Annotated in this window: 104 protein-coding genes, 2 tRNA genes and 1 pseudogene; 47 read left to right on the plus strand and 60 right to left on the minus strand. The window is 41.0% G+C overall.

Annotation, left to right across the window (positions count from 1 at the left end):
* On the minus strand, positions 1 to 1,226 hold a 1,226-nt coding region (locus E0H80_RS13160), incomplete at its 3' end, for a DEAD/DEAH box helicase (protein ID WP_131366518.1).
* Between E0H80_RS13160 and E0H80_RS13165 the strand changes: the two genes are divergently transcribed.
* Entirely contained in the window at positions 1,219 to 1,464 is a 246-nt protein-coding gene (locus E0H80_RS13165) for a hypothetical protein (RefSeq protein ID WP_131366520.1), read from the plus strand. The genes E0H80_RS13160 and E0H80_RS13165 overlap by 8 nt on opposite strands.
* A gap of 308 nt (positions 1,465 to 1,772) precedes the next feature.
* Here E0H80_RS13165 and E0H80_RS13170 read toward each other — a convergent pair whose 3' ends face one another.
* Positions 1,773 to 2,603, minus strand: a complete 831-nt coding sequence (locus E0H80_RS13170) for an inositol monophosphatase family protein (RefSeq protein WP_131366522.1) — start codon at positions 2,601 to 2,603, stop codon at positions 1,773 to 1,775.
* A 112-nt stretch (positions 2,604 to 2,715) separates the two neighbouring features.
* The gene (dxs, locus tag E0H80_RS13175; protein WP_131366524.1) at positions 2,716 to 4,626 is read right to left on the minus strand and encodes a 1-deoxy-D-xylulose-5-phosphate synthase; all 1,911 of its coding nucleotides are present in this window, start codon (positions 4,624 to 4,626) and stop codon (positions 2,716 to 2,718) included.
* 310 nt (positions 4,627 to 4,936) lie between these two features.
* Here dxs and ribA point away from each other — a divergent pair, with 310 nt between their 5' ends.
* The 5 genes from ribA to E0H80_RS13200 all read left to right on the plus strand — a co-directional run bounded on the left by ribA (position 4,937) and on the right by E0H80_RS13200 (position 10,265).
* Positions 4,937 to 5,539, plus strand: coding sequence for a GTP cyclohydrolase II (ribA, locus tag E0H80_RS13180; RefSeq protein WP_067868678.1), 603 nt, complete (start codon positions 4,937 to 4,939; stop codon positions 5,537 to 5,539).
* Positions 5,540 to 5,670: 131 nt separating this feature from the next.
* Positions 5,671 to 6,612: an oxygen-dependent coproporphyrinogen oxidase gene (hemF, locus tag E0H80_RS13185; protein WP_131366526.1), complete on the plus strand. Its 942-nt coding sequence runs from the start codon at positions 5,671 to 5,673 to the stop codon at positions 6,610 to 6,612.
* 302 nt (positions 6,613 to 6,914) lie between these two features.
* Entirely contained in the window at positions 6,915 to 7,121 is a 207-nt protein-coding gene (locus E0H80_RS13190; protein ID WP_067868681.1) for a hypothetical protein, read from the plus strand.
* 143 nt (positions 7,122 to 7,264) lie between these two features.
* Positions 7,265 to 8,053, plus strand: coding sequence for a shikimate dehydrogenase (gene aroE / locus E0H80_RS13195; RefSeq protein WP_131366528.1), 789 nt, complete (start codon positions 7,265 to 7,267; stop codon positions 8,051 to 8,053).
* 388 nt (positions 8,054 to 8,441) lie between these two features.
* Positions 8,442 to 10,265 (plus strand): acyl-CoA dehydrogenase C-terminal domain-containing protein, encoded by a 1,824-nt coding sequence (locus tag E0H80_RS13200; protein ID WP_131366530.1) that lies wholly within the window; start codon positions 8,442 to 8,444, stop codon positions 10,263 to 10,265.
* Between the two features lie 602 nt (positions 10,266 to 10,867).
* Here E0H80_RS13200 and hemW read toward each other — a convergent pair.
* Positions 10,868 to 12,022, minus strand: a complete 1,155-nt coding sequence (gene hemW, locus E0H80_RS13205; protein WP_131366532.1) for a radical SAM family heme chaperone HemW — start codon at positions 12,020 to 12,022, stop codon at positions 10,868 to 10,870.
* A 123-nt stretch (positions 12,023 to 12,145) separates the two neighbouring features.
* Here hemW and E0H80_RS13210 point away from each other — a divergent pair, with 123 nt between their 5' ends.
* From E0H80_RS13210 to E0H80_RS13225, 4 genes are all read left to right on the plus strand, one after another.
* Positions 12,146 to 12,607 (plus strand): DMT family transporter, encoded by a 462-nt coding sequence (locus E0H80_RS13210; RefSeq protein ID WP_131366535.1) that lies wholly within the window; start codon positions 12,146 to 12,148, stop codon positions 12,605 to 12,607.
* A 38-nt stretch (positions 12,608 to 12,645) separates the two neighbouring features.
* Positions 12,646 to 14,004, plus strand: coding sequence for an MATE family efflux transporter (locus E0H80_RS13215; protein ID WP_131366537.1), 1,359 nt, complete (start codon positions 12,646 to 12,648; stop codon positions 14,002 to 14,004).
* A 223-nt stretch (positions 14,005 to 14,227) separates the two neighbouring features.
* A complete protein-coding gene (locus E0H80_RS13220; RefSeq protein WP_131366539.1) occupies positions 14,228 to 15,526 on the plus strand; it encodes an ABC1 kinase family protein in 1,299 nt (432 codons plus the stop codon).
* A 103-nt stretch (positions 15,527 to 15,629) separates the two neighbouring features.
* Positions 15,630 to 15,884: a type B 50S ribosomal protein L31 gene (locus E0H80_RS13225; protein ID WP_131366541.1), complete on the plus strand. Its 255-nt coding sequence runs from the start codon at positions 15,630 to 15,632 to the stop codon at positions 15,882 to 15,884.
* Positions 15,885 to 16,000: 116 nt separating this feature from the next.
* On the opposite strand, the gene crcB is transcribed toward E0H80_RS13225, so the two are convergent.
* The gene (gene crcB, locus E0H80_RS13230; protein ID WP_131366543.1) at positions 16,001 to 16,381 is read right to left on the minus strand and encodes a fluoride efflux transporter CrcB; all 381 of its coding nucleotides are present in this window, start codon (positions 16,379 to 16,381) and stop codon (positions 16,001 to 16,003) included.
* Positions 16,382 to 16,556: 175 nt separating this feature from the next.
* Between crcB and E0H80_RS13235 the strand changes: the two genes are divergently transcribed.
* Positions 16,557 to 16,889 (plus strand): HopJ type III effector protein, encoded by a 333-nt coding sequence (locus E0H80_RS13235; RefSeq protein WP_131366545.1) that lies wholly within the window; start codon positions 16,557 to 16,559, stop codon positions 16,887 to 16,889.
* A gap of 115 nt (positions 16,890 to 17,004) precedes the next feature.
* On the opposite strand, the gene E0H80_RS13240 is transcribed toward E0H80_RS13235, so the two are convergent.
* Positions 17,005 to 17,565 (minus strand): hypothetical protein, encoded by a 561-nt coding sequence (locus E0H80_RS13240; RefSeq protein ID WP_131366547.1) that lies wholly within the window; start codon positions 17,563 to 17,565, stop codon positions 17,005 to 17,007.
* Positions 17,566 to 17,736: 171 nt separating this feature from the next.
* On the opposite strand from E0H80_RS13240, the gene E0H80_RS13245 reads away from it, so the two are divergent.
* Entirely contained in the window at positions 17,737 to 18,249 is a 513-nt protein-coding gene (locus E0H80_RS13245) for a class I SAM-dependent methyltransferase (protein ID WP_131366549.1), read from the plus strand.
* 369 nt (positions 18,250 to 18,618) lie between these two features.
* On the opposite strand, the gene E0H80_RS13250 is transcribed toward E0H80_RS13245, so the two are convergent.
* The gene (locus E0H80_RS13250; RefSeq protein ID WP_131366551.1) at positions 18,619 to 19,086 is read right to left on the minus strand and encodes a Holliday junction resolvase-like protein; all 468 of its coding nucleotides are present in this window, start codon (positions 19,084 to 19,086) and stop codon (positions 18,619 to 18,621) included.
* 120 nt (positions 19,087 to 19,206) lie between these two features.
* Between E0H80_RS13250 and E0H80_RS13255 the strand changes: the two genes are divergently transcribed.
* The 5 genes from E0H80_RS13255 to E0H80_RS13275 all read left to right on the plus strand — a co-directional run bounded on the left by E0H80_RS13255 (position 19,207) and on the right by E0H80_RS13275 (position 24,542).
* The gene (locus E0H80_RS13255; protein ID WP_131366553.1) at positions 19,207 to 19,851 is read left to right on the plus strand and encodes a ParA family protein; all 645 of its coding nucleotides are present in this window, start codon (positions 19,207 to 19,209) and stop codon (positions 19,849 to 19,851) included.
* 139 nt (positions 19,852 to 19,990) lie between these two features.
* Positions 19,991 to 21,121, plus strand: a complete 1,131-nt coding sequence (locus E0H80_RS13260) for an AI-2E family transporter (protein ID WP_165494320.1) — start codon at positions 19,991 to 19,993, stop codon at positions 21,119 to 21,121.
* Between the two features lie 163 nt (positions 21,122 to 21,284).
* Positions 21,285 to 21,782, plus strand: a complete 498-nt coding sequence (gene sodC / locus E0H80_RS13265) for a superoxide dismutase [Cu-Zn] SodC (RefSeq protein WP_416224593.1) — start codon at positions 21,285 to 21,287, stop codon at positions 21,780 to 21,782.
* Between the two features lie 183 nt (positions 21,783 to 21,965).
* Positions 21,966 to 24,116, plus strand: a complete 2,151-nt coding sequence (gene yccS, locus E0H80_RS13270) for a YccS family putative transporter (protein ID WP_131366559.1) — start codon at positions 21,966 to 21,968, stop codon at positions 24,114 to 24,116.
* 120 nt (positions 24,117 to 24,236) lie between these two features.
* The gene (locus E0H80_RS13275) at positions 24,237 to 24,542 is read left to right on the plus strand and encodes a DUF3817 domain-containing protein (protein WP_131366561.1); all 306 of its coding nucleotides are present in this window, start codon (positions 24,237 to 24,239) and stop codon (positions 24,540 to 24,542) included.
* A 183-nt stretch (positions 24,543 to 24,725) separates the two neighbouring features.
* Here the strand turns inward: E0H80_RS13275 and E0H80_RS13280 are convergent, their stop codons facing one another.
* The 4 genes from E0H80_RS13280 to E0H80_RS13295 all read right to left on the minus strand — a co-directional run bounded on the left by E0H80_RS13280 (position 24,726) and on the right by E0H80_RS13295 (position 29,289).
* Positions 24,726 to 25,955 carry an MFS transporter gene (locus E0H80_RS13280; protein WP_131366563.1) on the minus strand — a complete coding sequence of 410 codons (1,230 nt, stop codon included), beginning with the start codon at positions 25,953 to 25,955 and terminating at the stop codon, positions 24,726 to 24,728.
* A gap of 267 nt (positions 25,956 to 26,222) precedes the next feature.
* Complete coding sequence (locus E0H80_RS13285; RefSeq protein ID WP_131366565.1) at positions 26,223 to 27,302, minus strand: hypothetical protein; 1,080 nt, start codon at positions 27,300 to 27,302, stop codon at positions 26,223 to 26,225.
* An 85-nt stretch (positions 27,303 to 27,387) separates the two neighbouring features.
* Positions 27,388 to 27,768 (minus strand): hypothetical protein, encoded by a 381-nt coding sequence (locus E0H80_RS13290; protein ID WP_131366568.1) that lies wholly within the window; start codon positions 27,766 to 27,768, stop codon positions 27,388 to 27,390.
* A gap of 111 nt (positions 27,769 to 27,879) precedes the next feature.
* A complete protein-coding gene (locus tag E0H80_RS13295; protein WP_131366570.1) occupies positions 27,880 to 29,289 on the minus strand; it encodes an FAD-binding oxidoreductase in 1,410 nt (469 codons plus the stop codon).
* 357 nt (positions 29,290 to 29,646) lie between these two features.
* Here E0H80_RS13295 and serA point away from each other — a divergent pair, with 357 nt between their 5' ends.
* The 3 genes from serA to E0H80_RS13310 all read left to right on the plus strand — a co-directional run bounded on the left by serA (position 29,647) and on the right by E0H80_RS13310 (position 33,215).
* Positions 29,647 to 30,879, plus strand: coding sequence for a phosphoglycerate dehydrogenase (gene serA, locus E0H80_RS13300; RefSeq protein WP_131366572.1), 1,233 nt, complete (start codon positions 29,647 to 29,649; stop codon positions 30,877 to 30,879).
* A 399-nt stretch (positions 30,880 to 31,278) separates the two neighbouring features.
* Positions 31,279 to 32,154: an EamA family transporter gene (locus E0H80_RS13305; RefSeq protein WP_131366574.1), complete on the plus strand. Its 876-nt coding sequence runs from the start codon at positions 31,279 to 31,281 to the stop codon at positions 32,152 to 32,154.
* A gap of 185 nt (positions 32,155 to 32,339) precedes the next feature.
* Positions 32,340 to 33,215 carry an EamA family transporter gene (locus E0H80_RS13310; RefSeq protein WP_131366576.1) on the plus strand — a complete coding sequence of 292 codons (876 nt, stop codon included), beginning with the start codon at positions 32,340 to 32,342 and terminating at the stop codon, positions 33,213 to 33,215.
* Between the two features lie 77 nt (positions 33,216 to 33,292).
* On the opposite strand, the gene E0H80_RS13315 is transcribed toward E0H80_RS13310, so the two are convergent.
* From E0H80_RS13315 to truB, 3 genes are all read right to left on the minus strand, one after another.
* The gene (locus E0H80_RS13315; protein WP_131366578.1) at positions 33,293 to 33,754 is read right to left on the minus strand and encodes a hemerythrin domain-containing protein; all 462 of its coding nucleotides are present in this window, start codon (positions 33,752 to 33,754) and stop codon (positions 33,293 to 33,295) included.
* A 132-nt stretch (positions 33,755 to 33,886) separates the two neighbouring features.
* On the minus strand, positions 33,887 to 34,657 hold the full coding sequence (locus E0H80_RS13320) for a sulfite exporter TauE/SafE family protein (RefSeq protein ID WP_131366580.1): 771 nt from the start codon (positions 34,655 to 34,657) through the stop codon (positions 33,887 to 33,889).
* 29 nt (positions 34,658 to 34,686) lie between these two features.
* Positions 34,687 to 35,592, minus strand: coding sequence for a tRNA pseudouridine(55) synthase TruB (truB, locus tag E0H80_RS13325; protein ID WP_131366582.1), 906 nt, complete (start codon positions 35,590 to 35,592; stop codon positions 34,687 to 34,689).
* 154 nt (positions 35,593 to 35,746) lie between these two features.
* On the opposite strand from truB, the gene E0H80_RS13330 reads away from it, so the two are divergent.
* Positions 35,747 to 36,775 (plus strand): lipase secretion chaperone, encoded by a 1,029-nt coding sequence (locus E0H80_RS13330; protein WP_131366584.1) that lies wholly within the window; start codon positions 35,747 to 35,749, stop codon positions 36,773 to 36,775.
* A 118-nt stretch (positions 36,776 to 36,893) separates the two neighbouring features.
* Positions 36,894 to 37,874, plus strand: coding sequence for an esterase/lipase family protein (locus tag E0H80_RS13335; protein ID WP_131366586.1), 981 nt, complete (start codon positions 36,894 to 36,896; stop codon positions 37,872 to 37,874).
* A 69-nt stretch (positions 37,875 to 37,943) separates the two neighbouring features.
* Here E0H80_RS13335 and rplS read toward each other — a convergent pair whose 3' ends face one another.
* From rplS to ispH, 12 genes are all read right to left on the minus strand, one after another.
* The gene (gene rplS / locus E0H80_RS13340) at positions 37,944 to 38,318 is read right to left on the minus strand and encodes a 50S ribosomal protein L19 (protein WP_131366588.1); all 375 of its coding nucleotides are present in this window, start codon (positions 38,316 to 38,318) and stop codon (positions 37,944 to 37,946) included.
* Positions 38,319 to 38,467: 149 nt separating this feature from the next.
* Positions 38,468 to 39,208 (minus strand): tRNA (guanosine(37)-N1)-methyltransferase TrmD, encoded by a 741-nt coding sequence (trmD, locus tag E0H80_RS13345; RefSeq protein ID WP_131366590.1) that lies wholly within the window; start codon positions 39,206 to 39,208, stop codon positions 38,468 to 38,470.
* Between the two features lie 42 nt (positions 39,209 to 39,250).
* Positions 39,251 to 39,799, minus strand: a complete 549-nt coding sequence (gene rimM, locus E0H80_RS13350; RefSeq protein ID WP_067868775.1) for a ribosome maturation factor RimM — start codon at positions 39,797 to 39,799, stop codon at positions 39,251 to 39,253.
* Between the two features lie 32 nt (positions 39,800 to 39,831).
* The gene (rpsP, locus tag E0H80_RS13355; RefSeq protein WP_131366592.1) at positions 39,832 to 40,092 is read right to left on the minus strand and encodes a 30S ribosomal protein S16; all 261 of its coding nucleotides are present in this window, start codon (positions 40,090 to 40,092) and stop codon (positions 39,832 to 39,834) included.
* 144 nt (positions 40,093 to 40,236) lie between these two features.
* Complete coding sequence (locus E0H80_RS13360) at positions 40,237 to 40,698, minus strand: type IV pilin protein (RefSeq protein WP_131366594.1); 462 nt, start codon at positions 40,696 to 40,698, stop codon at positions 40,237 to 40,239.
* Positions 40,692 to 41,189, minus strand: a complete 498-nt coding sequence (locus E0H80_RS13365; protein ID WP_131366596.1) for a type IV pilin protein — start codon at positions 41,187 to 41,189, stop codon at positions 40,692 to 40,694. Before E0H80_RS13365 ends, E0H80_RS13360 begins: the two co-directional genes overlap by 7 nt.
* A gap of 13 nt (positions 41,190 to 41,202) precedes the next feature.
* Positions 41,203 to 45,186, minus strand: a complete 3,984-nt coding sequence (locus E0H80_RS13370) for a PilC/PilY family type IV pilus protein (RefSeq protein ID WP_131366714.1) — start codon at positions 45,184 to 45,186, stop codon at positions 41,203 to 41,205.
* A gap of 16 nt (positions 45,187 to 45,202) precedes the next feature.
* A complete protein-coding gene (locus E0H80_RS13375; protein WP_131366598.1) occupies positions 45,203 to 45,985 on the minus strand; it encodes a pilus assembly PilX family protein in 783 nt (260 codons plus the stop codon).
* Positions 45,985 to 47,097: a PilW family protein gene (locus E0H80_RS13380; protein WP_131366600.1), complete on the minus strand. Its 1,113-nt coding sequence runs from the start codon at positions 47,095 to 47,097 to the stop codon at positions 45,985 to 45,987. Before E0H80_RS13380 ends, E0H80_RS13375 begins: the two co-directional genes overlap by 1 nt.
* Before the next feature lies 1 nt (position 47,098).
* Positions 47,099 to 47,602, minus strand: a complete 504-nt coding sequence (gene pilV / locus E0H80_RS13385) for a type IV pilus modification protein PilV (RefSeq protein WP_131366602.1) — start codon at positions 47,600 to 47,602, stop codon at positions 47,099 to 47,101.
* On the minus strand, positions 47,602 to 48,051 hold the full coding sequence (locus tag E0H80_RS13390) for a GspH/FimT family pseudopilin (protein ID WP_131366604.1): 450 nt from the start codon (positions 48,049 to 48,051) through the stop codon (positions 47,602 to 47,604). Before E0H80_RS13390 ends, pilV begins: the two co-directional genes overlap by 1 nt.
* A gap of 163 nt (positions 48,052 to 48,214) precedes the next feature.
* Complete coding sequence (gene ispH / locus E0H80_RS13395; protein WP_131366606.1) at positions 48,215 to 49,165, minus strand: 4-hydroxy-3-methylbut-2-enyl diphosphate reductase; 951 nt, start codon at positions 49,163 to 49,165, stop codon at positions 48,215 to 48,217.
* A 134-nt stretch (positions 49,166 to 49,299) separates the two neighbouring features.
* Here ispH and gmk point away from each other — a divergent pair, with 134 nt between their 5' ends.
* From gmk to bfr, 6 genes are all read left to right on the plus strand, one after another.
* Positions 49,300 to 49,923, plus strand: a complete 624-nt coding sequence (gene gmk, locus E0H80_RS13400) for a guanylate kinase (protein WP_131366608.1) — start codon at positions 49,300 to 49,302, stop codon at positions 49,921 to 49,923.
* Positions 49,924 to 49,999: 76 nt separating this feature from the next.
* Complete coding sequence (rpoZ, locus tag E0H80_RS13405) at positions 50,000 to 50,281, plus strand: DNA-directed RNA polymerase subunit omega (protein ID WP_004650579.1); 282 nt, start codon at positions 50,000 to 50,002, stop codon at positions 50,279 to 50,281.
* 218 nt (positions 50,282 to 50,499) lie between these two features.
* Entirely contained in the window at positions 50,500 to 52,605 is a 2,106-nt protein-coding gene (locus E0H80_RS13410) for a RelA/SpoT family protein (RefSeq protein ID WP_131366610.1), read from the plus strand.
* A 68-nt stretch (positions 52,606 to 52,673) separates the two neighbouring features.
* Complete coding sequence (locus E0H80_RS13415) at positions 52,674 to 53,057, plus strand: RidA family protein (protein ID WP_067726797.1); 384 nt, start codon at positions 52,674 to 52,676, stop codon at positions 53,055 to 53,057.
* A 165-nt stretch (positions 53,058 to 53,222) separates the two neighbouring features.
* Positions 53,223 to 53,417, plus strand: coding sequence for a bacterioferritin-associated ferredoxin (locus tag E0H80_RS13420; RefSeq protein ID WP_067868803.1), 195 nt, complete (start codon positions 53,223 to 53,225; stop codon positions 53,415 to 53,417).
* A 251-nt stretch (positions 53,418 to 53,668) separates the two neighbouring features.
* Positions 53,669 to 54,133 carry a heteropolymeric bacterioferritin subunit Bfr gene (bfr, locus tag E0H80_RS13425; RefSeq protein WP_131366612.1) on the plus strand — a complete coding sequence of 155 codons (465 nt, stop codon included), beginning with the start codon at positions 53,669 to 53,671 and terminating at the stop codon, positions 54,131 to 54,133.
* Between the two features lie 52 nt (positions 54,134 to 54,185).
* Here the strand turns inward: bfr and E0H80_RS13430 are convergent, their stop codons facing one another.
* The 18 genes from E0H80_RS13430 to E0H80_RS13515 form a co-directional block, all read right to left on the minus strand.
* Positions 54,186 to 55,823, minus strand: a complete 1,638-nt coding sequence (locus E0H80_RS13430) for a PglL family O-oligosaccharyltransferase (protein WP_131366614.1) — start codon at positions 55,821 to 55,823, stop codon at positions 54,186 to 54,188.
* A gap of 87 nt (positions 55,824 to 55,910) precedes the next feature.
* A complete protein-coding gene (gene tfpZ, locus E0H80_RS13435) occupies positions 55,911 to 56,642 on the minus strand; it encodes a TfpX/TfpZ family type IV pilin accessory protein (protein WP_131366616.1) in 732 nt (243 codons plus the stop codon).
* Between the two features lie 82 nt (positions 56,643 to 56,724).
* On the minus strand, positions 56,725 to 57,183 hold the full coding sequence (locus tag E0H80_RS13440; protein WP_131366618.1) for a pilin: 459 nt from the start codon (positions 57,181 to 57,183) through the stop codon (positions 56,725 to 56,727).
* A gap of 194 nt (positions 57,184 to 57,377) precedes the next feature.
* The gene (locus E0H80_RS13445; protein WP_131366620.1) at positions 57,378 to 57,860 is read right to left on the minus strand and encodes a pilin; all 483 of its coding nucleotides are present in this window, start codon (positions 57,858 to 57,860) and stop codon (positions 57,378 to 57,380) included.
* Positions 57,861 to 58,056: 196 nt separating this feature from the next.
* A complete protein-coding gene (locus E0H80_RS13450; protein ID WP_131366622.1) occupies positions 58,057 to 58,617 on the minus strand; it encodes a TPM domain-containing protein in 561 nt (186 codons plus the stop codon).
* Positions 58,611 to 59,696, minus strand: coding sequence for a TPM domain-containing protein (locus E0H80_RS13455; RefSeq protein WP_131366624.1), 1,086 nt, complete (start codon positions 59,694 to 59,696; stop codon positions 58,611 to 58,613). Before E0H80_RS13455 ends, E0H80_RS13450 begins: the two co-directional genes overlap by 7 nt.
* A 28-nt stretch (positions 59,697 to 59,724) precedes the next feature.
* Complete coding sequence (locus E0H80_RS13460) at positions 59,725 to 60,315, minus strand: LemA family protein (protein ID WP_131366626.1); 591 nt, start codon at positions 60,313 to 60,315, stop codon at positions 59,725 to 59,727.
* A 168-nt stretch (positions 60,316 to 60,483) separates the two neighbouring features.
* Positions 60,484 to 61,344, minus strand: a complete 861-nt coding sequence (locus E0H80_RS13465; RefSeq protein WP_131366628.1) for a metal-dependent hydrolase — start codon at positions 61,342 to 61,344, stop codon at positions 60,484 to 60,486.
* Positions 61,345 to 61,742: 398 nt separating this feature from the next.
* Positions 61,743 to 63,164, minus strand: coding sequence for an FAD-dependent oxidoreductase (locus tag E0H80_RS13470; protein WP_131366630.1), 1,422 nt, complete (start codon positions 63,162 to 63,164; stop codon positions 61,743 to 61,745).
* 73 nt (positions 63,165 to 63,237) lie between these two features.
* The gene (gltB, locus tag E0H80_RS13475) at positions 63,238 to 67,713 is read right to left on the minus strand and encodes a glutamate synthase large subunit (protein ID WP_131366632.1); all 4,476 of its coding nucleotides are present in this window, start codon (positions 67,711 to 67,713) and stop codon (positions 63,238 to 63,240) included.
* Between the two features lie 455 nt (positions 67,714 to 68,168).
* The gene (locus E0H80_RS13480) at positions 68,169 to 69,017 is read right to left on the minus strand and encodes a hypothetical protein (protein ID WP_131366634.1); all 849 of its coding nucleotides are present in this window, start codon (positions 69,015 to 69,017) and stop codon (positions 68,169 to 68,171) included.
* Positions 69,018 to 69,020: 3 nt separating this feature from the next.
* Entirely contained in the window at positions 69,021 to 70,106 is a 1,086-nt protein-coding gene (aroB, locus tag E0H80_RS13485) for a 3-dehydroquinate synthase (RefSeq protein ID WP_131366636.1), read from the minus strand.
* Positions 70,107 to 70,123: 17 nt separating this feature from the next.
* Positions 70,124 to 70,672 carry a shikimate kinase AroK gene (aroK, locus tag E0H80_RS13490; protein WP_067868878.1) on the minus strand — a complete coding sequence of 183 codons (549 nt, stop codon included), beginning with the start codon at positions 70,670 to 70,672 and terminating at the stop codon, positions 70,124 to 70,126.
* A gap of 36 nt (positions 70,673 to 70,708) precedes the next feature.
* Positions 70,709 to 72,838 carry a type IV pilus secretin PilQ gene (locus E0H80_RS13495; RefSeq protein WP_416224594.1) on the minus strand — a complete coding sequence of 710 codons (2,130 nt, stop codon included), beginning with the start codon at positions 72,836 to 72,838 and terminating at the stop codon, positions 70,709 to 70,711.
* A 61-nt stretch (positions 72,839 to 72,899) separates the two neighbouring features.
* Entirely contained in the window at positions 72,900 to 73,427 is a 528-nt protein-coding gene (locus E0H80_RS13500; protein ID WP_067868892.1) for a pilus assembly protein PilP, read from the minus strand.
* Positions 73,427 to 74,152 carry a type 4a pilus biogenesis protein PilO gene (locus tag E0H80_RS13505; RefSeq protein ID WP_131366640.1) on the minus strand — a complete coding sequence of 242 codons (726 nt, stop codon included), beginning with the start codon at positions 74,150 to 74,152 and terminating at the stop codon, positions 73,427 to 73,429. The genes E0H80_RS13500 and E0H80_RS13505 overlap by 1 nt, the downstream gene beginning before the upstream one ends.
* A complete protein-coding gene (locus E0H80_RS13510; protein WP_131366642.1) occupies positions 74,149 to 74,793 on the minus strand; it encodes a PilN domain-containing protein in 645 nt (214 codons plus the stop codon). The genes E0H80_RS13505 and E0H80_RS13510 overlap by 4 nt, the downstream gene beginning before the upstream one ends.
* Positions 74,793 to 75,854 carry a pilus assembly protein PilM gene (locus E0H80_RS13515; RefSeq protein WP_131366644.1) on the minus strand — a complete coding sequence of 354 codons (1,062 nt, stop codon included), beginning with the start codon at positions 75,852 to 75,854 and terminating at the stop codon, positions 74,793 to 74,795. Before E0H80_RS13515 ends, E0H80_RS13510 begins: the two co-directional genes overlap by 1 nt.
* Before the next feature lie 165 nt (positions 75,855 to 76,019).
* Between E0H80_RS13515 and ponA the strand changes: the two genes are divergently transcribed.
* Positions 76,020 to 78,548 (plus strand): penicillin-binding protein PBP1a, encoded by a 2,529-nt coding sequence (gene ponA, locus E0H80_RS13520; RefSeq protein ID WP_131366646.1) that lies wholly within the window; start codon positions 76,020 to 76,022, stop codon positions 78,546 to 78,548.
* Between the two features lie 37 nt (positions 78,549 to 78,585).
* Here the strand turns inward: ponA and E0H80_RS13525 are convergent, their stop codons facing one another.
* The 9 genes from E0H80_RS13525 to E0H80_RS13565 all read right to left on the minus strand — a co-directional run bounded on the left by E0H80_RS13525 (position 78,586) and on the right by E0H80_RS13565 (position 89,381).
* Positions 78,586 to 79,389, minus strand: coding sequence for a putative RNA methyltransferase (locus E0H80_RS13525; protein ID WP_131366648.1), 804 nt, complete (start codon positions 79,387 to 79,389; stop codon positions 78,586 to 78,588).
* Positions 79,390 to 79,468: 79 nt separating this feature from the next.
* A complete protein-coding gene (gene mraY, locus E0H80_RS13530; RefSeq protein WP_131366650.1) occupies positions 79,469 to 80,587 on the minus strand; it encodes a phospho-N-acetylmuramoyl-pentapeptide-transferase in 1,119 nt (372 codons plus the stop codon).
* The gene (locus E0H80_RS13535) at positions 80,587 to 81,993 is read right to left on the minus strand and encodes a UDP-N-acetylmuramoyl-tripeptide--D-alanyl-D-alanine ligase (protein WP_131366652.1); all 1,407 of its coding nucleotides are present in this window, start codon (positions 81,991 to 81,993) and stop codon (positions 80,587 to 80,589) included. The genes mraY and E0H80_RS13535 overlap by 1 nt, the downstream gene beginning before the upstream one ends.
* 9 nt (positions 81,994 to 82,002) lie before the next feature.
* Entirely contained in the window at positions 82,003 to 83,499 is a 1,497-nt protein-coding gene (locus E0H80_RS13540; protein ID WP_131366654.1) for a UDP-N-acetylmuramoyl-L-alanyl-D-glutamate--2,6-diaminopimelate ligase, read from the minus strand.
* A 10-nt stretch (positions 83,500 to 83,509) separates the two neighbouring features.
* Positions 83,510 to 85,333 carry a penicillin-binding protein PBP3 gene (gene ftsI / locus E0H80_RS13545; protein ID WP_131366656.1) on the minus strand — a complete coding sequence of 608 codons (1,824 nt, stop codon included), beginning with the start codon at positions 85,331 to 85,333 and terminating at the stop codon, positions 83,510 to 83,512.
* 13 nt (positions 85,334 to 85,346) lie between these two features.
* The gene (gene ftsL, locus E0H80_RS13550) at positions 85,347 to 85,637 is read right to left on the minus strand and encodes a cell division protein FtsL (RefSeq protein ID WP_416224595.1); all 291 of its coding nucleotides are present in this window, start codon (positions 85,635 to 85,637) and stop codon (positions 85,347 to 85,349) included.
* Positions 85,638 to 85,678: 41 nt separating this feature from the next.
* Positions 85,679 to 86,602 carry a 16S rRNA (cytosine(1402)-N(4))-methyltransferase RsmH gene (rsmH, locus tag E0H80_RS13555; RefSeq protein WP_067868917.1) on the minus strand — a complete coding sequence of 308 codons (924 nt, stop codon included), beginning with the start codon at positions 86,600 to 86,602 and terminating at the stop codon, positions 85,679 to 85,681.
* Positions 86,603 to 87,118: 516 nt separating this feature from the next.
* Positions 87,119 to 88,135, minus strand: coding sequence for a sulfate ABC transporter substrate-binding protein (locus E0H80_RS13560; protein WP_131366660.1), 1,017 nt, complete (start codon positions 88,133 to 88,135; stop codon positions 87,119 to 87,121).
* Between the two features lie 244 nt (positions 88,136 to 88,379).
* On the minus strand, positions 88,380 to 89,381 hold the full coding sequence (locus E0H80_RS13565; RefSeq protein ID WP_131366662.1) for a sulfate ABC transporter substrate-binding protein: 1,002 nt from the start codon (positions 89,379 to 89,381) through the stop codon (positions 88,380 to 88,382).
* A 364-nt stretch (positions 89,382 to 89,745) separates the two neighbouring features.
* Between E0H80_RS13565 and E0H80_RS13570 the strand changes: the two genes are divergently transcribed.
* The 5 genes from E0H80_RS13570 (at position 89,746) to E0H80_RS13590 (ending at position 92,406) form a co-directional block, all read left to right on the plus strand.
* Positions 89,746 to 90,048 (plus strand): hypothetical protein, encoded by a 303-nt coding sequence (locus E0H80_RS13570; protein WP_131366664.1) that lies wholly within the window; start codon positions 89,746 to 89,748, stop codon positions 90,046 to 90,048.
* Between the two features lie 132 nt (positions 90,049 to 90,180).
* Entirely contained in the window at positions 90,181 to 91,689 is a 1,509-nt protein-coding gene (gltX, locus tag E0H80_RS13575; protein WP_131366666.1) for a glutamate--tRNA ligase, read from the plus strand.
* Positions 91,690 to 91,746: 57 nt separating this feature from the next.
* A tRNA-Ala gene (locus E0H80_RS13580) sits at positions 91,747 to 91,822 on the plus strand.
* Positions 91,823 to 91,852: 30 nt separating this feature from the next.
* Positions 91,853 to 91,928 (plus strand) — tRNA-Glu (locus E0H80_RS13585).
* Between the two features lie 136 nt (positions 91,929 to 92,064).
* A complete protein-coding gene (locus tag E0H80_RS13590; protein ID WP_131366668.1) occupies positions 92,065 to 92,406 on the plus strand; it encodes a hypothetical protein in 342 nt (113 codons plus the stop codon).
* A gap of 30 nt (positions 92,407 to 92,436) precedes the next feature.
* Here the strand turns inward: E0H80_RS13590 and E0H80_RS13595 are convergent, their stop codons facing one another.
* Together E0H80_RS13595 and ettA are read right to left on the minus strand one after the other, a co-directional pair.
* Positions 92,437 to 93,399 carry a cation diffusion facilitator family transporter gene (locus E0H80_RS13595; RefSeq protein WP_131366670.1) on the minus strand — a complete coding sequence of 321 codons (963 nt, stop codon included), beginning with the start codon at positions 93,397 to 93,399 and terminating at the stop codon, positions 92,437 to 92,439.
* Between the two features lie 458 nt (positions 93,400 to 93,857).
* A complete protein-coding gene (ettA, locus tag E0H80_RS13605; protein WP_131366672.1) occupies positions 93,858 to 95,516 on the minus strand; it encodes an energy-dependent translational throttle protein EttA in 1,659 nt (552 codons plus the stop codon).
* 307 nt (positions 95,517 to 95,823) lie between these two features.
* On the opposite strand from ettA, the gene E0H80_RS13610 reads away from it, so the two are divergent.
* From E0H80_RS13610 to E0H80_RS13625, 4 genes are all read left to right on the plus strand, one after another.
* A complete protein-coding gene (locus E0H80_RS13610) occupies positions 95,824 to 97,101 on the plus strand; it encodes an O-acetylhomoserine aminocarboxypropyltransferase/cysteine synthase family protein (RefSeq protein WP_131366675.1) in 1,278 nt (425 codons plus the stop codon).
* 315 nt (positions 97,102 to 97,416) lie between these two features.
* Positions 97,417 to 98,304, plus strand: a complete 888-nt coding sequence (locus tag E0H80_RS13615) for an SDR family NAD(P)-dependent oxidoreductase (protein ID WP_067868940.1) — start codon at positions 97,417 to 97,419, stop codon at positions 98,302 to 98,304.
* Positions 98,305 to 98,384: 80 nt separating this feature from the next.
* Positions 98,385 to 98,699, plus strand: coding sequence for a hypothetical protein (locus tag E0H80_RS13620; protein ID WP_131366677.1), 315 nt, complete (start codon positions 98,385 to 98,387; stop codon positions 98,697 to 98,699).
* Positions 98,700 to 98,757: 58 nt separating this feature from the next.
* Positions 98,758 to 99,750, plus strand: coding sequence for a DUF2806 domain-containing protein (locus tag E0H80_RS13625; RefSeq protein WP_131366679.1), 993 nt, complete (start codon positions 98,758 to 98,760; stop codon positions 99,748 to 99,750).
* A 39-nt stretch (positions 99,751 to 99,789) separates the two neighbouring features.
* Here E0H80_RS13625 and E0H80_RS13630 read toward each other — a convergent pair whose 3' ends face one another.
* A complete protein-coding gene (locus E0H80_RS13630; protein WP_131366681.1) occupies positions 99,790 to 102,156 on the minus strand; it encodes a Tex family protein in 2,367 nt (788 codons plus the stop codon).
* Between the two features lie 336 nt (positions 102,157 to 102,492).
* Between E0H80_RS13630 and ompR the strand changes: the two genes are divergently transcribed.
* The 3 genes from ompR to E0H80_RS13645 all read left to right on the plus strand — a co-directional run bounded on the left by ompR (position 102,493) and on the right by E0H80_RS13645 (position 106,716).
* Positions 102,493 to 103,257 carry a two-component system response regulator OmpR gene (ompR, locus tag E0H80_RS13635; RefSeq protein ID WP_067726874.1) on the plus strand — a complete coding sequence of 255 codons (765 nt, stop codon included), beginning with the start codon at positions 102,493 to 102,495 and terminating at the stop codon, positions 103,255 to 103,257.
* A 275-nt stretch (positions 103,258 to 103,532) separates the two neighbouring features.
* Complete coding sequence (locus tag E0H80_RS13640) at positions 103,533 to 104,993, plus strand: ATP-binding protein (RefSeq protein WP_131366683.1); 1,461 nt, start codon at positions 103,533 to 103,535, stop codon at positions 104,991 to 104,993.
* 205 nt (positions 104,994 to 105,198) lie between these two features.
* Positions 105,199 to 106,716, plus strand: a complete 1,518-nt coding sequence (locus E0H80_RS13645; RefSeq protein WP_131366685.1) for an acetyl-CoA hydrolase/transferase family protein — start codon at positions 105,199 to 105,201, stop codon at positions 106,714 to 106,716.
* A 143-nt stretch (positions 106,717 to 106,859) separates the two neighbouring features.
* Here E0H80_RS13645 and E0H80_RS13650 read toward each other — a convergent pair whose 3' ends face one another.
* Positions 106,860 to 107,609: a hypothetical protein gene (locus tag E0H80_RS13650; protein WP_131366687.1), complete on the minus strand. Its 750-nt coding sequence runs from the start codon at positions 107,607 to 107,609 to the stop codon at positions 106,860 to 106,862.
* Between the two features lie 179 nt (positions 107,610 to 107,788).
* Here E0H80_RS13650 and E0H80_RS13655 point away from each other — a divergent pair, with 179 nt between their 5' ends.
* Positions 107,789 to 108,487, plus strand: coding sequence for a DsbA family oxidoreductase (locus E0H80_RS13655; RefSeq protein WP_131366689.1), 699 nt, complete (start codon positions 107,789 to 107,791; stop codon positions 108,485 to 108,487).
* Between the two features lie 91 nt (positions 108,488 to 108,578).
* Here E0H80_RS13655 and E0H80_RS13660 read toward each other — a convergent pair whose 3' ends face one another.
* The gene (locus tag E0H80_RS13660; RefSeq protein ID WP_067868960.1) at positions 108,579 to 108,779 is read right to left on the minus strand and encodes a dodecin family protein; all 201 of its coding nucleotides are present in this window, start codon (positions 108,777 to 108,779) and stop codon (positions 108,579 to 108,581) included.
* 243 nt (positions 108,780 to 109,022) lie between these two features.
* Here E0H80_RS13660 and E0H80_RS13665 point away from each other — a divergent pair, with 243 nt between their 5' ends.
* The 5 genes and pseudogenes from E0H80_RS13665 to E0H80_RS13685 form a co-directional block, all read left to right on the plus strand.
* Positions 109,023 to 109,250: a glycine zipper domain-containing protein gene (locus tag E0H80_RS13665; protein WP_131366691.1), complete on the plus strand. Its 228-nt coding sequence runs from the start codon at positions 109,023 to 109,025 to the stop codon at positions 109,248 to 109,250.
* Between the two features lie 222 nt (positions 109,251 to 109,472).
* Positions 109,473 to 109,658 (plus strand): hypothetical protein, encoded by a 186-nt coding sequence (locus E0H80_RS13670; protein WP_131366693.1) that lies wholly within the window; start codon positions 109,473 to 109,475, stop codon positions 109,656 to 109,658.
* A 337-nt stretch (positions 109,659 to 109,995) separates the two neighbouring features.
* Complete coding sequence (locus E0H80_RS13675) at positions 109,996 to 110,175, plus strand: hypothetical protein (RefSeq protein ID WP_131366695.1); 180 nt, start codon at positions 109,996 to 109,998, stop codon at positions 110,173 to 110,175.
* Between the two features lie 10 nt (positions 110,176 to 110,185).
* Positions 110,186 to 111,571: a hypothetical protein gene (locus tag E0H80_RS13680; RefSeq protein ID WP_131366697.1), complete on the plus strand. Its 1,386-nt coding sequence runs from the start codon at positions 110,186 to 110,188 to the stop codon at positions 111,569 to 111,571.
* Positions 111,572 to 111,793: 222 nt separating this feature from the next.
* Positions 111,794 to 112,780, plus strand: a pseudogene (locus tag E0H80_RS13685) (hypothetical protein); the annotation flags it as partial.
* Between the two features lie 91 nt (positions 112,781 to 112,871).
* On the opposite strand, the gene htpG reads toward E0H80_RS13685, so the two are convergent.
* Both htpG and E0H80_RS13695 read right to left on the minus strand, forming a co-directional pair.
* Complete coding sequence (gene htpG, locus E0H80_RS13690) at positions 112,872 to 114,791, minus strand: molecular chaperone HtpG (protein ID WP_131366701.1); 1,920 nt, start codon at positions 114,789 to 114,791, stop codon at positions 112,872 to 112,874.
* Between the two features lie 91 nt (positions 114,792 to 114,882).
* Positions 114,883 to 115,227: a lysozyme inhibitor LprI family protein gene (locus E0H80_RS13695; RefSeq protein WP_131366703.1), complete on the minus strand. Its 345-nt coding sequence runs from the start codon at positions 115,225 to 115,227 to the stop codon at positions 114,883 to 114,885.
* Positions 115,228 to 115,343: the final 116 nt, after the last annotated feature.

Genomic DNA, 115,343 nt, shown 5'->3' on the forward strand with positions numbered 1-115,343 from the left:
CCGCCACGACCGCCATCACGACCACGACCAGCGCCATCACGAGCACCGCGTGCAGGAGGTGGAGATGGCTCAAGACCTTCAATTTCAGACACGTTTAAACGTGCATCTAGGAAGTCTTCAAGCGCACGGATCTTACCGCGTTCACGGTAAGTCGCCAGAGTAATTGCATTACCTGTACGACCGGCACGACCTGTACGACCGATACGGTGTACATAGTCTTCGTTTTTCATCGGTAAACCGAAGTTGATTACGTGTGAAATTGTTGGTACGTCAAGACCACGCGCCGCTACATCTGTAGCAACAAGGATTTTTGCACGACCTTCACGGATACTACGTAAACGACGGTTACGAACAGTCTGTGGCATAGCACCATGAAGTGCTACAACTGATAGACCTGCTTCAGCAAGTTCTTCAGCCAACATGTCTGTATCTTCTTGAGTTGATGCAAACACAACTGCTTGATCTACTGATTCATCAGATAACCAGTGAGTAAGCAATTTTTTCTTGTGTTCAAAGCCATCAGTCCAATGCAATGTTTGGGTGATGTCTGTATTTGTAGAGTGACCAGTTTCGATCGCAATACGCACTGGATCATTCATCATGCGTTCAGCAAGCGTAACAATACGCGGTGCAAAAGTCGCAGAGAACATCAATGTTTGTTTACGGTTAGCTGCCAATTCACCAATTGCTTCTAGGTCTTCAGAGAAGCCCAAGTCAAGCATACGGTCAGCTTCGTCGACGATTAATGCATCAACCATGTCAAGTTTAAGTTGACGACGGTTTACAAGATCAAGTAAACGACCTGGAGTCGCAACTACAACTTGTGCACCTTTTAATTGTTGAATTTGTTTACCGAAAGGCATACCACCCATGATCGCAGCAACACGAACACCTTTCATATGACGAACCAATGCAATCGCATCTTGACATACTTGTTGTGCTAATTCACGAGTAGGAGAAATCACTAGGATATTCGGTTGAGTTACCGCTTTCATGCGGTCTTTAAATGAGATAAGCGAATCTTCATTTGCTAAAGCATTTAAAGTAGGTAGTAAGAATGCAGCAGTTTTACCAGAACCAGTTTGGCTTGATACAAGAAGGTCTTTACCTTCTAGTGCAGCTGGAATTGCTTGTTCTTGTACAGGAGTTGGCGTAGTAAAGCCTAAACCTTCGATCGCTTGGATTAAAGTCGCATCGAGGGAAAAATCAGCAAAAGTTTTGCTCATAGAGAGTGTTCACCCTGAAGTGGGTGCTCCATTAAATAAATTACAATATGGACATCGGCAAAAAGCGGCACAGCAAATAGAGCTGAAAAAATTAGGATTCAGCAGCGATCCGAATAACGTCGATGTGGATATAACGCACGTATATGATTACGGCCGCAAACCTGAAGGGAATCGCTTAAGCGATTGGGGCGCGAAGGATATGTCCTCTCTATGGACAGAACGCGCATACAATGATTAGAAGATAATGTTCAGGTAAAGAACGGAAATTTAAGTGCGTGGCGGCATAATAACAGAATAATTTTAAAAAGTAATCATTTTTTTCGATTGAATTGGGAATTGATACTGTTTTTTTCAGTAACAGCCTATTTTACAACTTAATTTTGTTTATTTTTTCAGCGAAATTTTTAATTAGCGGCATCTTTCGTCAAAAATCACGTTATAAGTGATTAAAACTCGCATTAAAGATGAAGATCAAATTTCTCGGGCAAATAAAAAAGCCCTCACATGGAGAGCTTTTCTTTGTCATATCACTCGATTAAATCGGTCTTACTTTGCGGCTTCACCCCAAGCTGGAACGACAGCTTGCATTAAAGGTTTTAGCATTTTCATAGAGCAAGCAATGACTTGACCATTGTCCATAGAATCGGGACCACCACGTGCATCCACTACAGTACCACCTGCTTCTTTTACCAGTAACTCGCCTACAGCGATATCCCAAGGTTTCAAACCAAGTTCGAAGTAACCATCAAGACGACCTGCAGCAACATACGCCAAATCTAACGCAGCAGAACCTGAACGACGGAATTGTGCACCCGCTTCAGTCACGTTTAATAATGAATCAAAATGGTTTTTCGCATAAGACACCACCTCACCGTTACGTTTATTACGGTAAGCATGGCCTACAGCCAAGAATGTCTTGTCTAGATTGTCTTTAATATTTACGCGAATACGACGTTGATTCATCATGGCACCGCGGCCACGACTTGCAGAGAAAAGCTCGTCTTTCACAGGGTCATAAATAACACCGTGTTGAGTTACGCCTTTATGTTGAACTGCAATTGAGATACAGAAATGTGGAAAACCGTTAATGAAGTTTAAAGTACCGTCCAAAGGATCGATCACCCAACACCAATCGGCGTCGTGACCAGTACCTTCTTGCATACCAAACTCTTCACCAAGGAAGCTGTGGTTTTTATAGCTTTTACGTAGAGTATCGATCGTCAACTGTTCCAAATAACGATCTACACGCGTTACCGGACCATCAATCCCTTTTTCTTCGACTTGTAGATCGAGTTTATGACGATTTTGATGCGCTTTTAAAAGCTCTTGACCAACTAATTGAGCCGCACGCGCAGCCATAACCACCATAGGTTCCATTGAACACCCACTACAAATTTAAGAAACTGATAAAGAATAATGCCTAAAAGCCCGCATATTTTAGCAAATATGCGGGCTTTTAGGGGAAAAATGTTTTTTAAAATTTATTTCATCATGATGAAATGGTTTGTCCAAGCTTTAGCCAAGCCAATTCAATCGACTTTTCAATGCCTTTGGGATCAAGCCCAGCCTGTTGCAACATTTGTGTATGTGAAGCCTGGTGCATAAAAATATCAGGTAAACCTAAATTTAAAGTCGGTTTAACAATTTGTGCGTGAGCCAAATACTCATTTACCGCACTTCCTGCGCCTGCCATCACCGCATGTTCTTCAACCGTCACAAACAAGCTGGTGGTTGCCGCAAGTTGCTCAATGATCTGTTCATCTAACGGTTTAACAAAGCGCATGTTGACTACACGTACACCAACCTCATGTGCTTGTGACAATGCTTGTGCTGCTTCTATTGCAACCGTGACTCGGCTACCAAAAGCCAAAATACTAATCTGTTCATCTTGCTGTTCATTAAAACTGGCTACCACTTCAGCTTTACCAATCTCTAAAGCAGTCAATTGGGATTCAATTTTAACACCGACGCCATTACCGCGTGGATAACGCACCGCCGCAGGACCATTGTATTGATACGCTGTATGTAGCATCTGGCGACATTCATTTTCGTCTTTAGGCGTCATAATCACCATATTCGGTACAGTACGCATGAAGGCATAATCGTAAGCACCGGCATGAGTTGGGCCATCTTCACCGACCAAACCGGCACGGTCAATCCCAAAAGTCACATCTAAATTTTGCAAGGCAACATCGTGAATCAGTTGATCATAACCACGTTGCAAGAAGGTCGAATAAATCGCCACTACAGGTTTTAGGCCTTCACATGCCATACCGGCAGCCAAAGTCACTGCATGCTGTTCAGCAATCGCGACATCGAAAAAGCGCTCGGGAAATTGCTTAGCGAACTGCACCATGCCCGAACCTTCACACATCGCCGGTGTAATCGCGAGTAAGCGATCATCTTGTGCTGCTTCATCACACAGCCACTGCCCAAATACATCCGAATATTTAGGTGCAGTATTTACTACAGGGGCTGAATTTATTTTACTAATGGCGTGGTATTTAATCTGATCTGCTTCAGCAGGTACAAAGCCTTTACCTTTTTTGGTATAGACATGAATTAAACGCGGACCTTTCCGTTTTTTTAGTGCATCAAAGACTTGGACCAAATGATTGACATCATGACCGTCAAAAGGACCGAAATAGTCAAACCCAATGGCTTTAAATAAGTTATCTGCCGCATCAGTTGCTGCACTGTGTAAACGCGAATTGTAATTCCATTCAGGATGAGGCTGTACATAAGCTTCCCCTGTTTCTGAAATATTTACCGATTGACCACTTCCCCAGATGGCAGCCAAGTGCTTGGCAAAACCACCGGTACTGCATGAAATCGACATATCGTTGTCGTTTAGTACCACGATTAAATCAGCATTGTGTGCCACCGCATCATTCATGGCTTCAAAAGCCATACCGGCTGTCATCGCGCCATCACCAATGATCGACACCACCTCACACGGATTTTTCTGGTAACGGCGTGCCAGTGACATGCCTAAACCCGCAGATATTGCGGTAGAAGAATGTCCCACGCCAAAAGTATCAAAAACCGACTCTTCACGAGTTGGAAAAGCTGCCAAGCCATCTTTGGAACGAATGGTAGTCAATTGCTCACGGCGACCGGTTAGGGCTTTATGCGGATAAGCCTGATGACCGACATCCCAAATTAAACGGTCATACGGGGTATTAAAACAATAATGCAAAGCCACGGTCAGTTCGATCACGCCCAGATTGGCACCAAAATGCCCACCACTTTGTCCTGCTGCATACAAAATGTACTGACGTAACTCATCCGCCACTTTTTCTAATTGGCTGCGCTCGAGTAATCGTAATTGTTGTGGATGATCAATGGTATCCAGCAACGGTGTTACAGGGCGGTGAGTCGGTATTTCTGTATACAACATAAATGGCAAAGCCTTCTAAAGCCTGGCAAATCCTAAGCTAGGTAAATGGGTTATTCGAACATAAGGGTCGAATTGTATCACCTTTTAAATCAGCCACATTTCTAGCGATGCAGTTTAGAGCAAGTTCTCTACACTGGGTGTTTGTTCATGAGCGAGATTATCCTGAATAATCTTACTATTTATCAACTATTATCGTTCGCTTTATACAAAAAAGAAAATCTTCTGCATAATTTCAGCATAGCAATTCTACCAATGTCCAAGCATTACGCTATACTTCAGCCAATTAATGAACTATTTGACGGGTTAAGCAGTGCCGATAGAATTTGTCGCAACTTCAAGATTACCAACCGCTTTTGGTGAATTTAAAATCACTGTATTTCAAGATCCTCAAACCGGTGAAGAACATGTCGCACTTTCTAAAGGTCTAGAGACAGCACCGACTGATCCGGTGGTGGTTCGCATTCACTCTGAATGTTTAACCGGTGATGCCTTTGCCTCACTGAAATGTGACTGTGGACCGCAACTCCAAGCAACACTCAAGTTGATTAACGAAGTGGGTCAGGGGGTGATTTTATACTTACGCCAAGAAGGTCGCGGTATTGGGCTGACCAATAAAATTCGTGCCTATGCCCTGCAAGATCAGGGACATGATACCGTGGATGCCAATCTGATGTTGAATTTGCCTGCAGATGCACGACGTTATGACATGTGCACGATCATGCTTGAGCATTTAAAGGTGAAACAGGTCAAACTGGTGACCAATAACCCTTCAAAAATTGCCGCATTAGAAGAACTGGGTATTGATGTGGTTGATCGTGTACCCCTCACTGTCGGCTTAAATCCGTTCAATGCAGAATATTTAAAAACCAAACACGAACGTATGGCGCACATGTATAAAAAAGGTGACTTCTAATTCACTTTATAAAGCTTTATAAATCACAGTAATCAGGGATTTTTTACAAGATGTTAAAAAATCCCTTACTTTTTTTATGACTTTATGTTTTGATGTATTCAGTCCTTAAAATCAGGCAATAGAGGTCATCTATGCAGAACCCAACTTCAGCTGATATTCAACGCGTTCGCGAATTTCTCCTCGACCTGCAAGCCCGTATTTGTGCAGGTATGGAACAACGAGAATTAGAAAGTGGCGGCACTGCTCATTTTGAGATTGATGATTGGGAACGCCCGGAAGGCGGTGGCGGTCGTTCACGTGTTTTGCAAAATGGCAGCGTGATTGAAAAAGGTGGTGTGATGTTTTCTCACATCAATATTTCCAAATTACCGGCTTCGGCAACAGAACGTCACCCACAAATTGCCGGGGCAAAAGCACAAGCCTTAGGTGTGTCTTTGGTGATTCATCCTAAGAACCCGAATGTTCCAACTTCTCATGCCAACGTGCGTTTGTTTGTGGCAGAGCCTGAAGGACAAGATCCAGTATGGTGGTTTGGTGGTGGTTTTGACTTAACTCCCTTCTATCCAGATGATCAGGACGTATTGAACTGGCACCAAAAAGCCCATGATCTTTGTGCGCCATTTGGTGATACGGTTTATCCCGAACACAAAAAATGGTGTGATGACTACTTCTATTTAAAACATCGTGATGAACAACGTGGTGTAGGCGGATTATTCTTTGATGATTTAAATCAGTGGGATTTCGAAACCTGCTTTAAATACATTCAGGCCGTCGGCAATGGTTACCTAGAAGCAATCTTGCCAATTTTCCAGCGTCATCAAAATCAACCCTATACCAAAGCGCAACGTGATTTCCAGCTCTACCGTCGTGGTCGTTATGTGGAATATAATTTGGTTTATGACCGTGGTACGCTGTTTGGTCTGCAAACCGGTGGTCGGATTGAATCAATTTTAGTCAGTATGCCGCCGCTTGCCGCGTGGTCGTATCGTCCGGAATGGGAACAAGATTCTGCTGAAAAACGCTTAACGGACTATTATTTAAAACCGCAAGATTGGTTGACTGAACTGCAATAATTAATAATACATTTAAAAACTTTAATCCCTTTTTTCATTTCTGGACAAAGGGATTTATTTATCTGCATCATTTTTTAAATTTAAAATTCAAAAACTTATAAGAATAAAACTTTAAATCAATACTTTTATGGCATACAAGATTCATCATACTTCATTCATAATAATTCTACTGACATATTTTCTTACAGCACAACACTCTATAGAATTTATAAAATCGTTTAGACTTATCAATTCAATATACTATTCACACATATTTAAAAAGCACATATCAACTAAAAAAAGCGTGCTTTAGGTAACCAACAATGTTAGATAAAATTTTAAATCATAAGGTGGTTTTATTTTGGTCCATTTTCACCCTGATCATAGCTTCCATCATTACTACCTTATCATCCGAAAGCACGCTTTCCGATAGTTTATCGATTACATTTACTATATTTGCAGGATTTGCCTTGTTTTTTACCGCAGCAATGTGGCTAGAAGACTTGGTTCGTGAAATCTGTAATCCTTAAGATTGTTTCAATCCTCTCTAGTTTTTTCCGTTTCCCTTTTACTTTTATAGACCTTTAACTTTTATTTTCTCCCTTCTTCTGACTTTAGCTTGATCGAAAAATCACGTATATTGAATGCCATTTCCGCACATGGATCTTGTGAAATGAGCAAACAATTCGCGGTGATTGGCCATCCAATCGAACAGTCACGCTCGCCAGAACTTCATCATGCTTTTGCCAAAAAATCAGGCATTGATCTAAATTACAGCAAACGTCTTGCCCCTCTTGATGGTTTTGAAGCCAATATCAAAGAATTCTTTGCCGAGGGAGGCATAGGCCTGAACGTGACCGTGCCTTTTAAGGAACAGGCCTTTGCTCAATGTCAGGTTTTAACAGAACGGGCCAAAATTGCCAAAGCGGTAAATACCTTGTGGATGCAAGATGGCAAGCTGCATGGTGATAATACCGATGGTCAAGGTTTGGTTGATGCGATTAAAGCGCTGGACTGGAACCTGGAAAACACGGATCTTTTAATTATTGGTGCAGGCGGAGCAACCCGTGGTGTGGTCTACCCTTTGGTTCAGGCGGGTGTGAAAAAAATCGTGATTGCCAATCGCACCCTGGCTCGTGCCGAGCAACTGGTTGCCGATTTAAAAGATGCAGTTCCGCAAGCCACACTGGCTGCAATTTCTTTAAATGATTTGACTGGTGAGTTCGATCTTGTGATTAATGCCACCTCTGCCAGTCTAAGTGGTGATCCTCTGGTTTTACCTGAATCTTTACAGTTTAAATATGCTTATGAAATGGCCTATGGCAAACCTTCAAGCTTTTTAGATCAAGCCAAGGCGCGCGGTATTCTGACTTCAGAAGGTTATGGCATGCTGGTGGGGCAAGCGATTGAATCTTTCTCGATCTGGAATGGCGTGAAGCCAGCACTGAAAGATTTTCTTTAGCCACATAAAATAAAGCAATCGAAAAGGAGTAAACCCTTGCTTCTTTTCAATATTACCCACAAAATATATTTTTGAATTGGATTTTATGACATTATGTTTTATTAAATGTAGTTCATGAGAATTATTCAAATATTCACCTATCCAAAACTCACTATAGGCAATAACTGTCTAATTTAATTATTATTTAAAACATCTATTTACATGAAATACATTAAGAAAGTGAACCAAACAATATAATCAGTTAGATTAATGGTTAAATTTATCTACTTACAATTCGCCTTTCTGACATTTTTCCTAGGCTACACCATCAATGTATTTTGATGAACAATGTGAATAATCAAACTATCGATTCGTAATCCAAAACTATTTCTAAATTAGGATTAACACTATGCCAGCTTACAAAGCCCCTTTACACGACATTCGCTTTTTAATGAATGAAGTTTTTGATTACCCAGAACATTATAAAACTTTATCGAATGGCGAAGCTGCCGACCCTGACACCGTAGATATGATTCTAGAAGGTGCAGCAGATTTTTGTGAAAACGTTCTCTCTCCTATAAATCAGTCGGGTGATGAGGAAGGCTGTCATTTTGAAAATGGCGAAGTCACAACACCAAAAGGCTTTAAAGAAGCCTATGACCAATTTGTGCAAGGTGGCTGGCAAGGTCTGTCTTATCCGGAAGAGTATGGTGGTCAAGGCTTGCCGATGTCGCTTAACCTGATCAAATCTGAAATGATGGGTACGGCGAACTGGTCATTTACCATGTATCCGGGTTTGAGTATGGGCTGTATGAATACCATCATGCAGTTCGGAACTGAAGAACAAAAAAATATCTATATGCCGCATTTAACTGCGGGAACCTGGTCGGGCACCATGTGTTTGACTGAACCACAATGCGGTACAGACTTGGGACAAGTCAAAACCAAAGCTGAACCGCAAGCGGACGGTACCTATAAAATTACCGGGACAAAAATCTTCATCTCTGCAGGTGAACATGACCTGACTGAAAACATTGTCCATATTGTACTGGCTCGCCTTCCTGATGCCCCTGCAGGTACACGTGGTATTTCGCTGTTTATCGTGCCTAAATTTACTCCGAATTCTGAGGGTGGCATAGGTGAACGTAACCCGGTGAACTGTGGTTCAATTGAACACAAAATGGGAATTCGTGCTTCTGCAACAGCAGTTTTAAATTTTGATGCTGCAACAGGTTACCTGATTGGTGAACAGCACAAAGGTTTGCATGCGATGTTTACCTTCATGAACACTGCACGTATTGGTACAGCAGTTCAAGGTATTGCCCATGCAGAATTGTCTTTCCAAGGTGCATTGCCGTATGCCAAAGAACGTATGTCTATGCGCGCTTTATCCGGCAAAAAAGATCCTGAGCAAGTGGCAGATGCGATCATTCACCATGCTGACGTGCGCCGTATGCTGCTGACGCAAAAAGCCATTGCGGAAGGTGGTCGTGCCATGATTTATCATGCTGCACAGCTTGCTGACAAAATGACCGATGCGCTGACTCAAGGCGACCAGGCGAAGTTTGAAGAATATGATGACAAACTGGGTTTCTATACCCCTATTTTGAAAGGTTTCTTGACTGAATTAGGTCTTGAAGCGGCTAACCACGGTATGCAAGTGTTTGGTGGTCATGGTTATATTAAAGAACATGGCATGGAACAAATTGCACGTGATGCACGTATTGCGACCTTGTATGAAGGTACAACCGGTGTTCAGGCACTCGACCTGATTGGTCGTAAAGTTTTGCTGTCTTCTAAAGGCAAAGTGGTTCGTGACTACACTGCTGAAATCTTACGTTTCTGTGGTCGTCATGCACGCAACAAATACATGCGCCGTTTTGCATGGGACTTAACCAAGATTTGTGCACAATGGAATGCGTTAACTGTACGCATCATGCTTGCAGCACGTAAAGACCGCGACATCGTCTCTTCAGCATCTACAGATTTCTTGATGTTCTCTGGCTATGCAATGATGGCTTACTATTGGGCACAACAAGCGGCTGTGGCTTCTGAGAAACTAGAATCGGGGAACGGTGCAGAAACCCCTGAATTCTATAAAGCCAAAATCAAAGTGGCCGATTTCTACTTCGAGCGTATATTGCCGCGTACCCAGGGTCATGCCGAAGCCATGGTGAATCCATCGAAAACCATGATTTCTTTAGCACCTGAACACTTCAGCTTTGACTACTAAGTTGTAAAATTTAACTCAAAATAAAAGAGCGCTTCGGCGCTCTTTTTATGCGCTAGAAGAATTCTCAGTTCACCTAATTATTGCAAAGAAGAGAATAATCAAAAATAAATCCAGTGGCTTTTTAGATGAAAAAATTCTTTCCGTTTCCAAGCCATGTTATAGGGCAAATTCTCCCCCTCTCTAGAGAGCAAAGATCCCGATTATAAAAATGAATTTTTCACTGGGTTATATGATTTTAAAAATTTAAGTAATAAAAAAAGATCAGAGCGATGTAAAAATTATTGATCTGAATTATAAGATTGATCTTAATACTGAGATAATGAAAAATTTAATCGAGAGCGATCCTGATTAGATAAAAAATAAGTTGATGGCCAAACTCGAAAAGAATATCGACCGAAAAGAATATTAAATTGGCAGGCAATTATGTTTAGATTTTAATCAGTTTTATTTTCAATAACTGCAACATCCTGCTGCAGGCTAGTCTGATTTTTTTGGCATTTATTCATATCAAAGAAAATAATGGATGCATCATTAAGCGATAAATCCTTAACGATGCATTTCAATGATTATCTCAATGCAGTATATATTTACACGAATAATTTTTAAAGAAACTCTTCCAATACCGAATTTAAAAACAGATGTCCCTGCGCTGTACAAGACAAACTGCTTTTATCTTCAACCATGAGTTTTCTGGTACGTAATGAATTTAAAAGTTCATCTAAATCACTCAAGTCTAAACCTGTACGCTCATGATAAATTTTTGCTTCTACGCCCTCATTTAACCGTAAGGCATTCATCATAAATTCAAACGGCATCTCTTCATTTTCAATTTTTTTAAGTTGAAGATGTTCGGCAGGAACTCTGGCCAAATAATCCTTTGGCAAACGGGTTTTCTGAAAACGATACACCCCATGAGATTGGGTCACTTTGCCATGCGCCCCTGCGCCAATTGCCAGATAATCACCAAACTGCCAGTAATTTAAATTATGTGCAGATGGTTTTTCTTTACGCCAGGCAGAGACTTCATAATTCACAAAACCTTGCGCTTTTAAATAGGCTTCACCCTGTTCCTGAATATCTTCCAGCACATCTTCAACTGGCAAAGTCGGTTGAGTGCGGAAAAATACCGTATTCGGTTCAATGGTCAGTTGATACCACGACACATGCGTTGCGCCATTTTCCACCGCCAGTTTTAAATCCAGTAACGCCTGTTCTAGAGTCTGCTCAGGCAAGCCATGCATCAAATCGACATTGATGCGTGCAAAACCAGCCTCACGGGCCAGATGAATGGCATTAATTGCATCATCATTACTGTGAATACGACCTAATTTTTTTAGGTGATCCGTATTAAAACTTTGCACACCAAGAGACAGACGGTTAATTCCTGCTGCTAAATATCCCGCAAAAGGATCATGTTCCACAGTTCCGGGATTGGCTTCCAAAGTAATTTCACAGCCATCTTCAAAGGTAATCATGCTTTTTAATTGACTGAACAACCACACATAACCTTTGGCTGAAATTAAAGATGGCGTACCGCCACCAATAAACACACTATGAATCTGGCGACCTTGAGCAAAATCGAGCTGGGTTTTGAAGTCTGCAACCAAAGCCTGTAAATATTCCTGCTCTAAATCTAAAGACAGTTTTCCATCAGGCACGGCGTGCGAATTAAAGTCGCAATATGGACACTTACGCACACACCAAGGCATATGAATATATAAAGACAATGGAACAAGTGCAGGATTTAATTCAGCCAAGGAATAAGCTCAAAACAACAAAATACGGGAAATATATTTTAACATGACTGCATCAAGACACTAAGGAATACTGTTAGGGATTGTTTTAGACTGAGAAAAATTCAACAAGAATACATACTTAATATGATGAAAATATCCAGTCAGTTACTTTTTTTGTTACCGCTTGCGATGGGCATCGGTGTTGCGATGAGTTTGCAAAATGCCTTAAATAACCAATTACGTGAATATTTACATTCTCCTTTGCAAGCTGCCCTTTTATCTTTTTTGGTGGGTACAATAGTGCTTGCCATACTGGTGTTTTTTCAATCCGCAGAAAAACCTCATTTTGCAACTTTAATCCAGATTCCCTGGTTTCTTTGGTTAGGGGGTTTCTTAGGTGTTTATGCCATTAGTTTGAGTATCTATGCTGTGCCTAAACTGGGTTTTCTCATCCTGACCGGGTTGGTTATTTTTGGGCAAATCGCCATGTCGATATTACTGGATCATTTTGGCTGGTTTGGGACTGAAAAAACCCCGATCAACTGGCAACGCCTTTTAGGAAGTACGGTTATTTTCATTGGCGTACTGCTCACTTTGCAACGCTAAAGATCATGATCTTTATTAATAAATAATGAGTATTATTTGTGTCTAATGTCACTGCTTTAACGACAACAAACCGCTTTGAATTAAAGCAACTCTTTCATTTGATGATTCCCATTTTAATCACCCAATTTGCCCAAGCAGGTTTGGGCTTAATTGATACCATTATGGCGGGACATCTCTCGCCAACCGACCTTGCAGCAATTGCAGTCGGGGTAGGTTTATGGATTCCGGTGATGCTGTTATTCAGTGGCATCATGATTGCGACCACACCTTTGGTTGCCGAAGCCAACGGCGCACGTACCCCGGAAAAAATTGCCACTATTGCCCGGCAGTCGCTCTGGGTGGCTTTTATTCTCGGCATTATTGCTGCATTGATTTTACAAGTCATGCCATTTTTGTTACCTGTTTTAGGCGTACCTGAAGCGTTATTACCAAAAGCCAGCTTGTTCTTGCATGCCATTGGTTTAGGAATGCCGGCAGTCACCATGTATGCAGCGCTACGTGGCTACTCGGAAGCACTGGGTTATCCACGCCCTGTTACTGTCATTAGTCTGGTTGCGCTGGTTGCACTGGTGCCACTGAACTTTATTTTCATGTATGGCTTAGGCCCGATTCCTGAACTGGGCAGTGCAGGCTGTGGCTTTGCTACGGCTATTTTGCAATGGCTGATGTTCATTGCTTTGGCAACTTATGTGTTTAAAGGCAAGGCTTACCGTAAAACCCAAGTCTTCGCAGCGTGGGAAAAAATTGATCCGTATTGGGTAAAGCGTATTTTACAGCTCGGTTTGCCAATTGGTTTAGCCATCTTTTTTGAAGTCAGTATTTTCAGTACCGCAGCCATTGTGTTAAGTCCACTTGGTGAAACCTTGGTTGCAGCGCACCAGATTGCCATTTCCGTGACATCGCAATTGTTTATGATTCCGATGTCACTCGCAATTGCACTGACTATTCGTGTAGGGACTTATTATGGTGAAAAAAACTGGCGAGCAATGCGTAAAGTTCAATATCTGGGATTACTGACCGGGACCATTTTAGCGCTTGCTACTATGGCGCTCATCTGGTTCTTCCGTCCTGAAATCGTCTCAATTTACACTTCAGATTATGAAGTGGCACAAGTGGCGATGTATCTATTGTTATTTGCAATTGCCTATCAGTTGATGGATGCCTGGCAAGTCAGTGCCGCAGGTTGTCTGCGTGGCATGCAAGATACCAAAGCTCCCATGTGGATCACCATGATCGCTTATTGGGTCATTGCCTTCCCTGTTGGGATATATCTGGCACGCTTTACAGAAATGAAAGCGGCTGGAGTGTGGGTCGGTTTGATTGTGGGTTTAACGGTGGCCTGTGTGCTGTTATTGATCCGTTTATATCGGATTAATCACCGTATCAAAATGGCTTAAATATTTCGATCTCATTTCTTTTCTCATGAAAAAGGAATGAGATAAACAACAACATGAATAAAAAATAATCATAAAAGCTTCATCAATTTAAGCTGCAAAAAATATTTTTAATTTTTAAAATTGAACAGTAAAAATGCAGCTTTTAACAATTTAAAGTAGGCAATAACAAGTTTAAGCCCTATGATCATTGAAATACATCTTAGATGATCTTGAGGAATATCGCATGGCAAAAACGGCTAGCACACCCGGTCGTCGTTTTATGAAACTTGCCAGTATGACGGCGAGCATCGCAACTAAAACCGTCACAAATTCGATCAAAAATTTTAATGCCGATGAAGAACAAAAAAATGCCTCACGCAGTAAACTTTTTCAAGATATAGGTCTACAAATTGCAGATACCCTTGGCGAAATGAAGGGTGCGGTCATGAAAGTGGGGCAAATTGCGTCACAATATAAAGACATCTTTCCACCTGAAGTCGCGCGTGCCATTAGCAAGTTACAGCGTCAGGCTCCTGCAATGCCTTTTGCTGAAATTAAAGCACAAGTCGAAAAAGAACTGGGTAAGCCGCTCAATCAAATTTTTAAACACTTCGATGAACAGCCTTTTGCCGCAGCTTCTATTGGCCAAGTGCATAAAGCTTTCTTGCCGAACGGGCAACAAGTGGTGGTGAAAGTACAATATCCGGGTGTCGATGAAGCCTGTGAAAGCGATCTGAAACAAGTCCGTTTGGCTTTACGTTTAATGGGTGTATTAAAGGTTGATCGCAAATTACAGGATCAACTGTTCAAGGAAATTCAGGAAAGTTTGGACAATGAATTGAACTATGAGATTGAAGCGCAAAACTTAGAAGTGGCGCGTACATTTCACCAAAGCTTAGACAATAAAATTATTATTCCGCAAGTCTACAAAGACTACTCTTCTAGGCATATTTTAACCCTAAGCCTGGAACCGGGCGAAAGTATTGAAACTGCGAGTACCTGGTCTCAAGATACCCGTAATGAACTGGGACGACGTTTATTCCGTGCCATTGGGCAAGAGATTTTCTATTTGAAACGTTTCCACTGTGATCCGCATCCGGGCAACTTTGCCTTCCGTGAAGATGGCACCGTGGTTATTTACGATTACGGCGGTGTAAAAGTATTATCCAGTGAAACTGTACAGCACTTTAAACATTTGGTGCAGTCCGCCCGTGAAGGTAATATTACTGAGATGGAACAACAGCTGGATGCCCTGCATGCCATTTCAGCACAGGGGAAATTCCCGGCTGAACTGTACAAGCAATGGTTAGAAGTCCTGATGCGCCCGCTCACCACCATGTATGATTTCGAAGAAAACTCGGCCCATCATGATGGCATGGAGTTACTTAAACCTTCTTTAAAATATTGGGATGTATTTAAACCTTCACCAGAGACATTGATGGTGAATCGTACCGTTTCAGGTCATTACTGGAACATGATTCATTTAAAAATGCATGACAATCTTAATGACCTGTTTGATGAACTGGTTCCACCACGCCAATAAGTCTTTCATAGAACCCAAATACGGCTGCTGATTTGGGTTTTATTTGCAAAACTTAATGTTATGATATAACATAACTATATTAACAATAATTTTGGAGTTCATCATGCGTAGCAATATCCATCCAGAATATCGTGAAGTTCTGTTCCATGACACCAATGCGGATGCCTATTTCATTATTGGCAGCACCTTGCAAACTCAGCAAACGAAAAGCTATCAAGGTCAGGATTATCCTTACGTGACTTTAGATGTTTCCAGTGCATCTCATCCGTTTTATACCGGTGAACAACGTCAGGCGAGCAATGAAGGTCGTGTGGCAAGTTTCAACAAACGTTTCGCACGTTTCAAACACTCACATTAAATTAATATTCAGTTAAGCTGAGCTTGTTATTTTTTCCTTATTCAGAAGCCTAAGCATCCTCCACTTAGGCTTCTTTTTTTATCTATTGTATTTTTAACTCAAACATCATTCAGCTTTTATTTGCTGTGTAATAACCATTGAAATAGATAGAAACCCAATGCCAAAACCATCACTCCGATGATCACACTGGAAATCACATAGCTCAAAGCAAGTGTGGTCTGACCATGTTTTAACAGCTGAAAGGTTTCCAGACCAAAACTGGAAAATGTGGTAAAGCCGCCTAAAATTCCGACCATCAACAACAGCCGCGCTTCATTTTGCAAGCTGGGGAATTTTTGGCTACAGGCAAAGAAAATACCGGCAAGCAGGCAGCCAAAGATATTCACCCACCAAGTCGTCCAAGGAAATACGCTGGTCGGTTTCAGTAAAAATACACCTGCGCCATAACGCAAACTTGCGCCAATCGCCCCACCCATCGCTACCAGTAACCAGTTCATTTATTTCATCCAGTATCGGGTGTGTCTCACCCATCTTTATTCACTGCCCTGTTTTCATTGAACAATACTTTTGCATAATTGTGTATCTTTTCCAAAGAAATAATGCTGAATAAAATGCATAAAAATTGCTATAGTCTTGCGGTTAAATTGACTGTTTATAGGGACTGAGGAAATCATGGTTCAAGATTTATTGGCACAACTTCAAGCAGACGAAGCGAAATTTGCAGATGTGATTGCATATATTGAAGCGCGTTACAATCACACGCCAACAGCATTTAAAAATGGCCAACAAGCCAATGCTGCGACTGAAAATCAGGGCAGTGCAAAAGTTTTTTCTTTTGCTCAGTTAAATGGTTTAGATCAAGCGCAGACTTTAAGCCTGTTTGCTGAACATTATGCTGCAGTATTGGCTACACCTGAAGCCACCGATCACCAAAATATTCGCCAGTTTATGCAAAATGGCTGGGATGCTATTCAGTTTGAAGGCCAAGCTTTAACAGCAAAATAAGCTTCCATCCTATAAAAAACCCTCTTTATCAAAGAGGGTTTTTTATCTCACCTTATATAAAGGTGAAAATACTCAAAATATGTTTTGAGTGTATAAGGGAGAGAGTTAAAAATGATTAACCTTTTACCTTTTCTATCCACTCAATTGAACTGACACGGAATAATTCACATGCGCCATCACCGGTATCTGTGGGGGTTAGAGAGGAAGTCCAGACCAAATCTTTATCTTTAATTTCGACCAGTTCGCCTGTTAAACGCACCAAATCACCGCGTTTTACATTTTTAATTTGTTTGGCAATCTGTGGATTTGCCGGAATAATGTGCATATTTGACACCATTTGCATGGCTTGCTCTTTCGGCACCGGCAAACGGTCAATCTTCCAGTTCAAGTAGCGGTCATACTGATTGACCGATATATGTCGTGCAATTTCAGGTTCGGCAAATAAGCCCCAACTGACCGCATAATCAATTGGAGAAAACTTGGCTTGCTCATCGTTGGTATAAGTTTTCGAACCTAAAATACGAAAATCACCTTTAAAGGATTGTAGCTTTTTAATGGATTGGTCTTTAACAACCGGTGCCAAACCCTTAGAAATATTATGATCGACAGATGCACTGGCACTCATTTGCAACATGCTGGTTGCAAGTAAAGCACTGAATAATAATTGTCTAGTCATCTGTATACCTCAAAAACGAATTTTTTATTTCAGCTTTTATCTTAATTCATGAAACTTAAATCACCATATGGACTTGGTAACAATATAGATATATTCAGTCACTTTTTTGTCTTATTAATTGACTGAAATATCTATTAAAATAGCCACCTATAAAGAAAAATTAAGCGAACAATGATTTATAAATTTTATCATCAACATATTTTCCCGCATTTACTCAATCAAGTGATGCAAACGCCGAGCCTGATGGATCAACGTCGTGAATTACTGTTACCCATTTCCGGTGAAGTGTTAGAAATTGGCTTTGGCACAGGGGTAAATCTGCCTTTTGCCGATCACAGTATTGAGCATATTGTCAGTACCTGGACTTTATGCAGTATTGAAAATTTAACTCAGGCTTTAAATGAGTTGCATCGGGTACTCAAACCGACCGGTACTTTGCATTTGGTTGAGCATGTTCAGTATCAGGACAACAATACTCTGAGGCATCTACAGAATTTGCTGACCCCTATTCAAAAACGTCTGGCGGATGGCTGTCACCTGAATCGTAATATCGAACAGGCCCTGCTGGATGCGAATTTTCGCTTTAAAGAACAGCATTATTTTGATGCCACTGGCATTCCTAAAATTGGCAGGCGCATGCTCTTTGCCCGCGTTCAAAAACAGCAAAAGCGGAGTTCGACATAAGCTGAATAAAAAATAATAGGCTACCTGCAAATATCAGTTGCAGGCTTGAGATCAGGATATTATTTGCAAGATAATGTTTTTCAAGAGATTGAATAGATAAAGCATATTCAACTCAGGGGGGTTACTGACAAAGGATTTTCTTTTAGGCTCTCAATATATTTGAGAGCCCTCATTTTCCCGAAACCTTACGCAGCAGCGCTGCTGGGGTCGCACCTGAACAACGTTAAGACTCAACTACATGACGAAATAATAGAACCCAGAATTAGATTTATTAATGCTGCTTTATTTTTCAATATCTAAGATTATAAATTTTTTCAAGCTCGGATAAGGACGCCTAGAACTTAAGGGAATAGCATATTCATTGCCATTTTAGTCATCAAAGTTAATGCGAATGGTTTCAAAGCGTACTCGTCCATCTCGAATCGCTTGAGCAATGGCTTGTTGCCCCTTGGTGAGGCGTGCGCCACCACTTTTAATATCAATCAGCACCACTTCTATATCTTCAGCCCTTCCTTCACCATCGCGTAAGTCAGTATAGCCATCAAACACCACGTAATCGACCGGATCACCCAAGAATTTGGCATCACTGGGTAAATATTGAAACTCGGGCATAATCGGTGCCATTTGCTCTGCCATTTTCCCTTTCAACACGGCACGACTGGTATTGACACTCCGCTTTTGTGCACTGGTTAAAGCCTGTTGATGCTCCAGTTCCAACTCGGCAATGTACTGCTCATATTCCGCTTTTACTCGTCCATTACGGGTATTGCTTAAAATCAGGGTGGTGAGTACCACGCCTATACATGCACCAATCAACATTGCCATCCAGATGGACATTCTATTTTCCTAATCCAAAAAAGTACCGCCACATGGGTCTTTAAGACTTTTGTCATGTGTCATATTCGTCGCATCAAACAATGATATGCTAGGACTGAGCAGAATAAAATCGTCAGGGTCATGAAAACAATCTTAATTGCAAATCAGAAAGGTGGATGTGGCAAAACCATTACCGCAATCAGCCTGGCTGCCGCTTTGGCACAAAAAGGTTACCGTGTAGCACTTGCCGATGCCGATAACCAAAAATCAACTTTGCAATGGCTTAAACACCGCCCTGAAGATGCTGCCGCCATTCAAAGCCTGGACTGGCGTCCTGGAAAGTCGATTGATAATGCACCTAAAAATTTAGAATATCTGATTATAGATGCGCCCGGTGCGCTTTCTGGTGAACATGCAGAGCAACTGATTGGGGAAGCTCACGCCATTATTACCCCATTACAACCCTCATTTTTCGACATAGACAGTACGCGCCGTTTCTTGAAGCATTTACAGGACATCAAGCGTATTCGTAAAGGTAAAGTACAAATTTTACTGCTTGCCAATCGCGTTAAAGCCAATAGTGCCAGCACTAAAGAAATTCAAGATTTTTTTAATAAAATTGAACAGCAACCTGTCGCCTGGATTTCTGAACGAACCGCTTATAGTCAGTTGGCTATGCAAGGACTCACCGTGTTTGATAAAACACAAAAAAATTATTTGAGTATGCAAAATCAGTGGCAGCCGGTTTTAAATACCATTATTGATGATCCGACCAAATGGTTTTAACCTCATATAGGCTGTGCCTTCGTGCCTAGAAACCGATTTTGTTTATTCATTATTCACTAGAACTTACTTGGCTTTCATTCTCGCGAGCTTTTTTTTCAGTTAAGATGGCATGGACCTTAGAAACAAAACAGTGAATGCAGTGCAACAGTACGCGCCAACATTACAAAAAGTACTATTATTTGGATTATTTTTCATCCTCCTTTTCTTGAGTTTTAACGTCCTCAAATACTTTATTGTGCCTGTACTTTGGGCAGCCATTATTGCCTATATGACCTGGCCCTGGTATCAATGGATTTATCGCAAGTCTGGTTCACGTGCCACTCTAAGCGCAACGATCATGATCAGCCTGATTATTTTATTGATCGGTATTCCGCTGACCTTCGGCATTTTCATGCTGCAACATGAAGGTCGAAATTTATATTATGAATTACAAAAACAGGTGTTCTCAGGTCATTTAAATGTGCCGCAATTTATTCGCGATTTACCGTTTATAGGCAAGGAAGTTAGCCGCACCTTACATGACATCAATACTGATCCGAATAGTATTGTGCAAACGGTTTCCAGCTGGATTCAGGGTCATCTCAATTACGGTCGTTTCGTTCTAAATGAGATTGGCAAAAATATCATTAAGCTGTGTTTTGCCGTATTGTCATTGTTCTTTTTCTACCGTGATGGTCAAACCATTCTGAACCAAGTCAGCAAAGCCTTGGAAATGATTATTGGGCCACGCGTGCATCATTATTTAGATACTATTTCTGAAACCACACGAGCGGTGGTTTATGGCGTGGGTTTAACCGCGGTGGCGCAAGCCGTATTAGCCGGTTTAAGTTATTTCGTTGCCGGTGTACCCAATCCAATGGTACTAACCATTGTGACCTTCTTATTGGCGCTGATTCCATTTGGAACACCACTGGCTTATGGCTCAGTTGCATTATGGCTGTTCTCACAAGGTCAAACCGTTGAAGCAATTGGAGTGATGGCATGGGGTGTCTGTATTGTCAGTACTTCAGATAATGTGATTCGTCCACTTGTGATTTCAGGTGCAACCCAAATTCCATTCTTGCTGATTATGTTCGGGGTATTAGGCGGAATTGCCAGTTTTGGTCTGGTCGGTCTGTTTATTGGTCCGGTAATTCTTGCGGTGTTGCTGGCGATTTGGCGTGAATGGCTACATGAAACCAATGAATTGGGACCTTTCATGCTGCCCAAATCCACCATGGCCTATGATCTTGACGATGATAAAGATGAAACCAATTCAGATAAAACTTAGGCTTAAAGTTTAAGAAACTCATACATTCAAATACTTAATCATTATTGAATTGCATCCGGGGCCTTGTTTGAATGGTCAAGATCAAAATAAAAGTAAAGGATGCAATGCAATGTGGTCTTCGCTATTTAAATTAACGACGCTGGGTGCGATTAGCAGTTTTGCCATGCTGGGCTGCACAAGTTCACCTACCTCCTCTCATGAGGCTCATCACCAGGCGGCCGTTCATGCGGTATCGGCTCAAGGGGTGGGTAAAGAAATTGGTACCATTAAGTTTAAAGACAGTCCTGCAGGTTTAGTCCTTATGACTGACTTGGCTGAACTGCCACCCGGCCCACACGGTTTTCATATTCATGAAAAAGGTTCCTGTGATCCGGCTGAAAAAGATGGGAAAATCGGTGCAGCAATTGCCGCCGGTGGTCACTTCAACCCGAACCAGGCACCTCATCACGGAACCCCGCTTACCGGTCATTTAGGTGATTTACCCCTGTTAAATGTCGATGCTCAAGGACACGCGAAGATGACTTTGGTTGCACCGCGTTTAAAATTGGCCGACATTCAAGGTTTAGCGATTATGGTGCATGCCGGTGGCGACAACTATGCCGATCAGCCCAAACCTCTGGGCGGTGGCGGTGACCGTATTGCCTGTGGTCTGATTAAATAATAATCAATTTAAAATATAAATAATAAGCAGACCTCGAGTCTGCTTTTTTTTGTGAATAAATCTGTCACGGTTTAAAATAGGCTTTAAATATAAACGTCCTTAAGCAGCTTGCTCATGCAAAATTGACAGGACATTTAAAAAAGTTCAGGCTGTAGAGATAATAAATTTTACTTTAGAAAACTCGTGAATAGCCTGAAAGATTTGCTTCAACGTTTTAAATCCAATTCCATTTTAATTTATTGTCTGCAAATTTTTATTGTCCTGACTGGAACCACCTTAGGTCTGCTTTTTTTAGGTTGTGAGCCGTTCATTGTGCCAGTGACTTTAGGCGCGATTGCCACAGCCCTGACCGATTTTGATGATCGCCTGAGTATTCGCTTACGCAATCTAGTGTATGTCTGCATTCTATTTTTTGGCGTCAGCAGCATTCTTGAATTTCTCTATCCTTATAAACTGCTTTTTATTCTGTATTTATCCTTGTCGAGTGCCGCTTTTATTTTAATGGGCGCACTGGGACAGCGTTATGCCACCATTTCTTTCGGCACGATTTTACTGTCCATTTACACCATGTTTGGACTGGGTGAATACAGCCAGTGGTATCAACAACCGAGTTATTTTGTACTCGGTACCGTGTGGTATGGCCTGACGTCCATTATCTTTTATTTACTCAAACCCACTCAGGCTGTACAAGACAATTTGGCTGCCAATTTCAATGCGATTGCTGACTTACTGTTGGTTAAAGCCCGGCTGTTTGATCCAGACAATACTGACAATATTGAACCGCTGTTGTATCAGCTTTCCTTAAAAAACAGTGAAGTGGTACAAAGCCTGAATATCACCAAGGCATCCTTACTGACCCGTTTAAAAGCCTCTCGTGCCAATAAAAATACCATTTACTGGCTCAATCTGTATTTTCTAGCGCAAGATATTCATGAACAGGCGACATCCAATTATCTGCATTACGAAAATATTTATCAAAACTTTAGCCGTACCGACCTGATTTTCCGGATTCAAAAGAATGTAAAACTGCATGCTTTATCCTGTCAGAAACTGGCGCACGATATTCTGACACATCAGACTTATCAATCGAATCCAGATACGGATATTGCGATTACCAATCTGGAAAATTCGATTCAATTATGGATTGAAGAAAATCCGCAGAATCTGGAAGTGAAAAACCTGCTGCTGATTCTGCGCAATCTGAAAAAAATTCAGGAACAGTTTTTAAATTTGAGTCATGAACAAAATAATTATCGACAAAATTATCTCCAGCATCAGGAAAATATCAATCTGCTCGATGATGATATTCAGGATCTCCCAGATTTATGGCTAAAACTGAAACAACACCTTACGCCCAATTCAGCACTGTTTCGTCATGCGGTGCGGATTGCCTTTGTATTTGCTGTGGGCTACGCCATCTCATTAATGCCCTTTGCCAAGAATGGTTACTGGATTTTACTCACCAGTTTATTCGTCTGTCAGATCAGTTATTTCGCCACCAAAAGCCGCTTAAAACTGCGTACTTTAGGCACCCTTTTAGGTGTACTTTTCGGTATTCCAGTTTTATATTTTGTTCCGAGTATTGAAGGGCAGCTGGTTCTGACCATTATTTCTGGCGTGTGTTTTTTCTATCTGCGTTCCAAAAAATACGCCATGGCAACACTGATGGCAACCTTAATGGTACTGCTAATTTTCAATTTAAAAGGCTCAGGTTATGCCATTATTTTGCCGCGAATTGTCGATACCCTTTTAGGCTGTCTGATTGCCTGGTTTGCTGTCAGTTTTATCTGGCCCGACTGGAATTTCCGCAATATTTCCAGCACCATCAAAAAAAGTAACCAAGCGACATTGGCGTATTTCGATGCGGTGGTGAAGCAATATCAGTTTGGCAAAAACAATAGTCTGGATTACCGTCGGGCACGTCGTACCGCACACAATGCACAGATTGAACTGTCGAGCATGATTTCCAGTTTAAGTACCGAACCCAATCCAAATCAGGCACTGATTCATGCGGCTTTTCGCTATCTGGTCTATAGTCACAGTCAACTCAGTTATGTTTCGGCTCTGGGCAGTCACCGTGAACAGGTGCAAGACGTGCAAGTGCTGGATTTAATGCTGTGGTGTAAAGACACTCTATTTGCCGTGCTGTTACAGCAACAAGCTTTTGATATAGACAAAATTCAGCACAAGCTGCACGATATTCAACAGATCAGTACACAAGAAAATTTGTCTGAAAATTTATTATTGGCACTAAAACAGATCAGCTTATTAATGGAAACGCTGCCTGAATTTATAGATTTACACAGCCAGCTGCTGAAGCAGGAAATCAAATAATCCGAGTTAAATAGTGGGTTATAAGTATTTGATATATTTTAAAATATATTTATTTTTAATTCACTACCGCTGCAATACTCAGTAAACTCATGCTTAACTTGGATTAATTTAAGCATGAGCATGAATATTCAAACTTTACGTGTCATTGGTCTTTTAGAAGGTGTTTCCTTTCTACTGCTTTTGCTTATCGCGATGCCGATGAAATACCTACTGGATAATCCCATCTTAGTGAAATATGTCGGCATGGGGCATGGCGTACTGTTCATGCTGTTTTTAATCGTGTTGTTTACGGTATGTGAAAAACAGAAATGGTCGATTCAAATCTTTATTCTGGGGTTGATCGCCTCCATTTTACCGTTCGGTACTTTTGTTTTTGATCGCAAATTGAAAGCTTTTCAACAGCCGATCGCTGAGTCCAAGGTATAGTTTCTGATTAAAAGGATGCGCCCTCATTCCTTGCGAAATATATTCTTCATCGCACAAAGAGAGAAAACACTTATTTCAACCAGTATATTTCCCTCCTTTAAGGAGGGGTAAAAGGATGATTAACCTCTCGCCTTGCGGAATATATTCCTCATCTCCTACAAGGAGAGGGAATAAATAAGGCGGCTAAAACCTTCCCTGTTCTAAACGTTCTTTTAAAATCTGTTTAAGCATGCTTCGCGGAAAACTAAACCACAGTGCGATTAAAACAAAACACGCGATGCTATATGCCCAAAGATGGTATTGCTCATACATCATCCGCACCAGTTCAATAATAATAAAGAAGCTGAACATCAACAGCATCGACACGGCTGCGGCGACTGTGCCTTTAGATATTTCCGATGACATCAGTGCAAAACGGTAAAGTACCGAAAAACTGATGCCTTCACCAAAGCTGATTAAGGTCATGCCTGCAATTAAGCACCAGATCAGATAATCTGACCAAATCACCCCGGCAATTAAAACCACTGTTCCGAGCAACATCACCGGCAAGCCGATCAGTACCGATTTACCCAAAGCCAGTTTGTCGATAATTTTAATCAGCACGATATTGCCCAGAATTAATCCGCCCAAGACCGGAAACTGTGCCAAGCCATATTGCATGCTGCTAAAGCCCAACTCTTCTACCAATATCACAGGTGAAAGTGCAATCCACAGCATCAGCGGCATACTGACCATAGGAAGGGCTAAAGTCATGCCTAAAAAACGTTTGTTTTTATAGACCTTTTTAAAGTCATCTAAAATATAACTCAGCGGCTGTTTCGGAATGCTTAATTTCGTATTCGGCATTTTGGCGTTTAAACCAAACCAGCTTAAAAAAGCCAAAAATGCGATGCCAATGAAGCCCCAGTGCCATGACACGTGATCAATCAGGAATGCACCGACCACAGGACCGAGTAAGGGTGCAAGCAATGAAATATTGGCCATCAGTGCCATGACTTTAATCGCGTCGCGCTCTTCAAAGGTTTCCTGAATAGCGGCATAACCGACTGCGGAAATCACCGTTAAGCCAATGCCTTGTAAAAAGCGCAGCGCTAAAAAGCTTTCAATATTTTGGGTGAATAAAATCAGCAAGCAGCACAGTACAAAGAACAGTACACCTGAAAGTAATACTTTTCTGCGTCCCAAACGGTCAGACAATGGCCCAAGCAACCATGCCACACAAGCCCCGCCCAACAGGTAAAAGGACATGGAAGATGGTGCCCATGAACTGCTCACGCCAAAGTCTTTGGTAATAGCGAGCATGGCGGGTTGGACTAAGTCATTGCCGATATAGACGGAAAACTCAAACAGGACTAATGCCAGGGGGAACATCAGCGTGGCACGGTTTAAAGTAGCTGTTTTAACTTTTTGCATTGTTTTCTACTATTTTTGAATAGGCTTTTTAGGACTACGCATTATTTTTAGGGAGAGATGCGTCAGCCCAATGACCAGCATTGAGAATTAAAATTAAAGTTTGGAGAATGCACTGGGTGATAAGTGCGTTAGAACAACGTATTCAAAAGATGTCTAAAAAGATAAAAGTGTTTCATGAAATATATCTGGCTCAAACAAGTATACCTACTTGGTTGAGTAGGTATAGTTTAGCAGAGACGGTCTAAAGCGTCGATCAGGCTTTAAAATTCAACTTAGATTTTGCTTAATTTTCATAGATTCTGCCAAAAATTTATTCGCTTCAGCTATTAACTTAACTTGCTCAATTGAAATATCATTCGTACTTTTTACATTTGATGAGCTGCTATAAAGCTCCTGTCCGAAGAAGCGATCCGCAAGACTTTTACGTAATTCAAGTCGATCTTCATCTTTAAATTCACGTGCATATAAAGGGAATGAAGCAAGTTCAGTACCTAGCATTTTGGCTTTATAGGCTACTTTTCTATGCTTAGAAGATTCTCGAGTTAAATACCAAGCAGGTGTTGTTAAGCTAAAAAGCATCAATGTTTTTAATAAACTGTCCCAGCCAAAAGGAATATGAATATAAGAACTATCTCTCAAATGATTCCAATTTTGAATTGATAAATTCAGGAATCCTAGTAATAGAAATGTACCTATCACAGCAAAAATTAATAATGCCCAATTTCTATATTGATTCGCTAACTTAATTTCTTGATCATAAATATTTTCATATAATTTCTTAATTTCAATATTACTATCTTGATCAATTAATTGGCTATATGCTTGATTTTTAGATTTTAACTCTTCAACAATTTTTAATGCCAAACCCCTACTATTCAATAAATCATTATTTAATATATCAATTTTTTCTTGCTGCAATTGAATAGTGTTAATATTTTCTTGCAATACCTTTAGATCATTTTTTATTTTGTAATATTGTATTTTTACAAGCGAAAAATCTAAATCATCATTTTTATCTCTTAATAAAATATCTAAATCAGATTCATTTTTATATTTACTAAAGCATATCAAAACTACTTGGGCATTTTTATCAGCATCTGATAAATGATTCTTTAAAGTTGATCTTAAGTACAAATCTAAAGAATTATTAAATTTTTCAAAAACATCATGATGGGAAAAAAAGAAAGAATTTTGTTCTTTGAATTCGTCTTTTTCAATTTGTCTTTTTAATTCATCAAGATATGGATATCCTTCTTTAATTTGTTCTTCACTAATTTTTGAAACAAGGTCACTTAGCAAATTTTTTACATTAGAAAAGTAATTAAATAACTCCATTTTTTCTTGCATTTAAGTCCCTTACAAAAAGCGCATCAATCGATACGCTTTTTATGAGGCATAACAGCCTAATTTTCAACCATAAATCAAATATTTATTAAGAGCATTGCGCTTTTTGAAAAGACTTGGTGTTCTTGCTGCGCATACATTGATAGGACTTCTCCGTATCAATCTTCTTCCAGTCACCATCCACCAGTTTAAAACTATATACGGTACGCATCGAACGAACCGAATCATCCTTTAAACCCGTTTCAGTCACTTTCACTTGTGCAGCAGTTGGTGACTCTACACTATTAAAAAATTGACGAATCTCAACTGTTGCCGAGTTCTTACGTAAATCAGGTCTTTCTTTCAAGACTTGTTGCAAAGGCGTATCTGATGAACCAAGACTGACTTTAGATGCTAGTTTTTTTGTTGTTGCACAACCTGTCGTCATTAAGCCCAAACAGATTATAGAGGTAGATAATAAACGTAACATTGGGAAATTCCCCCCATAAAAAAAAGGCACTGCATCTATGATGCCATGCCTTTTTTTCTGACTCGATAACAGTTATGTAGTCATCGGGCAAAAGAACTTACAGGTTAAATATTAAAGATCAAACAATTTGCCCGGGTTCATAATACCGTTTGGATCGAACACCTGTTTCAACGCTTTCATGTATTCAATTTCTTCGGCAGAACGCGAGTAATCAAGATATGGCTTTTTCGTCATCCCCACACCGTGTTCCGCAGAAATCGAACCGTCATATTTTTTCACAGTTTCGAACACATACTTGTTTACTACCTGACATTTGGCAAAAAATTCATCTTTAGACAAGTTCTCTGGCTTCAAGATGTTCAAGTGCAAATTACCGTCACCAATATGGCCGAACCAGCAAATTTCAAAATCAGGATAATTCGCTTCCACAATCGCATCAATTTCTTTGATAAATGCCGGAACGTGGGTAATCAATACTGAAATGTCATTTTTATAAGGTGTAAACGGTGCAATTGATTCAGAGATATCTTCGCGTAAACGCCATAAACTATGGACTTGATCTAGGTTTTGGCTCATCACACCATCCAGCACCCAACCCTGTTCCATGCAATGCTCGAAGATTTCCATCGCCGCATCCATGATCGGTTCAAATGGCGCTTCAAATTCAAGCAATACATAGAAAGGACATGCCGTTTCAAATGGACGCTGTACATGACCATGATCCAACACTTTCTGCATGGCCAATTCGCCAAAGAATTCGAATGCAGTTAAATCAATTTTGTTCTGGAATGCATGCAGTACCGGCATAATCGCATCAAAGTCAGGTACACCTAAAACCATCACTTGCAAGTCATGCGGTTGACGTTCAAGCTTGATTTCAGCTTCAGTCACCAGACCTAGCGTCCCTTCACCACCAATAAACAAATGCTGTAGCGCATAACCGGTTGCATTTTTAATCATGCCTTTGTTCAAGCGCAGGATATCGCCTTTACCCGTCACCACCGTCAGACCCAACACCCAGTTACGGGTCATGCCGTATTTAATGACTTTAATCCCGCCAGCATTGGTACCAATATTGCCGCCAATTTGCGAAGAACCTGAAGATGCAAAATCGACTGGATAATACATACCCTGCTCGGAAGCATAATTCTGCAATTGTTCAGTCACCACACCCGCCTGTACACGTACCATACGGTCTGCAGGGAAGAACTCAAGAATCTGGTTCATCTTGTCCATGCTAACCACAATTTCGCCATTTGCCGCGACTGCGCCCGCAGATAAACCGGTACGGCCGCCCGATGGCGTGATGGCAATATTGTGTTCATTCGCAAATTTAACAATCGCCTGCACCTGTTCCGTGCTCGATGGAAAAACGATGACAGATGGATTCGGATCAAAATGCTTGGTGTAGTCTCTGCCCCAGGCATCAAGACTAACAGCATCAGTTTTAATGCGGTTTTCACCAACAATGACTGTTAATTGGGTTAATAACTCAGGTGTTAAAGCGACTGGAGCATTCATCGTTTGCAGACCTAGCAAGAAATATACAAGGGGGTGGATGGTCTATAGATCATTCATTTGTAAAAAGATTAAAATGCAATGATGTCTTAGACTGAGCGTGAACACAAAACCAGCAGCATGGCTGTGGCGGTTTTCACTGCGCAGCATTATAAGGCATTTTCCACTGAAACCCTGCGGAAATAAGCATTTTGACAATCTCGCCTTAAATATTACAGCCTTAGTTAGACCAAAATCTGTAATGCACGGCAGTATGTATGACAAAAATACCTATCCTCTACGTTATAAAGGAAATGTATATAGACCGTTCTCATATGTTATCATATCGCGACTAAATTTGGCCTTTGTAGCGGAGCCGTAATGAGCCAACATCTTTCTCTACCTAAAGATAAAATTCGTTTCTTGTTGTTGGAAGGCGTTCATCAAAACGCAATCGACACATTAAATGCTGCTGGATATACCAACATCGATTCCCGTAAAACTGCGCTTGAGGGTGAAGCGTTGAAAGAAGCGGTTAAAGATGCGCACTTCATCGGCATTCGTTCACGTACTCAATTGACTGAAGAAGTATTTGAAGCAGCCAACAAGCTTATCGCGGTTGGCTGTTTTTGTATCGGTACCAATCAGGTTAATCTGAATGCTGCAATGATTCGCGGTATTCCAGTATTTAACGCACCATATTCAAATACTCGTTCAGTAGCTGAACTGGTACTTGCTGAAGCCATTCTTTTGCTTCGTGGTGTTCCTGCGAAATCTGCTTCTACTCACCGTGGTGGCTGGAACAAGTCTGCAGTGGGTTCATTTGAAACTCGTGGTAAAACTTTAGGTATCGTGGGTTACGGCTCAATCGGTTCTCAACTTTCAGTTCTTGCTGAAAGCCTAGGTATGCACGTTATTTATTACGATGCAGTAACTAAACTTCCGATGGGTAATGCACGTCAAGTGGGTTCTCTTGCCGAGTTACTTGCAAATGCTGACGTGGTATCTCTACACGTTCCAGACGTACCATCAACGCGTAACTTCTTTGGCAAAGACCAGTTTGCACAAATGAAAGAAGGTTCGATCTTCATTAATGCTGCACGTGGTACCTGTGTACTGATTGAAGATTTGGCTGATGCGATTAAATCGGGTCACATTGCAGGTGCTGCAATTGACGTATTCCCTAAAGAACCTAAAGCAAACGGTGAAGAATTTGTTTCTCCACTTCGTGGCTTGGACAACGTGATTTTAACTCCTCACGTGGGTGGTTCGACTATGGAAGCACAAGCAAACATCGGTTTAGAAGTTGCAGAGAAATTTGTCGCTTACTCAGATAGAGGTATGACTTTATCTGCTGTGAACTTCCCGGAAATTGCGTTGCCGTTGACTGAAGGTAAACACCGTTTACTTCACATTCACCAAAACATTCCTGGCGTTCTTTCTAAAATCAACAACCTGTTTGCTGAACACGGCATCAACATCTCTGGTCAATCATTAATGACTAAAGGTGATGTGGGTTACTTGGTGATGGACGTTGATGCAACTGCATCTAAAGAAGCGTTAGATACCCTTCAGGAAGTTGAAGGTACCATCCGAGTTCGCGTATTGTTCTAATTTAAGATTTAAAAAAAACCACAGCATTGGTGCTGTGGTTTTTTATTTTTTAAATTCCGCAATTTAAATGTAAAAAATATCGGTTTCGCCATTTTCAGCTGTTCGAGGCAGACCGAGATTAAATAATGAAGGTTTCTGCGAACAATTGATTTAAATATCTCACTCTGTCGAGTTCTGAGATGAGAGCATGTTAAACATGTTTCAAATCTTCTCAAGCTGGCTGTAGTCTTATGAAGCAATGCTTCTCCGGGCAAAAGCAAAGTAAGCATAAGCTAAAGATGAACTAAGCATCTCAATGCTAAAATAGCATCGTTCCTTATTATTTCACGCATATTCGGAAATATTGATTAAGCCTTTGCTTCTCTCCTGCTATTCGAGAAATCGAAACGAATTTAGTCCATGTTAAATCTTAAAAATACGCCACATGTACAGGCACTGCTTTTATTGCTGATTGCAATGATCAGCGTACAGAGCAGTGGCTCGCTTGCCAAATTCCTGTTCGGTCAATTTCCCATTCTGACCGTTGCGGCAATGCGCATGTTACTTGGCGCGGTGATTTTGGCGCTTATTTTTAAAATTTGGCAGATCAATTTTAGACAGGTGAAATGGAAAGCCATTATCAGTTATGGTATTGCGCTCGCCGGTATGAATGCCCTGTTTTACCTATCCATTAACCGCCTTCCGCTCGGCATTGCCGTTTCTTTTGAATTCATTGGGCCGCTCAGTGTCGCGCTGTATTACGCACGACAAAAATTCGATTTTGTCTGGGTAGGACTGGCCATACTTGGTCTAGTTTTATTGTTTCCGTTCGATCAGGTTTCCCAAAGCCTCGACTTAATCGGGATTGCTTTGGCACTAGGTGCAGGCGCTTGCTGGGCGCTATATATCGTTTCCGGACAAAAACCTTCCGGTATTTCAGGTAATCATACCGTATGCTTGGGCATGTTGATCGGCATGCTGTGCTTGATGCCAATTGCGCTATTTTCCGGTATGTCAGCTAACGTTTTCGAGCCTTCAAATTTAGTTTATTTTGTCGCCTTGGCGGTGCTTGCCAGTGCCCTGCCTTTTACTCTGGAAATGATTGCACTACGTAATTTAACTGCGCTCAGTTTTGGTACTTTAATGAGCGTAGAACCGGCGATTGCAGCATTATCAGGCTTTATATTTTTAGGCGAGCAATTGTTATGGAATCAGTGGCTGGCACTTGCGACCATTATTGCAGCGTCTATTGGCTGTACTTATACCACGCAACGCGCCAAAAACAAGACTGAATAAAAATAGAAAATTTATTATTTAAATTCAAATCAGTCAGGCTGACTTTACTGGCTGATTTTTTAAATTCGAAGTTTGAAATGTAGCGTAATTTAACACCTCAGAACCCCTCAAAAATTAAACAGAATTGCTATACTGGCGCCATCTTTTCCAGTGGATTCACCTGACTCGGTGATCCTGCGTGTACCATGCCGAACACCCAACTTACTGCCGTATTGTTCATGGTTTTATCCATGGTCGCCTATCAGATCAGTGCCTCTTTTGCCAAACAACTATTTGAAGTGCTTGACCCTCTCACCGTGGTGACACTACGCCTCTCCTTTGCTTCCATTTTAATTGTACTCATGTTCCGTTCCTGGAAAATCATCAAACGCTTACCCTATTTAAAATGGAAGGACTTGCTGTTTTATAGTGGCTCTGTCTGCTTAATGAATGTGTTGTTTTATGCCTCTTTAGGCAAATTACCCCAAGGGATTGCAGTCGGCTTAGAATTCTTGGGACCGCTGACCCTGGCCCTGCTTTCGATCAAAGAAAAAACTGATTATCTGTGGGTAGGTCTGGCTATTTTAGGCGTTGCGCTGATGGTACCGTGGCAAGATGCATCTGCCGATAACTTCTCTTATCTGGGTGCAGCATTCGCTTTGGGTGCCGGTATCTGCTGGGCCATTTATATTTATTTTGGGCAACGTGTCGTACGGCAAAATATTGGCATGCATGCGCTGAGTATTGCCATTGTCCTGTCGGCCATGGTGATGTTACCGATCAGTGCAGTCCATAATCCTACCGCCCTGATTCAAACTCAATATTGGGGACAGGCTCTGGTTATTGCCCTGCTTGCAACCGCGATTCCTTATGCTTTGGACCTGATGGCACTCAAGCGTTTAAGCAAACTCAGTTACGGAACCCTGTCCAGTTTATCCCCAGCCCTTGGTGCTTTGGCAGGCTGGTGGTTATTGAAAGAACAAATTACGCTTTTACAGAGCGTTGCCTTACTTTGCATCATGCTTGCTTCGGTCGGTGTAACATTTAGGGCCAGTAAAAATAAAAATCCCCAACCTGATTAATCCATAGGTATAAATAAAAAAAGATGGCAATAATGCCATCTTTTTTTATCATGCAATCTTGAAGTTAAATTTTAGCTTTATACCAGCATATCTTTTTTCATGTCTTTATAACGCTGATATTCATTCTTGTACTGCACCGCCAAAGCTATTTTCTGTTCCTCTTCCAGAATTTTTCCGGCCTGCTGAAAAAAGCTATGCTCTTCCTCTTTCAGATGATGATGCACCTTATCAGAAAGCTTTTTGGCTATCGCAATCCAGCCCGGATTGCTGAAATCAGTTTCACTCAGCTCTTCAATCATCTCATCCATTTCATGATGTTCTGCCAAGGCATGACGGGTAATATTCAGTCCAGAATCTGTCATCATGAGCGGAATATAAAAATATCGGTCTTCAGCCGCTTCATGGGCAAATAATTCATTCTTTAGTTGTTTAAACAACTCATGACGTTCTGGAGTATTCCCAGAAGTTTGCAGTAATTTTTCTGCCAGTTCTCTTTGTATTTCATGACTCTGACGTAATGCTTCAAAAATATTCATTATGCTAATGACCTCTGGCTTTATGCTATATGATCAGGGCAAACTCTGATAAAAATGGGCAATGATGCCCATGCCGATTGCTTATTCTTATGCAGGAACATGCTCTAATACTGTTAATTTTTGTGAATGTTTTTATTAGCTTGCAAATAACATCTGATAACTTAAGCGCAAAATCAAAACCGAGACCAAGACCAAAAAAAGAATCCGGATAAAGCCACTGCCATACTTTAAGGCCATCTTCACGCCAATCAGTGAACCTGCAACATTGGCAACCGCCATCATCAAACTCAAACTGAACAGCACATGCCCGGTTGGAATGAAGAAACTTAAGGCTGCGAAATTGGTCATGAAATTGCCAATTTTAGATAAGGCAGATGCATGCAAAAAATCGACTTTTAAATAACGGATAAAATAGAAAATAAAAAAACTACCGGTACCGGGACCAAAAATACCGTCATAAAATCCAATCACCAATCCCCCAATGCCGGCCAGAATTAAGGTTTTTCTGGTGATACTCTGCTGAAAATGCACTTGACCGAACTGCTTCTTCATAAAGGTATAAATGGCAATCACGATCAGCATAAACAGCACAAAAGGCCTGAGTACTGCTTGGGGAATCAGGGTTACACAAGCCGCGCCGGCAAAAGAACTGATAAAGGCAGCGACCCCAATCACCACCAATAACTTCCAGACAACTTTAACCCGGCGTAAATACGACCATGCTGCTGAGGCCGTACCACAAATGGAAGCCATTTTATTGGTGCCAAACAATGTTGCTGTGTTCATATGTGGAAAAGCATTCATGAGAGCTGGAATCTGAATCAGACCACCGCCACCGACTGCTGCATCTATCGCACCCGCAAAAAATGCAAAAAAAATCAGGCTGAGGATGATCTCAATATCCATGAAGCTTTATACCTATCTTGAAATAATGATTAGAGATTTAAAACACGTTTTGGCACCAGACGTTTTTTATCAGTAATCTCGGCTAAACCCAAACATTTCTCACCATCAAAAACCAGTACTTCTGCGGCAGCTTCATGCTCAATATTGCTTTCCATACCATGCCCAAAATGTTCCGCCCGCCCCTCAGGAATCTGAACGCTGGGGAAATGCTCGACCGGTGCAAATACAGGTAATAACAAAGCTTCACGTTCAAATTCAGTCAAGCTTTCCAAATACTCAATGGTATATTCGGGAATCAGATCAAACTGACCGGTTTTAATCCGGTGCAGATAAGTTAAATGACCGAATGTACCCAAGGCTTTGGCAATGTCTTCACCCAATACCCGAATATAAGTGCCTTTAGAACAGGTAATATCTAAAGTCAGGCTATTTTCGGTAAAGGACAATAATTCAATTGCCTCAATGGTGAGCGGACGTGCTTCCCGTTCAACTTCAATACCTTGACGTGCCAATTCATACAATGGACGGCCTTCTTTTTTCAAAGCAGAATACATCGGTGGAACTTGCTGAATGTCGCCCACAAAACCTGCCAGAACCTGTTGAATTTTATCTTCAGTTAGTGCCGGAACAGCTTGTTCCAACAACACTTCACCTTCGATATCACCCGTGGTTGTGCTATGACCGAGGTGAATGGTGGTGTGATAACGCTTGGTCGAGTCGAGTAAATAGTGGGAAAATTTGGTCGCTTCACCTAAACAAATGGGCAACAATCCAGATGCTAAAGGATCTAAAGCACCGGTATGACCGCCTTTTTGTGCGCGATATAAGCCACGTACTCTCTGTAAAGCAGCATTAGAACTAATACCCAAAGGCTTATTCAGTAAAAATACACCGCTAATATGCCGGCGTTGAATCTTAGGTGAGGTCTTTTTCATAGCGAAAGATCAAGCAAGTTGAAACGGCTGACATGTTAACAACCGCTTGTCCACATTTACAACTTCTCTACGTTAGATTTACATTTTTAATGGCAAATTTAAGTTCTATTTTTAGACTTATAAAAACAAATACAGGTAGAAGGTTGCATAGGAAATGCAGAAATATAAGTTATGGATTATTTTGGCTCTTATTATTGTTGGTATTGGCGCATTATTATTTTGGCTAGCGCCCTCCCAATCGAGTGCTGAAAAAACACGCACAGCTCAAACTATTAATCCTCAAGCTAATAGCTTAATGGCAAAGATGCCCGCAAACCTGGTTCAAGGCGGGGCATTTATGAGTAAAAGCCAACAAGACACTGAAGTGAACTGTCAGTTACGCCTCGATAGTGCCAATCGCTTAATTGTAAATGAGCAAACCAGGAACTGTTTTGAATATTTTATTACCCAGTATGGAGAAAAAGATCTCAAGCAGATTAAAAATGATTTCCAGGCTTATATCCAGCAAGCCTATAAAGCGCCTGCCCTCGCACAAATTCTAGATTTGTGGAATCGCTATATCGATTACCGCGAAAGACTCGGTGACCTACAAGCACCCAATATTGATAAAGAAGATCCCAAATATTATCAAAGCATCTTTGCCAATATGAAAAATCTGCGTAAACAACTTTTCTCGGATTACGAAATTGAAGGCTTATTCGGGACTGAAGATATTTACCATGAATACACCTTAAGCCGCATGACCGTTATGGACGACAAAAGTTTAAGTGAAGCGCAAAAAGCGCAAAAATTAAAAGATTTGTTCAATCAATTACCCCAAGACTGGAAAGAAAACTTAGAGCAGCTCAATAAACTTGAAGACTTGCGCAAACTTACTGCTGACATTAAGGTGCGCGGTGGTTCCGCAGAAGAACTTCATCAAATGCGGACGAGTCTGGTCGGCCCTGAAGCCACACAGCGTTTAGAAAGCTTAGATGGACAACGCAGTGACTGGAAAAACAAGGTCGATGGTTATTTAAAACAACGCGACAACATTATAAAAAGCGGCTTGAGCGAGGATGCCAAACAACAAGCCATGCAACAGTTACGGACGCAGCATTTTAGTAAACCCGAAGAACAACTCCGGGTTGGAACCTTTGAAACAGTGCATGATCAGGGAGGAAAATTACCATATGGCGAGTAATCGCAATGTAGCCTATCAGGTGATTAAATTGATCATCTGATGTATGTAACTGCTATGAATCAATCACTAAAAATGCTTCAGAGCAGTTTTAAAAAATAAAAAAAGTGAGATAAATACAATGAAATGGAACTCTAAGGCGCTCGTATACGCAATATTATCAAGTGCGGCGATTGCATTGCCTCAAATAGCGTCAGCAGGTCAAGCTTCACAAATCACAGATAAAGCGACATCAAATTATGCAAAAACCAAATATCCTCTGGTATTTGCACATGGGATGGGCGGATGGATTCGTGCAGGTACAGATGAACTTGGAATCGATTATTGGTATCAAATATTGCCAGATTTGGCACGTAACGGTGCCAATTCTTGGGCTACGCGTGTCACACCCTTTAATAGCTCTGAAGTCCGTGGTGAGCAGCTATTACAACAAGTCGATGAAATTATTGCCCTAACGGGTTCACCTAAAGTGAACTTATTGGGCCATAGCCATGGCGGACACAGCATTGCCTACGTCTCGAATGTTGCACCGAACAAAGTCGCGTCAGCAACTGCAATTTCCAGCCCGCTTAAAGGCTCCAAGGTTGCAGATTATATTATTGCAGCTGAAGGCACTCCCGTGGAAGGTCCGTTGGTCAGTGTCGTCAATTTTGCATCAAAAATGCTTGTCTGGGCACAAGGACTTGATCCTAATTCCTTCCCACATGACTCATTAAGTGCGGGGAAAAGTTTAAGCGTTGCAGGCTCTAAGGCATTTCAAGCTAAATATCCTTTAGGTATGCCAAAAACAGCCTGTGGCGAAGGTCCTGCCACTGAAAAAGGGATTTCTTTTTATTCATTCTCAGGTACAGGTACAGTCACCAACGCGCTTGATCCAGATATGCTATTGGGGATTACTGCAAAACTGACCGATCCTAAAGGCGACAATGACGGTCTTGTTTCTCGTTGTAGCGCGAAATATGGTAAAACCATTCGTGACAACTATAACTGGAATCATCTGGATGCCATCAACCAGTTCTTTGGCTTAACTGCATTCTTGGCTCCGGACCCGGTATCAGTGTACCGCCAACATGCCAACCGCTTAAAACTGCAAGGTTTATAAAACTAAAAAATTCAGACATAAAAAAATGCGCCTTTAGGCGCATTTTTTAGCTCGAGATAAAACTTTAAATTAAGCTTTAACTTTACGAGCTGGTAATTTTTCACGAATACGTGCAGCTTTACCAGACAATTCGCGTAGGTAGTAAAGTTTAGCACGACGAACGTCACCACGACGTTTCACTTCAACTTTAGCTACGATTGGAGAATGTGTTTGGAAAACACGTTCAACACCAATACCGCTAGAGATTTTACGAACTGTAAACGCAGAGTTCAAACCACGGTTTTTGATTGCAATTACAACGCCTTCAAAAGCCTGAAGACGTTCACGATCGCCCTCTTTTACTTTTACAGAAACAATAACAGTATCACCAGGCGCAAAAGCCGGGATATCAGTTTTTAATTGAGCGTTTTCAATAATTTGAACTAAAGGATGTTTACCACTCATGTGGGAATCTCCAATGTGCGGACAGAAGAGGTCTGTTACCGCTGGGGACAGAGGCTAAAGCGCATATCGACCCGTTTATCTTTCCCTTTACCACCTTAGTCTTCACTTCGGTCGATAAAGAGCCTGTTTAAAAATACTTAAAGTCGACTCTAAGTATTCGAATCTTTTAGCCATTTCTTTTGCTGCTTGGTCAACTCAACTTTTTCTACAAGCTCAGGCCTGCGATCGAGGGTTCGTTGATAACGCTGCAAAAACCGCCATTTTTCAATATTTGCATGATGCCCAGACTTTAACACCTCAGGCACATCCAAACCTTCAAACTGGTCTGGCTTGGTATATTGCGGGCAGTCTAAAAGACCATCCACAAATGAGTCTTGGATCGCCGATTGTTCATCCGACATCGCACCCGGAAGTCTCCGGATAATAGTGTCCAATAAAACCATCGCAGGAAGTTCGCCACCCGACAGAACATAATCACCAATCGACCATTCCTGATCAACATATTGCTGGATCAAACGTTCATCGACACCTTCATAACGCCCGCAGAGCACAATCAATCCGTCATATTCGACAAACTGCTGTACTGCTGGTTCACTTAAGGTTTTTCCTTGCGGAGACATATACACCACAGGAACCTGAACACAACCTGCTTGCGCTGCAAGCTCTTTGGCGTGCTGAATTGCCTGAGACAAAGGCTCAGCCATCATCACCATACCCGGACCACCGCCAAATGGACGTTCATCCACCCGTTTATAGTTACCCGTTGCAAAATCGCGTGGATTAATACAAGTGACTTGTACAATTTCACGTTTTGCTGCACGCCCGCTAATACCGTAGGCTGTAATCGCTTCAAACATTTCAGGAAAAAGCGTAATGACTGCAAAAAACATCGCAGACTCCTCTATTTTCCTGCTGCGTTCATCCTTAAAGGATTAATAATCTACGCCCCAATTGACGTAGATACGACCAGCTTCAAGATCAACGCGCTGTACCACATCTTTATGCCATGGAATCATGCGCTCTTCAGCATCAACGCTGTCTGGTGTTGCGTGAACCACCATCACATCATTGGCACCGGTCTCAAACATTTCATGGATTTTGCCGAGGTTTACTTCCTGTTCAGCATCATCCAGACCTAACACTGTTAAGCCTTTCAAATCTGTCCAGTAAAACTCATCCATTCCTGCTTTCGGAATTTGCGATTTTGAAATCCAGACATTTGTGCCAACCAAGCTATCCGCTGCCGTGCGATCGCTCACACCTTTTAAGCTGACAACCAAGCCTTTACCATGCGGTTTCCAGCGTTTTACATCTACTGTTTGCCAACCTTCTTTGGTCTCAATGTACCAAGGAAGATAGTCAAAGATGTTGCTCATGGGTTCTGTATTGGAATAGACCCAGAGCCACCCATTTAATCCATATGCTGAACGTAGCTGTCCAATCTGAATACGATCTTCGGGAACATTCTGTGTTGGTGTCATGGGTTATTACCTACTACTTAATTCGCAATAAATTATGCAGTAGCTGCAGCAGCTTTCTTAGCTTGAGCAGCTAAAGAAGCAACACGTTCAGACGGTTGAGCGCCTTGAGCAACCCAATAAGCAAAACGATCAGCATCTAAACGAAGTTTTTCTGCTTGACCTTGAGCTGTAGGGTTAAAGAAACCAATACGTTCGATGAAACGACCGTCACGCGCATTGCGGCTATCAGTTACAATAACTTGATAGAACGGACGTTTTTTAGCACCACCGCGTGCCAGACGAATTACGACCATGATACAACCTTATAGTTTTTACGGATTATCCCTGCGCCGACCATCGGCAGCATTTCAAACCCCTTTCATAGAGGGCAATATTTTACGTTATATTTGCTGTGAAAGAAAGATCAAATTTTAAGTTGTCCACCGTTTGAATTTATTTTAGCGACCATCCCAGTTAGAGGTGGCAGAAGGAGTACAGGTTGAACCATTGGCCCAACAACGTTCCCCTCGATGATTTATGACAATTGAACCATTTCCTGTTTGCGTGGTATTTACTTTAGGTGTAGCAGTTAGAGTCCATGTTCCAGCTGTTACATTCGATAAATTTAAATCATACAGGGCCTGACCTGAAGTCGGAATAACAGTCGAAATCCCTAAATCTGTCAAGTTAATAGGCACTGTACTTCCAGCAGTAGTCCCAGCTTTTAAGAAAGTAAAATTGGCAATTCGATAGCGCTGTAGCTTGCTGGCTGTATCAATCATTACCGCCTGAGCATCTATACGCTTTGCTTTACGTACTGACTCTTGATAAGAAGGATAAGCAATTGCCGCCAAAACGCCAATAATCGCCACTACAATCATCAATTCAATGAGAGTAAAGCCTTTTAGATTTTTTACCATTCTTCACGTCCTGTAATCGTAGTTCCACAAGTCGCATCTTCAATATTGTTTGCAGTGATATTTGCAAGAGTTTTATTTTTGCAACGTATTCCCATACTGGTCATCAAAAAGTTAAAGTTTTTTGTATCCGTACCTTCAGCGCGGATTACCCAACTCTGTCCAGCCGCAGCGTTATTGGTAAGATTTCTGGTGGTATTATCACCATCTCTTACAGTAATCCTGTATCTAATGGAGTTGCCGGTAGCATTAACCGGCAATACTAATGGATCAGGGATCGTTGAAAAACCCAGATAATTAAAGTTACGCGATTTCCAACGTTCAAGTTCACTGGCAATACGCTGAATTTCCTGCTGTGCTTGTGCAGCATTAGCCCTTCGTACATATTGCTGATAGCTTGGAATGGCGATAGCGGCCAAAATAGCCACAATCACCACCACCACCATCAACTCAATCAAAGTAAAAGCTTTCTGGGTAGATAAACCAATTTTCATGTATCACCCACTCTTATTTGATTAGAATATTTTTTTCATACCAGCGTTGAGGAATCAGGCACATTTGGGTTGCTTCCCCCGTCCCCCCACTACCTGTTGTAGTGACAATAATCCGTCCACCTGTATTGGCACAATAGTTTGAACTACTCGTAACTTTTTTATTATTATCTTGACCACCACTGCCTCCAGTGCCATCAGTGCCACCACCACAATTACTTCCCGTACACTCAGCAGGTTTATCATTACCTGTAGTAACGTTTTGAATGCCGATACCGATAGGCGTACCCCGGAACTCTCCTTTAGATTTACACTGTCCAAAAGGTAAACAGAACGTCGTCAAGAAACTTTCACCTTTTACCCCTGCACCACAATCACCTGATATACCTGGTTTACTACTGTCAAATGTCGAAACATATAAACGATAGTTCATCGCAAGTGGTGTACCGAAGACTTTCTCACTTTGTAACTTATATTTATCACAGTCTGTCTTTGTACCGTCACTACCCGTAACACAATTATCAAATTTATAGTACCAACCATTGGTTGCATAAGGCGCAATAATTGTTGAATTACTATAACGGTTTTCTTCAGTTATTAGTCCCAAGGCAGTAATGTCCTTGGTATTCCAACTGGTTGCAGACAATAAGTCTTTACGTGCCACATCTTTATCATAAATATTATAAATGGCATCGTATTCGACTCCCGCAGTACCCACAGTATAGTTTTGCAAAGGCTGACTACGGTTGCCGCTACCTACCGATAAAACGGCAAATACTGAACCTTTTTCATTGTAAATTGAAAAGCTTGGCATATCGTAAAACCGGGCACTTTTACCATCGTTCTTGTGCAGATTGAGTAATCTAACAGGCGCTTTGGCAAATGCTCCCAAAGCAGACGCTTTATTATCTAAATCTATGCGGAAAAGTTGTCCACTCAAGTCTCCAAAGTACAGATGATCAACCAAATCATCACTATCCCGGTCTACTGCACGGATTTCACTCACTACGCTATACTTTAAATTAGCATCATTTCGGCCAATCGGTGCGCTGGTTGCTGTTGCTGCACTCGTATTTGCATTGGCGCTCGCCCACCAAAGTAAGCTACCCGTATCAGAACCTTCAGCACTAAACATATACACGCCAGCGCCTTTTTTATTAATTTGATCATAGCTATTATTTTCATAGCCTTTTCCGTCTATTCCTCCGGTTCGGTCATAGCCACCACCGACAAACATCACCAGTTTACGTACTCCCCCCCAATTCACATAAGCAACTGTAGGTTTAGACCAACTTTCTCCCATATAACTTAATGGACCGGAGGTTTCTGCATCAGGATTAATATGGAAATTCAACTTAGGAGAGTCAATATTTTGTAAATCCAGAGAATAATAACTACGCCCTCCCATACGTAAGCCACCGAAAGCTAATTGTTTACCTTTTTGATTAATGCCCTTACCTGTACCCACGGTTAGATTACCCGAACCATCAATCACATATTCGGTATGTACAGTCCATGGACCATCAACCCCGTAATAAAGGTTACTCATACTGCCACTTGTAGAAGTATAGTTGCTAAATCCTTGTTTTTGCTTATCAACCATTTCATTGGGTACAAAAGCAAATTTTTCTTGCCCGGTTAGGGCATCAACAACATGTAACAGTCCTTGTGTAGTACCAAACAGTACATAATCTTCACGACCTGTTGAACCAATTTTTTTAGTCGCCGGGTCATAAGTCACTTTACCCTTATTAGTGACCAATACAGGCAAGGAATGCATAACTGCACCCATTTGACGTAATTCTGCATTTGCTGCTAATGAAGTGGTTGTAATACTGCCTGGGTTAGCCGCATCGACGTTATAACCCAACAGGCTCATCAAATAACCCCGATTTGGATCATCTTTATAGGTGCTATCTGTCATATAATTTAAGTTGACTGTGCGCAACACTGTATTACTGCTTGTAAATGTTGCTGCTGTACCAGTTCCTGCACCCACGCGGTTGGTGAGTAATTTACGCTGTACAGTCCCATTGGCTGCACGCAATTTGAGCTGTGACCAAACACCACCTTTGGCAGCAAATTTTTTGCTGCCAATGGTATTTTCATCAGCATCAGCGATGGCCATATTGCTATCTATACCATATGACCAGAAATCATATACTGCAGAAGTTAATTTTCCATTAGCGTCGTAAGTTGGTGTAATTAAGCGGCCACGGCTATCATTAACATCTTTATTGCTTCTACCTTGCAATTTACCCGAGGTACCAACCAGATATTTTTTTAGATTACCCACCCATAGGCTATAGTCCTTATCAGGTGTTGGCTGAAACTGTTGATAATAAGCATCATCCTGCAGTACTGCAGGGTTTAATGCGTCTTTTGGAATAGTCGGTGAGCCTGTGGTGACAGAAGGAATCTCGCTTCCCAAATCACCTAAAAATGAATTGACGCTATTTACAATATCTTCTGAACTGTTACCTGAATACCAGCCACCTTCACCAATAATCCCCCAATATGCAGCTTTTTTAATATTATCCTTGCCTTCACCCCAATTGATTGTTCCTAATGCTGCAATATTCTCTGCTTGGGTTTTTCCTTTATCGAAAGAAGTTACTTCGTTAAAATCTGAACCAAAGCCCACCACTGCAGTTTTAATTTTCAAGCCTAATGGGTTTTTTGTTGAATCAAGCAAATTCACTACAAACTTATGCATACAATCCCAACTTGTAGCTGAACTTGTACAATTAGCAAAGGTAGAACTCTTTGAGCCTAAAGCAGTTTTCATCAGAGCCCCTGCACTAGTATTATTACTTGGCTCACCATCTGTCAAAACGTATATACCTTGCCCACTACATTTTTTAATATCATTATCTTGAGTTAACGAGGCAGGAGAGCTATATAAGTTTTTTGCGTCATTCTTTGTTTCGATATAAGAGTAAGGAAACCCGCTATCTCCTCCATCCGAATCAGCAATATTATTGTTATAATAATAATAATATCCATTAGATGATACTCGAGAATCATAACTTGGTAGACTTGTAAAATTACCAGAATAACTATTGCACTCTCCTGTTGAAGCCATATCAATACATGGATAAAATTTATTTGTACTGGATGTTGCTGTATATCCAATAATCCCCTTCACTGAACGTGTACCCGTTCTAGTACCAAACAAATAAGCTGCCGTTTCTGCATACGCATTTGCGGTGGGGGTCCCCCCCCTTGCACCTAATGTAGCAATCTCATTCAACAAAATCTGACGTTGAGTTATACCATTCACTTTTTCACTAAGCGGCCGCGCAGGAATCCTTACTTGTCCACGCGTATTATCCGCCGTTGTTGGCTGACCAGAGGCGTTAAAACCTGTCGGGCGTGAATAGGTCGATAGCCCAATCACTTTAGAATCATCTAATTTGGTAATACCTTTTGAGCTATTGCCATATAAAAGATCAAATACGCCGTCTTTTAAACGTGTAATACGGTCGTAATATTTATCCGTCTTATTCTTTTTATAGTAATAAACAATATTCCCACTAGTAGTGGTCGTCATTTCACCTGCATCAGCAGGCAAATTTGCTATTGCAGTTGTGCAACTGCTGTTTGAAAGAGCACCATTAGTACCACATTTAAAATATTGTAGACTACCCCCTGAACCGATGCTTTTATAAAAATAAACGTCACTTTTCGCCGTACAATAGTAGCGTGTATAGGTCGGACTACCATTGTTAGAACTCACATTACTATTGCTAGAAACACTGGTTATTGATGGAATATCACAAGCATCAATATCCCCAGTTAATTGAGGAGCTCCCATACTTCCCGAAATATCCAGCATAAACATCAGGGTGATTTGCCCCGATTTTGCTTCCTGATAAATATCAATATCACTGGCTTGAGTTACACTGGTCGCTATCATACTGGTACAAAATGCTGCAATACTGGCTGCAAACAATTTATGATGACAGGATGTTTTTTCGCTATTTTGAATATTTTTCATCTTGTTATTCCCCATTTCATATAAAGTCTTGTGCAATCATGTATTCAGTCACCTGCGTGGTAAACGGTACATTTAATTTTGCCAGGCACTCTGTCACGCTATCATCCACCCTCACTCCATCCACATCCTTGGCTGTAGAAGGTGTAGCGCCCGATGGAATAGTGACTTCGCTCATATGTGAATTTAAACATGCATCTATTTTGGCAGCAGTTGTTGTGGTTAGGGTTGGCATAATAGATACCGCAAATACTTTTACAGGCTTATTTTTCTCAAACTTTACCCCTTTTTCATCAGTGCCATATTGCATGCCATAAAAAGGATCGTTGTCTAACTGACTGGAAAACTTGACTGAGACTTGGGTCATGACTGCTTTACGGCCACTGGTAAAAAAATTACCGCTGTTTGCCGAAACACTGCAATATCCCTCTGTCCCCAAAGTATTGTTGATTGGAACATTCCCTGATTCCCATACCATCAGACTGGCACGATTGATATCAAAAAAGTTAGCTTCTGCCCCACGAAAGCAAAACACCATTTCTTTATCTTTATTTGCTGCGCCATTGATATAACCAAACATACCACTTGCGGTTAAACTCTGAATTAAATTCCCTTCCCGTTCGACATTAAAGAATACTGCATCAGAGTTCTGCATTACTAACTGTTGTGCTTGGCTATTGGTAGCAACATTCAAAGAAATCAGACCCTGTTTAATGGCCAAAGTGCCAATAACTGTAATTGCCACTAACATGATCATAACTACAATCAGTGTCGCACCGCGTTGAGATGAATAAGATTTCATTATCGATCCCCAAAAGTATTGCGCAATGCAATGGTTTGTGAAATCACTTGGCGAACATATTTTGGCGCATTTGCGGCTGGTGTTTTTACCTTGACCAACTGGTCTAACACTTGAAAAGTCTGATCATTTGAAATGATTTCGTCACGGCTGACTGACTGCCCCGAACGCACTAAAGCGCCAATTTGTACGGATAAAATACGTGGACGAGAACCCGCTGCAATTGCCATATACTCATTAATAGGCAGATAACGATAACTGGTATCATTTTGCACACCCAGCAGCACTCTAAAATGATCCACGCGTTTCATAATAATCTCACCGCCTGTGCTGCCAAATAATCGTGTATTTAACGCTTGAGAGGGTGCGCCGCCTTCTACTCTCACCACCGCTGGCGTATCTGCTATGGCGTAGAACCCTGCTTCACAGGCTAATGCAAGCGGACTATTCGGCTCATTAGTCATGGCATTTGCATCCACTCGTAAAAAGTAACGCTGAACAACCATTTGTTGACCAAAAGGTATGCTACCACCCGGGTTTTTCACTCGAAATCTTAGCTCTCGACCTTCACAATCATAACCACCCACCCATTCATCATCGGTATCTACTGTTGTACCTTTATCATCACGTACATATTGCGGTCTATATTGGATAGTAAGTTGGTCACTTAATAGTGTCCCGCCTGTACTGGGTTGCACATTGGATATACCGCTCCAAGCAGGTGCAGTTCCAGCCGTCATGCCTTGGCTTCTTGATATCAGATTGACACCTGCACTATTTCCAGTAATTGTTCTAAACAGATTACTTAAAGGCATAGCAGGACTAGAGGTATTATCTAAAGTTGCATTGGCTGAGGAAGTTAAAATTACGCCGCCATATTGAGTTTCATCATTAGTGCTGGCTTTCACTACGTTCAAGTTGGTTAAACGAATATCCTTAACAATATAGTTCAAACCAAAGTTAGCATTATCTTGTAAATCAGACATACCTGACTGTAAAACATAACTTTTCTGTCCTGTAAGAAATAGCATTGTTGCAGCAGCAGCAATCACCAGCCCAAGTGCCAACGAAATCATTAGCTCGATTAGCGTAAAACCTGCATGAAACTTAGTCATATTAATATAACTCCATAATCAAACAGGTCGAGGCTGGGTTATACGCTGTATTATTGGTACAATCACCTTGCCCCGTGCCATTTGTTGCACTCGTATCTCCCCATGCAACATAAACGCAGTTACGCCCATCACTATTTCCCTGACACTCCATCACATTCATGCTCATTCCTACTGACCTTGCACGTGTAGTGACTTGAGCTACATCAAAATCTGCAAGTTCAGTCGTACTACAGTTTGTAGTAAAGCAATTTTTGGCTGACACAGTTTGCTTATCCGGTGTTCCTATTTCACTCATATAAGTATTTACAACACCACGATTTATCCGCACTCTTTCCGCTAAATCTCTTGCAATATTAATAGCTTGAACACGATAACCACTTTCTGAAGTCGCCTCAACAGCACGATATTGCAATGCAATAAAACCCAGCACTCCAATTGCCAAAATTAACATAGCAACCAATACTTCAATTAAACCCACACCATTCTGATAATTTATTGTTTTCATTAACATGTCCCCTCTGTCACGTGTATTGTTCCCATCAAAGAAATGCTAATATTTTTAGATTTATTACCGCCACTTTTATTACAAACTACGAAGGGTTTACCATTAATATTCGCTGCAAAATTTTTCACCCCACCACTCAACAAAAAGGTAATTTCGGTAGGAGAACCGGATTTTAATATTGCTTTATCTTGCGCTGCCCAATTTAATTGTGTTGGTGTATCTGCAGCAAAAGAATTTAATTGAACTCTGACTTCTCTACGCTCTAATACAGCTTTAGAACGTGCATTATTTAGCTGGCCTATCAACTCCTGAGTACTTCTATTCAAATTTTGTTTTTGTATTAAATCGCTAAAAGAAGGAGCCGCCATCATTGCAATAATTGCCATTACAGCAATCGTGACCATTAACTCAATTAAAGTGAATCCTTGATTTTTTTTTGCTTCCAGCATATGCCCCCCAAAACAACAAAACTTTACCCTATTAAAGATACTACCTAACTTAATTACAAATTAAACACATAAAAGGATAAAAGGCATAAAAAAACAGATCATTGCCAAAAAGCAATGATCTGTCAATTTTTTAAATTTTTCAGAATGTTAAATCATTCACGCTTTAAGCCTGAGTTACAGAAATACGTAACTCTTTTGGCAAACTAAAAGTAATATTTTCTTCACGTCCTGCAAGCTCTTCTGGTGCTTTGGCACCCCAATCTTGTAATCTCTGGATCACTTGTTTGATTAAAATTTCGGGTGCCGATGCCCCAGCAGTTACTCCAATCTTGGTATGTTCATTAAACCAATTTTGATCAAGCTGATCTGCATTATCCACCAAATAAGCCTGTTTCCCCATACGCTCTGCCAGTTCACGTAAACGGTTTGAATTGGATGAGTTCGGCGAACCGACCACCAAAACTACATCACACTGCATGGCTAAATCACGCACCGCATCTTGACGATTTTGCGTGGCATAACAGATGTCATCCTTACGCGGCCCCTGAATTTCAGGAAATTTTGTACGTAATGCGTCAATCACTTTCGCCGTATCATCAATGGATAAAGTCGTTTGAGTAACAAAAGCCACTTTTTCAGGATTATGTACTATTAAAGCCGCTACATCTTGCTCATCTTCAACCAGGTAAATTTCACCACCATTTTTTTTGTCATATTGCCCCATGGTTCCTTCAACCTCTGGATGACCTTCATGACCAATCAAAATGGCTTCTGTTCCTTCACGCGCATATTTGGTCACTTCAATATGAACTTTAGTCACCAATGGACATGTTGCATCAAAAACTTTCAAACCCCGACGTTCAGCCTCGATTTGCACCGCCTTAGAAACTCCATGCGCGCTAAAAATGACAATATTATCATCAGGCACTTCATCCAGCTCATCGACAAAAATAGCCCCGCGCTGACGCAAATCATCGACCACAAATTTGTTATGTACCACTTCATGGCGCACATAAATCGGTGGATTAAAACATTCAAGTGCCCGATTAACGATCGCAATTGCTCGGTCGACACCTGCACAAAAACCACGTGGATTGGCCAATACAATTTCCATAAGACCCTCAATGTTCACTTGAATGTAGACTGAATAATTTAAAATAAATGCAAACAACTTACCAACAGCTATTTAGTTTACTGGCTGTCTGCTCTAAAATAGAGAAGATATTTTATCATATCAGGAAAAATATCATGTCGGGTCTCTTGTTTGTCGTTTCTGCTGCATCTGGAACAGGCAAAACATCTCTCGTTAAAGCCCTACTTGAGCGTGTAAATAATTTACATGTTTCCGTCTCTCACACCACTCGTGGTCAACGTCCTGGTGAACTCGAAGGTGTGCATTATCATTTTTCGCAAAAACAAGATTTTCTTGCTTTAGTTGGGCAAGGCGGTTTTATTGAGTATGCAGAAGTGTTTGGTAATTATTACGGCACAGCTCAAGCCACAGTAAAACAGCAACTGGCTAAAGGTCATGATGTTTTACTTGAGATCGACTGGCAAGGTGCGCAGCAAGTTCGCAAGCTTTTCCCGGAATCCAAACAAATTTTCATTTTACCGCCTAGCCAGTTTGATTTGCGTCAACGTTTATCGAACCGTGGCACTGACTCTGTTGAAGTCATTGAACAGCGTTTAGATTGTGCAGTAGAAGATATGCAGCAATATATAAACTTTGACTATGTCATTATTAATGATGACTTTAATAAAGCCTTGCATGATCTGGAATGCGTGATTATTGCCAATCGTTTGGTTATCTCTCAACAGGCGGTTCGTCAGCAAGAATTGATTGAAAAATTAATTACTCCTGTTGAATTGTGATTAAAACTTGAGTCTACGGGCAAAGCCTTTTATACTGCCCAGTCTGTTCAAATTTAATATTCAAACGAGAATTCTTATGGCACGCGTAACCGTTGAAGATTGTTTAGACCATGTAGACAACCGCTTTGAGCTTGTACTAGTGGCAAGCAAACGCGCGCGTCAACTGGCACGTCAAGGTATTGAACCAACTGTAGAGTGGGATAACGACAAACCAACCGTTGTTGCTTTACGTGAAATTGCAGCAGGTCATGTATCTAAAGATATTTTAAAACAACGCGATCAAGACTATCAAACCTCTAGTCTGGATCTTGCACTTTCTGCAAACAACTTGAATTTAGATGGCTTTTCTTTCCAATAAGAAAAAAAATCTTAAAAAAGCCTAGTTTTTAACTAGGCTTTTTTATTGGATAACTTTTATATTTGCTCAATAACCGTTATAACATAAGTAGAAAGATACGTTATTCAAGATGTATTTTTTTGCTTTTTTTTAAATGAAAAATTTGACAAGTCATGCAATATGTTTTTCATTAAAGGTCTAGCCATTTAAACTGTAAAACTGAAGTAGAAAGGTGTTATATGCCAGGCCCACAGGTCAGCCAAGCCAGACAACAACTGAAAATCATTATCGACGCTTACTTAGATGCAAGCGATGTCGAGCGTGTGCTTTTGGCCTGTGATTATGCAGATATCGCCCATGACGGTATTACCCGTAAAAGTGGTGAACCGTATATTCTGCACCCGATTGCCGTCAGTAGCATTCTTGCCCATATGCGTCTGGATGCAGAAACCCTGATGGCTGCGCTTTTACATGATGTGATTGAAGATACTGACTTCAATAAAGAAGACATCACTGAAAAATTTGGACGTACCGTTGCAGAACTGGTTGATGGCGTCACTAAACTCAGTCATTCCAGTGATAAAGAATATAATAAAGCCGCTTCCTTCCGTAAAATTCTGCAAGCAACCCTACAAGACCCACGTGTCATTATTATTAAACTGGCAGATCGCTATCACAATATGACCACGCTGGAGTCGTTACGGCCCGATAAACGTCGACGTATCGCTCAGGAAACTTTTGATATTTTTGTTCCCATGGGCCGTATTGTCGGTATGAATGAGATGGCCGACAACCTGGAACATTTGTGCTATCAAAATCTCGATCTGGATATGTATAATAATGTGCAAGAAGCATTATTTCAAACCAAACCCAAACGCTGTGAATATCAAAGCATTTGGGAAAAAAAACTTACTGAACTGCTAGAGCAGCATCAAATTTCTGGTCGCATTAAAAAGAAAAATAACAATATCGAATTACTGCGTCACTTCGTTAAAAATGATATCAATCTGCAAGAACTGACTCATAGCCATGCTTTCGAAATTATTTTACAAAGTATTGCCGACTGTGACCGTCTGGCAGAAATTTTGCGGGAAAATTTTCAGATTCTGCATTATGACGATCATATTCGCCGCCCACTTCCCGGTGGAAATCAATCCCTGATGATGCGTTTAAAAGGTGAAAAAACGACTTTATCACTGACCATTCAGACTGAACTGATGCGTAAGGCAGCCCGTTTTGGGGTGGTTTTAGGGGAAAATGCACCACAAGCCTGTCGATCAGCCATTCAGGCCTCTATGCAAAACCTAAATGTACTGATTGATGATGCCTGTGCAAAAACCACATTTAGCGACCTGTTAGATTATTTACATCAAGAAAAAATTTGGGTTTATACCCCTCATGGTAATTTGCATGAACTGCCTCAAGGCGCAACGGCAGTCGATTTTGCGTATTCTGCCAGCCTGTTTTTAGGTAATCACGCGGTAGGTGCCAAAATAAACGGTGAAACCAAGCCGCTTTCAACACCCCTCATGAGTGGTCAAGTGGTTGAAATTATTACCGATGTTCTGGCCACTCCAAATCCTGACTGGCTCAGTTTTATTAATACCCAAAAAGCACGTCGCGCCTTACAAAATATTTTACGCGATCAGGATGTTGAAGAGCAGCAACTAGTGGGTCAGCAAGCGCTAAATCGTGCACTGAAACTGTTTGCTCGCTCGATAAAAGACTTAACCCAGGAAGACTGGATCGATATTTTGCAGTGGCGGCATATTGAGACTAAAGAACAGCTATTTGAACAAGTTGCGGTGGGAGATTTGCTTCCGCAATTGGTGGCCAACCATTTGTTTGCACAAGATCAGACTGTAGAGACTCAATCTTCAACTCGCCTGATTCAAGGCACTGAAGGTGTCGATGTCAAATATGCCCATTGCTGCAACCCTGTTCTCGGTGATCCGATTCAGGGCCATTTGTCACGTCGTGGACTCATTGTCCATCGTGCACGCTGTCACAACCTGCTCCATGAACAGCACCAACATCCAGAAAATATCATGCCTTTGCAATGGGCTTCTGAAGATGCCGATGATATAAGCTTTACCGCCTATTTAAGTATTGATATGGCTATGAATGATGAACAAATTTCTGAACTCATCTACCAATGCCGTAAAGAAAAAACTGGTGTAGAAATGGTGCATAACCATGAAGGCAAAACTTACGTGAATATTGTGGTACATAACCGCAAACAGATTGCGCAAATCATTCGTGATTTACGCATGCATTTTGGTTTTCCGCGCATTACCCGTTTAGCCCAACCGATTAATATTACAGAAGCATCTAAAGCAAGTTAATTCAATCATATGCAACTTTTTTGAATGATATACGCTATGATGTATGAAGATGATATAAGGAGAAATCAATGTCCCGCCAAGTAATCCATACGGAAAATGCACCTGCAGCAATTGGTACATATTCTCAAGCGATTTTAGTTGAAAATACACTGTATCTTTCAGGTCAAATTGGCTTAGATCCTTACAGTATGGAATTGGTTGAAGGTATTGAAGCTCAGATTCGTCGCGTATTTGATAATTTAAAAGCCGTTTGTGAAGCAGCGGGGGGTTCTTTGGCCGATATCGCCAAACTGAACATTTTCCTGACTGATCTTTCACACTTCCAGCTGGTAAACCAGATTATGGGTGAGTACTTTGCCCAACCCTACCCTGCACGTGCAGCCTTGGGGGTTGCAAGTCTACCTAAAGATGCTTTAGTAGAGATGGATGGTGTGGTTATTATTAATAAATAAAAATCATACAGTTAGATAATTGTTTAAAATACCACCGATCAAGTGGTATTTTTTTATTCAAAAACTCAATAAACAAGAATGAGATTTCAAATGAATTTCATTGACAAACGATAACAATTATCAATAATATTACTTATCCTATTTAACTCTTGTGGCGAGTTGAAAATGTACGTTTGTTTATGCCGTGGTATTACCGATCAAGATATTAAAGATGCTGTAGCCGATGGTGCGGAAAGCTATCGTGAAATTCGCGACTTGCTTGATTTGGGAACATGCTGTGGTCGCTGCGCACCCGAAGCTCGTGCCATCATTAGCGATGAACTTTCAGAAATCGCTGCCCGTATCTCGATAGCCGCTTAAAATACTATAACCACAATAATCAAAGTCTAATGGTCAAAAGATCATCTTCCTCCCCCGCTTATGACTCTAGGCGGGTTTTTCTTATCCTGTTATTCTAATTTTGCCTTTAACCGTTTTTGATTCCGATTTTCATTTGCCGTTCAATAAATTACTCGCCATTATTTCGGTTCTTGTTTAAGATCATTGTAATAATAATTTTTTTGATTGTCTGACACATGGTTAAGGCAGAAATTGTTGATGGAGAACTTACAATGAAAGGCAACCGTGATGTAATTAATCAGTTAAATCAGGTGCTATACCACCAATTGACTGCAATTAACCAATATTTCCTGCATTCGCGTATGTTTAATCACTGGGGAATTGAGAAACTCGGTTCTGCAGAATACAAAGAATCCATTCACCAAATGAAAGATGCAGATAAAATTATTGAACGTATTTTATTTCTTGAAGGTTTACCGAACCTGCAAAATTTGGGTAAGTTGTACATCGGTCAGCATACTGTTGAAGTACTGAATTGTGATGTGCGCAAAGTAAACGAAAATATTGAAGCACTACAAAAAGCTGTCCGCCAGGCGGAACAGGAAATGGATTATGTGACCCGTGATCTTGTACAGGAAATTCTGGAAAAAGAGGAAGAATATTTGGACTGGAGCACGACCCAGCTGGATTTGGTTGAGAAAGTCGGTATCGAAAACTATATTCAAAGCCAAATTTAATTCTCTTTAAAAAAAAGCCAGTCAATCGACTGGCTTTTTTTTATTTAAAGTTCTACTTTTCAGAAGCTAGTTGGGCTAATGAAGCATAATCCAGATCGACTTTACCTAATGTTTTTAACAACCATAATTGATGCTTTGCTTCTTGCTCATAACCATTGAAAGCCAAGACTTTGGCATACTTAATCAGGTCATATTTAGTCGGATAGTTCAGCACCATCTCCCGAATATCTTCTAATTGCTCTGCATTTACTTTGCTATACGGATTCATCCTAATCCATGCAATACGTCGGTTAAATTCTTCAAGCAGGTAAATTTGATCTTGATTGGTGATTTTCTCAGGCGTTTGCTCATAACGCATGGATTGGTTCAGTTTAGGCACCATCACCGAATAATCTCTGACAATTAAAATCAGTAATACTAAAGATACCGCATATGCTGCACGCATGTAGTTGGGTGAAAGGGTAATGGTTTTAATACCAGATTGCTGAGACTGAACCAGACCGATAATAAAACCGACAGGTAGCAAGAAATAGGCATAATACTGCGGAAACTCTAGCATTGAGTGAATCAGCACAGCGCCAATCATTAAAATACCAATCACGGATTCAACCGAATTGATATGCTTATTCAGCTGATAGCCCCAATAGCCAAAGTAAGCTAAAAATGGCAATCCAATTAGCAACCCATTCCAAAGCAGAAAATCCAGAATAAAGTTATGCGCGCTACGAACCCAAACAGGTCCCTGAAAATGATCACTGACCAATGTATAAGCGACACTGGTCTGATTCCAGCCATAGCCAAACCACGGACGGTCTGCAATCGCATGCAGCATCTGCTCCCAAATCGCTAAACGCGACATATCTCCGGTTGCACGCGCAATTACATCTTTAGTCTGAGCAATATTTGCATCGGTGATTTGTCCAATTAACTGAGTAACAGCGGGCAATATTAAAATGAAGCCAATGAACAATCCAAACCAAGCTAAAGCGTAATACCATTTTAAGCGAATAAAACCTTTATATTGTTGATAAGCTCCATAAATCAAAATACAGCAACACGCCACCCATGAAGTTCTGGACTGACTTAATGCCAAAGCCAGTAAAATAATTAAAGAACACAGACAGGTTATCCAGATTTTTAATTTCTGTTTTTCATATAAATACAGACCGCCTAGTAATGCTATTACCAAGAAGGTTGCCATATTGTTGGGTTGAGCAAAATTTGCATAGGGACGAACCGCATTTTGCATATTCACCATACCAGGAATATAAGCATCCAGTGTTAACCACTGGCAAATGGCAATAATTCCGGTCAATGTTCCACATAAGAGTAAAACTATACTAAAACCAGTGAATATATTTTCTCGATCTAACTTTTCTACCGACAAGTTATAGCCAATGACGATACTCAGCCAAAATCCAAAGATAAATAGCGTACTGGTCAAAGCTTTATCAAAGAAAAATAATTCACCCGCTAAGTATTGAAGTAACGGAATAATTGTCAAAAGCAATAAAGGCAAGCTTAATACAGGTAGTTTAATTTTGTCTTTTAAATAAATGGCAGCTAAGGCAAAGAGCGATAAAAAGGCAAACAACTCGCCTGTGTAAGTGACCCAAGGACGGTAATGGATGGGAAGGAGCCAGCCAAGGGAGATAAAAACAGCAGCAAAAAGTAATAAGAAAAATTTCATGAATAAATCAGTGAAAATAGAATGGGCATATGATAATAAAAAAGCAGATTAAAAGGTAATCTGCTTTCTCGCACTGTTGTTAATGATTTAGTGCCAAGGGCGTAAGTCTACAATTTTAACCACTTGCCCTTTGCTGTCTATAAGTACAGTCATATCAATTGTACTAGCTTTCATAGGTAAAAAAGTAGTTACCTGTGGATATTTTGCCAAGATTTTTTCTACATCGGCTTTGTTATTATACTGCTGTAATAATTCAAGTTTTTGTGCACGTTGCTGCATTTGTTTTTTTGCTTTGCTGAGCTCGACATAACGCTCTGGACGTTGTGCAAGAGAAATACCAACCAAAACTTCTGCAAACATATCATCATTACGTTGCTGCGTATTTTTGGCAAATTCCGTTGCAACAAATTGTGGTTTTAACCAAGAAGGTTGCTGGAATTGTGATTGGGCTTGATTTATATTTTGATCCACAATCTCATTTTTTCGAACGAGCTCAAAACGATCAACATTGTAAACTAGCCATGCTGGGCGACCTTGTTCAATAGTATATACACCATAAAATAGTGCTGATAGTTGAAGTAAAATAATGACCGTCAGATCAAACTTAAGACTTTTTTTGCCTTCTTTATAGACTGATAATCCTAAAATAGGTCCAATAACGACATCTATAGCCAATAGCATTAAAAAAATATGCGTTACACCAACTGCCTGAGCCAAAGGTGATGGATACCATACAAACAATACGATCCAGATAATCAATAAAGCCATCATTAATGAGATGGATAAATGACTGAAGAAAAATTTGAGGCGTTTGGACATTGGACATCACATAAAAAGGTTATCTGCTTTATAGTGATAATTTAAAACTATCTCCTACATAGCAAGCAATAGAATTAAAAATTTAATTTTGATTACGACACGCCGCAGGGCGATATTTAGAGGCAAGTGTCCCACTTGTACAATCCCACTGCACTGCTTTATGAGGAACTATACTTTTTGTCGCATCACCCACCAAAGGCGTACCATTATCGTATGTTGGAATAAAGAGTAGCGTATTCGCACCTGCTATACCACCTGCATTTGGAGCAAATACAACCTCAATTTCACCGTTACTTTGATTAATAGTAATAGAAGATACAATATTTGTAGTTTGCCCACTAAAACTCGCATCTAAAGGCGAAGCTGAAGCCGCATTTTCAACAACTAATATTTTAGCGGTGCTCGCTAAATACAATCCTTCCGTCACTTTAGCTCGAATCGTATAATCTTGATAAGCAGGTATAGCTAGTGCTACCAAAACACTAATAATCGCCACCACAAGCATTAGTTCAATAAGTGTAAGGCCTTTAATTTTATACATTTATATTAGTCTCATAACTTCAGCTTCAAAACTAATATCCAAGAATCATGCCATAAAAATAAACATATATTTTTCAATTATTTGTTATAAATCAAACATGACTTTTTTGGTCATTTACTGACAAAAAAATTTAAATTTACCATTATTTTAAATAAAAAAAGCAACCGAAGTTGCTTTTTTTATTTAAAAATAGATTAACGGCAGTTAGATGGTGCTAATTTAGCTTCCAAAGTACCCGCTACTGCTGGAGCTGCTGCCCCTAAAGCACCACATGCCCAATTAATTTGAGTTGCTGGAGGTGTGTAAGCAGCTGCCGAAGTAGGTAAAGCTACTGGAGCAGTAGCTAGACCAGTATATGGACGCAAAATAATCGTGCCATCATCTTGCACTGGTGCGGCATATGTAATGGTAATTTGACCAGTCACATCATCAATCACCACACTTTTTACATCTTTAGTGGCTGTAGGCTGTGAATAACCTAATGAATACTTTGCTGCACTTGCTGCATTTTCTACTACAGTTGTTTTTGCAGCTGAACCCAAAGCAATACCTTCTGTCACTTTTGCACGTTTTGTATAATCCTGATAAGCGGGAATCGCAACGGCAGCCAAAATACCAATAATCGCGACAACGATCATTAATTCAATAAGGGTAAAACCCTTTTGGATAGATTTCATAACATTCTCCACAAATGTTTTTGTTTATTTATAAGCTTTATAAGCTAATTTATAGTTAGCACTAACTGTGCCAAAACTGATTATAATAAAATTCACAGAAAAAACAGCAATTTAAAAAAATAAAATTGTTACAACGTAGTATTAATGTTTTTTTTAGTAAAAAAGTGACAATTTATGTCACTAATCCACCTATTTTCTAGCCTAATATGATCGGATTATTACTCAATTCATTCTGCTGATCTGTTATTGAGTCTACATAAAACTTATTTAACACATCGCCTATATTAAATACGCCTGCCATAACAGCTTCACGATATTGGTGTTGGGAAAGTTGTTCAGTCATTTTTCGGCAAATTTCATCCCAAACAGTTTGGTGGGTTTGTTTTTGAATTCCCCGATCAATCACAATTTCAACTTTTTGTTCACATAAATTTAGATATAAAAGAATGCCACTATTAAACTCGGTATCCCAAACTCCGAGTTCAGCAAACAGTTGCCGTGCACGCATTTGAGTATTTTGATAGTAGGCTTGATTTGAAGGAATGTTCCCCTCAATCACCACCTGAATTTCTCCTGCATGTCCATATTCTGCTTCCATCACTGCCTGTGCAATTGCATGTTGATCCATTTTATTAAAATAGCGTTTAGCCGCCGGCATATAGAAAGAATGCTTTAACCAGCGTTTAAAACTGGGTTGACTCATTTCTTCCATTTTAGGCTGTGTAATAATTTCTGTTGTTTCTGTTTTAGTTACCATGATCCTGATGCTCCTCCCCCGCCAAAGCCGCCACCACCGCCACTAAATCCTCCACCACCGCCAAAGCCGCCCCCACGCCCCCCTCCACCGCCGCCACGACCTGCAGAGGCTAAAAACAGCTGAAAAATAGTTTGCGCAATAGCCGTAATCAGTAAAAAGAAAATTCCACCACCAATCAATAAACTGGTGACCAGTCCAGCACCATTGACCAAACCCGCTACAGTTCCGGCCACTGCGGCCGTAGATGCACTTAAAGGTTTACCCACAATAAACGAGCCAACAATTCCTGCAATTAAAATAAACAAGGCAGTACTAAAAGTTTTTTCTTTGGCTTGCTGTTCGTGTAAAGCTTTTTCTTGACGCTCTTTCAGTTCTTGTGCAGCTTTCTGGGCTACTTCGGGGTCCATATTTAAAATGCGTTCTATTTCAACCAGACCCGCATCAATCCCTTGGGCATATTGCGCCTGTTTAAAATAAGGCGTGATCTGATTACGAATAATACGACTCGCCACAATATCGGGTATAACGCCTTCTAGGCCGTAACCAGTCAAAATTTGAATACGATGATCATTCACCGCAATCGCCATCAGCAAACCATTGTCTTGCTTGGCTGAACCGAGTTGCCATTTTTCCGCAATACGCATAGCAAAATCAAAAATGTCTTCTTGCCCTGTAGTCGGCACAATCACTACCCCAATTTGTGCCTTGCTTTGTTCATGTAATGCTAAAATTCGCTGACTAATTTCCTGCTTCTGGCTTACAGTTAATATATTTGCCTGATCCACAACCGGTGAGTTGAGCGTTGGCAATCCACGAATCGATTCACCCTCAGCCATATCATTGGCAATTTGTGGCGATAAGACTGTTGTGTCAGTCGCATTTTCTTTGGCTACTGCTTGATTTGGAGAGGTCGGCTGCTGATCCTGAATGATTTTACCAACAACGATAGCCTCAGCATTTTCATCTGTAGCCGTGGCGACTTCACTCCATGTCACCGAACTGATGAGCACACTCAAGCAAACCAACACGGCTTGCAGCAAAATTATGCATGAAAAGTATTTTTTATAAGAATCAAACATCAGCAATCCTTATTCAGCAATCAATGAATTATTCGAAAGATACTTTAGGTGCATTTTGTGCGCCTTGTTCAGCACTAAAGTTCGGTTTTGGATTCATGCCAATCACTTTAGCCGTCATGACCTGCGGGAACTGGCGTACATAGCCATTAAAGTCTTGAACTGTCGTAATATAACGGTTACGTGCAACTGCAATCCGGTTTTCAGTACCTTCCAGTTGGACTTGTAAATCACGGAATTGTTCATTGGCTTTTAGATCGGGATAATTTTCAGAAACCGCAATCAAACGAGATAATGCACTGGTCATCTGCGCCTGTGCTTGTTGATATTTCTGGAATAAAGCCGGATCTTCCAAAACTTCTTTATCTACTTTTAAGCCTGCAACATTGGCGCGTGCTTGAGTGACTTCTGTAAGAACTTTTTCTTCATGTGTGGCATAACCTTTCACCACATTGACCAAGTTGGGTACAAGGTCTGCACGGCGTTGATATTGGTTTTGTACTTCAGACCAAGATGCGGTTACGGCTTCATCTTTCACCTGTAGCGTGTTATAGCCACAACCAGATAAGGTCAAAGTACTCACTAGAGCCATAGTGACTAAACTTTTTTTCATTACATTCATTTATCTATGTCCTCTATATTTCTTTGTATTTGTTTGAATATTTTTATTGTAAACATATTTAAGCCCAGTTCTGTTTAATTTCAGTACTTCAGCGCTTGCATAAAAAAGGGCCAATATTTCTATTGGCCCTTATGATTTGATTGTTTAATTAATTAAACCTAGTTTTAATTAATGTTGAAAACTTTTCATCTGGTAATCTTCTGCCAACTGCTTTTTCCAATAATTCACCATTTTGCTGTAATCAATTTCCGAAGGATGAAAATCAGTTTTAAAATAAGATAAGTATTCTGGCATGAGTTGGACAAACATCTTGCCGAGTAAATAAAGACCAAAAATATTGCCGCCAACTTTCGGCAAACTTTTACGTTTATCCTGTAGAAAGAGCCGTGTTGCAGAATAAAAAGTGAGGCTGGCAAATCCTGTGGTGACACTGCGCATGATCATAAGTCGAACTTTATCATCGCCATACACGGCTTGATACACATCAAAAGCCACTGCCCGATGTTCAATTTCCTCAATTGCATGCCAAACCCAAAGCTTTACCGCGTCATCATCTAAAGTGGCCAACACTTCTGGATGGCGAAGAATATATCCGCCAAGTAATGCCGTGAAATGCTCAAAGGCACAGGTAATGGCCAGTTGAATTTTAGGATGTAAATTTTTGACATAATCATTTCTACGCGCAAGCCATGCCTGAAAGCGATCTAAATTATAATCCTCACTCCGCCAGGCATCATTAAACTCCGTATGGGCTTTTGAATGCATTGCTTCCTGCCCAATAAAAGCCGCAATCTGTGCCTGCAACTTTTCATCTTTGACTTTATCCCGCACATTCCGAACGCTATGCACAAAGAACTGCTCACCAATCGGAAACGTTGAAGAAAGTGCAGTGAGCAAATGCGACATTACGGGTGAATTGGCAAAATAATGTCTGCGAATCAGTTTTGGGTTAAATTGCAGCTTTCTGACTGTAATTCCCAGAGCTTTTGGACGATTTTGATATGATTTTTCTGTCGCCAATTCTGTCATAGTCTTAATCCTAAAAATTGATCAGAGAATAAGCACAGTATGGACAGCAATTTTTATGACAGGTATGGCAGAAGCGCTTACCGGGTTTGCGAAAAGGCTCATTTTTTATTTATCCCTACTCGTACTCAAAAATAAAAAGTTCCCTTTTCATCCAGGAAATAAGGAGCTTCACCATACATTTTGCATCTGTAAGAAGGGCCTTTTCAAATACTCATAAGCTACTTTTAAAATTTAACCCTCTCTAACCATCCTCCTCTAAGCAGAGAAAAATTTTCAATACTTGTTCCATGAATTGCACAAAATCATATTTCATCCATAAAAATTTTCTAAAATAAAAAACCCACCGAAGTGGGTTTTTAAAAATTCATTTAGAGCTTATTCAGAATTAGAGATTCTGCTTATATATCCAAATAATCCAGAATACCTTCAGCTGCTTCACGACCTTCCCAAATTGCAGTAACAACCAAGTCAGAACCACGAACCATATCGCCACCGGCAAATATTTTCGGATTAGAAGTCTGGAAGCGGTATTGTTGCTTTTCCGCGGCAACCACACGACCCGAACCATCCAGACCAATGTTTGCGCCGGTAAACCAATCTGCCGGGCTAGCACGGAAACCAAACGCTAAAAGCACGGCATCCGCAGCTAAAACTTCTTCTGAACCCGGCACGGGTTCCGGGCTGCGACGGCCACGACTATCAGCTTCGCCCAATTGCGTAGTGACCACTTTAACACCCGTAACTTTGCCGTTTTCACCAACAATTTCAATTGGCTGACGGTTGAACATGAAGTTCACACCTTCTTCACGCGCATTTTTTACTTCACGACGTGAACCCGGCATATTTTCTTCATCACGGCGGTAAGCACAGACTACTGATTCTGCACCTTGACGAATTGAAGTACGGTTACAGTCCATCGCAGTATCACCACCGCCAAGTACAATCACCTTTTTGCCTTCAACGCTGATGTATTCTGCTACGTCTTTTTCCCAGCCTTGAGTACGATTGACATTGGCAATCAAGAAATCAAGCGCATCATGCACACCATCAAGATTTTCACCGGCAAAACCGCCTTTCATGTAGGTGTATGTTCCCATCCCCATGAACACAGCATCATAGTCTGCAAGAAGTTGATCTATCGTTACATCTGTACCAATTTCAGTATTTAAACGGAATTCAACACCCATACCCGCGAAAATTTCACGGCGACGTTTCATTACGTCTTTTTCCATCTTGAATTCTGGGATACCGAAAGTCAGCAACCCCCCAATTTCAGGACGTTTATCAAATACAACCGGTTTAACACCGTTACGTACCAGGATGTCTGCACAACCTAAACCTGCAGGACCTGCACCAATAATCGCGACTTTTTTATCGGTCCATTTCACCTTGGACATGTCTGGACGCCAGCCCAAAGCAAAAGCAGTATCATTGATATATTTTTCAGCATTACCAATGGTGACTGCACCAAAACCGTCATTTAAAGTACATGCACCTTCACATAAACGGTCTTGCGGACATACACGACCACAGACTTCCGGCAATGTATTGGTTTGATGGCAAAGTTCAGCTGCCTGGAAAATACGACCTTCAGCAATCAGTTTTAACCAGTTTGGAATGTAGTTATGTACCGGACATTTCCATTCACAATACGGGTTACCACAACCTAAACAACGGTGCGATTGATTAGCCGCAATTTCCGCTGTAAAAGGTTTATAAATTTCCACAAACTCTGCTTTGCGGACAGTTAGATCTTTTTTCTCTGGATCTTGGCGTGCTACATCCAGGAATTGAAAGTCATTGTTTAGGCGCTCTGCCATGTCTCTCTCCGTGGGTAGGTGCAGTCGGTTTATTTATCCGCTACACCTGCCTATCAATCTGTTCGTCGTGGAATTATTGTGGATCGGCTTTAGTCGTTTTCAAAAGCGTTTGCAAATTAGCAGCTTTTGGTTTTACAAGCCAGAATTTACGGCTGTAAAAATCAAACTCGTTGCGGATCTTGTACGCCCAAGCACTACCTGTCTCTGTAATATGTTCATCCAAAATACGAAGCAAGAATTCTTGATGTTCTTCCATCGCCTCTGTTGAAATACGGTTCAACTCGATCAACTCATGGTTATAGTGATCCACGAAGTCATTATCCAAGTCAAGCACATAAGCAAAGCCACCGGTCATGCCGGCACCGAAGTTATGACCGACTTTACCCAGTACAGTCACAATACCGCCAGTCATATATTCACAGCAGTGGTCGCCCGCACCTTCAATTACCGCAAAGGCACCCGAGTTACGCACTGCAAAACGTTCGCCAGCAGTACCTGCAGCAAAGACTTTACCGCCAGTTGCACCATACAAACATGTGTTACCAATGATTGCAGTATTTTGCGTCTGGAACGGCGAACCTTTTGGCGGGAAGATCGAGATACGACCGCCTGCCATGCCTTTACCGACGTAATCGTTGGCATCACCTTCAAGTTTGATATGCAAACCGCCGGCATTCCAAACACCGAGTGACTGGCCTGCAGTACCTTTCAAATTCATGACGACAGGATGGGCTTCCATACTCAAGTTGCCATAACGGCGCGCAATTTCACCTGAAATACGTGCACCAATTGAACGGTCACAGTTCACCACATTGTAGTTAAACTCGCCAGTCTTGCCTGCTTCAATGGTCGGAAGCATCTCAAGCACCATTTTCTCTGCAAGCAAGCCTTTATCAAACGGTGCATTGCCTTGAACTTGGCAATATTGCGCTTTACCTTCCGCAGATGGATGTGAGGTTAACAAGGCGCTTAAATCTAAATGAGCATGTTTATCTGTATCGCCCGGTAAGACTTCAAGTAAATCTGTACGGCCAATCAAGTCTTTCAAACTTGATACACCGAGCGCAGCCAACCATTCACGGGTTTCTTCTGCAATAAAGTGGAAGAAATTAATCAGCATTTCTGGCTCGCCAATATAATGCTCTTGACGTAAATGATCTTGCTGCGTTGCTACACCGGTTGCACAGTTGTTCAAGTGGCAAATGCGCAGGTATTTACAACCGAGTGCAATCATTGGCGTAGAACCAAAACCGAAGCTTTCTGCACCTAGAATGGCTGCTTTAACCACATCTAAACCAGTTTTTAAACCACCATCGGTTTGTACACGTACTTTGCCACGCAGGTCATTGACGCGAAGAGCTTGATGCGCCTCAGCCAGACCCAGCTCCCAAGGCGAACCTGCATGGTGAATTGAGGAAAGTGGAGAAGCTGCAGTACCACCGTCATAACCTGAAATGGTAATGAAGTCGGCATAGGCTTTCGCCACCCCTGCCGCAATCGTACCCACACCCGGTTCAGAGACCAGTTTCACTGACACCATCGCTTGAGGATTGACTTGTTTCAAGTCAAAAATCAATTGTGACAAATCTTCAATTGAGTAGATGTCATGGTGCGGTGGTGGTGAAATCAGGGTGACACCTGGTACTGAGTAACGTAAACGTGCAATTAAGCCATTCACTTTACCACCCGGCAACTGACCACCTTCACCCGGTTTTGCACCTTGCGCCACTTTAATCTGCAACACTTCAGCAGACGTTAAATATGCGGGTGTCACACCGAAACGACCTGATGCAATCTGTTTGATTTTCGAGTTACGGATGGTGCCATAACGTGCAGGATCTTCACCGCCCTCACCCGAGTTTGAACGACCACCAATGGTGTTCATGGCAATGGCAATCGCTTCATGCGCTTCCGGTGACAAGGCACCTAAAGACATGCCTGCAGAGTCGAAACGTGGCAAGATTTCTTCCACCGATTCCACTTGATCCAGTGCAATTGAATTATCTGTTTTAAGCTTGAATAAATCACGAATCGTTGTAATTGGACGAGTATTCACCAATTCAGCATATTCTTTAAAGTCAGCATAATCGCCTGAACGTACTGCTTTATGTAGAGAATTGATCACGTCTGGGTTAAATGCGTGATATTCCTTGTCAAAGACAAATTTCAGCAAACCACCTTGGTCAATTGGCTTGCGGGCTTTCCACGCATTTTCAGCCAATTTTTTAAGATCATTTTCAAGATCTGCAAAGGTTGCCCCTTGAATACGGCTTGGCACGCCAGTGAAGCATTTATCAACCACTTCATTGGACAAACCCACGGCTTCGAATAACTGACCACCACGATAAGACGCAACAGTTGAGATACCCATTTTAGAAAGCACTTTAAGCAGGCCTTTCTCAATGCCTTTACGGAAATTCGCCTGGGCATGAATTGGGTCACCCAACAACTCGCCTTTGGCAATCAAGTCATTGATCACGTCATAAGCCAAGTATGGATAAATGGCAGTGGCACCAAAGCCCAAGATCACCGCAAATTGATGTGCATCGCGTGCCAAAGCGGTTTCTACAATGATGTTGGCATCAGTACGCAAACCCACTTGAATCAAGTGATGATGCACCGCACCTGTTGCCATTAAGGCATTGGCCGGTAAATAACCTTCACGAATTTTCTTGTCTGAAAGCACCAGTAAAGTTTTGCCATCACGAACTGCTTGAGCAGCTTCCTCACAGATACGCGCAATCGCCGCCTGTGAACCTTCGCTTGCTACATAGTTCAAGTCGATGTCGGCAATTTCGTAGCCTTTACGACCCAAAGTACGCATTTGGTGCATTTTTGAGTTTGACAATACCGGGCTTGAAATAATCAGGCGATCAGCATGTTCAGGACTTTGTTCAAATACGTTTTGCTCACGGCCCAAACACGTCTCTAGAGACATCACGATCGATTCACGTAATGGATCGATCGGTGGATTGGTCACCTGTGCAAACTGCTGACGGAAATAATCCGATACATGACGAACCTGACGGGACAATACGGCCATTGGCGTATCATCACCCATGGAGCCGACTGCTTCCTGACCGCTTTCTGCGATTGGACGAAGCAATTGATCACGTTCTTCAAAGGTCACCATGAACATTTTTTGTGAGGCTTTGAGCGCATCGCCTTTTAAGCCTTGATCACATAAATATTCTTCAAGTTCCGGACTACCTTGTAGACGAATTGAATTTTCACGTAACCATTCACGGTAAGGGCGCATTTTTTTCAAATGATTGCTGACATCTTGAGTATCGAGCAATTTACCAGTGAGAGTATCAATCACCAAAATTTGACCTGGACCAACACGACCTTTAGAAATCACGTCTTCAGGTTTATAACCCCAAACCCCAATTTCGGATGCAAGTGTAATGTAACCATTTTTGGTAATCACCCAACGTGCAGGACGTAAACCATTACGATCCAGCATACAAATGGCATGACGACCATCTTGAATCACGAGACCTGCAGGCCCATCCCATGCTTCCATGTGCTTAGAGTTAAACTCGTAGAATGCACGTAAATCGGCATCTAAAGTTTCAACATTTTGCCAAGCCGGTGGAACCAGCATACGTAGTGCACGGAACAAGTCCATACCCCCACCGACCAAGATCTCAAGCATGTTATCCAGGCTTGAAGAATCCGAACCGGTACGGTTCACGATTGGATTGAGCTCGGTTAAACCTGGAAGCAATGGATTTTCAAATTTTGGCACACGTGCCAATGCCCAGTTACGGTTTGCAGTAATGGTGTTGATTTCACCATTGTGCGCAAGATAACGGAACGGCTGTGCCAACGGCCAAAGTGGCAAAGTATTGGTCGAGAAACGCTGATGGAATACCACAATATGTGATTCCAGACGCGGATCTGCTAAATCTGTATAAAAGTCTGCGATTGCTTCAGGCATCATCAAACCTTTATAGGTGATGACGGTTGAACACAAGGTTGTGACATAGAAGGAAGAATCATTACGGAGCAATTGTTCCGCACGACGGCGCGCAAGAAATAACTTACGGTTAAATTCAACTTCGGTCACACCCATTGGGCAATTGACAATAATCTGTTCAAATGCGGGCATTGATCGAAGTGCAATTTCACCCAAAGCATCGACATTAGTTGGGATCAAACGCCAAGCAAGAACCGTTAAGCCTTCAGACTCAATTTCTTTGGCTAAAACCTGTTTCGAATGTGCGGCAATGGCGGGATCAAGATTTAAAAATACCGTACCCACTGCAAAGACTTCACTTAAAGTGATGTCACTGAGTTTTTTTGCTTCTTCACGGAAGAAAGCTTTCGGCATAGCCAGCAATAAACCACAACCATCCCCTGTCTTGCCATCTGCGGCAATACCACCACGGTGGGTCATACAACTTAAACTATGAATCGCGGTCTTGACCAAATCATGGCTTGCATCACCCTGCATATGGGCGATTAAACCGAAACCACAGTTATCTTTAAACTCATCCGGTTGGTATAAACCTTGAGCGGGAGCTACAGTATTAGGCGATGGCATGTGCATAGCGTACCCTTCTTTCAACATGGCCCATAAAGCGGGCATCTAACAATCAAATATCTTCTTGCGATTTAGTCCAATTTACTCACACTCAGATCAAGATTGGGCAGAATCATTTTCTCCACACCCTTAAGATAATCGCATTTCATCTTGTGTGTATGGATCAATTACAAAAATGTTTTTACTGATGTTACGCACTCTTTTAAAGCATGAAAATTCAGCAACTTCGCACAATCCTTGAATCTTTTCGCGCCATAATAGGGACAATAACTCAATTCATGCACCAATAAAGCAAAAATGATGCCAATTAGAAAAAGATAAAGCTAAATGTTTTAAATATAGAAATATTAAAGCTTCATACACTTCATCTTATTTTCTTGAAAGAATTTTCCGCACTATATTTGTGCATATAAATATTTTTATAACTTAATTTGCTCTATTTTAGAACTCTATTTTTAATTAAATGGATCGTTAATTTCAGTTTCTGCTACATTATTGCCATTTTTTTTCGGTGCAGATTCAACTGAAGAATGTGACTGCTGCACATCAACAACGTTTCCATCTTCATCGCGACGTGTAACCGTTGTAGTGGTACTTGCTGATGATTTAGGCTCGAGCACTGGCATTGTTGGCTTAGGTTTCGGTAAAACCAAAAGACTCTCATCAATGCGAGGCAAGGGTGCAGATTTTAAATTGACTGCGTATATTTTGCTATTTGAACCCATTTCTTCTGCGCCCATGTCATTAACCAAGGCGGCATAATTTTCAATATTTTGAACCTGCGGTTGAATAGACTTGGGAAACTGGAAGGGCAATTGTTGCAGGGCTTGTTTTGCCTGATCACTATTTCGATAGATGCCATACAGTAAAACATATTGTTCAATTTGATTTTCGCCACTTAAGCGAATGTAGAAAAAGTTTTTACGATCTGGCTGTTTTTTTAGAAAACTTCGAATCACCTCATCTTTAGTCACGCGAAATAGTTCAATTGTGGTGGCATTCTTATTATCAGCAATAAATTTACTGCCCCGAAATTCTGGTTCATAGCTGCCAGTATTGACCACACGTGTGGTCATTTCCAAAGGACGGACTTCTTCTTGAAGTGCACCCAGCAGGCTGGTTGCAGCGACTTTTTCTGGCTGGATTTGCAATTCAGATTCAGTTTCTGCAGATTTTTCTACTTCTACCAAATCCTTACTATCCGTTATTGCCCAAAAAATAAGTGCTGCAAACAGACACCCCAATCCACACACTAACCAGATATAATTTTGAATACGTTGCCATTGTGTACGGATGGTTGCCATGCCTTATGCCTTCTCTTGATTCGCTAAAATCGCTTGTTTCATCAATTCCACATCAAATTCTTTGGTAATCACAGCCTGTCCCAATAATTTCATCAGTACAAGACGTAACTGTCCATTTAGCACTTTTTTATCGTGTGCCATATATGCGAGGAATTCATCAAGTGGAATAGCGGGGCATTTTACGGGTAAATGGGCACGTTGAATGATTTTTTTTGTACGCTCTAAATCATCAAGTGAAATCCAGCCCATGCGTTGAGATAAATCTGCAGCCATCACCATGCCGGTTGCAACTGCTTCACCATGTAGCCAAACCCCATAACCCAAGTAAGATTCAATGGCATGACCAAAAGTATGACCCAGATTCAATAATGCACGTTCCCCCTGCTCTTTCTCATCATTGGCCACAATACGAGCTTTATGTGCGCAAGAACGGTAAACCGCTTCAGCCAGCAACGCTGAATCACGCTCAATCAGACCATCCATATTTTCTTCGAGCCATCCCAAGAAATCCAGATCGCCCAATAAGGCATATTTAATCACTTCGGCCAAACCTGCGGACAATTCACGATCAGGCAAAGTGCTTAATTGCGCCATATCCGCCAACACCACTTGGGGCTGTTGAAAAGCACCAATCATGTTTTTACCCAAGGGATGATTAATACCGGTTTTTCCTCCTACACTTGAATCCACTTGGGACAAAAGTGTGGTCGGAACCTGAATAAAATACACGCCGCGCTGAAAACATGCAGATGCAAAGCCAGCCATATCACCAATCACGCCACCACCCAACGCTAGAACCGTAGCATCACGATTAAATCCTGCTTCTAATAAGGCATCAAAAATCAGGTTTAAATATTCTATATTCTTATATTTTTCACCATCAGGCAAAATACATGTTGCAACTGTTTTTCCTAAAGCTTCAATTGCAGTCACATAATGTTCTAAATATAACGGCGCAACCGTGGTATTGCTCACAATCATCACTTGCTTACCGCGAATATACGGCTCAAGTAATGATTGTGGATTTAAATCACTGCCAATAAAAATAGGATAGCGGCGATCACCAAGTTCAACATGTAAAGTTTGCATGAAATTAAAACCGTTAATTAGACTAGACCTGCTTCTTGAGAAACAATCATATGTAAGATTTGTTGGGCTAAATCACGAGCAGCACCCTGATTGGTCTCGATAATATAATGTGCAACTTCTCGATACAAAGGATCGCGAAGCGCCAATAAATCACGCAACTTTTGTTCAGGATTTTCAACTTGCAATAAAGGACGGTTTTTATCCCGGTAGGTACGCTGCAATTGAATTTCGACAGGAGTATAAAGATAAACAACGATTCCGCGTTGTTTTAAAAATTCACGATTGGAAGCTTGGGTCACTGCACCACCACCAGTTGCCAGAACCAGTTGCGAACGAGCAGTGAGTTCATCAATCACCATGGTTTCACGATTACGAAATCCCTTTTCCCCTTCTTTTTCAAAAATCCAAGGAATGGTCGCACCTGTTTTGCGTTCAATCTCATGATCACTATCAAGAAACTCGCGCCCTAAAAGTTCCGCCACATGTCGACCAACAGTTGTTTTCCCAGCCCCCATTGGCCCTACCAAATAAATATTTGGCAGGGTTTCAAACTCATTGCTTGGCAAGGAGTCACCTATTTATTTTGCTAAATTCAAAATATATTAATGATTTCTTGAAACACTGTCATTAACAATTCGTGGTGTAACAAAAATCAATAACTCTCGTTTATTATCCGACTTCACATCTTTGCGGAATAAACGGCCAACATATGGGAGATCGCCCAAGAATGGAACCTTAGTTTGTTGGTTTGAAGTTACTTGCTCAAAAATACCGCCTAATACAACCGTCTCGCCATTATCAACCAGGACATTGGTATTAATTTGATTTTTATTAATCGTCAATTGTCCAGTCGGAGTTGGATTTCCCGGAGTATCACTGGTAATGTTTAACAACATTTGAACCTTACCGTCAGGGGTAATACTTGGCGTTACATCCAAACTCAGTACAGCATCAATAAATTCAGTGGTAGAAACTGCATTTGCACCGCCACCTTCTGAGGATTGATAAGGAATCTGTGTACCGGATGAAACTTTGGCGGTTTGTTTGTCTGCGGTTAAGACTTTAGGCGTTGAAATCACTTCACCATAACCATCTGCTTGAAGTGCAGAAAGTTCTAAATCCAGCATAAAATCAGACAAACTGATTAAACCAAAGGCAATACGGCTTGCCCCTTGACTGGTTACACCTAAATCTACGTTTAGGTTGTCTGGACGTTGAATGGTATATTTTCCATCATCACTCGGCGTTTTTAAATCCCACAAAGTTTGATCACTACCACCGACCAACAAATCATTATTTTGATTAATACCTTGTGACAAGATACCCCATTTCACACCCATTTCTTTACTAAACTCTGTGGTAGCACGAACAATACGTGCCTCGACCATGACCTGTTTCACTGGAATATCGAGCAAGTCGACCATTTTGCGGACTTTATCAATATTCTGTGCAGTATCATTAATAATCAGTGTATTGGTTCGTGCATCAGCCGATATGGTTCCGCGTGAGCTTAATAAACTTTCACTGGAATTATTATTGCCACTAGTCCCGGAATTCGAATTTGAATTTGCATTATTTGAAGATTTTGTTTGCGTAATCAGTTTTTCAATATCGGCCACCTTGGCATAGCTGAGTTGCATGTACTCGGTTTGGATTGGTGCCAATTTTACGCTTTGCTCTATCGCCTTCGCCTGCTCTTCTTCTGCTTTAATTAACTCAGAAACTGGTGCAATCCAGATGACATTACCATTACGACGCTTATCTAAATTTTTGGTTTTTAGAATAATATCTAATGCCTGATCCCAAGGCACATCTTTTAAGCGCAAGGTGATATTACCTTGTACCGTATCAGCAGTCACCATATTGATTTCAGTGAAGTCTGCCAATAGTTGCAGCACGCGACGTACTTCAATATCCTGAAAATCTAGGGAAATCTTTTTACCCGTGTAGCTGTTAGCCGCTTTCGGTTTAAGCGGATTTTTATCTTCAGGTCGTTTTAAACTGATGGTGAGTTTATTGTCCGCCTGATAGGCCATATATTCATAGCTACCGGAAGTCTGAATGGTAATGACACCATTGCCACCATTATTATTGGCATCAATCGTAGATACAGGTGTTGCAAAATCATTTACATTTAAACGACGCGCCAAGTGTGCAGGCACTTTATTTCCTAAAGTACGTACCACAACTTTACTGCCTTGCTGCTGTACATCAACCTGTGTGTTGGTGCCGAGCAAATCAATAACGACCTGTCCTTCACCCTGACCACCGCGCTGGAAGCCAATATTGGAAATGCCTTGGGTAGTAGCTCTTTGAGTAACAGCCTGTTGCGTCGTAAATGCATTACCCGCAGCAGAATTAATTTTTAAAATAAAAGTATTGCCTTCGACGCGTGTAGTAAAGGCGCCAGCATCTACCAAATTCACCGTTAAACGTGAACGTTGCGCATCAGAGCTCACATCGATAGAACTGGCTTCTTTGGTGGCCACTGCAATGCTATTTTGTTTTAAATTTTGCTGTGCTTTATCAAAGTCCAGAATCAGACGTGATGGCTGCTCTAATTGATAGGCTTGCGGCTGCGACGGCAAGCCATTAAACATGACACGAATTTCTGTACCCTGACCTGCAACCTGCATCGGCACAATATTGGTAATACTGACTTGTGCATTGGCAACTTGCATTACTGCAATTGCAACTGCACCCATAGAAAATTGACGGAACAAATGGTTCATTGTATTGCCATCCCCAAATATAAAATCTTTAAAACTGTTATTCATTTTTATTCCTTTAAACTTAAGGCGCAGGTCCAATTAATATCAGACTTCTTGGACGCTCTACATATCCTTCACGTCCATCTGGAATAATTTCCATGAGATCGATTTGTGTTGGCGTAATCTTCACCACACGACCATGATTCACACCCATGTAACTACCACGCTGTACGCGCTCTATTTCGCCATCTGGTGTTTGAATTAAGGCCAAGATCTGCCCCGACTGGTTACGCATACTACCCTTCATATTCAAGGATTCAATGGCATAGCTTTCTAAAGGCTGTAGTTGACGTGACAAGTTAGGATAGACACGTTTTCCGGCCATTACTCTCAATTCAGCAGCAAGCGAACTCGGTAAAAAGGGGCTTTTCAGTTGATGCGCTGCATAGTCAAATGTCGGTACAGGGGGAAAAACAGGTGCCGGTTCAATCGGTAATGGCGGCTGATTACGAATACTGGCCATTTGCTCATTGACCGCATCAATCCGAGAATCACACCCCACCAATAACAAACCCAACATCAGACTTAAAGTCATTTTTTCTATTTTCATTACTGTGCCCCTCCAGCTGTAGCAGTTGAATTTGCATCTGCTGCTTGAGTTTCTGTAGCACCGATATAACGATAGGTTTTGGCTTTAACATTATAGGTAATTTGAGGAATATCGGTTTTTTTCTCTTTATTTTCCGTACCGGTAATATCAAAATCATGCAAAGTAACAATACGCGGAAGCGCGGCTATGCCACTGACAAAAGAACCAAAGGCATGATAATCACCGGTTGCTTCAATCGAAATAGGCTGCTCAATAAAGAACTCTTGCTTGATTTCATTTTCTAAACGGATATTTTTAAATTTCAGACCAGAATTTACCCCACTGACGTTGATATCTTCAACCAGTCCCGGGATTTCAGTTTCTTTAGGCAACTGTTCGAGTTGCTGATTAAAATTCGCTTCCATTTCTTGTAACTGTGCTTGCAACTGTTGCAAATTGCGCAGTTTTGAATCTTTTTCACGAAACTCATTTAACAAGTTTTGCTCTTGAGCGCTGGCATTGGAAATTGCCTCTATTTGACCTTTAATCAGCGCAAAATATCCCAGAATACCAATCATCAGCATAATTAAAATCCAGCAAGTGATTTTAACCGATAATGGCCAGCTCCCGTAGTTATTCATATCCAAGGTGTTGAACTGCTGAAGAAACTTATCTAAGGTCATCTTCTTTTTAGGAGTAGCAACCCCTTCATTTGGATTTAATTCATCAAATTCATCGAGACTCATTGTGCTGCCCCCACGGTTGAATTAGCTGGATTTTGTTGTTGTGCTTCTGGGGTTGTCGGTTGTGCAATTTCATCCAAGTCAGCAGTAATAAGGAATGAACCATAACGTTCTTCAACACGTGGAACTACAGAACTCGGAGCTTTATCTTTTTGCTCTTCAACAGCTAAAAAAGAATTCATAAATGCGTTTCGATACCAAGCCGAAGCTTCTAAATTACGCAAGAACTCTGCTACCGTGTTTGGACTTTCTGCTTTACCTTCAATGGTAAATTTATCACCGGTACGGACAAATTTCGTGATGTACAGATTACTTGGGGTAACGCGTGCCATTTCATCAATCAGGCGAACAGCAATGGGCCGTTGTCCTTGCAAACCTTGAATCAACTTCATGCGCTCAATAATGGCATTTCTTTGCGCTTCTAAACCTTCTAAAGATTTCAATTGCACATCAAGGTTTTGATTGGTACTGGTAATCAGTTGGTTGGCTTGTTCTTGATCTTCAAGTTTATGGTCATAGTAAAACCATGCCAAAGCGACGGCTATAACCCCGATTAATGCCATTCCAATACAAATGGTAATAAATTCTTTTTTTCGTCTCTCTCTCAGCTCATCACGCCAAGGGAGCAGGTTAATTCTCGCCATTAATCAAAACTCCTTAATGCCAAACCACATGCCACCATAAGAGAGGAAGCATCATTCTCTATCTTTTTAATATCAATTTGTGGAGAAAAGCCCATTTGTAAAAATGGGTTGGCAATAGTCACACGATAACCAAGTTTTTGTTGCAGTAGCTTGGCGAGCCCCGGAATATTGGCATTACCCCCTGCCAATAAAATATGGTCAATCTCATTAAACTGTGAAGATGAGAAAAAGAACTGTAATGAGCGTGCTGCTTGTTGAACCACAGCTTCTAGATAAGGTTCTAAAACCTCAACATCATAATCATCAGGCAATGAACGACTTTTTTTAGCGCGGCCGGCTTCTTCAAAAGACAAACCATAACGATTTTGAATTTCTTGAGTGAGCTGTTTGCCACCGAATACCTGCTCACGGGTATAAATGACTTTATTGTTTTGCATCACAGATAAGGTCGTCATAGTATGACCAATATCTAAAATACCGACTGTATTTACGCCCATAGGCAAAGTATCCGAAAACACCTGATATGCATTTTCGATAGCAAAACTTTCAACGTCCGCAGTTTTAGGTGTTAAGCCCGCAAGCTCTAAAACTTCAGAACGTGCTTCAACATTTTCAAGACGGGTAGCCACCAAAAGTACATTGACCCGATTCGGGTTTGCCAAACGATCCGGCAATACCTCAAAATCAAGACTCGCTTCATCTAATGGGAAAGGAATATATTGCTCTGCATCCATACGAATTTGAACTTCACGTTCATCGTCCGTCATATCTGCATCCATCTCAATCGTTTTGGTAATGACCATTGAAGTCGGAATTGCAAGTGCTGCAGCTGTAGATTGAGTATTGGCAAGATTAAGTGCTCGCTCTAATGCATCCCCCACCGCTTCTGGATTTAAAATATTCTTTTCGACCACACTACCTTCAGGTAAAGGCACCAGCGCGTAGCTTTCAACCCAATACCTATTACCGCTTTTAACAGAAAGTTCTAACAATTTAACAGAAGTAGAACTAATATCTACTCCAATTAACCCCTTATTTGGCTTACGATATAACCTGAGCACAATATAATTCCTATTATTTTTTTATCCCCAATAAAAGTAACCTACTAATCAGTGTTGGTCTATAATTTTATATAGATACAATAACGCATCTAACAATCTGTATATGTAAACGTTATACTGACCGCCAATTAGTTTGCCATTAGCTCTTATTAAAACTTACTTGTTATGAAAAAGCTATCTCGTTCGGGCCATGTTCATCCATTTTTTTTGATCATAATTATAGCATTGGTCGCAATTCCGATGGGATTCTATGGCATGTATCTCTATATTGCCCCATCTTTACCTAAAATGACCACTTTAAAAAAGGCGCCGTTATTAAAGCCCTTGCAGGTGTACAGTGCTGATAATCAACTTATTGCAGAATATGGTGGCAAGTTATCTGTCCCGGTAGACTACAAACAGATTCCCAAACCATTCATCTCTGCCTTCCTTGCAGCAGAGGATTCCTCTTTCTTTGAACATAGTGGTATTAGTTTTAAAGGCTTAGGACGAGCGGTCAGTGAAACAATCATCGGATCAAATGTGCAAACGGGTGGTTCAACCATCACTATGCAGGTGGCAAAAAATTATTATTTAAGTCCTGAACGTACATTGAAACGCAAACTGACTGAAATTTTCCTTGCTCGCAAAATAGAACAGAACTTAAGCAAAGAGGAAATTTTAACACTCTATGTGAATAAAATTTTCTTGGGCAAAAATGCTTACGGCATCGCGGCAGCAGCGAAAATTTATTACAACAAAAATCTGGACCAGCTAAGTATTGCCCAAATGGCGATGATTTCTGGTCTGCCCAAAGCACCGTCTAAATATAATCCTGTGGTCAATCCAACACGCGCACTGGAACGTCGTAACTGGATTTTAGGCCGTATGCTGCAATTGGGCTATATCAATCAGTCACAGTATCAAAAAGCCATTGCTGAACCCATTAATCTGGATATGCCAGACCGCGGCATTAATAACAAACATCCGTATGTCGGGGAAATAGTACGCTCGGAACTGGTTGAAAAATTTGGCGAACAAGCTATTGATTCTGGTTATAAGGTTTATACAACCGTTGATAGTAAACGCCAAGCCTATGCAGAACAGGCGGTACAAGAAGGTTTAGAGGCCTACGATCGTCGTCATGGTTGGCGCGGTGCTGAAGCAAACGATAAACCGCTGACTGAATTCAGTGCCTATGCAAATACTTATCCGGCGAAAGTTATTAAAGTGAATAGCAATTCTTTTGATGCACTGATGCAAGATGGCTCTACAGTGACCGTTCCTTGGTCAGGGATGTCATGGGCCTATCCTTATAGAAATGCCAACAGTGTCGGCCCTGCTCCACGTCAAGCTTCTCAAATTGTTAAAATTAAAGATATTATTCGCTTACGCCCTAACGATGATAAAACCTCATGGGCCCTGGTTCAAGTCCCTAAAGCCCAAGGTCAACTGATTGCAATCAACCCGAATAATGGAGCAATTGAAGCCATTGTCGGGGGATATAATTTTTACCAATCTAAATTCAATCGTGCCTTACAAGGCTGGCGTCAACCTGGCTCAACCATTAAGCCGTTTGTTTATGCTTTGGCCCTTGAACGTGGTATGACGCCGTATAGCATGGTCAATGATAGCCCGATTACGATTGGCAAATGGTCACCGAAGAACTCGGATGGTCGTTATTTAGGAATGATTCCTTTACGTCGTGCCCTGTACTTATCTCGAAATACTGTTTCTGTTCGATTGCTACAAACTGTCGGGATTGAACGTACGCGACAATTATTTATGGATTTTGGTCTGCAGGAGAATCAGATTCCACGAAACTACACCATTGCTTTAGGCACGCCACAAGTACTTCCAATTCAAATGGCAACCGGTTATGCAACCTTTGCCAATGGTGGTTACCGTATTCAGCCGCATTTTATTGATCGTATCGAAGATGCATATGGCAAAGTGATTTATCAAAGTAATCCGGAATATGCGTGTATTTCTTGTATCAATCAAAACGATACAGAACAGGAATCAGCTGAACCAGTAACTCCAGATGACGAAGTGATTCAAGTCACCAATCAAACTTTGCAAGCAGAAAAAGAACTCACCCAACTGCAATTGGATGAATCCAAAAGCAAGTACCGTCAGGCGCAACGTATTTTAAAATCCAGTTCTGCTTATGACATGGCCAATATTCTGCGTGATGTAATTCAACAGGGTACAGGTCGCGCAGCACTTAAAATTGGTCGGGATGATATTGGTGGTAAAACTGGCACCACCAATGATGCCAAAGATGCCTGGTTTGCCGGATTCAATGGCAAGTTAGTGACTGTGGCATGGGTCGGTTTTGACCAACCCACCACACTCGGTCGTCGTGAATATGGTGGTGTTGCAGCTTTACCGATCTGGACCAACTTTATGGGCAATGCCTTAAAAGGAACACCCGCAGCATGGGTTCATTTCGATAAAAATGCCAAAGCACCGACCAACCATAACCAGACCGTAACTGTTGGCGAAACTGCTACAGAGGATCGCTCTTCCCCCCCATTGGCTCGCCCATTGTATCGTCCAGCACCTGTTGCACCTGAACGTGCACCTGAACGTGACTTTGATGACCTGCCTGGAGAAGAAATACAGGCTCCAGATCATACAGACTCTTCAAACACGCCAAACCAAAACAATAAACCGGATGCACTTCAACGTTTAATTGATGTATTTGAATAAAGTCATAAAAGCCCTCAAATGAGGGCTTTTATTTGGCTTATTTCTTTTTAAACAAATAAATTTGAAATTGCCCTTTTAACGCGACTTGCTCATTCTGCTCCAGTGCCTGTCGGCGTTCCGGTTTTGCTTTATACGCATACGGCGTCATCGCAATCAGGTTTTTCAAATCCGCCTGTTGCAGAATAAAAGGCGCGTCAACAATACTTTCATCTATTAATTCAAAAGCATCTGTCAATTGGTCAACAAACTTATGTGGTTCATGTGGATTCACTTCTTCAAACAATGCCTCACGCAATGCATATAAGTGTTCAGTTGCAGGGGTCACCACCATTAAATAGGCATTCGGCTTCAGTACGCGCAATATTTCCTGCTTGGGAATAGGACTAAACAAACTGGTACATAAGTCAATTGAAGCATCTAGCACAGGAAGTGTGGCACCCGTCCCCACCACCCAGGTCACTTTTTTATTCAGCTTGGCCGCAACCTGTACCGCATTTTTGGCAATATCTACACCTATACATTGCAGTACTTCTGCCTGCATGGCATTGGTGTAATAACCTTCACCACAGCCAAGATCCAGCAGGTTTTCAATGCGTAATTCTCGAATTTTATCAACCACTGCCTTTTGCAAAGGTGCATAGAACCCGGCACTTAAAAATGCACGGCGCGCCTGCACCGATTCCACAGTATCGCCCGGGTTCTTGCTGTGTTTATGCTGGACTACATGCAAATTAACATAACCCTGTTTTGCCACGTCATAACTGTGATTATTGGCACAGCGCCATGTTTTCTCGGTCAGTTTCAGTGCTTCATGACATACAGGACACATCAGCAGATTCATATTTTCTCCAGTGCCTGAAAATCAGGCGATAAAAAAGCCGGCAGATGTGGGAGCAAATGCCGGCTTTTCGAATATTTGCTTAACGCAATTTTAAGGTCATTAAGCCTAAAACTACCAGCATAATCGTGATAATCCAGAAACGAATCACCACTTGGGTTTCACGCCAGCCTTTTTTCTCGTAATGGTGATGTAGAGGTGCCATCAGGAATACACGTTTATTTCGCATACGCAGTGAACCAATTTGCAGGAATACCGAAATCGCTTCGACCACAAACACACCGCCCATAATCGCAAACACGATTTCTTGGCGAACCATCACCGCAATTGTACCCAACATTGCACCCAAAGATAATGCACCGACATCACCCATAAACACTTGAGCTGGATGTGCGTTATACCAAAGGAATGCCAGACCTGCACCAATCATTGCTGCACAGATCACCACCAGTTCCGAGGAGTATTTCACATACGGCAGATGCAGATAATTGGCAAAACGAATATCACCTGCAAGGTAGGCAAACACTCCCAAACCTGCGGCAACAAGGACGATTGGCATAATTGCCAAACCATCCAGACCATCCGTCAGGTTGACTGCATTGGATGCACCGTTAATCACCAGATAAGTAAAGATAATAAAACCGATACCCAATGGAATAGCGGACAAAGGAATACTGAAATTTTTAAAGAATGGAATCAGCAGATCCAGCATATTCGCAGTATGCACAGGATTCGCCTGCTGCGTCGCAATCACATACAGCGCAATACCTGCACCTAAAGAACCGACTGAAGTCCAAAAGAATTTTTTCTTCGCAGGCAAGCCAGCATTATCTTTATAACGGACTTTAATCCAGTCATCTGCCCAGCCCACGGCACCAAAAATTACCATCACCGCAAGTACAATCCAGACATACGGATTGGACAAATCGGCCCAAAGCAAGGTTGAAATACCAATCGAAAGCAGGATCAATACCCCACCCATGGTTGGTGTACCCATTTTCTTGGCATGACCTTCAGGAGCAAATGAACTGACTGCTTGGCCGTATTTGAGTGCTTGTAGCTTACGGATCATCACCGGGCCCAAGACCAGTCCAATGGTCAGTGCAGTTAAGACACTGAGCAAAGCACGTAATGTTAGATAACGAACCACCTGAAACGAGCTGTTATAACCCGCCAGTTGTTCAAATAGCCACAACAGCATTAAAGTTTCTCCATCAAATCAGCCATCAATGTTTCCATATGGGTATAACGAGAACCTTTGAACAGGAAACTCATGGATTGAGGTTGATGTGTTTCAATTAGACTCAGTAAGAAAGGGAGGGCTTGTTCCTGAGTCAGGAAAGCCTGCATTTTTTTACCATATTGGGTACTGCGCGCGCCTTCCTGAGTGGCAGGCGAAAACTCACCCACAGCCACCACAAAATTGACCCCTGTCGCAACCAGATCTCGACCCAGCATATAATGTTGTTGTGCCGCACTTGCGCCTAATTCACCAATATCACCAATCACCATCACTTTTATCCCCTCTTGCTGGGCAAGCACTTCAGCTGCTGCACGCATCGAGGTCGGATTGGCGTTGTAGGTATCATCAATGAACAAATGTTTTTTAGCTTGAATGAAATTCAAGCGACCTTTTGCACCTGTCGCCTGTTCCAGACCGGTCACAATATCATCCAAAGCAATACCAATTGCGAGTGCAAAAGCGGTCGCAGCAGTGGCGTTTTGCACATTATGCTCACCGGCAAAGGGCAGGTTGACTTGGCGTACACCATTCGGTGTATTTAAAGTAAAACCGGATGATTGCGGATGCAATTCAATTTCCGTTGCAAAAACATCCCCCTTATCACCAAAGCTTAATAGCTGTTCGGTTTGTACGGCCTGACGGATCGTATCGGTAAAATCATCTGCAGCCGGAACAATCGAGGTGCCGGTTTTGGCGATATGCGCATAAATTTCAGATTTAGCCCGACAGATACCCTCGCGTCCACCAAACTCACCCAAATGCGCAGTACCAATGTTAATGATCCCGGCAACATGCGGTTGAACCAGATTTGAGGTGTAATCAATTTCACCTTGATGACTCGCACCGAGTTCCATCACGGCATATTGATGTTCAGCACGAAGCTCGAGCAACATCACCGGCACACCTAAATCATTATTCAAGTTACCGCGAGTAATAAGTGTCGGTGCCAAACGCGATAAAATACTTCCAAGCATTTCTTTGGTGGTGGTTTTACCGCTACTGCCGGTCAGCGCAATTACTTTCAACTGTGGATTTTGCGCACGGCGATATGCGCCTAAATGACCGAGGGCCAAACGCGTATCTGCAACCACCAGTTGGCAAATATCTGCATCGACCGGATGACTGACTATAGCAATTTCGCAACCCTGTGCTGCGACTAGAGCAATAAAATCATGTGCATCAAAACGTTCGCCTTGCAGGGCTAAAAAAACATCAGCTTTTTCAGCCTCACGGGAATCCGTTAAAATCCGTTTAATGTCGCCTTGAGGCACTTTCTCATTCAACCAGTAACCTTGTGTGGCATCCGCAAGCTGTGCAGCTGTCCACGACTCCAAAGGTACTGTACTGGTAGTCGATGTATGCATGGTTGTTTCCTATTGAGCCGGATAAGCTGAATCTGGGGTGTGATGCTGTGTATCGATTGCCGATTGCACTTCGATCACATCATCAAACCAGTGACGCACACTGTCAATTTCTTGATAATTTTCATGACCTTTACCAGCAATAACTACAATATCGCCTGCTTGGGCATTTTGCACGGCAAATTTAATCGCTTCACGGCGGTCATGAATTTCATGCACCGCATATGCTGAAAAATCCACACCTGCTTTCATGTCAGCAAAGATTTGTTCTGGATTTTCAGTACGTGGATTATCTGAAGTAATCAAGGCAATATCTGCACCATTGAGTGCTGCTTGAGTCATGAGTGGACGCTTGCCACGATCACGATCCCCACCACAGCCAAATACTGCCCACAACTGATTGGATACATGACGTTTCAACGTTGTAAGCACCTGAATCAAGGCATCTGGTGTATGCGCATAATCCACCACAAATAATCGGTCTTCGTCACGAATCACCTGCATCCGACCCGGCGCACCTTTCAATTGGGCAACGGTTGAAATCAGTGCTGTAAGATCAAAGCCGGCTTGCTCTGCAGTCACCAAACTTGCAACCAGGTTTTCGATATTAAAATGACCCAGCAATGGACTCTGAACATCCAACTTACCCTGCTGGGTAATCAATTTAAAGTGTGCACCATTTAAACTGTATTGAATATTTTCAACCTGATAATCCGCTGGCTGCGTGGTTGAATAAGTCAGAATTTTCGGTTGTGCAGGATTGGTTTTTGCTGCATCAATCATGATCTGGGCATGTTCATCATCGATATTGATAATTGCCACTTTCAAAGTTGGAAATTCAAATAAGCGCGACTTGGCTTCAGCATAAGCTTCAAGCGTCCCGTGATAATCCAGATGATCACGGCTTAAATTACTATAAGCTGCAATTTCAATATCGCAGCCATTCAAACGGCCTTGTTCCAAACCATGTGAACTGGCTTCAATCGCAGCAAACTCTGCAGCTTGCTGTGCATAGCCATACAAGGCATTTTGCAGGTGTAATGCATCTAATGTGGTATGCGAAGACGCTTCCAGATTCGGTAAAATTCCGTTTCCTGTGGTTCCCATTACCGCACATTTTTTTCCCTGCAACATTAATAATTCAGCAACAAGTCGTGAAATGGTGGTTTTACCGTTGGTCCCCGTCACCGCAAGAATTCGAGGCACGGGTATGGGCTGAGTCGCTTGTAAATATTGCTTTTGCCACGCTCCCATCAGATGACGGACATTCGGCACAACAACACTATTATCCAAGCCTAAATCGGCTTCACTGACCACAGCCAAGGCACCATTTGCCAAAGCCGACTGTGCAAACTGCAAGGTTTTTTCCGGTTGAGAAAAACTATTCAGGGCAATAAAAATTTGCCCTGACTCAACATTACGGCTATGTAAACCAAAGCCACTGAATGGCTTGGTCATCCATTCAGTGATTTTGTCAGCGGTGTAGAGATCTTGAAATGTAATGGACATTCATCACCTGTTACTGAATTTTGGGAATATCTAAAGGTCTATCTAAAGGCACATTCATTAAACGTAGCGATTCTTGCATGACCCGTGCGAATACAGGCGCAGATACCGTCCCCCCATAGTAAGAACCTTGAGGGTTTTCCACCACGACAATCATGGCCAAACGCGGATCGCTCACTGGTGCGACACCGGCAAATAAAGCACGATATTCGCTGGTTGAATAACCTTTACGGTCAGCACGTAGCTTATGTGCAGTACCCGTTTTACCGGCCACACGATAGCCCGGAATAGTGGCACGTGTAGCCGTTCCACCTGGCAATGTCGCTGTTTCCATCATCAAAAGCACTTGATCGGCAATTTTCGCATCAATGATTTGCTCACCTTTCGGTGGCTGTTCCAGTTTATATAAACTTAAAGGAACCTTGACACCTTTATTGGCAAGCATGGCATAGGCATCCGCAATTTGCAGCACAGTCGCATTCAGGCCATAACCGTAAGCCATGGTGCCCACTTCAGAGACATTCCATTTGCTGGGCGGCAAGATTAAGCCTCCACTTTCACCCGGGAATTTCACTGCTGAACGCTGCCCCATTCCTACCCGCTTATAAAAAGTCGGTAAGGTGGCATAAGGCAAGGACAATGCAAGTTTCGCAACACCGACGTTCGATGATTTCTGGATAATGCCACCCAAAGTGAGTACGCCATAGTTATGCGTATCACGAATGGTATGGTTGCCAATACGCATACTGCCGGGTGAAGTATTTACCACTGAGTTTGGCGTGTATTTGCCACTTTCCAGCGCCATAGCGACAGTCAAGGGTTTCATGGTTGAACCTGGTTCAAATGAATCGACTGCACCACGGTTACGCATGGCATCTTTATTGCCTAAACTTTTTTTATCGTTCGGGTTATAAGACGGCCAACTGGTCATGGCCAGAATTTCCCCCGTTTTGATATCCACGGCTATGGCAGTCGCTGAACGGGCGTTATTGGCTACCCCTGCAGCAGTCAATTCACGGTACATAATATATTGCAGACGTGAATCAATACTTAAGGTGATATTTTCCCCAGCTTCCACTTCTTTAGTCACTTCAGGGTCTTTGAAACGATTGCCTTTTTTGTCGCGTACCACTTGTTGCGCGCCATCCTGACCTGATAAAGCATCATTCAGCTGCATTTCCAGACCTTCGATCCCGATCCCTTCACTATTGGTCAAGCCAATAATTTGTGCATTCGGCTGTGGCTGTGGATAATAACGCTTATAGTTTTTCTCGGTATAAACGCCTTGGAACTCACGTTTGGCAATCAGTTCAGCCTGCTGCGGTGGAATTTCTTTTTGCAGAACCAAATAACGTGAACGAGGTTTCTCGTTCATTTTCTTTTTCAACTCGGCACGATCAATTCCTACTGCATCGGCAAGTTCATCCAGATTTAAGTTTTTATCCGGTAATTGACGTTTTAATTTACGGTTAGTGGGATCTTTAGCCAGTTCAGCTGTAATCTCATCAAACTGTTTTTTAGTTTCAAAATAATCACGCGGATCAATCACCACTTTCATGACCGGCGTACTAATGGCCAAAGGTACACCATGACGATCATAAATCACGCCGCGCATTGCCTTGACTTTTTCCGTTCTTAAAATATTGGCATTGGCTTTGTTTTGCAAAAAGTCTTTATTGATAACCTGTACATAAAATGCACGACCCACTAAAGCTATAAAGCAGAGTAAAACCACACTCCACATCAGATAAAAACGCCACATATCCACGCTTAGGGTGTTTTTATCCGTAATCGGCTGCTGCTTTTTACGCACTTGCTTGTTTCTGTTGTCCACCATATTACAGCTAGCCTTATTTTTTCTCGTCTGAAGTCATTGGTAAAGAAATTACAACTGTCTGTGCTGCAGGAGGAGAATACATTCGCAACTGCGTCACAGCACGTGTGCCTATCTGTGCGGTTGCACCAAAGGTTTGCTGCTCGATGAGCAAACGCCCCCACTCTGCATTCAGGTCATCCTTTTCGCGCGTAAAAGAACTTAATTCACGATAATCATGACGATATTCAAAGACTTGAAACACCACCATAAGTGCGCTAAAAAAAACCAATACCAGTAAAACGATATAACTGATGGTTTTTTTCATCGCCACTTTTTCTGCTTTCTTTTCAACAACTTCAGTTTTCATTATTCGCCTTTCGAAGCTAAGCGTTCTGCAACTCTAAGCCATGCACTACGTGAACGAAAATTGGCTTTAATCTCTTCTTCACTGGCACGTACTCGGGAAATTTTCTTTAAACGACGAGTATCTTCCCGTTCTTGTGGCATCCCCCAACTGGTATCTTCCGCTAAAGTCGATTCTTTTTGAATAAACTGTTTAATTAAACGATCTTCTAAGGAGTGGAAACTAATCACAGCCAAACGCCCCCCAGTTTTTAGTACATCCACTGCTTGCGGCAAGAATGCTTCAATATCTTCTAATTCTTTATTAATGGCAATACGGATGCCCTGAAAAGTTCGGGTGGCTGCATGTTTATTTTTTTCCCATTTCGGATGGGCAACTTTCACAATTTCAGCCAGTTGTGCAGTCGTTTCAATATAGCCCGCAGCTTTAATCGCTTTGGCAATACGGCGACTATAACGTTCTTCACCATATTGAAAAATAGCATTGGCCAAGGCTTCTTCTTCAATATTAACCAGCCATTCAGCCGCAGTCGGACCTTTTGAATTGTCCATCCGCATATCCAGTGGCCCATCTTTCATAAAACTAAAACCGCGTTCAGCCTGATCGAGCTGTGGGGAAGATACCCCTAAATCTGCCATCACGCCATCAACCAAACCAATACCTCGTGCTTCAAGCTCTTGTTTTAGATCGGCAAAACTGGCATGAATAATTTTAAACCGTGAATCTTCTTGCTCTAATATTGCTGCAGCTTCCAACGCTTGCGGATCTTTATCAAAGCCGTATACACGTGCATTTTCATCTAATTTAGAAAGCAAAAAACGGGTATGACCCCCTCGGCCAAAAGTACCATCGACATAAATTCCTGTATTTCGATCTGCCAATAAGGCATCAACAGTTTCGTGAAGTAATACAGAAATATGCGACATAAGGGTTCAATCAATACTATGAAAAATTTAACTGCACATTATTACCTTGTTTTGATAAAGCTCCAAACGACTTTTTGTAGGGAAATATTACTTTCTATAGAGAAAACCGTTCTTGGATTTATGCAACGCAGATTTAAGTCATCTTTCATGTGCTTTTATCGCATTTTAACAGCTCAATACGGGTGCAAATTGTTTGTTAAAATCAGGCTCTTTCCCACACCAATGATCAACAACTCAAAGACCAAGCAGAATATTCTGGTTGTTTATCTTTGACAGGTGATCCAGATCTGTAGTTTTCTCATATCAAAATTAGAGCTAGAGTATAATTCGGGCTTATTTTAAAACCCATCCCTAACAGCAAATTCAGGCTAAAAATGATGATCATCAATGCAAACGTCTTATTGAGGAGTAAAAAATTAAAGTTATATTTTTAATTCAATTTTTTTTAAAAACACCTCTAGTCAGAAATAAAAAAGCCCCCTATACAGGAGGCTTTTTTTAGGCGAGATCAATCCGTTATTTACGAGTGTTATAAATCTGATCGAAAGTTGCCCCATTCACAAAATGTGTTTTTTGCGCTTGAGCCCAGCCACCAAACACGTCATCAATGGTAAACGTTTTAATTTTAGGGAATTGAGCAGAATATTTAGCGAGCACTTCTGGATTACGTGGACGGTAGAAATATTTTGCTGCCATTTCTTGACCCAATGGTGAGTACAAGTAATTGATATAGCCTTTGGCTAACCATTTATTGCCATCTTTTTCGACATTTTTATCTACAATTGCCACTGAAGGTTCAGTCAAAATTGACATCGAAGGATAGATAATGTCGAACTTATTTTTACCTATGCTCTTTTGAGTCACCAGAGCTTCATTTTCCCAAGTCAGCAATACATCACCAATGCCACGTTCAGCAAAAGTGGTCATTGATGCGCGCGCAGCCGAGTCCATTACTTTTACGTTGTGGTACATTTTACCCACGAACTCTTTGGCTTTAGCATCAGTACCACCCGGTTGCTTAAGTGCATACCCCCAAGCAGATAAATATACCCACCGTGGCAACCCACCGGTTTTCGGATTTGGGGTAATAATTTGCACGCCCGGTTTGGTTAAATCAGACCAGTCTTTAATATGCTTTGGATTGCCTTTACGCACCATAAATACGATGGTAGAGGTATAAGGTGCAGAGTTATATGGAAACTCTTTTTGCCAACCCGGCTGGATTTGACCTGATTTAACAATTTCTTCAATATCATTGGCCAAAGCCAGGGTCACCACATCAGCTTGTAAGCCATCTACCACTGAACGCGCTTGTTTACCTGAACCACCGTGCGACTGTTTAAAATTTACCGTATGGCCGGTATGTTGTTTCCAGTAAGCCCCAAATGATTTATTAAATTCATCATAAAATTCACGGGTTGCATCATAAGATACATTTAAAAATTCACGATCTGCCTGAGCAGTGGTTGCAGTAAATGCAATGCCGGTTGCCAGCAATGCCGCACTGAATAACGCTTTAAATTGATTTTTCATCACAGTACAGACTAGTTATCTTCATTACTGCTAAATATATGAAATAAAATCATAAATCGCAATGAATTAAACCCTTGTGCATTCAACCGAATACTTCACCAAAATATTAAATTCATGTTTTTATTCAAGATAAATTAAACAACTTACTTATTCCGTATATATACTGTTTTCTGAATTATATATGCAAAAAACGGATAATAATCATTATCCGCTTCTGCTAAAAATCTTTAATCATCAATGAAATTTAGTTTTTCTCACTATAAATTTGATCAAAAATCGCACCATTCACAAAGTGGGTTTTTTGAGCTTTAGCCCAGCCACCAAACACATCACCAATGGTAAACAGTTTGATTTTTGGAAATTGCGCCGCATATTTTGCTGCGATTTGCGGATTACGTGGACGGAAGAAATATTGTGCAGCCAAATCCTGTCCCTTGGGTGAATATAAATAATTCAGGTAACCTTTAGCTAAATTACGGTTACCCTCTTTATCCACATTTTTATCGACAATCGCGACCGATGGCTCTGCCAAAATTGAAATAGAGGGATAAATAATCTGATATTTATCTTTACCCAAACCCTGAGTTGCCAGTAAGGCTTCATTTTCCCAAGACAACAACACATCGCCAATGCCACGTTCCGCAAAAGTGGTTAATGAACCGCGTGCACCCGAATCAAGCACTTTCACGTTTTGATAAAGCTTTTTCACCAACTCTTTGGCTTTGGCATCGTTACCGCCCGGTTGTTTTAGCGCATAGCCCCAAGCCGAAAGATAAATCCAGCGTGGCGCGCCCCCGGTTTTAGGATTTGGCGTGATAATTTCTACCCCTGGCTTGGTTAAATCATTCCAGTCTTTAATATTTTTAGGATTGCCTTTGCGTACCAGGAACACCACGATCGAGGTATAAGGTGCTGAATTATTCGGGAACTGTTTTTGCCAGTTTTTATTGATTAAACCTGCATTTACAATTTCTTCTATATCATTGGCCAAAGCCAGAGTCACCACATCAGCTTGTAAACCATCAATCACGGAACGCGCTTGCTTGCCTGAACCGCCATGGGATTGTTTGAAATTCACTTCTTGTCCAGTTCGCTGTTTCCAGAAATCACCAAATGCCTGATTATATTCTTGATAAAATTCACGCGTCGGATCATAGGAAACATTGAGAAAATCTTTTGCAGCGAAGCTATGTGAGGTGAGTCCTCCTAATACCGCCAGAATTGTAGATGCTATTATTTTTTTCATGATTTTAAACTCGTACTTAATGATTAAAAGCACTATATAAATCTAAAATATTTTTAACAATCATATATTTATATTTTTTTATTGATTAAAAATCAGTTTTATGGATATCTAATAAAATGCTTTTCTATGCATTTTTAATACTAAAAGACTCATAAACCAGTATAAATCTTCATCTTTGCTATAAATCTTCATGTTGTCTCCATAGTTATTTGATACAAAGGAGCTACATTGAATGGGTTTTTTATCCTTTTGTAAGAAAGTGTGACCCAGTTCTACTTTTATATTTTTTTATGTGTTTAAATGGTATCACTAGAATATAAAAAGAAAATCTAGAGAGTTCCAGACCAGAAAGGGGGATGTGGAAATGAAATTTACACCAGTTATAACAGCATTGAGTTTAAGTCTAACTTTAGGCTTGATGGCTCAAGTCGGTCATACAGCTGCCATTAAAGCCACCGATGCCAAAATCAGTGTTTTACCTGAAAAAACATCGCTGATTGAAAAAGCGTTACAACAACAAAAGCAAGGTTCGAATACTTTCCGTAATGACAATGATTTAAAAGTCCTGACTGAAATTAAAGCTGCACCTACACAAAGCTTTTTTGCTGCTCAAAATCAAAAATTTAGCCGTTTTGTCCAAGTATTTTTCCCGCAAAATAATTCTTAACTTAATACCGAACTTCTTGCCGCTTTAAGAAGTTTAGACGAAGCCTAATCCTCTCAATGTTGAATTTAACATTAAGATGATTAGGCTTTTTCGTTATAATACTTTCTATTCACATTCTGAAAAATATTCATTATGACTGTTCGTACTCGTATTGCCCCTTCTCCTACAGGCTTCCCACATGTAGGCACTGCATACATTGCCTTGTTTAACTTATGTTTTGCCAAACAGCATGGTGGAGAGTTTATTCTTCGTATTGAAGACACCGATCAACTTCGCTCAACCCCTGAATCTGAAAAAATGATTTTAGATTCATTGCGTTGGTTAGGTTTGAATTGGTCAGAAGGTCCCGATATTGGTGGTCCTCATGCACCATATCGTCAATCTGAACGTATGGACATCTATAAAAAATATGCTTTAGAACTTGTTGAAAAGGGTCATGCATTTTACTGCTTCGCAACGAGTGCAGAGTTGGATCAGATGCGTACCGAACAGCAAGCTCGCGGCGAAAGCCCGCGTTACGACGGTCGTGGTTTACTTTTATCTGAAGATGAAGTTCAACGTCGTTTAGCTTCAGGCGAAGCGCACGTTATTCGTATGAAAGTACCCGCTGAAGGTAGCTGTAAATTTGACGATATGCTGCGTGGTGAAGTGGAAATTCCATGGGCGCAAGTCGATATGCAAATTTTGCTTAAAACCGATGGCTTGCCAACGTACCATTTGGCCAATGTGGTCGATGACCATTTAATGCAAATTACCCATGTGATTCGTGGTGAAGAGTGGATTCCATCTGCACCTAAACACCAGTTGTTGTACCAATACTTTGGCTGGGATATGCCTGTGCTTTGTCACATGCCATTATTACGTAATCCGGATAAATCAAAACTGTCTAAACGTAAGAACCCAACTTCCATCAATTACTACAAAGATATTGGCGTACTTCCTGAAGCTCTATTGAACTATTTAGGCCGTATGGGCTGGTCAATGCCGGACGAAAGTGAAAAATTCACTTTGGCAAAAATGATTGAACATTTCGACATTAAGCGTGTATCGCTCGGTGGTCCAATCTTTGATGTAGAAAAGCTTAACTGGCTCAATGGTCAGTGGATTAAAGCGCTCTCTCCTGCCGAATTGTTAAATACACTTTTGGCCTGGAAAGCAGACCGTAAAATGTTGGAAGAGATTGCTGCTGCGATTCAACCGCGTATCAACTTGTTGTCTGAAGCCGTGAACTGGGCTGGCTTCTACTTCAATCAATTCCCGCAATTGTCTAAAGAACAATTTGAAAGCAAAAAATTGTCTGAAGAACAGGTTCGTCAAAGCCTGCAATTCGCGATTTGGCGCTTAGAAAGCTTATTTAGCTGGAATAACGATACGGTTAGCCAAACTTTAATGGACTTGGCAACTCAGATGGAAGTTAAGCTTCGTGATTTCATGCCTGCTTTCTTTACTGCCATTGCCGGTTCGACCAGTTCAACCCCGGTTATGCAGTCAATGGTGACCATTGGACCTGATTTAACTTTTGCACGTTTACGTCATGCACTTGAAATTGTTGGCGTTCCGAGCAAAAAAGAAACAAAAGTTTGGGAAAAACTCAATGAAAGCTTAAAATTGCCGAAAAATGACGCAGTTGATGAAGCATAAGTGATTTTATAGTTGACGTGTGGATGCAATATCCCTAATATTGCGTCCACACAGACTGGGGTCATAGCTCAGTTGGTAGAGCGCTACAATGGCATTGTAGAGGTCAGGAGTTCGATCCTCCTTGACTCCACCATCTCATGTTTTACCTGTGTTGCCTCGATAAGTCCCTATCGTCTAGAGGCCTAGGACATCGCCCTTTCACGGCGGTAACCGGGGTTCGAATCCCCGTAGGGACGCCAAATTCAAAAAAGCCACTGACCTATTCAGTGGCTTTTTTATTGCCTAAGTTTTTATTTATCTTTTTTCATAACTGTGTTTTTGATTTCTGTGGCATTCCGATTAGAATAACCCATAGATTAGAATTGTGGAGTTGCAATGCAATACCGTTGCCCAAAATGCCAAAGCCCTAAAATTATGCCTGTTGCACAATCAGGTGGACCTGCGGTACGTCCAGTTGTCCCTAAAAGTTTAGTCTTTTTAATTCCTGCTGTTTTCATCTTATTGCTGTTGGTTTTAATTAGTATTGCAATGTGGATTTTTGGCGATGGCGCCGGCACTACCCTGCAATCAGCAACAGTGGCGGTATTTGTACTGTGTTTGATCGCAGGCTTTTTGTTCTACCGCGACCTGCCGGACTTTAAAATCTCGATGCAAGGTTTTATGCAGTCACAAAAAAAATGGAAATGTCGTGAATGCAACCACGAGTGGGAAATTTAAAATAAAACTGCTTTCACATCAGCCCCATGTTCAGTCGTCGTGCTGATGTGAATCTTCATGCTGATAAGGAGATTGTGGTGGATTGTCATCCGGATGACCATGTGAATGCGCAAGACATTCATCTTCTTCAATCTGCAGGGTCATTTCAGTAATACCATGTATGTGGCTTAACATTTCCAAAGCCTGCTGATACAGGGCATTACGATCTGCCTGTGGTGCATATAAATGCACGGTCAGATGCACATTCTTCGAAGTAATCGCCCAAACCTTGAGCTGATGAATACTTTCGACATCTTTTAAATTCAGCAAATCATTGCGCAGTTTTTCAATATCAATTTCTTCCGGCACACCTTCAAGCAAAATATTGATACTTTGCTTCAATAAAACCCAGGTTCGAGGCAGTACCCAAAAACCAATCAGTACCGCAATTAAGGTATCAACCCAAACCCAGTGAGTGAAATAAATAATCACTGCCCCAATAAACACGCCTACAGAACCTACAGCATCACTCAAGACCTCCAAGTACGCCCCTTTTATATTCAGACTGTCCTGACTGCTTGAAAATAGAATTTTCATCGAAATCAGATTAATGATCAGGCCTATAATCGCCACGCTCATCATTCCCACACTTTGAATTTCAGGCGGATTGGAGAAACGCTGATAGGCCTCATACAAAATATACATCGCCACGACAAATAGCATCGATGCATTAAACACAGCTGCCAGAATTTCAAAGCGCTGATAGCCAAAAGTACGCTTATCATCGGCAGGAAGCTTGCCTATTTTTATTGCCACCAGTGCTATCGCAAGCGCAGCAGCATCCGTAAACATATGGGCTGCATCAGAGAGTAAAGCCAAACTTTGCGTGATAAAACCGGCGATCACTTCTACAATTAAAAATGTGGTGGTCAGCACCAAGGCAAAGGTTAATTTCTTGGCATTATTTTCGGTCACAACCGCATGACTATGATCATGCCCGTGAGATGTGCTCATTTTAAAGTTCCTTATTATTTTTAAATAATTTAACTTATTACCACTGTTTTAACATCACATGACTATCTCGTTAAATTTTATAAAGCCAATAAAATATTTATATATTTTATAAGCAGTCAATTACAAATCATTCATTTGAAAAATAAATAAAAACATCCGATTCAACACTTCAAGAGAATCAGGATGTACGTAATGCAATGTAGTTTTACCTCCGCGCAGCATTAACAGGAGATAAAGAAGTTCAATATAAAATGGGTTTAAGCGAGCTAAATGGTCAGTTAGGTTAGACCGTAGCTATATTCATGCAGAGCAGTGCTTAGAGCAAGCTGTACATCAAGGTCATCCTGAGGTGAAAGCAGAATTACAAAAAGCTTTTGATAGCTTGGCCTTTTGCTAAAAAATGTAAATAAAAAAACCAGCCCTCAGGCTGGTTTTTTTATTTACATCAAAATAAGTAATTAACCGATTTTTTTGTATTTAGAACGCTTTTGTGCAGCAGCATCACCTAAACGTGACTGGCGATATGCTTCATATTCAGCATAGTTACCCGCATAGAATTCAGGCTGTTCATTTTCAAACGACAAGATGTGTGTTGCAATACGGTCCAGGAACCAACGGTCATGCGATACCACCATTACGGTACCCGGGAATACAAGAATTGCATCCTCCAGCGCACGTAACGTTTCGATATCCAAGTCGTTTGATGGTTCATCCAGCAAAATCACGTTTGCGCCTTGCTGCAAGACTTTTGCAAGTTGCAGACGGTTACGCTCACCACCAGACAAGCTGCCAACACGTTTTTGCTGATCTTGGCCTTTAAAGTTGAAACGACCGATATAAGCACGTGATGCGATTTCGTAATCGCCCACTTTCAAGATATCTAAACCACCAGAAATTTCTTCCCAAACGGTTTTATTGTCATCCAAAGTATCACGCAACTGCCCTACGTAAGCCACTTTAACTGACTCACCCAGAGTTACCGTACCGGTATCGGGTTGTTGCTCGCCGGTCATCATACGGAACAGTGTGGTTTTACCTGCACCGTTAGGACCCACAATACCTACAATCGCAGTCGGTGGCACAGAGAAGGTTAAGTTCTCATAGAGCAAACGACCATCAAACGATTTGCTAATGCCTTCAACATCTACAACCTTGTTCCCTAAGCGTGCACCAGGTGGAATGTAGATTTCAGAAGTTTCGTTACGTTGCTGGAATTCTTTAGAGTTCAACTCTTCAAAACGTTCCATACGTGCTTTGTTTTTCTTTTGCTGACCTTTAGCATTTGAACGAACCCATTCAAGTTCTTTCTTCAATGCTTTCGCAAAAGATTCTTCCTGCTTGTTCTCTTGCTCTAAGCGGGCATTTTTCTGTTCCAACCAAGAAGAATAGTTGCCTTGGTAAGGAATACCATGTCCACGGTCAAGCTCCAGAATCCACTCGGCCACGTTATCCAAGAAATAACGGTCATGCGTAATCGCAACAATTGTACCGGCAAAGTCTTTCAAGAAACGTTCTAACCAAGTTACAGATTCTGCATCCAAATGGTTGGTCGGTTCATCAAGAAGCAACATGTCTGGTTTAGAAAGTAATAAACGACAGAGTGCAACACGGCGACGTTCACCACCTGAAAGCAGTTTTACGTCTGCATCCCAAGCTGGAAGGTTTAATGCAGCTGCGGCCTGATCCATCTGGTTGCTTAGGTTATGTGCATCCCAAGTCTGGATAATCGCTTCCAACTTCTCTTGTTCTTTGGCAAGTGCATCAAAGTCAGCATCTTCTGCTGCATATTCTGCAAATACTTCATCCAGACGTGCCAAAGCATCTAGAGGTTCACGTAAACCATCTTCAACGTTACCACGAACGTCTTTATTTGGATCTAATGGTGGTTCCTGCTCAAGATAACCGATTTTAATACCCGGTTGAGCACGTGCTTCACCTGAGAAATCTTTATCTACGCCCGCCATAATACGAAGCAAGGTCGATTTACCTGCACCGTTTAAACCAAGCACACCAATTTTTGCACCTGGGAAAAATGATAAAGAGATGTCTTTCAGGATTTCGCGCTTAGGCGGAACCATCTTCGACACACGGTTCATCGTGTAAATATATTGGGCCACGTAGGACTCCTCTATAGAAAAAACAACATTCGCATAACCATAATATTATGCGAACAAATAATTGCCGACATTATACGATGAAAGCGCTGAAAAAATAAGGCATAGCTCGCATCTTCAATAGAATGTTACAACTGAGGACACGTTTATTTTTTAAACATATTCATGCCCGCTTAATTCTGTTCAGCTGCAATTGAGAAACGCCCAGCGATATCAATATTCCAGATAACAATTTCACTTAAATAGCACTTTGATTCATATATAGAAATGCTAAACTTGGTCAAATTTAACTCACAAAGATGAAGTAAACATGACCTATAAAGACGAAACCCTTGCCATTCATGCCGGCTATAGTCCAGACCCCACCACAAAAGCAGTGGCTGTACCAATTTATCAGACTACATCTTATGCCTTTGACAATACACAACATGGGGCCGATTTATTTGATTTAAAGGTTCAGGGCAATATCTACACCCGTATTATGAACCCGACTACGGCTGTTCTAGAGCAACGTCTGGCTGCACTTGAAGGCGGTATTGGTGCATTGGCTTTAGCTTCCGGCATGTCAGCGATTACCTACTCCATTCAGACCATTGCCGAAGTGGGCGACAATATTGCCTCGGTTTCGACTTTATATGGCGGAACTTACAACTTGTTCGCACACACTTTGCCAAAACAAGGCATTGAAGTCCGTTTCTTTGATTATCAAAATCCGGAAGCGCTACGCGGTCTGATTGATGACAAAACCAAACTGGTATTTGTGGAATCCATCGGCAATCCACTGGGGAATATCATCGACCTGGAAGCGATTGCGAAAATTGCGCATGAATATGGCGTTCCGGTCATTGTCGATAACACAGTCGCCACCCCTGCTCTGCTGAAACCTTTTGAACATGGCGCAGATATCGTGGTGCATTCACTGACCAAATATATTGGCGGTCATGGCAACTCGATTGGTGGTGCCATTGTGGATAGCGGTAAATTTCCTTGGAGCAAATATCCTGAACGCTTCAAGGTACTCAATACACCTGATCCGAGTTATCACGGGGTGAATTATGTGGAAGCTTTAGGTGAAGCAGCTTATATCGCGCGTGCCCGTGTGGTGCCATTACGCAATACCGGTGCAGCGATTAGTCCTCTCAGCGTCTTCCTCATTCTGCAAGGTTTGGAAACTTTGAATTTACGTATGGAACGCCATACTGAAAATGCGCAAAAGGTGGCGGAGTATTTAAAGCAGCACCCTAAAGTAAAATGGGTCAATTACGCAGGCTTAAAAGATCATCCACAGCATGCTTTGGCACAAAAATATGTGAAAGGTAAACCATCTTCAATTCTTTCTTTTGGCGTACAAGATGGTCTTGCAGGCGGTACTCGCTTTATTGACGCGCTGCAACTTTTCACCCGTCTGGTGAATATTGGTGATGCAAAAAGTCTGGCTTGTCACCCTGCGACCACCACCCATCGCCAGTTGAATGAAGAAGAATTAAAGTCTGCGGGCGTCAGCACAGATATGGTTCGCTTATCGGTTGGGATTGAACATATTGATGATTTAATTGCAGATTTGGAACAGGCACTGGCTCAAGTTTAATGTTTTATAATCCACTTTAAACTGAACCTTCTTCCTCATCGGGAAGAAGGTTCTATATTTATTCAGTACTTTTTACTTATTTCTCTTTGCTTTGTTTTGAATTCATGGTAGAAATTAAGTAATAAGAAGAACAATAATAGAGCAATTACTCTAATTATATTTGTAAATTCAACAACTTATTTATAGATTTTTTTTAAACATTGGTTATCATAACCCAGATGAGAAGAGCTCAATTCCCCAATATTTTGAGCCAAATAATCAACTACAAAAAACATAATCTAGAATTTAGTTTTATTTAAATCAGGAAAAAACAGCGTGAATTCAAGACTAGAGAAACTCTTTCGAAATCGAGTTAACGGCAAAGTGGTTTTAATCACAGGTGCATCCAGTGGTATTGGCTTAACTGCTGCACATAAACTTGCCGATGCAGGCGCACATGTTTTATTGTTGGCGCGTACCAAAGACACATTAGATCAAGTTAAACAAGAAATTGAAGCAAAAGGTGGACAGGCTTCAGTGTTTCCATGCGATTTAAATAACATGGAATCGATTGATGAAGTCTCTAAACAGGTTTTAGAATCTGTCGATCATATTGATATTTTAATTAATAATGCAGGACGTTCTATTCGCCGTGCAGTACATGAATCGTCCGATCGTTTCCATGATTTTGAACGCACCATGCAACTGAATTACTTTGGCGCAATCCGTTTGGTCATGAATATTTTGCCGCAGATGATGATTCGTCGCGATGGTCATATTATTAATATCAGCTCAATTGGTGTATTGGCCAATGCGACCCGTTTTTCAGCTTACGTCGCATCTAAAGCTGCCTTGGATGCCTTTAGCCGCTGTCTGTCTGCCGAAGTTCATTCGCATAAAATTGCGATTACTTCGGTTTATATGCCATTGGTACGCACCCCAATGATTGCACCAACCAAAATTTATAAATATGTACCCACACTTTCGCCAGAACAGGCAGCAGATCTCATTGCTTACGCCATTGTAAAACGTCCGAAGAAAGTAGCGACTCACTTAGGCCGTTTGGCTTCCATCACCTACTCTATTGCACCAGATATCAATAACAAGTTGATGTCGATTGGTTATAACCTGTTCCCAAGCTCTTCAGCTTCGGTGGGTGAACCACAGAAATTGAATTGGGTACAAAAAGCGTATGCACGTCTGTTCCCGGGTGAACATTGGTAAGATATTTTCAAATAAAGGCCAGTCATGAGACTGGCTTTTTTATGTTATAAACAGGCATCATTTTTTGCTTTTAGATTTTTATGCGGATTGCTGCTGTTATTTTTCAATATGCCTGTTTGGCTTTTGCCCTGTTCCTTTGCTCCCGAATAGCAACCTCTCTCTATCAACAAGATTATCAATTGATGGAGATCGTCAGTGATGTCGGTAGTATTTTAATTTGTATCGACTTGGCTATATTTTTACATTTCAATAAGTCGATGGCATCGATAAAACTGAGAGGAACTGCTCAACAGTCTCCTGTACAAATTTCAAGACTAGAAAAGGTAAGTCGTAAATTAGGGCATTTGGGCATTATGCTGATTATTTGCAGTTGGATTGTGCCAAAGCTTGTATAAAAAAACCTCCCAAATGGGAGGTTTTTCGTTAAGATAATAATAATTAAATCAAATAACTATGAATATGGAACAAGAAATTATTAAGGCTGCTACTGGGATTGCAACAACAGCAGTAAATAAGGGTGTGGGAAAACTTACAGATTTATTATTTTCTAAAAAAATTCTTCAGCAAAAGCGGCTTGAAACTCTTTCTACGACCCAAGATCAAAAAGACGCTGAGCTTATTCAACAAGGTCTAGCAGAGTTTAGAGATGAAAGATTTATTTTAATCGAAGAACAAATTGGAAATCCTACCTCTCCTTTAGGGTTAATTCTTGCTCAGAATAATCAAAACCAATCTGAAAACTTAGGTAAATGCTTAAGCAAAGCTTATGAACATTTATCTGAAAAAGCTGATGAAGAAATCAGTGATGAGCAAATTTCAGAGACATTTTTTAATAAATGGATGAATTATGGGAAAGAGGTTTCTGAAGATGAATTACAAGATTTATGGGGACGTATTCTTGCAGAAGAAACTACTTTCCCTAATTCTGTAAATTATCTAGTTTTAAATACATTATCGATGATGAGTAAAAACCATCTGGAAGCTTTTAACGATCTAATACCATTTATTTGCGATAGAAATTTATATTGTAATAACACTCTATTAGCTGAGGAAAATTACTCTCATGTACCGCCTTCAATTTTATATGAGTTAATTGACTTAAATATTATTAAAGGCCTACATCCTGAAGATATTTTTTTCAAAAAAGAACTACTCAAAGTCACTTATGATGATGAAAGCTTTCCAGCAATTTATATTAATAAAACTAATTTTATAGTTCTCCGCCCTAATGAAAATGTAAAAAAAATTCAGCCTAATTTCTTTTTACTTACTACTGTTGGTCAAAAACTATTTGAAATAGCTATGAGTAATTATGAAATTGATGATTACTTTGGAAAACTAATTAATAATTTTAAACTTTTTCCTGAATTCAAATTGATCGAAGCTTTTGAATTAGTCTCTTTAATTGATAATGAATGGCAATCTAAACTAATTATTCAAAGATAAAAAACCTCCCATTAGGGAGGTTTTTTTAACAATCAAAGATTATTTTGAACCTTTAATTCCTGCTTGTAATAACAATGCACCTAAACCACCAATTTTTTGCTCTTGTGGTTTAGCAGCCTGAGGTTTTTTATGACCTTGTGGACGGTCGCCCTGAGGACGCGCAGTTTGCGGACGCTTCGCTTGTGGCTTACGTTCACCACGTTGCTCAGTCTGAGCATTTTGCTCACGGCGTGGCTGGCGTGGCGCTTTCGCTGGTGCTTCAGACCCTTCAGGACGCATAGACAAGTTGACACGATTACGTTCAGCATCTACTTGCAATACACGCACTTGAACAATTTGCCCCGGTTTCACCACTTTATGCGGATCTGCTACGAATTCATTGGCAAGTTCAGAAATATGTACCAAACCGTCTTGATGTACACCAACATCTACAAATGCACCGAAGTTGGTTACATTGGTGATCACGCCTTCAAGCTGCATGCCTTCTGTCAATTGCGATACTTCGGTAATGTCTTCACGGAACTTCGCAGTACGGAATTCTGGACGTGGGTCACGCCCCGGTTTTTCCAGTTCGCTCAGCACGTCTTGAATCGTTGGTAGACCGAATTTGTCATCTGCAAATTCTTCAGCATTTACCTGACGAATGATTTCAGAATTACCGATGATGTCTTTTACCGTAGTTGCTTTTGCTTCAACGATTTTGCTGACCAAAGCATAGCTTTCAGGGTGAACGGCTGATGCATCCAATGGTTCAGAACCATCTTGAATACGCAAGAAACCTGCTGCCTGTTCAAAAGTACGCTCACCTAAACGAGGTACATTTTTCAAGGCTTGACGGTTGTCAAAACGACCATTTTCTTTACGGTATTCAAAAATCTGTTGTGCAATCGATTTATTCAAACCTGCGATATACGACAGGACTGCAGGAGATGCAGTATTGACATCTACACCGACCGAGTTCACACAGTCTTCAACCACAGCTTCAAGCGTTTTCGCCAGTCCTGTTTGGTTTACGTCATGTTGATATTGACCTACACCAATCGATTTAGGATCAATCTTCACAAGTTCAGCCAATGGATCTTGTAAACGACGGGCAATTGATACTGCACCACGAATTGAAACGTCGAGCTCTGGCAATTCTTGTGAGGCCAATTCAGACGCAGAATAAACCGATGCACCCGCTTCAGATACTGAAACACGGGTAAGGTTCAAGTCTGGGTTTGCCGCCATCATTTCTGCAATAACCGCTTCTGTTTCACGACTAGCAGTGCCGTTACCAATCGCAATTAGATCGACATTGAATTCACGGCACAGACGTGCAAGTTCGGCAATTGAACCTTCTTTGTCTTCTTTTGGCGCAAATGGGTAAATTGTGCTGTGTGCAACAACCTCCCCAGAAGCATTAACCACCGCCAATTTCACGCCGGTACGGATGCCAGGATCGACACCTAAAGTGGTACGCGCGCCTGCAGGTGCAGAAAGCAATAAATGACGTAAGTTTTCTGCAAAGACGTCCATTGCATCGCTTTCAGCGGCAAGACGTTTTTCAGTCAACAAGGAATGTTCAATTTGCGGACGAACCTTACCTAACCAGAACAGCTTAGCAGTCTGTTTTAAGTAATCTGCACGCGCCTGTGGTTGAACCGAATCAAGATTGTATTCAGTTTCAATACGCGCCAAAAGTGCATCATCTTCACCATCAACCTTTAAACCCAAAACGTTTTCCTGACGCCCGCGTAACATGGCAAGCAAGCGGTGTGAAGGAACTTTATTGAAGTTTTCAGAGAAATCGAAGTAATCGCGGAATTTCTTGCCGACTTCTTTTTTATCTTCACTTGCCACTGCGCTTTTTAAAACCGCGGTTTTAGCAAAGCTCGCTTTTAATTCTGTAGTCAACGCAATATTTTGCGCCCAGTCATCAATCAGAATGTGCTGGATCGCATCCAGCTGACTTTCTACATCTGGATAATCTTCATGGCTAAAGCCAGCTAAAGCTTCAGTTGGATCAACTTGCTCTGCAAAGATTTTTTCCGCGATTGGACCCAAACCTGCTTCTTTGGCTTTAAAGGATTTGCTGGTACGTTTTGGACGGTACGGCGCGTAAAGTTCTTCTAAAGCATTCTTGGTTTCAGCAGCGTTTATGCGGTTGAGTAAATCATCTGACAATTTATTTTGTTCTTTCAGAGATTCAAGCACTTTTTCACGGCGCTCAAATAAATCGCGCAGATACGATAAACGCGTGTCGAGTTGGCGTAACTGCGTATCGTCTAAGCCCTGAGTTACTTCTTTACGGTAACGTGCAATAAAAGGAACGCTTGCACCTTCATCAATCAGCTTGATGGCAGCTTCTACTTGATTTGGACGTACGGCAATTTCTTTTGCTAACTGCTGAACTAAGTCAGTCATCGTGTTTGATCCCACAAGGATAAGTACTAAATGGCATGATTATAAAGACCAAGACCATAAAATCCACAATTGTTTTTATTAAATTTATAAGTGGTCAATATTGCCAATCGATGTGACTTTTATAATTGCCTACAAAATTAAGTGATAAGTCGTTTTTTAATCTGCATCTTGAGCGTAATTCACTATAATTTTGATGTATACATTTGGTATCTATGTCTTGATTTTACCTGCTATATTTGTTGCTTTAGAGCATAGTAAACAGATACAAATGAATCGTATACTCAAGGCTATCCGAACTTTTGTTTACGATGACAATAAAGAATAAAGGAGCATATCATGAGTTTAGTTGTACCTGCTGAAAAAACAGATCCAGTACAAAACGAAACTGATCGCGTCGAACGCATTCTGGTTGTAGATGATGATGTGCGTTTACGTACGTTATTACAGCGCTTTCTAGAAGATAAAGGCTTCGTGGTCAAAACTGCACACGATGCAACACAAATGGATCGTTTATTACAGCGCGAACTTTTCTCCCTGATCGTGCTCGATTTCATGTTACCTGTAGAAGATGGCCTCAGTATTTGCCGTCGTTTGCGTCAATCCAATATCGACACACCGATTATCATGCTGACTGCACGCGGCAGCGACTCTGACCGTATTGCCGGGCTTGAAGCCGGTGCAGATGATTACTTGCCAAAACCCTTTAATCCAAATGAGCTGTTAGCACGTATTCGGGCAGTATTGCGTCGTCAAGTACGCGAAGTGCCGGGTGCGCCTAGCCAGCACATGGAAGTGGTCAGTTTTGGTCCATGGTCACTGGATTTATCAACCCGTACCCTGACCCGTGAAGGTCAAGTGGTAACGCTGACTACAGGTGAGTTTGCCGTACTTAAAGCATTGGTACAACATCCACGTGAACCGTTGACGCGTGACAAATTAATGAATCTGGCTCGTGGTCGTGAATGGGGTGCAATGGAACGCTCTATCGACGTTCAGGTGTCTCGTTTACGTCGTCTGGTTGAAGAAAACCCTGCTCGTGCACGTTATATTCAAACCGTTTGGGGCGTAGGTTATGTCTTTGTTCCAGATGGCGCGGAATAATGACTACAATGTTTGAATACAAAGCCATTTGTTATTCAAACTGAGATTAGATACGCATGCATGCCATTCACAACCTGCCCTTCATTCGATAAATATTGTTTCTGCGATGCTCTAAGTAAACAGATAACAGTGAACAGGTTTTGTGGATGGCAAAAGTTTTTGGTTACTTTTTTCGAAAAAATAACCTGTTGAGCTCCTTCCAATAAACGTACAAACAGGAAGACTCCGCTATTAGCCTTAAACTGTTCGCCCCAAATTCACCATAGGAATCAGGTGTGAAACTCGAACCCATCGACCCACAGAAATTTACTGATTTTGAGACTTATTCGGAAAAGAAGCGCACCCGCTCGGAACGTTTCTTTGACAAGATTAAGCCGCGTTCTGCTGCAATGCGTACCACGGTGCTCGTATTATTCATTGTATTCTTCAGTTTATTTATGTCGTTATGGTTCTTTTGGCGTACGCTTTATTTACCCGAGATTCAGCAGCATGCACGCTATTTAGGGGTTGAACTAGAAATTATCAATAATCCAGATTTACGGATTTTTCATAATAATGCCGAAGTAGATGTCGATACCTGGTTAAAAAACCGCGTCGGAATTGAATATATTACCGATCCGAAAGAATATCCGAGTGTGCGTGACAAAGTCATTGCCGAGTTTTTTACCAACCAAATTGAGAAAAAGCTGGCCAAAGAACTGAAAGTTGAAAAAGTAACGGTCTATTTCCAGTTTAAACCGAGCCCGCGTATTTGGATTCAAACTCCGGAAATGAACGGGCACTGGGTGCGTGAACCCTTAAAAACTTATGCCAACTATAGCCCGGAACTGGTGTTTGGCTGGTTACTCGGCGTACCACTGATTGCCGCCGCCATTATTTTGACCCTGGTTCGCCAATTAAATCGGCCCCTACGTCGTCTGCAAAATGCGGCAAATAACTATAGTAAAACCGGTTCTGCACCTTATCTGGAAACCAACCATGGTCCTCAAGAAATTCGTGAAGTAAACCAAGCTTTTAATCAAATGATTTATACCTTGGATCAGACTGAGCGTGACCGCCGTATTATGTTGGCCGGCATTTCACATGACTTGCGTACACCCTTGACCCGAATTCGCTTAAGCGCAGAAATGATGCCTGATGAAGACTTTCTTAAAGAAGGTTTGATTTATGATGTCGAAGATATGGATGCAATTCTTGATCAGTTCATTTCATACATGCGAGATGGTTCAGATGAAGAATTACAAGACACTGACATTAATATGCTGTTGCAAGAATTAGTCATTCAGTTCAAACCCTTAGATATCCGTTTTACGGCCCAAGATATCCCCCCCATTCAGGCCCGTAGCCAGTCTTTAAAACGTATGATTGGCAATTTAATTAATAACTCGAAACGTTATGGGGCTGAACCCATTGAATTATCAGCCAAAGTTGAAAATGAGCATATTTTTATTAGTGTTGCAGACAATGGCGACGGTATTCCAGAGGATCAGGTTGAAGACTTAATGCAACCTTTTGTACGAGGCAATGAAGCGCGTACCGTCCAAGGAAGTGGTTTAGGTTTAGCCATTGTAAAACGTATTGTCGATATGCATCAGGGGCAACTTACCATTCACAATCGCCCTCAAGGAGGGTTGGAAGCGCTTATTTGTTTACCTATTCTTCACAATAAAACAGAAGATGAGGTTCCCCCCACCACTTTGGGGAAAATTAAACAAACCTTGACTGAACACTTTTAACAATTGAACAAATAACCAACAAACAGATTTGCTTAACCATTAATCTGTTATTTTTTATATCTTTAAAATCAATAACCTAAAAACCATAAAAAATTGTTATACCCACATTTTTTCAAAAAATTAGACCTTAGCCTAACAGGCATGCACAATTCCTTTTTAGGGCGGTACAATCCGTCTAGTTTTGAACAAGAATTGAGCGTAAACCATGTCTTTAGATCGTATTCGTTTAGCATCACTTCATGACAAAGTCATGAGTGCCGAACAAGCTGCTACTTTTATCCAAGATGGTATGACTGTAGGGATGAGTGGATTTACTCGTGCAGGTGAAGCGAAAGCTGTTCCTTTAGCACTTGTAAAGCAAGCTCACAGTAATCCTTTGAAAATTACTTTAATTACTGGCGCGAGTCTTGGTAACGACTTAGACAAACAATTAACTGAAGCAGGTGTGCTTGCTCGCCGTTTACCTTTCCAAGTGGATAATACTTTACGTAAAGCTATCAACAAAGGCGAAGTGATGTTCATCGATCAGCATTTGTCTGAAACCGTTGAACAAATGCGTAACCTTCAGCTTAAAAAACCGGATATTGCAATTATTGAAGCAGTTGCGATTACTGAAGATGGCGGCATCATCCCAACCACATCTGTAGGTAACTCTGCAAGCTTTGCCATTTTTGCTGAAAAAGTCATTGTAGAAATCAACACCAATTTAAGCCCTGCTTTTGAAGGCTTACACGATATTTATATCCCGAGTTACCGTCCAACACGTCAGCCTATTCCATTGACTGAAGTGGATCAACGTATTGGCACCCATGCGATTAACATCGATCCGTCTAAAATTGTCGGGATCGTGATCAACGGTGAATTCCATGACTCACCATCAACTGTCACTGAACCAGATGATGAGACTCAAGGTATTGCCAATCACTTGATCGCATTCTTTGAAAAAGAAGTTGCAGAAGAGCGTTTACCAAGAAGCTTAGGTCCATTACAAGCAGGTATTGGCTCTATTGCCAATGCTGTTTTGACCGGTCTGAAAGATTCAAACTTTGAAGATTTAGTGATGTATTCAGAAGTACTGCAAGACTGTACCTTTGAATTAATCGATGCCGGTAAAATGAAGTTTGCTTCAGGAAGTTCTATTACGCTTTCGGCTAAATACGGCGAAAAAGTATTTAATAACCTCGAAGCATACAAAGACAAACTGGTACTTCGTCCACAAGAAATCTCAAACCATCCGGAAATTGTTCGTCGTTTAGGGATTATTGGCATCAATACTGCGCTCGAGTTTGATATTTACGGCAACGTAAACTCAACGCACGTTTGCGGTACAAAAATGATGAACGGTATCGGTGGGTCAGGCGACTTCGCGCGTAATGCACACATTGCAATATTCGTTACCAAATCAATTGCAAAAGGTGGCGATATTTCATCTGTTGTTCCATTTGCCTCTCACATTGACCACACAGGTCATGACGTAGACGTATTGGTAACAGAACAAGGGCTTGCGGACTTACGTGGTCTTGCACCGCGTGAACGTGCTCGTGCAATCATTGATAACTGTGCTCACCCAATATACCGTGATGCATTGAATGATTACTTTACTCGTGCATGCGAACGTGGTGGCCAAACCCCTCACCTTCTTCATGAAGCACTTGCATGGCACTCTAATTTTGAAGAAACCGGTCATATGTTAGCAGCTCAAGTAGAAGCTAAAATTGCTTAATCAGCAAGATTAAATGACATTAAAAAAAGCGTACTACGGTACGCTTTTTTAATTTTAAGAAAATGATTCTAAGCAGATCATTTATTTTACATAAAAAGATTAAATTCAATCCTGATCTGTTCAGGATCATGCCAATTCAAATGCTATAACTTCTGCTCCACCGCGTTGCGATTTTGCTTTTTAATTTTTTCCATTTCTGCATTTAGCTGCAACACTTCCTGATACAAGGCATTAAATTCCTTTAACGGTTGATCTTCATAAAACATAAAGGTTTTATTCTTTTTCTGCCATTTATTATTTTTCAGAATTTCAAACAATGCATCCGCTTTATTTAACACTTGTAGCTCCAATGCAAATAAAGCATGAGTTTTATCACTGTCTCGACTTTCACGCAGGCTATCCGTTAATTGATGTCGCAGATTGGCTTTGATGGATAAATGCTTGGCTCGCGTTAAAGAATCTTCTTCACGTTGTTGGGTTTGTTGTTGATACTGTGCGGTCAGAAGATGGGCCTGTTTCAACATCTGCTCGGTCTCTACAAACTTTTGTTTACGGTCTTGATCCAAGCGGTCGATATTTAAAAATTCATCCCAATGTATTGCTTTAAGCGTGCGTAAATATTCATTCCTGGCTTCAGCATTTTGAATCATTTGACTCAGCACAAAGTCAGCCATCACTTTATAGTCGCCCTGTAAACGATTATCTGACACGTTGACATCAATGGGTTTAGACCAGTCTTGCGCTTGTTCATAAATGAGTTCTGCTTTTTCATACAATACAGTCTGGTAGTCCTTAAGTTGACTCAGATCATTTTGTTGTACCGAATACTGATAAAACAGCCAACCAAATATGGTACATGTCGCCAATCCTAAGATCAGAAAAATCCTTGGCATGCGAAACTCCCTATACTGACTTTTTCATAGCATAACCCGATTCAAAACCCTTCTGCTTATTTATTCCGCTCAAACAGATTGCGTTTTTCTAGCCCGATTCGGTTTTAATTTAATTTTCATGCTTTAAATTTTGCTCTGCACCCCCATCAATATAGGCAATAAAAGATTAGAGATTTCTCATGCGCGTAGATATTTGGTCAGATGTGGTTTGTCCTTTTTGCTATATCGGCAAAAAACGTCTTGAAGCTGCTGCCGAACAAGCAGGTTTAGAACTTGAAGTTCACTGGCATAGTTATGAATTAGATCCAGAAGCACCCATCCGTCAGGAAATTTCAAACTCTGAACGTCTCGCGCAAAAATACGGCCGTACAGTTGCAGACGTTGAAGAAATGCAACGTAATATTGCCACTATGGCAGCTGAAGAAGGCATTCAATTCAATTGGGAAAATGCCAACTCAGGGAACACTTTCAATGCACATCGCATTATTCACTTGGCTCAAAGTAAAGGCTTGGGTTCAGAAGCCGAAGAAGCCTTTTTCTATAGTTATATGACTCAAGGTTTACCCATTGGTGAACGTGAAACGATTGAAGACGTTGCTGCGCGAATTGGCTTAAATCCAGTTGAAGTAGAGGATGTTTTAAACTCAGAAGAATATGCTGACTTCGTTAAATTTGATGAAGAAGTCGCACGTGATCAATTAAAAGTCACCGGTGTACCGTTTTTTGTCTTTGATCAACGCGTAGCCTTAGCTGGCGCACAACCACGTGAAGTATTTTTACAAGTCTTTGAAAAAGCTTTAGAGGCACCTCAATCGGAGGTCAAAACCGCTGAGGCCGCAGTCTGCAAGGATGATCTCTGTGATGTTCCAGAAAAATAATTCTCTCTCATTTTAGATGACATTGATTTACGATCGCTATTAATTAAAAATCCCCTGCTTAGGGGATTTTTTAACTTCAAGCTGCATCACGCTAATCGACCAAGAAACTAATTTTTAAATTCACCCGATACTCAGTAATTTTATTGTCCTTAATCACTACTTTTTGCTCATTAATCCATGCACCTTGCACATTTTTTATTGTTTCGGTTACTTTCTCAATACCTGTCTGAATTGCATCTTCAAAACTTTTATTACTGCTGGAATTAACCTCAACAACTTTTGCGATAGCCATTGTTCAAACCTCAAGTTTTATTGTTGTGAGTCCCGATCATAGGATATTTTCTAAACAAAATTTTGGGTTTTAACATTACACCGCAAAAACTTACATGTAAGACACAATATCAATATCAACGATTTAGTTCTTACAAAACACAACTTATATATACAAGGCTTTGACACAACCAGAGACACAATTCGCTAGTCTGATATGCGGAACATTTAAGTTCTCAATCATTCAACTTTATAAGAGGTAAATATGAATACTGAAGCTCAAAATTCTAATGCTGATTCAACTGCAGACTCTACATCTGGACATCGCTCAAGCATGAAATCACCTTTTTCCCCTACGGTTACCGGTGCTTTGATTGGTGCTGTTGCCGGAAGTATATTACCTGTATTTGGTACCGTGAGTGGCGCTATTATTGGCGGCATTTTTGGTAAAGTTTATGAGAAAAAATGCCAAAGCAAATGTCATAAAAATTGATATTTTTAAACCATTTAAGACAGATTGTGAAAAGACAATCTGTCTTAGAGCAAAAACTCTAAATATATGATTTATATAATAATTTAAACTCACCATTCATCTTTTTTCGACCGCAAGCACTTCCATAACCTGCTCATTTTTTGATATCCTTTATGTGAAATATATTTTATTTATCTCCCTTGCCTATTGTCTTAGGCATCCTTTCACCTAAAGGAAATAATGATGAACGCTATTCAATCTGTTTTGGCTATCGCTGTTGTGGCTTTTTCTGCAAATGTATCTGCTCAAATTGTTTTTGTTCCAGATTTTCCTGCTAAAAAAGCAGTTGAGACTATAAATGCTGAACAAAAAGCCCCTGCTTCTGAAGCAGTAGAGCAGACTAAAATGACCGTGAAAAAAGCAGCTTAAGGGCTACCTTATTCCCTAAAAAACAGACCAGCCTAACTCAGTCTGTTTTTTAGGGTCAAAAATTAATTTTATTTCATCTTCTTTATACTGGATAAAAGATCCTGAATACTGATTCATCTAATTCTTTTCAATTTAATGAAAAATAAAACAATAAATCATGATCTATTTTGCAACTTTAGCAGTAAAAATTTGAATATTTTTACCCAAAATCTACATTTTTTGTTATTTATGTCTATAACCACTCAAAACATAACCATATCTCTTCATGCTTTTTCTTTTTAAATCCATATAATCAAAGCATTAAATTAATAATTTCATACAATGAAACCATTTTCTTATGCAAGAACTTCAAGCATTGATTCAAGGTAAAATTCCTCCGCAAACAATCAATATTGATCGTTTGATTGTACTTGCTGAACAGTACCCAAAACCCACGTCTGCAGAATATAAATTACTTGAACTTGCTATTAATATTGTATTGGCAAGCTATTTAGAAAAAGCCCAACAACATCTCTAGAGATGCGTTCATGAATGCCTTAGAAAAAGCGCTGCTGGTTAAAGAATTACATCAACTGCTAGACGGTTTGGAACATCGCTCTTTATCTTTTTTTGAAATTGCAAAATCAAAAACACGTTTAATCGAAATTTTTCGTTTATGTGATGACCCCATTTTTAAAAAACAAATTTTGAAATTTAAATCTCAAACTCAACCGCAGCAAGCCGCAACGGATTTTGCAGATCAGACGCCGTTTAAACTTTCTTATCGTGGACTTTTTCGACAGGATGGCACTTTACAACAGGCGCTATACCAAAATACCGAATCAGGTTGGGCCATTTTGTATCACCCTGCACAAGGATGGAAAATATGGTTAATTCCAGCCCCAAACCGCAGTGCCTTGATCAGTGTCTGGGGGAATCTAGCTGAGATTTATCAATGGATGTTAGAACAGCAACAACGCTATAGCTGCCTGAAAACTGACGATGAATTAAGACAAAAAGCAGTTCTTTTAGAACGACACCTTGCTCCTATTTTAACTCAGACTGAGACACACTTAAATCTGTCTCCACCGCTTGTACCAGAACAGAATCAAATCAATGTGCCAGATTTAAGCACGTCTAATCAGCACCTTAATAATCAACTGCCACACATATTAAAAGACAAGCAACAAGTAATAACAGCTAAAAAACAGATCGGAAAGGATGTTTTACAAAGCCTGCAACTCGGTCCATATCTTGCCCATCTTTATCCTGTTGATGAGAAGAATGCTGCTGCACAAGAGTTACATGGTTTAGAAATTCCAGCTCTTCCAGAAATTTCTCAATATGTTGATTTACTTATCCATGCTGCAGATTTAAAAAATTGGCAACAACATCCAATTTATCTGGCTGAACAAGTTGATACACAGAATTGTTTTATGAAATATTTAGTGTTGTTCGGCGCTGAAAATAAAAACCAAGCGGTTGATTTAATGCATAGATTTACTCAACACTACCAACATCGTATCGTTGCGATTAAACAAATTTCCTGGGAAGATCTCGCGGAAAATTTTACCGATTTCGAGGCTCTATTTTATAGCTATACAGAAAAAGCAGCTTTACTTTGGAAAAATGAAAACTATGTTGCCTTTATTCCTGCACAACTTTTCCAAACACAAAAAATTATTCAGTTTAAGGAAATTCCTGCTGACTTTAAGACCCCGCTGCTGTTACTAAAAGAGCGACAAAAAATTCGGGTGATTCATGGGCAAAACCGTTTAAATCTGTCTCGAACTGAATTGGCTTATCCTTATTTTTTATTAGAACGTGATCAGGGGGTAAGCTGGCAATTGATTCAGAATATTATTACTCAACTAGAATCGCCCATCGACTGTAATCAATTATATGAGGCAATTCAAAAGCATATTTCCGATTAAGTTTTATTTTTTTGTAGCCAAAGCTTGCTTTTTTAGCGCAATTTTTACAAGACTATCAAATAACCAGAATTTAAGAGCAAGGATATGCCCTCAAAGAAAATCAGTTTATCAAAACCCCTCTTATTTATACTATTATCGGGGATCATGAGTGCCTCAAATGGATCTGAGCGCTCAGATCAAAAGACTGACTCACCCACGAGTTCAATTTCGACTCAAGATGAAGATCATAGTTTGCTGTATCAAATTCCAAGTTGGGTGGATGCGCTGCCTACATTTTTGCCCCAGCAGTCAAATGAACCTATTGTTCCACCCACCATACAAACTGCAGATCGAACTTGGTTAGACCGCAAACAGCTTAAAGTTCGAAACTGGGCAGATCATACCTCGCATAAAATTGATAATTGGTTTGGCGAAACCGATCCAGAAAAACCAGCATCTGCGACCTTACGCGTGATCGTGGACAACAACTGGAATAAACATGATGGTTATGAAATTAAACCGCGTATTCGAGGCAAAATCAAACTTCCAACTTTAGAGCGCAAACTGAGTTTAGTCTTTGGTGATGACTCCCTCGACAATGAACTGGATAATAATGTCGCCATTACCGATGAAAATCCGGGCAATAGCAATGATAAAACTTTAGACCGACAGCGTACCCGTGAGAATAATAGTTCTTTTGCATTTCGCTGGTCAGATTTTTCCAAACGCCTGCCTTTTGAAACTGATGTAGATTTAGGTCTTCGTTCGGGAGATGATATTTATCTGCGTTTTAAAGGCTCCAAAAACTGGAAACTGGAAAATGATTTCAATTTTTACGCAGAAGAAATTTATCGTTATGGCATTGATAGTAAAAATTATTTAAGAACCAATCTTGAGCTCACTCATGCGCGTCCAAATGAAGCCATTCTTTCTAATCAGCTCAATCTTACCTATGCCGATGATCAAGATGATGACCTAACTTGGGATAATAACCTGTTTAGACAGCATCAGTTTTTTCATGAAAACACCTTTAGTTATGGTATTTATACTGGTGGTTTTTTAAACAATAAAGATTTGCGTTTAAACAGCTGGGGGCCCTTCGTTTCTTGGCGACAACCGTTATGGCGGGAATGGTTCTATGTACAAGGAAATTTAAATTACTTTAATAATCATAGGGATGATCGTAGTCATTTTATTGGTGCATCGGTGCGTTTAGAAGCATTATTTTAATTAGGCTTAAATCAGACTATTTACTTATTCTTCAGATAATTTTCAATAAAAAAACCTCCCAAAGGAGGTTTTTTTATTGTCTAGAATAGACTTATTTCAACAACAAACTGTTAATACGTTTTACATATTCCGCAGGATCATCAGGTAAACCCCCTTCTGCAATCACGGCCTGATCGAAAATCACATTGGCCAGATCATCAAACTGACTCGAGTCTTCCAGTTTTTTCACCAAAGGATGTTCGGGGTTAATTTCCAGAATCGGTTTACTTTCTGGCACCGCCTGACCTGCCTGTTTCAACATACGAATCAATTGCGGAGAAAGCTCTCCTTCACCCGTCACCAAACATGCAGGAGAATCAACCAAACGGGTGGTTACACGAACCTCTTTGGTTTTGGCTTTGAGTGAATCTGACAGTTTTTCAATGATTGGTTTAAATTGTTCAGCGGCTGCTTCAAGCGCTTTCTTCTCTTCAGCATCTTGCAGATCCCCTAAATCCACTGCACCTTTCGCCACGTTTTGCATAGGCGTACCATCGAACTCATTGACGAACTCCATCGCCCATTCATCCACACGATCTGCCATCAATAACACTTCGATGCCTTTCTTCTTGAACAATTCCAGTTGTGGTGAGTTTTTCGCAGCAGTTAAACTATCCGCAGTCACGTAATAAATGGCTTTTTGCCCTTCTTTCATCCGTGCTTTATAGTCAGTCAATGAAGTTGAAATTTCATCATTGGTCGATGTAGAGAACCGTAATAATTTTAAAATACGTTCACGATTGCCAAAGTCTTCACCCAAACCTTCTTTAATCACTGAACCAAATTCAGCATAGAACTGTTTGAATTTTTCTTGATCTTTTTCATCTTCCGACTTCGCCAGACCATCCAGCATAGTCAAAATACGGCGAGTGTTGCCTTCGCGAATGGTTTTTACATCGCGGCTTTCCTGTAGCAGTTCACGGCTGACATTGAGCGGAAGATCAGCGCTATCGACTACACCCTGTACAAAACGCAAATAATTTGGAATCAGATTATCCGCTTCATCCATAATAAACACGCGTTTTACATACAGCTTGATGCCCGCTTTCGCTTCACGCGTGAAAATATTGTTCGGCGCTTTGCTTGGCACATACAGTAATTGAGTATATTCGGTACTGCCTTCCACACGATTATGTGCCCAGGCCAAGGGTGCCTCAAAGTCGTGGCTTAAATTCTTGTAAAACTCAATGTATTGCTCATCAGTGATCTCATTTTTATTTCGAGTCCAAAGTGCACTTGCCGAGTTAATCGCTTCCCATTCATCCGTTTTAACCATCTGACCGGCTTTAGGTTCTTCACCTTCAGCCGCTTCTTCTTGCTGCCAGACTTCTTTTTGCATTTCAATGGGCAAACTAATATGGTCAGAATATTTATTGATGATTTGCTTAACTTTATAAGACTCTAAATACTCAAGTGCATTATCACGTAAATGTAAAATGATATCTGTTCCACGTGAAGCCTTGGTTATTTGTTCAACTTCAAAATCACCTGTACCTTGACTGATCCAGCGTACGCCATCCGTCGCATCTGCAGCTGCATGACGAGATTCAACGGTAATTTTTTCGGCAACAATAAAGCCTGAATAGAAGCCGACACCAAACTGTCCGATCAATTGCGCATCGGCTTTCTGGTCACCGGACAGTCTAGACATAAAGTCTTTGGTGCCAGATTTAGCAATGGTACCTAAATTATCAATCGCTTCTTGTTGGGTTAAACCAATACCGTTGTCTGAAATGGTAATGGTTTTATTGTCTTTATCTAGACTGACACGAACATGTAGTTCAGGATCATTTTCATAATATTCAGGATGATTGATCCCTTCAAAACGCAACTTATCGCAAGCATCTGAAGCATTCGAAATCAGTTCGCGTAAGAAAATATCCGGATTTGAATAAAGTGAATGCGTCACCAAATGTAAAAGCTGGGCTACTTCTGCCTGGAAACTATGTTTTTGTGTACTTTGTTCGCTCATCAGTCACTCCTTAAATTCAAAACACTTTTTATTGAATGCTTAATGAATGGAGTGACTTGAGAAAATTTCAATAGGAAATGATAAATTTTTATTAAAAAGGGCCTTGTTTATAAACACGATCCATATACAGATCCAGTTTTTGTTGGCGCATTTTATATACTTCGGTTAAACAACGGCTTGAGTTACTACATTGATCACGTAATTGTAGCCACTTCACCTGTTCATCCTGAATCATACCCCGTGTACCCATAGGAACCAGACGCTTAATAATATTATAGGTAGTAGCCATTTTCACATCGGCATCATTTACAACACGAGTGTCACAAATAGCATGTTCTGTTTGTGTTCGGGCATGATCACAATTGAAACTTGCTGCATAAACAGATCCACTGAATAGGCTACAAAAGACCACACTGTATAAATTGAATAATTTCATGATTTTTTTCTCTTTTTAGCTTATTTTCTATAACCAACTTAAACAAAATATTGATGATTAAATAGTATCAAAGTGCTCAATCTATGTGATTTATTGTACGTTTTTCATTAAAAAAC

The organism is Acinetobacter sp. ANC 4779 (assembly GCF_004331055.1).
Taxonomy (GTDB): domain Bacteria; phylum Pseudomonadota; class Gammaproteobacteria; order Pseudomonadales; family Moraxellaceae; genus Acinetobacter.

Excerpts from the sequence above, each read along its gene's own strand:
- E0H80_RS13235 (WP_131366545.1), top strand. The coding sequence starts at position 16,557 with ATGGTTCAAGATTTATTGGCACAACTTCAAGCAGACGAAGCGAAATTT.
- E0H80_RS13220 (WP_131366539.1), top strand. The coding sequence starts at position 14,228 with ATGGCAAAAACGGCTAGCACACCCGGTCGTCGTTTTATGAAACTTGCC.
- E0H80_RS13360 (WP_131366594.1), bottom strand. The coding sequence starts at position 40,698 with ATGGTAAAAAATCTAAAAGGCTTTACTCTCATTGAATTGATGATTGTA.
- E0H80_RS13290 (WP_131366568.1), bottom strand. The coding sequence starts at position 27,768 with ATGTTACGTTTATTATCTACCTCTATAATCTGTTTGGGCTTAATGACG.
- E0H80_RS13190 (WP_067868681.1), top strand. The coding sequence starts at position 6,915 with ATGTTAGATAAAATTTTAAATCATAAGGTGGTTTTATTTTGGTCCATT.
- E0H80_RS13660 (WP_067868960.1), bottom strand. The coding sequence starts at position 108,779 with ATGGCTATCGCAAAAGTTGTTGAGGTTAATTCCAGCAGTAATAAAAGT.
- E0H80_RS13380 (WP_131366600.1), bottom strand. The coding sequence starts at position 47,097 with ATGACTAAGTTTCATGCAGGTTTTACGCTAATCGAGCTAATGATTTCG.
- E0H80_RS13295 (WP_131366570.1), bottom strand. The coding sequence starts at position 29,289 with ATGAATGCTCCAGTCGCTTTAACACCTGAGTTATTAACCCAATTAACA.
- rimM (WP_067868775.1), bottom strand. The coding sequence starts at position 39,799 with ATGACACCAACACAGAATGTTCCCGAAGATCGTATTCAGATTGGACAG.
- E0H80_RS13330 (WP_131366584.1), top strand. The coding sequence starts at position 35,747 with ATGCAGAAATATAAGTTATGGATTATTTTGGCTCTTATTATTGTTGGT.
- E0H80_RS13240 (WP_131366547.1), bottom strand. The coding sequence starts at position 17,565 with ATGACTAGACAATTATTATTCAGTGCTTTACTTGCAACCAGCATGTTG.
- E0H80_RS13650 (WP_131366687.1), bottom strand. The coding sequence starts at position 107,609 with ATGCCAAGGATTTTTCTGATCTTAGGATTGGCGACATGTACCATATTT.
- serA (WP_131366572.1), top strand. The coding sequence starts at position 29,647 with ATGAGCCAACATCTTTCTCTACCTAAAGATAAAATTCGTTTCTTGTTG.
- E0H80_RS13610 (WP_131366675.1), top strand. The coding sequence starts at position 95,824 with ATGACCTATAAAGACGAAACCCTTGCCATTCATGCCGGCTATAGTCCA.
- E0H80_RS13630 (WP_131366681.1), bottom strand. The coding sequence starts at position 102,156 with ATGACTGACTTAGTTCAGCAGTTAGCAAAAGAAATTGCCGTACGTCCA.
- E0H80_RS13695 (WP_131366703.1), bottom strand. The coding sequence starts at position 115,227 with ATGAAATTATTCAATTTATACAGTGTGGTCTTTTGTAGCCTATTCAGT.
- E0H80_RS13390 (WP_131366604.1), bottom strand. The coding sequence starts at position 48,051 with ATGCTGGAAGCAAAAAAAAATCAAGGATTCACTTTAATTGAGTTAATG.
- mraY (WP_131366650.1), bottom strand. The coding sequence starts at position 80,587 with ATGCTGTTGTGGCTATTTGAACAACTGGCGGGTTATAACAGCTCGTTT.
- E0H80_RS13625 (WP_131366679.1), top strand. The coding sequence starts at position 98,758 with ATGAATATGGAACAAGAAATTATTAAGGCTGCTACTGGGATTGCAACA.
- gltX (WP_131366666.1), top strand. The coding sequence starts at position 90,181 with ATGACTGTTCGTACTCGTATTGCCCCTTCTCCTACAGGCTTCCCACAT.
- E0H80_RS13450 (WP_131366622.1), bottom strand. The coding sequence starts at position 58,617 with ATGGTAACTAAAACAGAAACAACAGAAATTATTACACAGCCTAAAATG.
- aroE (WP_131366528.1), top strand. The coding sequence starts at position 7,265 with ATGAGCAAACAATTCGCGGTGATTGGCCATCCAATCGAACAGTCACGC.
- E0H80_RS13655 (WP_131366689.1), top strand. The coding sequence starts at position 107,789 with ATGCGCGTAGATATTTGGTCAGATGTGGTTTGTCCTTTTTGCTATATC.
- E0H80_RS13445 (WP_131366620.1), bottom strand. The coding sequence starts at position 57,860 with ATGAAATCTATCCAAAAGGGTTTTACCCTTATTGAATTAATGATCGTT.
- E0H80_RS13535 (WP_131366652.1), bottom strand. The coding sequence starts at position 81,993 with ATGCATACATCGACTACCAGTACAGTACCTTTGGAGTCGTGGACAGCT.
- dxs (WP_131366524.1), bottom strand. The coding sequence starts at position 4,626 with ATGTTGTATACAGAAATACCGACTCACCGCCCTGTAACACCGTTGCTG.
- E0H80_RS13495 (WP_416224594.1), bottom strand. The coding sequence starts at position 72,838 with ATGAACCATTTGTTCCGTCAATTTTCTATGGGTGCAGTTGCAATTGCA.
- E0H80_RS13565 (WP_131366662.1), bottom strand. The coding sequence starts at position 89,381 with ATGAAAAAAATAATAGCATCTACAATTCTGGCGGTATTAGGAGGACTC.
- E0H80_RS13680 (WP_131366697.1), top strand. The coding sequence starts at position 110,186 with ATGAATGCCTTAGAAAAAGCGCTGCTGGTTAAAGAATTACATCAACTG.
- E0H80_RS13170 (WP_131366522.1), bottom strand. The coding sequence starts at position 2,603 with ATGGAACCTATGGTGGTTATGGCTGCGCGTGCGGCTCAATTAGTTGGT.
- E0H80_RS13670 (WP_131366693.1), top strand. The coding sequence starts at position 109,473 with ATGAACGCTATTCAATCTGTTTTGGCTATCGCTGTTGTGGCTTTTTCT.
- E0H80_RS13310 (WP_131366576.1), top strand. The coding sequence starts at position 32,340 with ATGCCGAACACCCAACTTACTGCCGTATTGTTCATGGTTTTATCCATG.
- E0H80_RS13645 (WP_131366685.1), top strand. The coding sequence starts at position 105,199 with ATGTCTTTAGATCGTATTCGTTTAGCATCACTTCATGACAAAGTCATG.
- E0H80_RS13420 (WP_067868803.1), top strand. The coding sequence starts at position 53,223 with ATGTACGTTTGTTTATGCCGTGGTATTACCGATCAAGATATTAAAGAT.
- pilV (WP_131366602.1), bottom strand. The coding sequence starts at position 47,602 with ATGAAAACAATAAATTATCAGAATGGTGTGGGTTTAATTGAAGTATTG.
- E0H80_RS13410 (WP_131366610.1), top strand. The coding sequence starts at position 50,500 with ATGCCAGGCCCACAGGTCAGCCAAGCCAGACAACAACTGAAAATCATT.
- E0H80_RS13365 (WP_131366596.1), bottom strand. The coding sequence starts at position 41,189 with ATGAAAATTGGTTTATCTACCCAGAAAGCTTTTACTTTGATTGAGTTG.
- E0H80_RS13245 (WP_131366549.1), top strand. The coding sequence starts at position 17,737 with ATGATTTATAAATTTTATCATCAACATATTTTCCCGCATTTACTCAAT.
- ponA (WP_131366646.1), top strand. The coding sequence starts at position 76,020 with ATGAAAAAGCTATCTCGTTCGGGCCATGTTCATCCATTTTTTTTGATC.
- E0H80_RS13595 (WP_131366670.1), bottom strand. The coding sequence starts at position 93,399 with ATGAGCACATCTCACGGGCATGATCATAGTCATGCGGTTGTGACCGAA.
- E0H80_RS13255 (WP_131366553.1), top strand. The coding sequence starts at position 19,207 with ATGAAAACAATCTTAATTGCAAATCAGAAAGGTGGATGTGGCAAAACC.
- E0H80_RS13210 (WP_131366535.1), top strand. The coding sequence starts at position 12,146 with ATGATGAAAATATCCAGTCAGTTACTTTTTTTGTTACCGCTTGCGATG.
- truB (WP_131366582.1), bottom strand. The coding sequence starts at position 35,592 with ATGAAAAAGACCTCACCTAAGATTCAACGCCGGCATATTAGCGGTGTA.
- E0H80_RS13470 (WP_131366630.1), bottom strand. The coding sequence starts at position 63,164 with ATGGCAGAGCGCCTAAACAATGACTTTCAATTCCTGGATGTAGCACGC.
- aroB (WP_131366636.1), bottom strand. The coding sequence starts at position 70,106 with ATGCAAACTTTACATGTTGAACTTGGTGATCGCCGCTATCCTATTTTT.
- ftsL (WP_416224595.1), bottom strand. The coding sequence starts at position 85,637 with ATGAAAAAAACCATCAGTTATATCGTTTTACTGGTATTGGTTTTTTTT.
- rsmH (WP_067868917.1), bottom strand. The coding sequence starts at position 86,602 with ATGTCGCATATTTCTGTATTACTTCACGAAACTGTTGATGCCTTATTG.
- ispH (WP_131366606.1), bottom strand. The coding sequence starts at position 49,165 with ATGGAAATTGTATTGGCCAATCCACGTGGTTTTTGTGCAGGTGTCGAC.
- htpG (WP_131366701.1), bottom strand. The coding sequence starts at position 114,791 with ATGAGCGAACAAAGTACACAAAAACATAGTTTCCAGGCAGAAGTAGCC.
- ftsI (WP_131366656.1), bottom strand. The coding sequence starts at position 85,333 with ATGGTGGACAACAGAAACAAGCAAGTGCGTAAAAAGCAGCAGCCGATT.
- E0H80_RS13465 (WP_131366628.1), bottom strand. The coding sequence starts at position 61,344 with ATGACAGAATTGGCGACAGAAAAATCATATCAAAATCGTCCAAAAGCT.
- E0H80_RS13455 (WP_131366624.1), bottom strand. The coding sequence starts at position 59,696 with ATGTTTGATTCTTATAAAAAATACTTTTCATGCATAATTTTGCTGCAA.
- E0H80_RS13590 (WP_131366668.1), top strand. The coding sequence starts at position 92,065 with ATGCAATACCGTTGCCCAAAATGCCAAAGCCCTAAAATTATGCCTGTT.
- E0H80_RS13570 (WP_131366664.1), top strand. The coding sequence starts at position 89,746 with ATGAAATTTACACCAGTTATAACAGCATTGAGTTTAAGTCTAACTTTA.
- E0H80_RS13510 (WP_131366642.1), bottom strand. The coding sequence starts at position 74,793 with ATGGCGAGAATTAACCTGCTCCCTTGGCGTGATGAGCTGAGAGAGAGA.
- E0H80_RS13505 (WP_131366640.1), bottom strand. The coding sequence starts at position 74,152 with ATGAGTCTCGATGAATTTGATGAATTAAATCCAAATGAAGGGGTTGCT.
- ompR (WP_067726874.1), top strand. The coding sequence starts at position 102,493 with ATGAGTTTAGTTGTACCTGCTGAAAAAACAGATCCAGTACAAAACGAA.
- crcB (WP_131366543.1), bottom strand. The coding sequence starts at position 16,381 with ATGAACTGGTTACTGGTAGCGATGGGTGGGGCGATTGGCGCAAGTTTG.
- E0H80_RS13200 (WP_131366530.1), top strand. The coding sequence starts at position 8,442 with ATGCCAGCTTACAAAGCCCCTTTACACGACATTCGCTTTTTAATGAAT.
- E0H80_RS13430 (WP_131366614.1), bottom strand. The coding sequence starts at position 55,823 with ATGAAATTTTTCTTATTACTTTTTGCTGCTGTTTTTATCTCCCTTGGC.
- bfr (WP_131366612.1), top strand. The coding sequence starts at position 53,669 with ATGAAAGGCAACCGTGATGTAATTAATCAGTTAAATCAGGTGCTATAC.
- E0H80_RS13335 (WP_131366586.1), top strand. The coding sequence starts at position 36,894 with ATGAAATGGAACTCTAAGGCGCTCGTATACGCAATATTATCAAGTGCG.
- E0H80_RS13665 (WP_131366691.1), top strand. The coding sequence starts at position 109,023 with ATGAATACTGAAGCTCAAAATTCTAATGCTGATTCAACTGCAGACTCT.
- E0H80_RS13375 (WP_131366598.1), bottom strand. The coding sequence starts at position 45,985 with ATGAAATCTTATTCATCTCAACGCGGTGCGACACTGATTGTAGTTATG.
- E0H80_RS13620 (WP_131366677.1), top strand. The coding sequence starts at position 98,385 with ATGCGGATTGCTGCTGTTATTTTTCAATATGCCTGTTTGGCTTTTGCC.
- hemF (WP_131366526.1), top strand. The coding sequence starts at position 5,671 with ATGCAGAACCCAACTTCAGCTGATATTCAACGCGTTCGCGAATTTCTC.
- E0H80_RS13285 (WP_131366565.1), bottom strand. The coding sequence starts at position 27,302 with ATGCAAGAAAAAATGGAGTTATTTAATTACTTTTCTAATGTAAAAAAT.
- E0H80_RS13460 (WP_131366626.1), bottom strand. The coding sequence starts at position 60,315 with ATGAATGTAATGAAAAAAAGTTTAGTCACTATGGCTCTAGTGAGTACT.
- E0H80_RS13275 (WP_131366561.1), top strand. The coding sequence starts at position 24,237 with ATGAATATTCAAACTTTACGTGTCATTGGTCTTTTAGAAGGTGTTTCC.
- E0H80_RS13440 (WP_131366618.1), bottom strand. The coding sequence starts at position 57,183 with ATGTATAAAATTAAAGGCCTTACACTTATTGAACTAATGCTTGTGGTG.
- E0H80_RS13500 (WP_067868892.1), bottom strand. The coding sequence starts at position 73,427 with ATGAAAATAGAAAAAATGACTTTAAGTCTGATGTTGGGTTTGTTATTG.
- rpoZ (WP_004650579.1), top strand. The coding sequence starts at position 50,000 with ATGGCACGCGTAACCGTTGAAGATTGTTTAGACCATGTAGACAACCGC.
- sodC (WP_416224593.1), top strand. The coding sequence starts at position 21,285 with ATGCTGGGCTGCACAAGTTCACCTACCTCCTCTCATGAGGCTCATCAC.
- gmk (WP_131366608.1), top strand. The coding sequence starts at position 49,300 with ATGTCGGGTCTCTTGTTTGTCGTTTCTGCTGCATCTGGAACAGGCAAA.
- gltB (WP_131366632.1), bottom strand. The coding sequence starts at position 67,713 with ATGCCATCGCCTAATACTGTAGCTCCCGCTCAAGGTTTATACCAACCG.
- E0H80_RS13280 (WP_131366563.1), bottom strand. The coding sequence starts at position 25,955 with ATGCAAAAAGTTAAAACAGCTACTTTAAACCGTGCCACGCTGATGTTC.
- E0H80_RS13225 (WP_131366541.1), top strand. The coding sequence starts at position 15,630 with ATGCGTAGCAATATCCATCCAGAATATCGTGAAGTTCTGTTCCATGAC.
- E0H80_RS13370 (WP_131366714.1), bottom strand. The coding sequence starts at position 45,186 with ATGAAAAATATTCAAAATAGCGAAAAAACATCCTGTCATCATAAATTG.
- rplS (WP_131366588.1), bottom strand. The coding sequence starts at position 38,318 with ATGAGTGGTAAACATCCTTTAGTTCAAATTATTGAAAACGCTCAATTA.
- rpsP (WP_131366592.1), bottom strand. The coding sequence starts at position 40,092 with ATGGTCGTAATTCGTCTGGCACGCGGTGGTGCTAAAAAACGTCCGTTC.
- E0H80_RS13540 (WP_131366654.1), bottom strand. The coding sequence starts at position 83,499 with ATGTCCATTACATTTCAAGATCTCTACACCGCTGACAAAATCACTGAA.
- E0H80_RS13320 (WP_131366580.1), bottom strand. The coding sequence starts at position 34,657 with ATGGATATTGAGATCATCCTCAGCCTGATTTTTTTTGCATTTTTTGCG.
- E0H80_RS13675 (WP_131366695.1), top strand. The coding sequence starts at position 109,996 with ATGCAAGAACTTCAAGCATTGATTCAAGGTAAAATTCCTCCGCAAACA.
- E0H80_RS13305 (WP_131366574.1), top strand. The coding sequence starts at position 31,279 with ATGTTAAATCTTAAAAATACGCCACATGTACAGGCACTGCTTTTATTG.
- E0H80_RS13480 (WP_131366634.1), bottom strand. The coding sequence starts at position 69,017 with ATGGCAACCATCCGTACACAATGGCAACGTATTCAAAATTATATCTGG.
- E0H80_RS13415 (WP_067726797.1), top strand. The coding sequence starts at position 52,674 with ATGTCCCGCCAAGTAATCCATACGGAAAATGCACCTGCAGCAATTGGT.
- tfpZ (WP_131366616.1), bottom strand. The coding sequence starts at position 56,642 with ATGTCCAAACGCCTCAAATTTTTCTTCAGTCATTTATCCATCTCATTA.
- E0H80_RS13560 (WP_131366660.1), bottom strand. The coding sequence starts at position 88,135 with ATGAAAAATCAATTTAAAGCGTTATTCAGTGCGGCATTGCTGGCAACC.
- E0H80_RS13250 (WP_131366551.1), bottom strand. The coding sequence starts at position 19,086 with ATGTCCATCTGGATGGCAATGTTGATTGGTGCATGTATAGGCGTGGTA.
- E0H80_RS13525 (WP_131366648.1), bottom strand. The coding sequence starts at position 79,389 with ATGAATCTGCTGATGTGTCCTGTATGTCATGAAGCACTGAAACTGACC.
- trmD (WP_131366590.1), bottom strand. The coding sequence starts at position 39,208 with ATGTTTTTTGCAGTCATTACGCTTTTTCCTGAAATGTTTGAAGCGATT.